The organism is Mycoplasma elephantis ATCC 51980, assembly GCF_000687815.1.
GTDB classification, from domain to species: domain Bacteria; phylum Bacillota_I; class Bacilli_A; order Mycoplasmatales; family Metamycoplasmataceae; genus Mycoplasma_H; species Mycoplasma_H elephantis.
The window spans coordinates 1-95,818 of the sequence record NZ_JHXU01000002.1 but is presented as its reverse complement, the minus strand read 5'-3'; the positions used below and the strand labels follow the sequence as shown (position 1 = coordinate 95,818).

Below are 95,818 nucleotides of genomic sequence, written 5' to 3'. Positions count from 1 at the left end.
CTTCATTTATCATTCTATCACATTTGATATTCTCAAATTTATTAAAAACTTGATTAATTTCTTTTTTGGTGGCTTTTTCAGTTTTTATCAATGTTATTTTTTCAATTTTTTTCATAATTTCTATTACCTCATTAATAAAATGTCAAAAAAATCGTGATTTCTAGTAAAAAAATAAAAAAATATGAAAAAAATAAGATTTATCCTATTTTTTAGTAGAATTATTATTTTAAAAAACACAATTAAATAATCAAACTAATACTTATAATTCACTAAAAAATAATCCTCATTTCAATAAAAAAATAATATATACTATGGTTACATTAACATAAAAAATATTTTTATTAGTGAATGACATAGAAAAGGATATATATATGGATCATGATAACAAAAGTTGGTGAGAAGAATGATGTGATATGGATTTTAAGGAAAAATTTTATACAATTGCATATGCGCTTACAGCTATTCTTGGTTGTTGTGGTATTGTCTGGTTGGCTTTTAAACTCATTCCAATTTTAATGTGATTATTATTTGGTTAGGATATGGAGAGTAGTGAAAGATAATAAAAATTCAAAATAAAAATAAAGAAATTACACAAGTTTAATCATTTTAAAATATCAAAATTATTTTTTCAATAATAAAAAATTAAATAATAAATTACTTTTATTATTTTAAAAATGAAAAAAGGATTGATTTTTTATCAATCCTTTTATTTACATATGGCGGGGGTTGTAGGAATCGAACCCACGCAAACAGGTTTGGAATCTGTAGCACTACCATTATACTAAACCCCCAATTATTGTATTACCATTATATATTAATTGATGCAAATTTAGCTATTGTATAAATTTTTAAATATTGTTTTTATTAAAATGAATATTGTTAAAAACAAATACAAAAAATTAATTTTATTATTAAAAATGATTCATCTTCAATAACTATGCTATAAATGATATTTTTTCTATTATATAAGTGAATTAAAATAATAAGAATTTATTTTTAATTATTTTGATTGTGAAACATTTTTATACATATAATTACTATATTTATATATATATATATATATATGTTATATTAAAGATAATTAATCTTTATAGGCAAAAATATGAATGAAATACTTATAATAAATTGTTTAAATAATGATGAAGAAGTTGACTTAAATCAACAATGTTCTATTCCCGATTTAAAAACTACCAGTAATGATTATAAAAAAAATATATCACTGAAATCAATAATAGAACCAATTTTACAAAGAGCATATAATAACAAAAAAGATGATTGTAAAGAACTGTTAGAAAAAACATTGTACACATTTAAAAATTTAGATTTATTTAAAATTATATGCAATCAATCCTTGTCAAGTAATACAGTTGGTCAATATTTCGAAAAAAAGAAAGAATCGGGTAAGTTTGATATTTTAAATATATCTATTAGCGGAAAATATAAAGATAATAAAAAAATTGATGATACAGACCATAATACTGTAACACTTTTTTTCACATTTAAATATGATCGAAAAGATAAAAGAGGATTTTGATTTCAATTATCACGAATTGAATTTTTTGATTTAGAACCATTTGACTCAATTTCTAATAATTTATTCAAAGAAATAAAATTTATTAAACAAACCGAAAAAAATGATTCAATTTTAAGAATTTTAGATAAATTAAGACCCATATTGCAAAATAAAGATTTAAATGATGAAAATATTCAATTTGATAAATACTTAAATTTTTTATATTTATTTTTACATGACAATGATAGATCAGAGAAAGAAATTAGTAAAAAAATTTTCAATCTAGATATAAATATATTTGATGAAAAAAAAGAAATTAAAAGCGGTCCAAATTTATTAGATGAACCCAATTATGAATTGAAATTACCTGAATGATATAACCTAGTTTTAATTTCCAAAAACGAACTTGAAATCAAAGAAAAAATTAACCCAAACATTTATGGTCCTGATTGGGATGAAGATGATTCTAGAAAAATATTTATTATCATAAATGAAGAATTTAATATTAAAAATACTTTACATTTGTGACAAGAAAAAATTAATAATCATAAAAATAAAAAAAATGAATTAACAAACAAAAACTTAGAATTAACTAAGAAAATTGAGATTCAAGAAAAAGAAAATGAAAAACTTAGCCAAAAAGCAGATTTAGAATTAGAAAAAAAAGATCTTTATTTACGCTCACTAAAAGAAAAAATTTCTATAAATAAAAGCAAAATTGAAGAATTAAATGAATTCAAAGCACCATTAAATGCAAAAGATGTAAAAAAGAATAAAAGAAAAAAATTAATAGAAATAGAAAATATTAAAAAAGACAATAAAGATTTACAAATAAAAATTAATAATATTCAAGACGAATGCCAAAAAATTAAAGATCAATTAAATCATAAATTAAATCAAAATAATGAAATAATAGAAGAGGCAAATAGAAAAAAACAAGAAATAGAAGCTGATATAGAAAAAGAAGAAGACCAAATTAATACAATAGAAAAATTAAGTAAAAAACAAAAAGAATGATGAGATTTTTATAAAAAAGAAAAATATTATTTTTATTCTATTGAATTAAAAGAAGATTTAAGAAAAGAAAACAATAATACACCCAAAGAATTAAAATTGGAAAATTTATCATCATGATCTAGCCATTATGAAAAAGACTTTTTATATTGTTCATTATATAATCATGGTTTATATCTTAAAATGAAACGTTATTTCTATGCAATATTGAATGCTAAAAAGGGATATGTAAGAAATCCTTATATGATAAAATCACTTATTCATCCGGGTTCAATTAAAAATAAAAAAGAAATTGATATTAGTATAGAAAATAAATGAAAACTGAACCAGGAACAAATTAATGCAGTTAAAGGAATTATTTCTACAGATGATACATACTATTTGCAAGGCCCGCCTGGTACAGGTAAAACTCAAACAATTTGTGCTGTTGTAGATTACTATATAAAAAACAACAATAATGTGTTAATTACTTCATCTACTCATGAGGCAATAATTAATTGTTTAGAACGTTATGATGAAACAAATAAAAATAATCCCAATATAATAATTTATAAAAAATCAAAAAATGATGACAATAATAAATATAGCCTTGACAATCTTTATACAAATTTCACAGAAAAAATAAAAAATAATTTATTCAATTTAACTAATGAAAAAGGTAAAGAACTTGTTGATAAAGCAACATTTCAAAATATAATGAAATATCTCGAAAATAATATACATATTCAAAAAGATGAAATTTATTTTCATGAATGATCAAAAATTTATAATGAAGACATCATAAATAAATATATTGATAGTCAACAAACTATTGAAGATACTATATATAATGCAGAAAGATATATATCTAAAATAAGTGAATATGAAGACGAAGATATAGATATAAATTATAAAATTTCGGGCGTTAATATACAGAAAAATTATTGAATTTTGGAAAGACCAACTAACAAAAAAGAATTATTAAATAATTGAGATATTTTGTTAAATAAAGAAGAAAAAGAAAAATATCAAGATTTAATAATAAATATTTTAGAAAAAGAAAAAATTATTTTTCTTTCAGAAAATGATTTATACGATTATTTGTTACAAAAAACTAAACAAAAATCAAAAAACGAAATAGATGAATTAGCAAAAAATTACTTTAAAAATCAACAAGAAAATTTAAATAATGAATATCAAAATGAATGTAAAAATGAATTTATAGATTATGTTAATAGTAGAAGTTTAATAAATTTATTAGGTTTCACAACTACAGCTAACACAAAAATCACAATAGGAGAAGAAGAACGCGATATTTGATTTGAATATCCTATTGACATTACCATAATGGATCAAGTTTCTAAAACATGCACTCCAGAGATTATTTCTAGAATGATTATTTCTCATAAATTTATTATGTGTGGAGATTACAAACAATTGCAGCCAATATCTGATTTTGAAAAAGATAAAGAAGTTTTGAAAGAACTATATCACAACCAAATAGACATTCGAGGTTTGCTAACAATGTTTCAAATGGAAGAAAGCAATTCAGATGAAGAAAATGAGAAGCAATTTTCTGATATTGTTGATGGACTATTTAGCAATCCAATATTTAAAAACAAAATAAAACAAATACAAACAAGACACTCATCATACGGAGAAAAAATTTATTCCTTTTTAAAAATACAATATAGATTTAATAAGTCAATAAATGATCTTGTTAATAATTTTTATGATTCGGTTGAAAAATTAGAAGTAGGTAGAGAGCAAAAAGAATTTGAAAAAATATCATTTTTAAAGAATGACGAAAAAATATATTTAATTGATACTTCAAAAATTCCCGATTCATATAAAAGAATAATCAATGAAGAAATTAAATATAGTGAAACAGATGCATTTGATCAAACTGAATTAGTAACAAATGTTCCAAAATTTGATGAATATAAAAATGACAAACTTAATAGAGGCTTACTTAACCAATACAATGCAATAATTACTACAAAAATTATTGAAAATTTATTAGAAGAAAATGATGCTAAAAAATTAATTGGTAAAATCGGAATTATTTGATTAACATCTAAGCAAAAATCTATTACAAGACATCTTGTTTTATCTAATAAAAGATTTAAGGATTTAAAAATTAAAGTCGATACTATAGATAACTTTCAAGGAAGGGAAAAAGAAATAATTATTGTTGATTTTGTGCGAGCTAAATACAAATTACAAAATAAAAATATTAATATACAAAAAAAGAGCGCGAGAAATTTAGATTTTTTAATTGAAGAAGAAAGAATTAATGTTGCCGCATCTAGAACAAAAAATATTTTATTTTTGGTTGGTGCATTTGAATATTATTTGGAAGAAAAAGAGAAATTTCGTGGAAAAGAACTATTAATCAAATATATTAATATGATAAAACAAGGATTAATAGGTTCAAAAGAAATTGAAGGAGAAGAAATTTATGAGAAAAACTGATAAATTACCAATTCCTTATAAAAAAATATATTTAAAATACTATAAAACTAAACCAATACCAATTGAAGAATTAGATTTTTATATTTTATTTGTCTTATATAAAAATTTAGATGATCCCGATAAAGATTTTATAAAATTATTAAATGAAAAACTTAACTTGAAAAAATTGTTTTTAGATTTTTTATATAAAAGAATAATAAGACTTCACGAAATGAAGTATATTGAAATTAATAATCAAGATTTTGTTAAAAAAGACGCAAAGGATAATCAATTTAACTTAATGATTGGTGAAATTACATTGCACAAATATATCAAAAAACAATTTGATAATGCTAACCCCATAGCTTTCGAAGAAAAAACAACGCAACATACAATAAATATTTATAAACCTTTTGTTAATGGTTTGTTGATTGAAAAAAATATCGATGCTAAAGAAATAGAAATAGAATCAATTGAAAAAAACGTATTTTGAAATTCCGATAAAGAGATGAGCCAAGACATTATTTCTATGATAAAAAATAGATATTTAGAAGAAATTCAAGAAGAAAATAATAAAGATAAAAATGTTGTTATTAAAGAAGTTGAATTTTTAAATGCTGAATTAAAGTTTATTAATTATGAAATTAATTATAGTATTGAAATGCATGATTCAAAAGAACAATTGGCAATATTAGCCACTGATGAAAATACTTTAAAAATTTTTAATAAAATAGAACAAGATGAAAAATATAAATATTTAATTTCATTTATGAAATCAAATATTTTTAATAAAAAATATGAAGAATTTATTAATAAATTACCGATTTCTAATTCCAAAGTATATGGCGATATCAATCCTTTAGAATTAATAGAAATGTATGATGATCTAATAAATAAAAAAGAGTTATTAGATGAATTTGGATTACAAAAATTAACATTGCTAAACAATACATTATTTCATTTATGTAAAAAAACAGTTAAACAAATTTCCATAAATAATTATGAAAGAGATGAAAAATTTGAAATTATTATTTTAGAAAAATTGAATGAAAAAGATGAAGAACAATATTTTAATCTTATTTATGAAGATATTATAAATAATGTTAAAAAAGTTTCATTAGATAAAGTTGGTGAAAAATATAAGATTTTAAAAAAAATAAATAATTTTAAAATATTAAAATATGTTAACTCAAAATTGATTCAAAACATTAATGAATCAAAAGATTATTTAGAATACTTAAAATTAATTTCCTTGTTGCGTTCATACAAAATATTTCCTGAAAATGAAATAATCAATTCAATTGATTCTAAACGATATTTCGAATTATTTAAATTTTCTGAATTGAATAGCGATGAATTAAAAACAATAAATTATAAATTATTGGAAAAAGAAGTTCGAAACAAAGAAATTATTAAAATTGTTTTAAATAATTTACATTATATTGAACTATTAGGAAATAGTAGTTTTAAAAAAATTACAAAGATGTTTGATTTTAAAATCAATGAACAAACAGAGAAATATTTTTCTAAAACTGATTTTTGAGAAAAATTTATTGACATTAAAGATCAAATTAACAATTTAAACAACAAAATAAAGAAAATTAATACTAATTCTAATTTAGAAAATGAATCAAAAAAATATAATGATTTAAATTTAGAATATCAAAAATTTAATAAAGAATATAAAAAATTTTATGACGATTTATTATGATTTAAAATACAAGAATTTAACGATTTAAAGAAAAATTTTGATAGTTTTTGTTTTATTACTGAAGAAAATTTAATAAAAGAAATTATATTTAGGTCAACCAAAATTTCTAGGTCAATAGAAGATTGATATGAAAAACATCCACATATTAAAGATAAAAAACAAGATGATCGTGATTTATATACAAAAATAAACAATCTGCAAATTTCTAAAAATGAAAAGACCATATTGCATAACTTTCGAGAATTTAGAAATTTAATACAGCATTTAAATAATAAAACAAATAATTTAGAATCAAAAGACTTAAATAAATTATGGGAAAAATTCAATGAAACACTTGAATATGATGAAAAAATTAAAACAATTATAAATAAAAAAGATAATAAAATGAGCCATTCAGTAAGAATTCAGTTAAGTTTGGAAAACAAAAATGAAATCGAAAATATTTGTGAAGACTATATTAAAAAATAAAAAATATAAATACTACAAATAATTTGGGTCTTGCAAAATTTATTAATAAAAAAATTGATCAAATTCTCGAAATAAAAAGTTTGAAAGATCAAGGTTTCTTTTTGAGTGAAAATGTTAATCAAAATTATGAAAGAGAAAAATATAAAGACAGTATTATCAAAAAATTAAGCAATTTTGTTTCTAGCATAAATAATGCAGAAATTTTTGATGCTTTTGATTTTGAAACAAAAAAAATTGATTTAGATAGTTGAATTTCTCAATATGGATTGGTATCTATAGAGGCAATTAAATTATTAAAAGAAAATAATGAAATTATAACTGATGAATCTATTTCAAAAACTGTTGATAAAATAATTAATGAAAATGCAAATAAAGAAATAATTGAACAAAATAGAAAAAAACATGAAAAATTAATTGATGAAATTTTTCAAGGAGAATCAAAAATAAAATTTTCATTGAAGAAATTAAATAATTCGCTAATATCTCATGTAGAATTAGTTGATTTTAATACTTTTTTAAATGCGAAACAATATGCATACAAAAAAATGCTTCATTTAGAAGTGATTTTATTAAATGGTCTTAAAAAAATTCGTAATTATTATCTTGACCCAAACAATAAATACGAAAAACGTTTGAATGAAAACAATGAATTAGAATTTATTTATCATTTTAAAAATAATTTAAATGAAACATTTGATTTAAAAATTACTGAAGATTTACACATGGATTATAAAATAGGAGATTACAAAGATCATTGTTGCGAACAAACAAGTGAAAAATTATGACAGTATTTAAAAAATAATAACATTAGTATCATATCTAAAAATATAATAAGACAATTTGCAAATGCTAAACCACTTTATAAGAGCATTAGCAAAATTCATAAAAAGGAGATAAAATAATGTCTTTTAAGCAAACTATATATGATCAATTAAAAGTTAAAATCAATGCTAAAAATATTTTAGTATTAACTGGCAATACTCAAGATTTTATTTATCCAAATTTACTTGACATAAAGTTAAAAAGCTATGATGAACTAGGCAAAATTTTAAATATTTCTGAGTATTTATCTTTATTTCTTGATAATGAAAATTACACTAACATAAGTTATTTTTCACCGTTTTGTTCAAATCCAGAAATTAAAAAAGGAACTTTTTTATTTTCTGATGAAAATTCAGAAGATAAAACCGATGAATTCAACAACATCTTGCAAAATATTTCATTAAATGAATTTGTTGATAAAATCGAAGAAAAATATCGTGCTTTTTTAGATAACCCCAGTTTATTAAGAACATCTAAAGATGCTTATATATTAGATTTTTCTGATTTTATTTTGAGTGAAAAAAATCAAGAAACAACATTTAATCAAATTGCTAGATTAATAGGTATGTTTACTAATCATTATAATCAAAGGGCAACTTATTTTTTAGAATCAAAATTTAAATTAGTTTTTATTGTTAAAAATAAAGAAATTTTTTCATCATTGCCATTAAAAAATAATGCAGAAGTACAATTTATAAATATCCCATACCCAGATAAAAAAGAACGCGAATTTCTATTTTCAAAATATCTCACAATAATTCAAAAAAACATAAATAACTTTACTGAAAATAGTGAGTTTTTTGATTCTGCTGTTTCAATTACTGATGGATTATCTTATAGAGAAATATTGCAATATATAAAAGTTTTAAGTAATATAAGAGATGGAAGCATTAAAGATTTTAAACAACTTTTTAGATTAATTAATTTTAATAAACAAGAATCAGAATGAGAAAAGATTGGCTTTGAAAAATTAAATAGTTTAGAAAAAAAACTTTAAAAAAAGGGTTCAAGGACAAGATGAGGCAATTGCAATAATTAAGAAAAATTTAATTAGAGCATTTGCTGGTTTGCAAGGCATTACACAATCCACAGAATATCAAAATAGCAAACCTCGTGGTGTTTTATTTTTAGCGGGTCCAACTGGTGTTGGAAAAACAGAAATTGTTAAAACTTTAAGTGAATTTATTTTCGGAGATGAAAAAAAGATAATTAGATTTGATATGTCAGAATATAATCATGAAGAATCTGACCAAAAGTTGATAGGTTCGGCTCATGGTTGTGTTGGGTATGAAGCCGGTGGTCAATTAACTAATGCTGTTTTAGAAAAACCATTTTCAATATTATTGTTTGATGAAATTGAAAAAGCAAATCCTAAAATTTTAGATAAATTTTTACAAATTTTAGAAGATGGAAGATTAACATCATCAAAAGGAGAATTAGTTGATTTTTCTGAAACATTTATTGTTTTTACTTCAAATATAGGAGCTGAGAATATGATTCAAGATAGTTCAAAATCAGAAATAAGAAAACATTATAAAAAAGCTGTAATAGAATTTTTTAATAAAAAATTAGGTCGTCCTGAAATACTTAATAGAATTGGCATAAAAAATATAATTCCATTTAACCCTATTTCAAAGGATGACTCGGAAATTTGTATTAATATTTTGCAAAATAAAATATCAAAAATATTAAATACATTACGCGATAAAAAGAAATTAAATATACAAGCATCCGAACAAACCAATCTTAAATTATTTGAAAAAATAATAGATTCATTTAATCCATCATTAGGTGGTAGAGGATTGATTTTAGAACTTGAAACATTATTTATAGATCCGCTATCTGAGTTTTTATTTGAAATAACGAACAAATTTCTCAAATTCTTTATAAAAAAGATCAAATAATTAATATTAAATATTCAATCAAAAATGAGAAAAAAGATATATTTTTTTCTCTTGAATAAAATGAATATTTGTTCTTAAAACAATGAAATAAAAAATATTTTATTATTGTTTGCTTAAATTAAGTTTTTAATAGCAAGTATAGTTATCAAAAAGTTAATTTTTAATATATAAATATACAAAAAACAGATTGGAAATAAAATGTTAAAAATAGCTATAACGGTCCCTGGATGTTCTGGAAAAACGACTATTATGCATTCAAGTAAATTTTTAGATTTTATAAAGAAAAATAACTTTAAATTAATTGAAGAAAGAAATTATGATTCAGAAAACTGATATATTAAAATGCTAAATGGTCAATTAAGACCTTTTGAGTCAGAAGTAAATTTTTTTAGAACACAAAAAGAAGATATTTGCAATTCTTTTAGTTGTAATCAAAACATTATTTTCGATAGGCATATGGTTGATACTTTTATTTATACATATGTACACAAATTAAATAATTTATATAATGATGAAGAAATAAAATTATGTGATAAATTAGAAAAAGACATGTTAGCTTTTTTAGAAAATAATAAATTAGATTTATTAATAATAATAACAGCAAGTAATTTTGAAAAAATTAAAAATAGACGAATTGAATCGGCAAAAAAAGAAGAAAGAAGAAAATTAGAAAATAAATTTATGGATATGTATCAGAAATTTTATGAACAATATGACAAAGAGAAATGAATAAAACACTTTAATAAATATGCAAAAAAAGTTTTATTCATTAACAATGATTTCGAAATAGAAGAATCAATAAATATTTTGATTAATGAAATAAATAACTTAATTAAAAAATAAATATTAATTAACATTGTTTTTAATGCAATTTAAATGTTAATGTCATCGATATCTATTCAAAATTCAAATAAAAAAGATTGATATTCTTGATGAAATTAATCCTAGATTTGATGTTATCAAGAAAATATTGAAATGCTTAAATCTTTTCATATTGAAAATATAAAAAAAAATAATAAGAAAAAATTTAAAAACAGAATTAATCTATTATATGTTTTGCTTGAACAAAAACGTAATTAATTGCAACATCTTGATATTCAGGAGGATAATTATATTTTCTTAAACATTCTTTTATTTTAACTCTCATTTTTGCCCTAGTGTTTCTTTTTAGAGTTCAATCGGTTGTTGTTTTTGCATACTCATCAACTACATCTTTTAATTCAATAGCTATTAGTTTTAATGTTTCATCATTTAATAGCTCTTGAACTTCGCTATTTTTTATAAGGGCATCATAAAATGCTCGTTCCCTTCCATTTAAACCAATTTTATTAGCTTCTTTTTCATCAGATAATATATCACTTGCAAATTTAACTAAGCCAGAAATCGTTATTTCTGGTAAAAAATCTATATTGCGATTATTGTATTGTTCAAGGATTTTTATAAGTTTTTTCGAATACTCTTGTGATAATAAATAATTATTTTTTCTAGATTCGACAATAGATTTTTCAAGTAATTTCTTCATAATTTCAATGAATACATTTGGTAGAAGTTTGTTTCTAAGTTTTTCAATATTTTCTTTACTTAATAAATCTATTATATTGGAATCAATATTTTTTTCTTCATTTAAAACTTTAACTTCATCACCCTTAATCGCATCTATTAATATTTTTTCGACATATTCATTCATATCTTTTGTTGATATAATGCTATTTTCATTTCTAAGTTTTAATATAAAACTTCTTATTGCTAAATAATACATTACATCATTTTTTTCTTCAGGTTTTAAGATTGAATTTGTAACAAAAAAAGATTGCTTAATAGCTAATGATAAATCGTTTATAAAAGGATTTTCTCTATTTTTCTTATCTTGCAAAATAAAGTGCGCACCTTCTTGAATTGCTTTAAATCTTTTTGAACTATCATTGTCGAAAAAAGTAGATCTGTCTATTTTTTCAAATCAAGAATTTAAAACATTAAGTTTATCTTTTAAAATTTTATAAATTTGATTTTTTATATTTTGTATGTTGTTTTCTTTATCTCTATATGTATAAGTCATTAAAGCAGAATTTAGTTCTTCATAAAATCCGAAATAATCAACAATTAATCCATATTTTTTCCCAGGGTAAACTCTATTAACACGAGCTATTGCTTGCATTAAATTATGTGATTTAAGTTTTTTGATGAAATACATAACATCTAGATCCGGTACATCAAAACCAGTAAGTCACATATCGCAAACTATTGCGATTTTGTATTTTGAATTATCTTTTTTAAACTCTTCACCTAGTTCATGTCTATAATTTGAGTCACCAAATATCTTTCTTTGTTTTTCGGTATCTTTGTTTGATTCAGTAACAACTAAGATTGTTGTATCCTTATATTGTGGATTAAGTCTAATAATTTCATTAAATAGTTTTAAAGCCATAATTCGTGTTTGGCACACAATCATTGCTTTACCATTTAAAAATCCTTTTCTTTGTTCATAATGATTTAAAATGTCAATAGCAAATAAATTAATTAGATCATCATCTTCTAATATAATTTTAAGTTTTGACATCTCTGCTTTAGATCTGTCGATAGAATTTTTATCAGCTTTTTCTAAAAATTCCAAAGCATTATAATATTTATCGATTTGTTTTAATTTTTCTTCATCAACACGTGCTTTAGCAAGTCTTGATTCATAACATAATGTAACTGTTGAACCATCAATAATTGATTGGGTCATATCATATATATCTATAATATCCCCAAATACTTCAGTTGTTTGGCGTTCTTTTGTTGATACTGGGGTTCCTGTAAATCCAATAAATGTTGCGTTAGGGAGTGCGTCTCTTATATATTTTTCTATTCCATATTTAAAAATAGCTTCCATTTCATTTGTTTCTTTATTAAATTCATAATGAGTAGTTTCATAAATCCCGTAATGACTACGATGTGCCTCATCTGTTATTACGACTATATTATTTCTTTCATTTTTAGGTAGATTTTTTTTATCAAATTTACCAATTGTTGTAATAATTATGCCACCTTGCTTTTTGTTATTTATTTTTTTAACTAAATCAATACGAGATGTTGCAAAGACAGGTTCGCATTTTAAATATTCCTTTGCACTAAAAAAAGTTTTGTATAATTGATTGTCTAAATCAACCCTATCAGTTAAAACAACAATAGTTGGGACGTTTAATGATTTGTCTTGTAAAAGTCTATGGGCTAGCATAATCATCGAAAATGATTTACCACTTCCTTGGGTATGTCAAATTATTCCCGCCTTACCATTGCCATCAGGTTTTTTAATTTTAATAATTGAATTTAATGCCTTTTTGACTCCAAAATATTGATGATATTGGGCCATTATTTTATTTAGTTTTTGATTTTTATCATTGATAAAAAATATGTTATTTTTAATAACATCAAGTAATCTAGATTTTTCAAATAAACCATTAATTAAAACATTAATTTTATCGACATAATCATCATCATATCCTTTTTCCCCGTTAACACTTTTTCATTCATTAAATCTATTAAATTTTGATGTTATTGTGCCAACCTTACTACAAACACCATTTGATATAACTAGAAAAGTATTATAGTTAAATAATGTAGGAATATCATATCTATAACCATCATTTTCAGAATCGCTGCCTAATTGCTCATATGCTGATTCTAATGTAGCGTTTTTGTTATCTTCATTAATAGTTTTTAATTCCATAACAATAAGTGGTATGCCATTAATATAAATAACTACATCTGGAATTCTTTTTCTTTTGCCTTCATTAAATTCTATTTGATGAACAATTTCAAAAGTATTGTTGTTTACATTATCAAAATCAATGATTTTTATTAAAGGGTTTATTTTAAATTCTTTAGAATCGATAGTTATACCATCAACTAACATTTTATGAAATTTATAATTACGTTCAAATAAAGAAAGAGAATTAATTCTTGTAATTTTGTTTATAACATCTTGTATTATATTGTCGTTTTTTATATTATTGATTTTAATTAATGATCCTTTTAATTTATTTACATTAATAAATTCATCGAGTTTTCTATTTAAAAATCATTCATCATCTTTATTAATTAATTTATAATTTTTGTTTTGTAATAATGAAATTATTGTTTCTTCAATATTTTTTTCATTAATGATCATATTATCCTCATTTTATTTATGTTTAATAATATAACTTGAAGTTAGTGATTTATCCAAATTATTTAAATATTAAATTTTTCTTAGTTTGCAATATAGCGTAATGATAAATATAGCAATTTTTATTTATTTTAAATTCTATTTCTTTATTTTTATTATTAAATATAATTAAATTATATCTTATATATAAAAGATATTTATAAACAATGTTTAATGATTTTTATTAAAATAAAATAAATTTACTAAATTAGTAATAAATTAAAGGTATTTTTCTCATGATTTAATAAATCCAATAATTTAAATTAATTATTTAAAATATTTTTCGTATATCTATAAAAATTTCGAGTCGTTTTGCGGCCCTAATTTTTTAAATTTTATAAATATGTCCAATTATAAGTAAATTAAAATTTTAGTGAAAATCCCTAATAGAAATTAAATAAATTCATATTCTTATTTTTGATTAGATACATTATATATGTTGTTTGTTTTAAAATATTAATTTGAGTATTAATATTTAAATTTTATTAACTAGATTAATTGTGTTTAATAGAATTAAAAATTAACATTTAGTAATCTATTAACTTTTAGATAGTTAACACTATAGGAACAGTTGATGATTTGATTGAAAAAAATATCAAAATTATTGATAAAATAAAAGAATTTAGAAAAATATTTTTTAAAAATTATTCTAATAGTTTTATAAAAATTGATGATTTATTAAATCATATTGATTTACAAAATAGTTGACAACCTCCTAAAAAGTTTCATGTTCATGAGCATAAACATGGCTATATTCGTTTTATTCAAAATAGAGATTATGATAATAATAATCACATAACATACATTCCCGTTTCAAAAAGAAATAGCATATGTCAAAAAGATGATATTATGATTGATAAATATGGTGAGGCAGGAAAAATTAGATACGGATTATTTGGAGCATATAATGTTGCTCTTTCTAAAATTTGTGTTAAAGATAAATTCAAAAAAGAATATATACGAGATTTCTTGATACAAGAAAATATAGAAAAATTATTGTTTTTATCTTCTCGAGCATCAACAAGGTCATCATTAAATATATCATGTTTTAAAGGAATAAAAATTCCGCTATTATCTGAAAACGAATTTGAAAAATATGAATTATTTATGAGCAAATTATTAATTTATGAATTAATGATAAAAGATAAAAATAAAAAATTACATTTAATAAAACAAACATTATTAAATAAATATTTTTAAGAAATGTGATACCTCTTTTATTTGGAGGTATCAAATGAAAAATTTTAAAACATATTTATTTCATCAGAATTTATCAAAAAACACAATTAATTCTTATCAAACGGCACTAGACATTTATAAAAAAGATTTCGATGAAATTAATAAACAAAATTTATTAGCTTTTAAAGCTATTTTAGTAGATAAATATAAAGGCAAAACTGTTAATTTGAGAATTCAAGGTATTAATAAATATCTTGAATTTATCGGAAAAGAAAAGTTAAAGCTAAAATTTATAAAAATACAGCAAAGAAGTTTTCTCGAAAATATTATTAGTGATGTAGATTATGAATTTTGTAAAAATAAACTTCTAAAAGATAAAAATTATGAATGATATTATGTAGTTAGATTTTTGGGCGCCACTGGTGCTCGTGTATCAGAATTAATTCAATTTAAATATGAACATTTAAAAAGAGGATTTATTGATTTATATTGTAAATCAGGGAAAATTAGACGTATATTTATTCCGAAAAAACTTAGAATTAAAGCAATTGAATTTTATAATTCCATCGAAAGAACTGAAGGGTATTTATTCCTAAATAAAGACAAGAAGCAAATAACAACAAGAGGTATTTCTCATCAATTAAAAGTATTAAGTAAAAAATATAAAATGAATATAAAAGTTATATATCCACATTCTTTTAGACATAGATTTGCTAAAAATTTTTTAGAAAAAAGAAAAGATATAGCTTTGCTAGCAGATTTGATGGGACATGAATCAATTGAAACTACAAGGATCTATCTTAGGAAAACAAGTGAAGAACAACAAGAAATTGTTGATGAAATAATTGATTGATAATATTAAAAATATTTATTTAATAAATTATTTTTTATCTTATTTAATAAGATAATTTTTTTCTTATTTTGTAATATAAAATAAAAATATTTATTTAGTTCCTCTTTTTCTAATTCGCTAATATTAGCATAAATAAGATAATTTATTGATTTTGAAGCATGTAAAATAGTTGTTCCTTGAGAATAATTATTAATAACTGATTGATTAAAATCACTGTTTATTTCAAAAAACACTAATCCTTTATTTTTTCGATCACATTTTAAATTATAAATACCAGATGAGAAAGCGCCATATAAACCAAAATTATTTCTACCAGGGGCACCATCAAAGGCGACTAATATATCATCTAATGATGCCATTTTATTACTATCATTTTCATTTATAAAAATATTGTTTTGATTTAGTAAATCGCCAACTCTTAAATAAGGAACCAAATCTATTCCGGCAATTTCAATATATCTTGAAGATCCAACCTCAAAACCTTTTTCAAACTTTACTATGTTTGATAATGATTTTGAGGTATATTTATTGTTATAATTATTAATTTTAATTATCCCTAATTTACTCAAAATATCATTTTGTTTTTGATAATTTTCAATCAAATCATCAACTGTTCCTATAGTGTTAACTATGTGTTGTTGTTCGGATAAATTGTGAATTGTTACATCCATGCTTTTCAAATCTGTTTTATTAAATTTTGGTACGGCACTACCAGCAATTAATGATGTAAGTTTTTTATATCCGTATTCTGAATATAATAAATAATACAAATATTTATTGATTGCTTTCTCGTTAGATCTGATTAAAATAGCGTTTGGACCTAAAGTCATAGGAATACACAAATTTGGACATTGAAAAACCGTTCCCGCAGCACCAACATTGGAAACTATAATGTCATTATTTTCAAGTCGAGATTTTGATAAAAAATAATAAGATTTTTCATTCACATAAATAGCATTATCTAATGAATATTTATTGTTTTCATCAGTCAATCGTATCACTCTTGCATAACCTTCTTTTTTATCTACATATTTAGCTTTTTTTCTCAAATCTGCAAAACTGCCATTTGAAGTATAATCAGTAATAACTGATGTGATTTCTGATAGTTTCATAAATGTATATGGAAAAATTAAAAAAGTATATATTGTCGGCAATAACCGGATTAGATGCAATAAAAAAAGCGTCTATTGTCAACTATAAAACAAATTTAAGATGTTTAAGAATTGGTGATATCTCGCAAAACAAAAAAATCTTTGAGTGAGGATATACAAATGCCTTATTTGACAAAGTAAAACAATTCTTAATAAAAAAAGATGATATTTTTATAGCCAGAACAGGAACGTCTATTGGTTGTTCTTTTTTCGCGGATAAAAATTTAAACTCTGTATTTAATAATGGAATCATTAGGTTGCGAACTAATAATGTATTAATTCCAAAATTCTTATTCTACTTTATTCAAACCAAAATATTTAAAGACTATATTTATAATATAGGTATTGCGAGTTCTACACAACCAAATATTAAAATTATTGATATATTAAATTATAATGTTAATGTTCCCGACTTACCAATTCAACAACACATAGTTAACACTATATTGTTATTTCATCTCTTCTTCTAAAATTTCTTTAACTTTTTCTTCTAGTTCCTTACCCTCCTTCATTAATTTAAATAATTCTGCAGAAGATTTTTTAAGTTCTTCTTTTATTTCTTCAGGTGATAACTTATTAGATTCATCTACCCCAACATATCTACCAGGATTTAAAGAATAATCTTTGGATCTTATTTCTTCTAAATCTGCTTTTTTGCAAAATCCCGGTTTGTTATCTAATTTATTGGATTTAAAGTCTTTATATATTTTAACGATTTTGTTAATATCTACTTCTTCCAATATTCTAATTTTTCTAGATATAAGTTTACCCAAAGAATCAGCATTTATAAATAAAATATCTGTGTTTGTTTTTTCTTTATTTAATATTCAGCATTGTACAGAAATACTAACATTAGAAAATAATTTATTAGGTAACGCTAATATAGCATCCACTTTACCGGATTCAACCATTGCTTTTCTAATTTTTAAATCATCTTTCGCATTAGAGGTAGTTGCTCCATTTGGCATAAGTATTGCCGCCCTACCTTGTTGTGATAATTTTGCATACATTAATGATAATCACGCATAATTAGCATTTTTTTCATCCGGCTTTCCAAATACTCATCTTGGATCACCTTCAAGAGAAGGTTTCCAAAACCCCCTTAAATTATAAGGTGGATTGGCGATAATAAAATCTGCCTTTAAATTTTTGTGTAAATCATCAATAAATGAATCACCATTTCTTTCGCCTAGATTACCTTCAAGACCTCTAATAGCTAAATTCATTTTAGCCATTTTTCATGTTCCAGGGTTTGATTCCTGACCATAAATTGATATATTATCAACATTTCCTTGATGTTCTTTAACAAATTTGGAACATTGTACAAACATACCGCCAGAACCACAACAAGGATCATACACACGACCTTTATATGGTTCTAAAATATTAACCATTAATTCAACAAGAGGTTTAGGTGTAAAAAATTCGCCACCTTTTGTTGGAATATGTTTAGCAAATTCACCAATGTAGTATTCATAAACTTGACCAAAAAAATCTCCATCTGCATCTTGCATATTCAAATTGTTTGTAAAAAAGTCAACTAATTCACCTAAAGTTGCTTTTTCTAAATCGCTTTTAGAATATGTTTTAGGTAATATTCCTTTTAATTGATTGTTATTTTTTTCAAGCAAAATAAAAGCATTATCTATTATTTGTCCAAGATTATTTTGTTTAGAATAAGAAGCGACACGATCTCATAATGCTTCTTTTGGTACTATAAAAACATGATCTGCAATATAATAATCATCATCTTTTTCTCTACCGTCCTTAAACTTGACTAGTTCATTATATTTAGATATATACTTATCATTAACATATTTTAAAAATACAAACCTAAGACAATATTTTTATAATCAACAGGATCACATTTATCTCTTAATTTTTCAGCAGCCTTTCACAATACATCTTCATCTATAATTTGCGACACATTATCTCCTTTTATTTTTTAATAATAATTATATTAATTATATGTTTAGTATAATAAACATAATCTATAAAATTTAATTGTTATTTTTTCTTTTTCTTAAAATAAATAAGATTGCTAATAGAATTCCAATAAATCCTAAAGAACCAAAAATTGATATCAATATAATTGCTTTATTATTGCTATTTTCTATAACTATACTATTATTATTCTCATTTTCTTTTTGTGTTTCAACTTTAGGAATTTGTTTTTCAACTTTAGGAATTTGTTCATAGATCCCAAAATTCTTAGCTGCAACATGTTTATCATTGGTAACAAAATCAAATAATTTTATGTATTTTGCTTCAATTGGATTATCAAAAATTATTTCCTTTGTTTTACTATCAATATCTCAATTTATTGTTTTATCTAATTGAATATAATTTAAACCATCAATTGAATAAGAAATTTTACAACTCGTAATTATTCCTGAACTTACATCATCCCTTGGTGTGTATGTTAATTTAGATATTTTTTTAGTTTTATCTAAAGCAAATAGAACATAAGGATTAGGAATAGACTTATCTCATTTTGTATGTCAAATACTGCTGTTTTCATTTTTAGCATTTTGAATAGAATCATTTGATTTTTCTAATTCTTGTGAATTAGTGCTAATTTTATATTCATTAGGTAATATCAAACTATAATTTGAATTTCTTAATCAAATATTAAATCCTTTTGAGGAAGCATGTCTATTATTTGGATTAGAAGTTTTAATTATTTCAATTTTTAGTTTTTTAATTATGGTATTTTGTTTAAAATAAAAATATTTATTTTTAAGATTTTTTTCTCAATTTATTAAACCATATTCGATCCAATTATCAGAGTTATCATTACAAATATAAACCTTAGCTTCCAAAATTACATGAACAATTTTGAATGGAATATATTCAATTTTACTGATATCAATTGCTTCATCAAATATTCAAGTAATAATTTTTTGTTCATTTTGAGAATTATAGTTAGTGTGTCATGCAGTTGTATTATCACCATCAAATAAATGTTTCATACTAAGATTTTCTTTTTTAGTTTCATCATTTGTAGCTTGACCTTTATATTTATTTGATGGTAAATAAATATCAGAAGTATGATATTTATTTTTATTAAGTTCATATTCTAAAATATTTGATTCTTTTTTATTATCATGAGCATGCTTTTTAACGAAAACATTTGTTTTAGAATTAACTCTTAGTTCGTTATCTATAAATGAATTTCATTTAATTTTATCAAGCGATCAAAGTAAATTATTTTTATCACCTGAAAGATTACCTTCATCCAAATTTATTTGATAATCATTTTGATTAATTGTTTGGCTTTGAATGTTTATATGATATGTGTGATTGCTTCCAATGATACCGACAGAAATATAATCGGCCCTATTTAACTCTTTAATTTCTTGATCGTTTAATTCGATGATCGAATCAAAAGTTTCTTTAAATGTTTGTTCACCATTTAAACTATATCTATATTTATTACTACTATTTTTATATATTTCATTAATAACAATTTTATTAGCGTTTTCACCAGAAAATGAAAAGGTAGCTAGTGTAAAATTATTGCCATTTAGTATTCCCCTTGCTTGTTCATTTGTGACTGATGCATGAATAAAATCACCATTATTTTTAACATTTTGATCAAATTCTAGATTCTCTTTTAATTTAGCATTTAGTTCTAGTTTTAAAATGGCATCATTTTCATTCTTTAAAATTTCTTTAATTAAATCATTGTAAACAAATGGATAATTTTTCAAATCATCTAAAAGTTTAAATCCTAATTGTTTTTTATCCTCAATAGTTTTAATTGTTCATTCTTTATATAGTTTTATTAATTCAATTCATGCGTTGTAGTTATATTTATTTTCTTTAAGAGCATTATTTAATAATTTTTCCCTTTTAGTGTATTCATTTTTAGTTGTCAATTTATATAATTCATTTCAAAAAAATGACTTTGTGTAGGATGTAAAATCTTTTTTTAAAACAGGATATGTTAAAGTTATGTAATTAACATTATAATAAGAAACATTTTTTGGCACTCAATTTAGAGGCATTCTTTCACCTTTTTCGGCAACTAATCAACTACCCACTTTATTATCTATTTTTCATGTTGGTATTCCATTACTTGATTGTGAAAAATTAAGATATGCGCCATGTCCTGGTTGCCCGACTACTGTTGAAGGATGTCCGGTACTTATTAACATTGAGGTACCATGTTTAGAAATACCGCCACACACTTGTCCAACTTCGACAGCGACTCAAAATCTAAATTTGCCATCGTTAGGAATATTAAACTTACTTAAGTTATATTTTTTATCCATTTCCGCAAATTTTTGTTTAGCTATTGGATCATTAGGATTATTTAAATTGTATTTTTGGAAAAATTTATGATGAGCACCAGAATCTGTGTAAGGCACATAATCATAACCACCAACTGAAAATTTTCCATCAAAACCACTTCTTCTTCTTGCGTAATAATTAAATCATTTAATTTCGGTATCAGAATATAAACCACCCAAAACTCATCTCATGTATTCAACTGGTAAATTATCAAAAACCATTTTATCTATTTTGCAATGATATTCATTGTTTTTTAATTGTAATTTGATTCTTTTTATATTTTTATTTATATACTCATTACCTTTTTTATTTTTCTCTTCATCTGGAATAGCTAATAATTCTTGTAAATAAGATTCCTGATCCTCTTTATCATTTTCATTTCTTAGTTCTTTAAACGTTTCATAACGCATATATTTATTTGAGGAATAATTATTCGATCCTCAATAATCTGGAAATCCATAACCATTTCTATTACTTGTGTGAGTTAGCGCGAGAGAAATTAACATTTTTTTATAAACTAGACTAGTTCTAACGTTAGAATCGGGATCAATAGAACTATCTATTAAGTCGTTTTTATATTGGTGATATAAATTAGCTAAATTTTCAAAAACTTTTTTTCATCCGTCTTTATTATCGTTGAATTCTAAATTTCCGCCTGTCATTAATAATTCTAATGTTTCATTATCATTAAATAATCATTTTCCACATTCTAAATAAGCCTCATTAAAATCTAGTAATTTTAATAAGTTTTCATAGCCAATATTTTGTATAAATAATAATTTATATAATTCATTTGAATTTTCTTTTGAATAATCTCCTATATTTTCTAAGTTTTTTAATTTATCAAAATAATAATTTGTATTTTTTATAAAATCAAATTTAGTTGATAACTTAGTTAAATTTGGAATAACAAAATCTTTATAATTTCCAAAAGAGTTGTTATATAAAAGTGGATAAATAAAATTAAAATGATTATAAGAATTTCTTTTGTTTGGGTTTGATAAAACCTCAATTTTTATAAATTTTTTATCTCTAATGTTTGTTGTAAAAAGTTTTGCCTCGTCTTGATTGGTATAAAACTTTGGATCATTTTCTATTAGTACTCAATTTGGATTATTTAAATCATTAGATGAGGAAGAATAGAATACTACTTTAGCACCAGTAGCAGATGTTTGTGAGGTATCTATTCCATAAAAAGTAGAAAAGTTATCATAATTATATTTTCTTAAATCAAAAATTAATGAGCACCCTGCATGTACACCTATACCCTTATCAAATCTATGAATTGCTCCATCAATTTTTAGTGATAATACACCCCCCTTGTATTGGGAATTTTTATACATTTTACCATTGTGATTTGCGGAATAAATTATTTCTTTGTCAAGAAAATTTATCACCTCCATCATTTCTGTTGCGTTTTTGTAATTTTTAGTTACATCATTATGACTTGTCGCAGACAAACATAATGGTGTAGTTATTAAAGGTAATATATTAATAAAAAATCTTTTTTTCATAATTAAATTTTAAATTATTTTATTGATTAAACTGATGATTTTATATATCTTATATATAAAAATTATTTTCTAAAAAGAAAATATTCATAAATATTTTTTGCATCTTGTTTTTTTAAAATTTTTTCTAATTCTTCAAGTGATGCATTTTTTATATTTTCAAATGTTTTAAAATAAGAAAGTAATAATTTTTGTTTTTCTTCATTTATGCCCTGTATTTCATCAAATGAGTTTGTAAAAAGATCTTTACGATTTGATTTATTTAAAATACTTTTGGCTCTTGCATCAACATTTTCTTGTATTCTTCTTAAATAATCGAGAGAAGATTGTTTTGATAAATAAATTTCATTATCATTAAAAATAATATGACTAGTCATATGTTTATCATTTTTAACTAATCCAATAACTGGAATATTTATTTTATACTTCGTTAAAACAACCTTTGTAGCTTTAATTTGTGGCTTCCCTCCGTCAACAAAAATTGCATTAATTTCAATACTTTTGAGCATATTTGATTCAAAAATCTTATTAATTGTTTGACGCATCAACTCAAAATCATCAATATTTTTGCTTTCTATTTTAAAATATCTATGCAAAGGTTTGTGCTCAATTCCGTTAGCATAAAAATTTACTGCACCTATTTTATTTTCTTGACCAGAGTGAGAAATATCAACAATTAAAAAATTTAATAATTTATTTAATTTTAAATCATCAGCAATATCCATAAGAATATTAATGGTCTGTTCTTTAGTATTTTTTAATGAATCAATATTAATGTTTAAGGAATTATTTAGATGTTCAATTATTTGCTTTAGTTCGCCCTTTTTGGGAAATATAAATTTTATATTTTTAATAAATATATTATTTTTTTCAATCGTTTCATCAAGAATAATATATTTTGGTTGTAAATGTTTATTATAAAATTGTATAAAAAATTGATTTATTGCATCTTCTAATCCAAATTCAGATTGACCATAATCAAATATTTGACCAATTTGCAAACCAGATCTGTAAAATATTCCTTGAACATAAAATTGATTATCTATTTTTTTGAAAACAAATGCATCAAAATCGTTTTGGTTATTAATTGTTAATATTTGCCTATTTTCAAAGTAATTTAAAGCATCCAGAACTTTTTTAATTTTTTTGGATTCTTCAAACATAAATTTTGAACAGTAATCGTTTTCTTTAATTATTAATTCATTCTTGAAATTTTTCATATTTTTTAAAATAGTTTTTATCATTTCAAATTTCTTGTTTCAAAATTCAATGTCTTTTCTTTTTATAAATAAACCATTTTCAGTACATGCTATAGACTCTAAAATTTTTGCTAAATTTTTAGCACCAAAACTAGGAACAAAAGGTCCTATTATTATTGTGTTATCATTATTTTTTTCATTCTTGTAAATTTTTGTAAAACCTATACCGTTTTCCTTTTTTGTAATTTTTAAATAAGGATATGAACGATCATCCATTAGTAAAATATTATATTTTGGTCTAATTTTTTTTATGTAATTTTTCTCCAATAATAAAGCATCGACTTCATTTTTGCAAACTATAAACTCAAAATTATAAATATTTTTAACCATTGATGAAGTTTTATAAGAATTAATTGTGCCTTTAAAATATTGCAACATTCTATTTTTTAAATTATTTGCTTTTCCAACATATATGACATTATCAAATTTGTCTTTTCATAAATAAATACCGGGTTTGTCCGGTACATTGTCTAATAGGGATATGTTAAAATTAGTTTTTGTAATCATTAAAAAAATTATACAATTCTATTCATCTTTATAAACATATACATAACCATCAATTTTTTTTATTTTACTAATTGTAAAAAACGCATTAGGGTCATATCTTCTTATTATTTCTAGTAAATCACCTGTATCTAAATACATGCATGTTGTTACAATGACTTTTTGAGATTGAAGATTATATCCGCCAATTGCGTAATAGATTGATATAGTATAAGGCTTTTTATTTTCAATAATATGTTTTCTAATTTCGTTAGCTTTTGTTGTGTAAATTTCAGCTCTCACTAAACTGTATTTAGGAAATAAATTATTAAGTAATGCACTAAAAAGCAAACACATAGAAATGGCGGCCAGCATGCATGGCGAAAATAATAAACTTATATCATATGGGGAAACATTATATTCCATTATGTTGTGTAATTTAATGTTTTCCGATACGGGAATATAACTTCCCACAATATAACCAATAATAAAAAATACCAAGTTACATATTGTTAATATTGTTCCAAAATCTTTATATTTGGTTTTGGCTATATAAACACCAATAAAGTCTGGGCCTCCCGTTGAACTATTAACTATAAGTAAGATAGTGCAATTGAGAGCAAAATATGCGCCTCAAATTAACATATATAGAAAAACAGAAAGTTGTTTATATGCATCTTGTCCATAAGTTCATGAGACAAAATTAAAACTTTCCATATAATTCGGGAGGTTCTCATTTAAGTGAGTAAATATAAAAAAGTTTTTAATGCCCGGAATTAGCGAAAAAGCAAAAGCAAAAACTGAATTAAATACTATATATACAACAGATTGAAAACTAAATTCCTTAGATATTTTTTTTCAACTAAATATAACAAGGGGTATATTAAATAAACAGTTTATCCCCCAAAAAAGCAATGTAAATATAAAATATGAAAAACTCTCCGAATATCCATCTTTCATTAATAAGAAATAAGCAAGTCTTCCTACTCCTTGTGAAATAGCTTCTAATCCTGGTATGTACATACCGGTGTTTTGTATTAATAAAACAGCAACTATAGCAGTAGTAAAACTAAGCAACAAAGTGACTAATGTCTTTTTTCAAAGCTTATCTAATTTATATATATTTTTAAAATAATATAGTTTATCTCTAAAAGCAATTCTTGTTGTCTTTTTGTGGTAGTTATCAATAATATAAAATTATAATATTTATATATACTATTTTGTTAAAAACATTATGAAGTTTTGGCCATATTTTTTAGTTTTGAAACAACTAAAATTATCTATGTTTATATTATTTGGGTATCTGGTTTCTATAATTATTATTCCATCATTATTTAATATGTTTTGATCTTTTATATTAAATAAAACCAAGTTTAGTAGTTTTATGTCATTATAAGGAGGGTCAAGATATATAACGTCATACTTAAAATTATTATTTTGTGTAAAATTTATTGCATTTTCGTTGAAAATTCTAAAATTTTGTATTTCCAATTTTTTCAAATTATCTTCTATAATTTTGATATTATTTTTATCAATTTCGACAAAATCTACTAATTTAAAATCATTGCTAATAGCTTCAATACCAATTGAACCACTTCCTGAAAAAAGGTCTAAAAAAGTTTTTTTGTTTTCTTTAAATCTTAATGAATTAAAAACAGCCTCTTTTATTTTATCTTGAGTAGGTCTTGCTTGAGTTAGTAAGGGTTGTTTAATTATTCTATGACGATATTTCCCTGAAATTATTCTTATCATAATACTTAATAATATATAATATTTATTATGTTTGATATTAAATTAGTGGAATTACCGAAAAAAATTCTTAGAAATATATCTAAAGAAGTAACTTTACCATTATCACAAGAGGATGATTTACTTGCTCAAAAAATGATTTATCATGTATCTGATTCTCAAAAACCGAATACAAAGTTTAGGCCAGCAGTTGGAGTTGCAGCTATTCAATACGGAATAGAAAAAAGAATGTTTTATTTTAAAGTACCTGATGATAAAGGAAATATTTTAGTGGAGGATTTACTTATAAATCCTAAATATGAAGCAAAAAGTGACCAAATGATTGCTATTTCTGTTGGTGAAGGATGTTTATCTGTAAATGAGAATCACCCAAATCAAGAAGGATATATTTTTAGACCTGCAAGAGTAATAGTTTCGGGGTATTCATATTTAAGTAAGAAAATTGTTACCCATGATTTGGTTGGTTATCCAGCAATTGTTTGTGGTCATGAAATGGATCATCTTGATGGTAAATTATTTATAGATCATATTAATAGAAAAAATCCATGAAAAAAAATACCTAAAGCTATTTATATTTAAAATAAGGAGAAACATGTCAAAATTTAATCGTGTAATAATGATAGTAACTGATTCATTGGGAATCGGTCCTGATAAAGATCAAAAAAAATGAAATGATGTTGGCGCTAATACAATATACGCCGCAAGCAAAAGTGAAGAATTTAGCATAAAAACATGAAAAGAAATGGGCATTGCAAATATTGCTAAATTGCATAATATAATGCCGGTTAAAAAACCAATTGCATACGTAACCAAAGTGCAAGAAGTATCTAATGCTAAGGACACGCTTGCCGGTCATTGAGAAATGATGGGTATTAAAACCGAGGTACCATTTCCTACTTTTACAGAAAATGGTTTTCCAAAAGAATTAATTGCCGAATTAGAAAAAGCATTTGATGGACGTAAAATAGTGGGTAATAAATCGGCCTCTGGCACCGAAATAATTGATGAATTAGCTCATGAAGAACGCGATAATAACGGGATTATTGTTTATACATCGTTTGATTCTGTTCTTCAAATTTGTGCTCATGAAGAAATTATTGGTTTGGATAATTTATATAAGTATGCTAAAGCCGCTCGTAAAATATGTAGTTCTAGACCTGAATGAAATGTGGGAAGAATAATTGCCCGTCCATACGTAGGTACTCCCGGGAATTATACTAGAACATTTAATCGTCATGACTATGCTAACAAACCAGAACATACAATATTAAATAAACTCCAAGATAAAGGTGTAAAAGTAATTTCTGTTGGAAAAATTAATGATATTTTTGTTGGTAATGGTATTGATGAAAAATATCCTACAAAATCAGATCCGGAAAACATGGATCAAACAATAGATTTAGTAATGAAAGATACCAAAAATGAGTTAATTTTTACAAATTTAGTTCAATTTGATAGTCATTATGGACACAGAAGAAATATAGATGGATATGCTAAAAATATTTCTATTTTTGATATAAAACTTAAGAAATTAATAAGTGTTATGAAAGAAGATGATTTATTAATAATAACAAGTGATCATGGTAATGATCCATCATATCCTGGTTTTAATCATACGCGTGAATTATTACCTTTAACAATCTATTCAAAATCATTTAAAAAACCAGGTGTTTTTGGAACAAATGATAAAAATAATCAGGTAATAGGATTAGGGACTGCCGGTAATATTATTGCTAGAAATTTTGGTGTGGATATCGTTTTAAATACTGGTGAAGATGTATTTGATAAATTAATATAAAAAAAACGCTATACTGCGTTTTTTTTATTCCTTATAGCTTGCACCTTTTTTAATAGTGCCATTCGATTCATGGATAACTAAACCAATTTTTTTAGATTTTGCCAATTCATTTGCATAACTAATTGCTTCATCTTGAGTATTAAATTTTGCATATGCCTTTTTAGATTTTGCTTTTTTAATAATTCACATATTATTAGAGGGTAAAACATGATATCTGTTTATTAATTTATCTTTTCTGTTTGAAAATCCTTCTTGTATTTCTCCAGTTTTTTTATGAATTAAAACTCCAGAATTTTGGTTTTTTGATAATGTTTTAACATATGAAACTGCTTCAAGTTTTGTATCAAATGTTTTAACTGCTTTAACACTTTTTGTACCTTTTATTTGCCATTTACCATCTTTTAGTAAAACATGATATGAATTAGGTGTATTGTTTTTATTTTTTGAAAACCCTCTACTAATTTTGCCATCCGGACTATGAACTAATACTCCAGCATTTTGATTTTTTGCTAAATTGTTAGAAAATGAGATTGCTTCATTTTGTGTTTTAAATATTTTAATAGCTTTTTGTGCACCAACTTTTTTTACTTGTCACAACCCATCTTTATTTACTGATATATGATAAGTATTCGACTTTTTTGATGTTTTTTCTTCTTCCATTAAATCTCCAAATTATGAAAAACTTCTTGTACATCTTCATCATCTTCTAGTTTTTCAATTGCCGTTAAAATTTTTTGTGTCTTTTCTTCATCTAATTGAACATATGAGTTTGGTACGTAAGTGACAGCGGAATGTTCAAATTTCTCAATTTTAAATTCTTTTTCAATTCCTTCAGATAATTTTTGAAAATCGCTTGGTGCACAAGTTATTGAAATAATATGGTCTTCATTTTCAATTTCTTCTGCGTTATTTTCAATAGCGAATTCAGTAAGTGCATCTTCGTTGACTAATTTATCATTAATTTGAATTAATCCTTTTTGATCAAATACATAAGGAATTGTTCCAACTTTTCCTATTGAACCGTTTTGTTTGTTAAAAAAAGCCTTCATATTAGAACTTACACGATTAAAATTATCTGATAAACATGTTATTAAAATAGTTGCACCACCCGAAATAACTCCTGAATAAAGATATTCGACGAAATTATCTCCATCCCCATTATTTCCGGCTGCTTTTTGGATGGCCTTTTCAATATTTGCTTTTGGCATAGATTGGGCTTTTGCTTTTGAAATAGCTAATCTTAAAGATGGGTTCATATTAGGGTCTGTTCCGCCATGTGAAGCTGCTACAAAAATTTCTTTAGATAATTTTTGAAATGCAACACCTCTTTTTGCATCTTGAGCACCTTTTCTATGTTGGATATTTGCTCATTTTGAATGTCCTGCCATTTTATCCTTTCTATTTATTTTTTAAAATTTCAAAAAGTGTTTTTGGTCTTAAACCAATTTCACGTTTATGTTTACTAATATTGTTTAAATATTTTATTCTATTAATTTGATTTTTACTCAAATTATCTTTATTATTTAATAAATATAAGTCTAATTCATCATATGAGATTTGCATTTCTTCTTCATCAGTTTGTAATTCTCATAAGTCCGCACTAGGTTTTTTATTGATAATGCTATCTGGTACATTTAAATATTTTGCTAATAATTTTACTTCTGTTTTTAATAAATTACCTAAAGGAAATAAATCCGCCGCTCCATCACCATGCTTTGTAAAATATCCTGTGAATCATTCATCATAATTATCAGTTCCGCAAACAAGATAATTATTTTCTTGCGCTTTAGCATATAAGACAATCATTCTAAGACGAGGCATAATATTTACTTTTGCAAGAGTATTTTTTAAATTTAAATTGTTTATTAAATTTTTATATTCCTGTGTTAAATCAATGTTTTCTATTGGAATATCAAATTTTTCGCTTAATAACTGTATATCATTTTCATGTTGTTTATTTAGTGAATTTATAGGTATCGAAATAGCCTTAATATTTTTTTTAAAAGCTAATTTAGCTATTGCTAATGTAACTGCAGAATCAATACCCCCAGAAATACCAATAACAACTCCATTAGCATTTGCGTTTTTAACTTTTTCTTTTATTCAATCTACTAAATAATCAAGATATTTTTTTATATATTCATTAGTTAAATAATGTGTTTCTAAATTTTTATCTACTAATCTAATATTTTTACTATTCATATTTTATTATTATACAAACATTATTAATTAGTAAACAAATAATATAATTTGATTAAAATATTAACATGAGCAAAAAAGAAATATCATACGATGCTTTAGTGGTCGGGGCGGGACATGCAGGATTAGAAGCAGCATTTGCCTTAGCAAAACATAATAAAAAAACAGGACTTATAACTTTAGATTTAAGTAAAATGGGTATGATGCCATGCAACCCAAGTATAGGGGGGCCTGCTAAAGGTATAATAACAAGAGAAATTGATGCCCTAGGTGGTATGCAAGCATACTGGGCAGACAAAACAAAAATTCAAATTAAACTCTTAAATGAATCTAAAGGTCCTGCCGTGAGAGCTCTTAGAGCACAAATAGATAAAGAAGAATACAGTAAAGTTATATTAAATAGCGCGCAACAACAAGAAAATTTATTCTTGATTGAAGGAATGGTTATCGATATATTAATAGATAAAAATCAAGTTTGTGGCGTTGTTTTAGAAGATGGAACAATTATAAAAACGAAAGTAATTGTGATTACAACAGGCACATATATGAGTTCAAAAGTTTTGCGTGGTAGTGAAGTTAAAATTTCTGGACCGGATAATCAAAAAACTTCTAGTTTACTTAGTGAATCATTAAAAAAAATAGGGTTAGATATTCAAAGATTAAAAACTGGTACTCCTCCAAGAATTTATAGCAATAGTATAGATTTTTCAAAAGTTGAAAAAGAAGAACTTGATAATTATGAATTTACTTTTAGCGATAATGATAAATTAAAATTAGAAAATCAAATTTCATGTTATTTAACATACACAACTCCGAAAACACATGATATTATTTCTAAAAATTTAAAAAAATCTGCAATGTATTCAGGATTAATTCAAGGTATAGGTCCTAGATATTGTCCATCAATAGAAGACAAAATCGTAAAATTTCCCACTAAAGAAAGACATCAAATTTTCTTTGAACCAGAAACAAATAGGCAAGATATTATGTATATAAACGGTTTATCAACTTCGATGCCTATAGATATTCAAAAAGAGATAATTAAAACCATACCAGGTTTAGAAAATGCAAAAGTACAAAAATGAGCGTACGCCATTGAGTATGATGCTATAAACCCCCTAAATCTTAAAAAAAGTTTAGAAACAAAAAAGATAAAAAACCTTTTTATGGCAGGTCAAATAAATGGTACAAGTGGTTATGAAGAAGCTGCGGCACAAGGCTTAATAGCGGGGATAAATGCTGCTAGAAAAATTAATAATCAACCAGCAATTACAATAGCTAGAAATGATGCTTATATAGGTGTTTTGATAGATGACCTTACAACAAAAGGAACGAAAGAACCATATAGAATGTTAACAAGTCGTGCAGAATATAGGCTTTTGTTACGTAATGATAATGCTGATAAAAGGCTTTATAAATATGCTAAAGAAATAAATATAAAAAGTAAAGAAAAACTAAATTTTGTAAAAACAAAATATGAGAAAATTGAGCAAAAAATAAAGGAATTAAAAGAAAAATTTGTTTCTACAAAATCTGAAATTGCTACAAAATATGGTATTAGTAATGCTGTTAGCTATCTTCAACTTTTAGCTCGCCCAGAAGTTGATTATAATGATATTTTGGCAGGGTTTGAATTTCCTTACGAAGTCATGGTTAATGTAAGGTTAAATGGTTATATTGAAAAACAAATTAATGATGCAAATAAAATGCAAAAACTAGAAAATTTAAAGATTCCTGAAAATATAGATTATGACAAAGTTGATAATATTGCTATTGAGGCTAGATTAAAATTCAAAGAAGTTTTACCTGAAACAATAGGGCAAGCATCCAGAATTAGTGGAATAAACCCTAGTGATATACAAATGTTAATTTACTGATTAAAGATTAATGGAAGTAATAATGCAAATTAATTTAGTGTGTTTTGGAAAACTTTCAAAAAATAATAAATTACTTTTTGATGATTATTTAAACAAAATTCATGGGTGTAAAATTAACGTTATTGAATTGAAAGAATTAAATATAAAAAATATTGATTTAAAAATAAGGCAAGAAACAGAATTGGCGATAGATAAAATTCCAAAAAATTCAATAACATATTTTTTAGATTTAAATGGTGAAAAGATAGATTCATTACAATTTGCCAAAAAATTAAATAATTCAAACATTACATTTTTAATAGGAAGTTCAAATGGTTTTGATAAGGAATTAATTAAGGATTATTGTTCTATTTCGTTTTCAGATTTAACTTTTCCACATGAATTATTTAGAATAATGCTTATAGAACAAATATATAGAGGCATAAAAATTAATTCTAATTCAAATTATCATAAATAATATATTATTATATTATTAATATATGTTCGAAGAAAAACAAAATAAAACAACAAAATCTAGAAGATTTTGGGAAATAAGAAAAATATCTTTTACAGCTATCTTAATATCAATTGCTGTTGTTTTTGTAATTATTGGTACACAAATTATATTTTTAGCATCTATCCCCACATTTAAAATTTCGTTTATTGGTTTACCAGTAAAAATTACGGGATTTATTTTTGGTCCAATTGTTGGTTTATTAACTGGGCTTATAGCTGATTTGATTTCATTTATGTTTTTGCCAATATTCTTCCATCCATTTTATACTCTTGCAACAATGATGAATGGAGTTGTTTCGGGATTAGTGGGATGATTTTTTATTAAATTTTTAGGTTATTATTTTGGATATGACATTAGAATTAGTTTTCATAAAAGAAAAATTGTTAAGGCAAAGCAAAAAATTTTACTTTTAAAAGAAAAGTTAAAAAAAGTTGATGCAAAAAAAGCTAACAAATACAAAGACATGATTTCTAAATTAGAAGTGACAATTCTTTATCGTGAGGCAAAAATTAAAAGATGAAGAATCCGTAAATACTCAACAACTTTAATGAATATTAATATGATTGTTGCAACTTCTATTTTGGTAGCAGTAATTTTTACTATTTCTATTGCTTTTGCCCTTCCTAATATTATTACCGATGAAATGTTGGAAGATTCAGTTATAAAAAATAGATATGTTCTATTAGGTTTACTTGTTTTTGGGTTTAGTACAATGGGTGTTTTTATTATTGTTGGAAGATTTAAAATAAAACCAGAAAAATATACAATTTTTGTTCCGATCATAATTTTTAGCGCTCTTCTAGAATTTATAAATGTTCCAATATTATCAATGGCTGATGCCACTTCATTATCTGGAAATATTTCAAAATGACCGTTATTTATAATTACTCATATTGCGACATCTCCAATTAAAATTTGAATTAATTTAACTATTATTTATTATTCATATTCAATTGTTTTTGGTTTAATTAATAAGAATCAAAGCATAGTTTATTAAAAGGTGATTATGAGAAAAAAACTTTTGTTTTATATTAATGATTTAAATTGGTGTGGAACACAAAAAAAATATGTTTCTCCAATGTTGGTTCATGAAAATTCTCATCATTTATTTTTTTTCTCAGAAGAAAATAATATAAAATCAATTAATTTATTTAATAAAAAAAATTGTGTCTTAGAAAATGATAATGGAATATATGTTGGTCAAATAAATACATATATCCCAATGTTTAGGTGTGAAGAAGGAAAAGAACAAATATCTGAATCGTTTGTTTTTAATGATTTGTATAGTAAAAGCGAAGCAATAAAATTACCTACCAAAAAAGAATTAAAGTATAAATACAAACACCTTAAATCTAATTTTTTTAAGTTGCATGCAAATATAGCTGAACAAAGAAATATAAATGAAAGAGCAAGATATCAAAAGATAAATCAATTTTTTTTCTTTTATTTTCAAAAGTTTTTAAATGAGAAATTAAATTTCTCTTTTGAAAGCATGACTGAATTTTTAGAACAGTTTAATTTACTTGTTGATCAAGTAAATGTCACAAGGATTAAATCATTATTTGATATTCATAGTATCATCAAGAATTTTATTTTCGATGATAAAAGAAGCAACTCACAAGAATTAGAAGCGCGTTTAAAAAATAATTATTCACAAATTAAGGTTATAAGAAATATTGTTGATAAACCAAGTTTATCATATGATAACTTAAATAAAATAAGAAATTTAAAAGAAGAAATAGAAGAAATAAAAAAAACTATTAACAAAAGAAAGAAATTTGCATCAAAAGATTTTGATCAAATGATTTTTCAAATAAGTGTTAAATACAAAACAAATATAAAAAATAATGAATCATTATTGAGGTATCGTCAACAAATATATTCTAATTTCGCATATTCGGTAAGAAAACAAAAAAATAAGTTTTTATTTCTTTCTAAAGAACAATTTAAAAATTTTGAAAATAAAATTTTAAGTGAACTTTATTTTTTTACTATATCAAAAAACAATTATTCAATATTTGAAAAGCAAAACAAAAAATTTCCACGTTTAATTGCTAATTTCGTCAAAGACATTTTAGACGAATTTATTATTCAAAATAAAAAAAATCAAAATGAATTCAAGAGACAAATTGATGTTATTAAACACTCAATTTCAACAAACCACAAGCTAATTTCATGAAACAGAAATAATCTTGACATGCATAATTTATTTATTAATAAATATTATTCATATTATGATGATATGGCTGAAAAAAAATGAATCGATAATCATCAAAAAACTTCTAGTAATCAAAAGATAAAACTTAATAATTTTCTTTTAGATAGTTTTTTACTAACTCAGAGAAAAAAGACTAAAGAAAACAAATTATTTTTAAAAAAAATAAAAAATATTTTAAAAGAAAATCATCAATCTTGAGCGGAATTAGAAAATAAGTTTGATTCAATATTGGAAAAAAAGAAGATTGAATTTATGATTGATAAATTAGAGAAAGATATTATTGATTTTCTGCGTAAATATAAAATATGTAGATTTAATTCATTTAAAAAATTTGTTAAGGCATATAGATTTTTAAATATGATTGATATTTTTAATATCAATCCAGAAATTTTGGTAAACAAATACAAATTTATTAATGAATTTAATTCTAATAAAATAATCCTTTTATCTAAGATTTTAGAAAATCAAAATATTATACAGATGGATTTGTCGAAAATAAATTTAGATTCTCCATTTGGTGCATGGTTTTATTCTAATGTTTATCAAATTCTTAACCAATTAAATTGTTGCAGTATTTCTTATGTTTTAATTAATGATAATGATATTTCTAAAAAACTTAAAGAGTGAAAAATTGATTGAGTTTATTTTGTCAAAAATAATTTTATTTTAAATTCATTTAATGTTGAAAATCAAGAAAATTTCTTGAATAAATATAGAAATTACGAAAAAACTGTTCCACATAATTATGTAAATATTATTAAAGAAAATAATTTAATGTCATTAAATTATTTTAAATTAAAGTCAAAACTTGATGTAAATAATGATGAAACTAAGAAGGTGATTATTGAAAATACCAATGAATGAGAATTATCGAGATATGTGCATGAAAAGGATGATTAAACAATTTGGATAGAAATTTTTGGTTTATTCATTTTTAAGTCTATGTTATCTTCTTTAAAAATATTTTTATCAATTACAAAATATAGATTTTGTCTTGCATAAGTTGATAAAAAATGAATAATTGACAATTGTTTTTTAGTTTCATTACTAATACTATTTATGTCAAATCCGGGATTTAAATATGAAGTTAGTTGGTTTATATTTTTCGGTTTCATAGATTCATCATAATAAATTTTAATTTTTTGGAATTCGTTAGAATGATTTAAAACATAATTTACATCATTTGTGGTACTTAAGTAATATTTTTCATTATTATTTGCATAAACATATGTCTTTAAATCAAACATAAATTTTATATTTATTAATTTATTATTTGTATTATATTTTTTTTCTACATTTAAAATTTTATAGTCCATATTACATTTTATGCACTCAAAATATGTAGCATTTGCAGGTGTTGTTCTACTTAATAGTTTTAGAAATAAAGAGTTATTTTTATCTACTAATTCTAATAAATAATTATTTTTAAATAAATCATTTTGAACGATATCGGATAGAAGAATTTGATTATTATTATCTTTATTAAAATTAATCTTGTTATAGCTTGTATATAGATTACAATTTTCGCCTATAATATCTATTTTTAAGTTATTAATTACTCTTTTTCCTCTAAATTCGTTTATTTTATCAATATTGTAATCATTATTATTTATACATGATATTGTGGTCAAGTTTGGTAAAAAAGATAATGAAAACAGCATTGTTATTTTTTTTATTTTCATAGTACCTATTATAATTAATTTAATAATATAATATTAAATATTAGAAATGGAGATCAATGGATAAAATTTTTGATCATAATAAATTCGAACCAATTATTTTTAAAAAATGGGTTGAAAAACGCTATTTTTCAAATCATGATTTAAGCAAAAAACCTTTTACTATTTTGTTACCTCCTCCAAATGTCACGGGAGTTCTTCATTTAGGGCATGCTCTTGACACATATATTCCAGACACAATTAATAGATATTATAAATTAAATAATTATGATGTTTGGTTTATTGCTGGTATGGATCATGCAGGAATTGCTACTCAATCAAAAGTTGAACAATTATTAGTTGAAGAAGGAAAAGATAAACATAAATTAGGTCGTGAAGCATTTTTGGAAGAATGTTGAAAATGAAAATCTAAATACTCAACAATAATGAGAAAACAATGAGAAGGATTAGGTTTATCACTTGATTTTGAAAATGAACGTTTTACTCTTGATGATGAAGCTAATGAAGCGGTTTTAAAAGTGTTTGTTCATCTTTACAATAAAGGCTATATATATAAAGGAAAGTCTCCAATTAATTGGGATTGTAAACTAAAAACCGCATTAAGTAATGTTGAAGTTGTAAACGAAGAAATTGAACAAGATATGGTTTACATCAAATATCCAATTGTGGGAAGCGATGAATTTATAACCATTGCTACTGTACGTACAGAAACTTTATTCTCTGATGTGGCGGTAGTATTTAATCCTAATGATAAAAGATTTAAGCATTTACTCGGCAAAAAAGTTAGCCATCCGCTTTTAAATTCTGAAATACCAATAATTGCTGATGAATATATAGATCCATCCTTTGGGACAGGATTGATGAAATTGTCGGCTCATGCAATTGAGGATATTGAAATAATTAAGAAATATAATCTGGAAATAAATGAAACAATAGATGAAAATGGGATTTTATATAACGCAAAACAATTTAGTGGAATGGATAGGGTTAGTGCGAGAGCAAAAATAAATGAATTTCTTATTAATAACAATTTTGTATTAAAGATTGAAAAAACAATTTCTAATGTAGGTCTAAGTGAAAGAACTAAAACTCCTGTTGAAATTTTAGTTAGAGACCAATGATTTGTAAAAATGGAACAATTTAGTAAAGATGTTTTAGAAAATTTAAAAACAAAGTTATGTTCTAAATTTTATCCTTCAAGATTCTCAAAAGAATTGAAAAGATGAATGAATAATGTTCATGATTGAACAATATCTCGTCAATTATGATGGGGTCATAGAATACCCGCTTGATATAAAGGTGATCAAATTAAAGTTCAAATAGATTCTCCAGGCAAAGATTGAATTCAAGACGAAGATGTTTTAGATACATGGTTTAGTAGTGGGATAAGTTCTTTTACATTTTTAGGGTGGCCTCAAAGTACTAAAAATTTAGAACACTATTATCCTATTGATTTGCTTGTTACCGGGCGTGATTTAATATTTTTTTGAATAGCAAGAATGTACTTCTTTAGCTTAGAATTTACAGGTAAGGCCCCTTTTAAAAATATTATGATTCACGGTTTAGTTAGGGATGAGAATAATGTCAAAATGTCAAAAAGTTTGAATAACGGAATTGATCCTAATGATGTTATTAAAAAATATGGCAGCGATACCTTAAGATGAACGATTGTTTCTAACACAAAAGCCGGTAATGATTTACGTATTTCAAATAAGGATTTTGCCATCCATCAATCATTGATAAATAAACTTTGAAACGTTGCAAGGTATATAAAAAATAAAGAAGAAAGTGGTAATAAAGAGTTATATGAGATTGATAAATGAATAAACAATAAATTGCGTAATTTGAATAAAAATATTCAAAAATTATTGAAAAAATATGAATTTTCGATTATCGGAAAAGAGATTGAAAAGTATATTTATAATGATTTTTCATCATGATATATTGAACTTTCTAAAACTATTGATAATAAATATCAATCACTTGAAATTCTTAAGAAGACTCTAATTGTATTACATCCATTTTTACCATTTATTACAGATGCAATTTTTAATACATTATTTAATGAATCAGTCTTAGATAATAAATGACCAAAATTTAAGAAATATAATTTATCAAATAACATAGATATAATAATTGAAATTATTACATCAATTCGTAAGTATCGCCAAAATAACAATATAAGTAATAAAGATATTATTGGTTTTGATTATGATGGAGTTCTAAATGAAAATATTATTACATCAATAAATAAAATAGCTAATGCAAAATTTGAACAAAACAAGGATTATTTAGTTGCTTTATCATTAGGTAATCTATACATTAAAATGGATGAAAACACAAAAACAAAACTAAAAAATGATATTGAAGCAAAAATTATATTTTATGAAAAAGAAATTGTTAGATCTGAACAAATTTTAAACAATGAGAATTTTATTTCTAAAGCGCCACGTGAAAAAATAGAAATAGAAAAAGAAAAATATGAAAATTACAAACAAAAACTTAACCAATACAAAAAGGAATTAGAATGTATTTAATGGATGGTAAGAAGGTAGCTCTTGAAATAACCGAAATAATTAAAGATAGAGTAAAAGGCCTAAAAGTAAAGCCATCATTAGCAATAATACAAGTTGGCACATTAGAATCATCTAATAAATATGTAAGCTTAAAAATAAAAAAAGCTAATGAATTAGGTATAAATGCTCAATTATTCTCTTTTTCAGAAGATGTTAAATTCGAGGAATTAAAAAAGTTTTTCTTAAATAATGAAGATAAATTCGATGGTATTATGGTTCAATTACCCTTGCCAAAGCACTTAGATAAACAAAAAGTTTGCGATTTAATACCATATAGAAAAGATATAGATGGTTTAACTTCTAAAAATAATAATAAATTCTATAATGATAAAACTTCATTTACACCCGCTACAGCCAATGCTATTTTAAATATTATTGATTATTATGATATTGATGTTTATGCTAAGAAATGTGGTGTAATAGGACAATCAAATTTAGTTGGAAAACCTATTTCTTATTTATTAAGAAAAAGAGGGGCAATTGTCAATACGTATGATTTATCAACAGGTATCGATAATATAAACGTAAATGATGTTTTAATAGTTGCCGCTGGAACCGCTCATCTTGTGAATTATCAAATGATAAAAGATAATTGTGTTGTTATTGATGTTGGAACAAATATTGATAAACAAACAGAATACAAACTTAAAGGTGATGTTGACCCTGAAAAATTAGAGACAAAAGCAAGCTTCTTTGCTCCTGTTCCGGGTGGTGTTGGCCCATTAACAGTCGTTAGCCTTTTATATAATTTGATTAATAACCCATATACAGTAAATAAAAAACAACCCTAATAGTTGTTTTTTATTTATCCTAGTCTGTTTATTATAGTTTTAGCTGCAATTGCCCCATCTGATGCCGCTGTAATTATTTGACGGACATTTTTATCACGAACATCTCCAATCGCAAAAATATTTCCTATTTTTGTTTCCATATTTTCATTTGTTGTGATAAAGCCATATTCATTGGTTATCATTAAATCCTTAGCAAAATCTGTGGCTGGCATCATTCCAATATATGCAAATAATGCGCTTGCAGTTATTTCAATTAGTTGATTGTTTTTTTCATAAATTACTGTTTCAATAAAATCATTGCCTTTTAATTCCTTAACATTTGCATTCAAGATTATTTCAACATTTTTCTTGCTTTTTAACTCATCGACAAGTTTTTTTTCTGCGGTTAATGTGTCGGAATTTGTTATTAAGTAAAGTTTTGAAGCAACTGAAGTAAGAAAGGTTCCCTCTTCAACAGCAGAATTTCCACCCCCTAATACTACAATATTTTTATCTTTAAACATTGGGCCATCACAAATTCCACAATAAGAAAAACCTTTATTTTTAAATTTATTTAAGTTCTTTATAAAAGATGGCTCCCTATTTGTCATACCGGTTGCAATAATGATGGATTTTGTTTTAACTACTTTTCCATTAGATAATAAAATATCTTTGTCATTAATTGAGTTTGATCTAATGTTGACGACATCAGCCGTTTGTAATTCTGCGTTTGTTTTTTTAACATGATTTAAAAATCTTTGAGCCAAATCAAAACCTGTAATAAAATTATCACCAATTCAATTTTCAATTTTATTTGTTACCAATAACTTACCACCTGGTGCAGATTTTTCTAAAATTAATACTTTAAGATTATTGCGGGCTGCATAAAGAGCTGCATTAAGACCTCCTGGGCCTGCGCCAATAATTACAACATCGTACATATTCCCCCCTTAATTATTTTGGATTTGTCTTTTTTGTTGAATTTTAAATAATTTTTGTATTCAATTTTGATAATTTTCTGGTTTTTCTTTTTCATTTTTTCTTATCATATTAAATCTAAATTGTGACTTGATTCATTGTCTATTATATAAATCTAAAATAAATTCAAATGTAACAAATCCTATCATTCCTAAAACAAGAAAAAGTGCAGAAGTAATTTGATAAATTCCGTAAGCATGAATACGATATGGTTCCATAATCATTCTAACTACTCCATACCAAACAAAATACAATGAACCGGTTGAACCTGGTTTTAATAAATTCATACCGTTACATAATCAAACCAATATGATATAACCTATAAGGTTGAGTCCGGCTTCATATATAAATAAAGGATGTCGAAATGCTCCATTTATATTTAAATCGTTTGTTAAATGATCTGATAAAAACATGTTTGAACCTGGACCATATCCCATTCATAATGCGCTTCTTCCTGTTCAATCAATACCACCGTAAATTTCATGGTTTGCATAATTACCAAATCTACCAATAACTTGACCTATCAATACTGCCGGGAATATAAAAGTAAAGATTTTAATTATATCCACCTCATATGTTTTTGTTGATAAATAAATAGCATTAGTTATAAAGGCCATCATTACCCCACCTTGAATAGCGAGTCCCCCATCTCAGATAGCGTACCAACGGCTAAAATTAAATGTATCACGATAATAAATTAATTTTTCAGTTACGAATCATAATCTAGCACCAATAAATGCGGAAGGAATAGTTATAATTACCATTGTTAGAAAAATTTCTCAACTGTATTTTTCTCGTTTTCAAAAATAAGCAATTGTTAAAATGGAAGCAATTATTCCTAACATCATAGTTAAAGAATATGTGTGGTAATTATAATTACCAATACTAAAGAGAACGTGAGGAAACCCGATACCTTTTGGTAAAAAAATTTGAGGATCAAAATAATTATGCATGTCTTGCCCTTTCATTTAAAATATCTATAACTTTTATACCGTGTCTTCTTGCTATATATGTGTTAACGGCTGTTTCAATTAATGAAGCAATATTACCACCTTTTTTAATAGGTATTTGAATTTTATCTATGTATCCCTCTAAAATTTGTTCTTTTAAATAATCAACGCCCAAACGATCCAAATTTAAATCTTGATTAACTAATTCAACAACTAATTTTATTTGAGCGCTATCACTAATTACTTTTGCTCCATATGTGAATTTAACATCAATTAACCCAATACCTCTTACCTCTAGTAATGACTTAGTTATTTCCGGACTATGTCCAATAAAATTACTTCCTAATTGTTTAATTATTACGGCATCATCACTTATAAAAATATGTCCATTTTGAATTAATTCTAATACAGCTTCTGATTTACCTACGCCACTAGGACCTGTAATTAAAACACCAATATTACTAATTGAAACTAGACACCCATGTAATTGAATTTCTCTTGCAAAAAATTCAGAAAGATATGCGCCTACAGTTGATGTAATTGTAGACAAACTTTGGTTTTGTCAAGCGACCGGAATATTAAACTTATTAGCAACTTCTAAAACTCAATCTACAGCTTTTTTTTCAAAACCTTTACTTAAAACTATTATTGGTGGACAATATTTTAAAACTCTTTCAAGAGCTTCTTGCGTTTTTTTCTTACCTATTGACGTAAAATAAATACATTCACTTGTCCCTCACCCTATTAAATTTCTTGCTAGTTTATCATTTACAAGAGCACCAGAAAGTTCAAGTCCTATTCTCTTAATGGCCGGCTCTTCTATTTCTCTAAAATCTCTTATTTTATCAAGATTTAACATGTTAAATTTGAAGCGATCAATAATTTTTTGCGCATTTAGTGTTTTTTTCATATTTAGTATTATATATAATAATTAGTATATTTATTTATTAAGCATTGCTTTTAAATATTTTCCTGTAGGGCTATTTAAAACATTTGAAATTTGTTCCGGGGTGCCACTTGCAATAATTTTTCCTCCATTTATACCACCTTCAGGACCCAATTCAATAATATAATCACAACATTTAATGACATCAAGGTTGTGTTCTATAACTATAACTGTATCGCCATTATCGACAATTTTATTTAAAACATTAATTAAGTTTCTAACATCATAAGTATGTAATCCGGTTGTTGGTTCATCTAAAACATAAAGCGTTCTTCCTGTTGAAGGTTTAAGCAAATATGTTGCCAATTTAATCCTTTGCGCTTCCCCGCCGGAAAGTGTGGTTGAAGATTGTCCAAGTTTTATATAACCAAGACCAACATCTTTTAAAACTTCTAATTTTGATTTAATTATTGGTTGATTAGCAAAAACAAGTGATGCTTTATCAATTGTCATATTCAAAATATCGAATATACTATTACCTTTATATAAAACTTCTAATGTGTCTAAATCATAGCGTTTACCTTGACAATCTTCGCATTCAATATAAACATCTGGTAAAAAATGCATTTCAATTTTAATTAAACCATCACCCGAGCATTTTTCACATCTTCCTCCCGGAACATTAAAACTAAAATGAGATTTAGTAAAACCTTTTTCTTTTGCATCACTTGTGTTTGCAAATATTTCTCTAATATCATCAAAAATACTTGTGTATGTTGCAGGATTAGAACGTGGAGTACGCCCAATTGGTGATTGGTCTATATCGATTAATTTATCGATATATCCTAAGTTTTCAATTGTTTTATGTTCACCAACCAACTCATGAGTTAATTGTAATTTTTCTTTAACTCCATTTACTAAAATTTTATTTATAAGAGTGGATTTTCCGCTTCCACTAACTCCACAAACACCAATAAATTTACCTAAAGGTATTTTTACATCAATATTTTTTAAATTGTTTTCTTTAGCGCCTTTAATATTAATAACATTTCCGTTACCGCTTCTTCTTATCTTTGGTATTTCAATCTTTTCATTACCACTTAAAAATTGACCAGTGATTGATTCTGGTTCATTAATAATATCGTCAACAGTTCCTTGAGCAATGATTCTGCCACCATTTTCACCAGCAAAAGGACCTATATCTACTATATGATCTGCTTGCAATATTGTTTCTTCATCATGTTCCACAACAATTAGAGTATTCCCAATATCAACCATTTTTTTAAGTGAATTAAGTAATTTTTGATTGTCTTGTTGATGTAGTCCGATAGATGGTTCATCCAGAACATATAATACTCCAGTTAAGTTTGTTCCGATTTGTGTTGCTAATCGAATACGTTGCGATTCACCACCACTTAAAGTTTCGGATTTTCTATTGAGGGTTAAATATCCAAGACCAACATTTTTTAAAAACAATAAACGATTTGTTATTTCATTTAATATTAGATTTGAAATTTCTAATTCAGTTTCAGTTAAGTTTATATTACAAATAAAATCGTATAAATCATTAATGCTTAAATTTACTAAATCATTTATATTTTTATTATTGATGTAAACAAGTAATGCATATTTATTTAATCGTTTTCCATTACATTCTCGACAATTAACTTCAACCATATATTTGTTTAATCATTTTCTTATCATGGTACTTGTTGTATCCATAAAGAGTCTTTCAATTTTAGGTATTAAGCCTTCTATTTTTTTATGTCTTTTGTACACATTGTTGGATGAAGATTTTATCGTGTATGAAATTTCCTCTTCAGAACCATATTTTAAAATATCTAATTCTTGATTTGTTAATCTATTAATAGGAACATCCATACTTATGTTGTGAGCGTGTAATAAAACTTGAAATTCTTGTCATTCAATATTTGAATTTTCTCTTGCCTTATAGTAATTTATTCCACCTTCTCGAATGGTTTTATATTCATCAGGAACTATAGCATTTCAGTTTGCCCTTAATTCCATTCCTAGCCCCTTACATTTTAAGCACATACCATATGGAGCATTGAAAGAAAATAATTTAGGTTCTATTGCTTTCATTTCAAAATCATTATGAACGCATGAATGAAGTGTTGAAAAAATTTGATCTTCTCCACTACCTATTGTTCTAATTTTAATAATTCCTTTTCCATATTCTAGTGCAACTTTAATACTTTCAAAAATTCTAGATTTATTTTCTTCATTAACAATAATTCTATCAACTACTATGTCAATATCATGTTTCTTGTTTTTTTCAAGAACAATATCATCTTCAAGTAAATATGTTTCATGATCTATATTTACGCGAACAAAGCCTTGCTTTTTTAATTTTTCTAAAAGAATTGTATGAGTACCTTTTTCTCCATTAATTACGGGGGATAAGATCATCATTTTTGTTCCCGGTTTATAAGAAAAAATAGAGTTTAAAATATCTTTATTAGTTTTTCCACCAATTTCAATTTTGTGATTAGGGCAATATGGTTTACCAATTCTTGCAAATAGTAAACGTAAAAAATCATAAATTTCAGTTGTTGTTGCAATAGTGGATCTAGGATTATTATGTGTTGTTTTTTGTTCAATAGCTATAGATGGTGATAATCCATCAATGCTTTCAACATTAGGTTTAGTTGTTCCGCCTAAAAAATTTCTGGCATAAGTACTTAATGAATCGATATAACGACGACGTCCCTCTTCATATATGGTATTAAAAGCTAATGAAGACTTTCCGCTACCGCTTAATCCGCTAAAAACAATTAGTTTATTTTTTGGTAATTCTAAAGAAACATTTTTTAAGTTATTTTCTTTAGCTCCTTTAATAATAATTTTTTCTTTGCTCATTTAACCCCTGAAATTTGACATATCTTATTTTATCACTTACTCATTTTATAATCTAATAATCATAGTTATAAAATGGAAACATTTAACCATAAAATGTTTAAATTTACCTATTTATTATATATAAATTAATAAAATTAGATAGATCAATAGATCAAATGAAAGGTTATATATTAAAATGAGTATTCCAAAAAAAATGAAGGCGTTTGTAGTTGATTCGCCAAAAAAATGAAGTGTTAAGGAAGTAGATGTTCCTAAACCTAAGATGAAAGAAGTGTTAATTCAAATGGAAACTTCAGGAATTTGTCATACTGATTTACATGCTGCTAATTATGACTGATTAGTTGAACCAAAATACCCTTTAATACCAGGTCATGAAGGAATTGGTAAAGTTGTTGCGCTAGGTGAAGGATGTACGCGTCTAAAAATTGGTGATCGTGTTTGCTTAGCTTGATTACATGATGCATGTGGTAGTTGTGAATTTTGTTTAACAGGACGTGAAACATTATGTCCTAAACAAAATATGTCAGCATATACAAAAGATGGATCATATGCAGAATATGCAATAGGACATGAAGATTATGTTGGCATAGTTCCTGAAAAATTAGATTTAATTACAGGTGCCCCAGTTGTTTGTGCTGGAGTTACAACATACAAAGCACTTAAACAAACAAAATGTGTTCCAGGAAATTATGTAGCTGTAGTTGGTGTTGGTGGATTAGGACAATTAGGAATCCAATATGCAAAAGCAATGGGTATGCGCCCAATTGGTATTGATGTTAGTGATGAAAAAGTGAAATTAGCATTAAATTCGGGAGCTGAATTTGCTATAAATTCAGCAAAGGATAAAAATTATGTTGATAAAATTGTTGAATTTACTAACGGCGGAGTTCATGGTGTAATAAATACATCTGTTGCCCCACAAGCTGCTGAACAAGCTATGAATTTACTTCGTAGAGGTGGAAGACAAGTTCTTGTCGGATTGCCCGCAAAAGATAAATTAGGTAAAGATGATATAAAAGTTTCAATATTTTGAACTGTATTATGTGAAAGAGAACTCGCTGGTTCTATAGTTGGGACAAGACAAGATTTAGCAGAATCTCTACAATATGCAGCTGAGGGAAAAGTTAAATCAGAAGTTACAAAAATTGTAAAACTCGATGAAGTAGCATCTATTTTTGATAAATTACAAAAAGGTGAATTTTTAGGTAGAGCTGTTATAGATTTTAGAAAATAATTAAAATAAATTATCTTTAAAAAATGCTGAAAAACCATTGAGTTTCAGCATTTTTTGTTAGTTACGATTATCATTTTTTAAGTTTAAAAAATCATACATACTTATGTCAAATTCTTTTGGTGGTTTAGCAAAAAAAGATTTATTTTTACTATCAAATGGATCGCAAAAAGAAAGTTTATATGCATGTAAGTATTGATGGAAATCATTTTCTTTGTTTCCATATGTAGGGTCATTATAAACAGGGTAATTAATATAATTTAGATGTACTCTAATTTGATGCGTTCTACCAGTTTCTAAAATACATTTTACAAGTGCTAGTTTTTTGTTATTGTATTCAAATTTTTTTAAAACATAAATATGTGTAATTGCATTTTTAGAATCAATATTAGTTACACCCATTTTTTTTCTATCCATTTTATCTCTGCCAATTGGTAAATTTATGTGGTAAATATCTTGATCTGGTCAATTTTCAACTATTGCCAAATATTCTCTTTTAACTTGATGATTTTTAATCATTTCAGCAAAATAATTATGTGCAATATTATTTTTTGCAATTAAAAGTAAACCAGTAGTATCTTTGTCTATTCTATGAACTATTCCGGGTCTAAGTAAACCATTATTGTTTGATAAATTATTTTTAAAATAATATAATAATCCATTTACTAATGTATTGTTGGGGTGTGAAGGAGAAGGATGAACAACTAAGTTGTTGGGTTTATTTATGATAATATAATTTTCATTTTGAAATATAATCTCAAAATCAATTTTTTCACTTGTTAACTTAATTTCCTTATCTAATAATTTTGTAATTTTTATTATTGAATCTATTTTTGGAATATAGTTTGGTTTTCTAACTATATCATTATCGCACTGAACAGCACCCAATTTTATTAATTCTTTTATATCATTCCTTGATATTTCTGAATTGTCAGAAATATATTTATCTATTCTTTCTTTATATTTAACTTTTATTTCAATCATTTTATTCTTCCTCAATATATTTATTAGCCATATTTTTTTCACTAAAGCTAATTTCTTTTACAATTCTATATGAAACATATCAATTTATAATTAATAAAATAAATTTTAATATTTCTAAAATACTACCCAAAATAACAAAAATATGTTCATATCTATTTAAATTTTTTTCTAGTAGTAATTCATACGTATTTTTATTAAAGTATAGAAATATTGATAATTGAATTATTGATGCAAATAAAATAATTATCATATTTATTGATGCAAAAATTAATTTGTGCTTCGAAAAAATATCTTTTTTTATTTTAAAAATAAAAAAATAAAACAAAATAAAAGCAAAGAAAGTAAATAAAGAATCCATTATGACTTCTATTAAAGTAGTTTTTAAATTAAAGATTCTAAATATAATTGGAAAAACCAAAATAACTATAATTAGAATATTTGCGCAAATACCTACTCTTTTTATAATATGTGAATTATTTTTCATAAATTAAATTATATATATCTATATAAAATTGAAAAAACATATTTTATTTATAGTAAAATATTATAGTAATTTAATTACATAAGTTTTCATTCCTTTGTTTTAATTTTTTTAATTATTGCTAGGGTATGAATGTAACACAAGGAGATATAATGTTATTAAAAGCAACAAAATCAAAACTTGTTCAAAAATTCGGAAATAACAAAAAAAATACTGGGGCAATTGAAGTTCAAATTGCTTTATTAACTCAAGATATTGAGACATTAAAACCACATTTTCAAGCAAATCCAAAAGATAATCATTCAAAACGTGGTTTTATGGCCAAAATAAATAGACGTAAGTCATTATTAGCATACCTTAAGAGAACAAATTTTGATTCATATGTTAAACTAATTGCAGAATTAGGAATAAGAAAATAAGCTTTGCTTATTTTTTTATTTATAATTTATAATTCTATTAGCAAAGGGTGCCTAACGGCTGAGATTATACCTATAAGTTGATCATGGTAATTCATGCGTAACTTCTGGCTAAATTTTTTATTCCTTTGCTATCAAAGGAGATAAATGAAAATAAGAGCAGTTCCTTTTGTGTTTTCATCAATATTTTTACCTTTGTTAGCAACAACAAGTTGTTCAAATGAGGATAAAGATTTATGGGATGAAAAAATTACAATTAAAAATGAATGAATTAATAATGGTTTTAAAAATACAAATTTAGAAGAAAAATTTTTAAAAAAATTAACAGAAACTTTTAATAAAATTAAAAATCAAGATATTGAAGCAAAGAATTATTCTGACGTAAGTTTTGAAATACAAACTAACGGAGATTCTACTTCCATGCTTAATGAATTAAAGGCAAATAATAAAGAACAAGATATTGCAATTATTAGTTATGGTGATTTTGTTGCTAATTTTGCATATATTAATGAAGATAAAAATTGAAAATCAAATTTAAAATTCAAACCAGTAGCACAAACAAGTACATTAAAATTTTCGTGGCAAGGACAAGATAATTTTTATTATGAAAATGGGTTAGAAACTGACCCATTAAGAAAGCTAGCGATTAAAAATAATGAAAAATGATTCAAAGAAAATAATTTAGAGTATCCTGATTGAGTTAAGTATCCCAATAAATTAATTTTTGACGGTTCTAAATATACGAATTTTTATGATAAAAAAAACCTAACATATGTTTATAGAGGTGCTATTTATATTTCGGGAAACAAAAAAGAGAGAGAATCAATAATAAAATGTTGAAATGATAAAGATTTAAATACATTTTTGTCTTATAATTTAGTTTATAAAGACACTTCAAAAACAAGTGCTTTTAAATATCAAGTAGCATTAATGGCGCGTCACTTTAATAAAACAATTAAAGAAATAAATGAAATATTAATTGATACATCAAACAACCATATAATAAAAGGTAATGATGCAAAAAATGCATTAGGAAAAAAATCAGGATATGTTACTTGTAGAATTGGTTTTGCAGCTGAGGGTGAAATGAATTGATTAAATAATAAAGGAAATAATTCATGATATAAGCCCGATAATTTTATAAATAATAAAAATTACGATGATGAACAAAATGATGTGGTTCGCGTTTTGGTAATGACTAATCCTGCTCCATATGATGTTGTTTTAGCGCGTAGACATTTTAATAATAAACAACTTGAAATATTGCAAAAAACATTGTTGCAACTATCGGTTGAAGAAAATACATATGGTTTATATACTGGTTATAATAAATTTCAAACAATTGACTTAGACTTATTTAAAAAATTTATACTTTTACAAATTCAAGCCGAATCCCTAAAAAATTTAGTTAACGATATTCCGGAAATAAATTAAGTATTATGAATGAAGTTTTGGAAATAAAAAATTTAAGTTTCAAATATAAAGAAAAAGATAATCTAATTTTAGAAAATATAAATTGCATATTTAAGTCAGGTGAAATGGTGGCTATTATTGGGCCTAGTGGTGTTGGTAAAAGCACATTATTTAAATTAATTGTTAGAAATAAAAAACCTACTTTAGGTAGTATTTTATTTAACAATAAAAATATTGACTTATTAACTAAAAAAGAATGGAAAAATATAATTAAAAAAATAGGTTTTCTAATACAAGAACCATGCTTAATTGAGGAAGAAAATGTATATTTAAACATTAAAAGATCAATTAATGATTATAAAAATAAAATTTTTAAATTAATTAACTATTTAACAAGGGAACAACGAATTAAAATTTTTTCAATTCTTGACGATTTAAATATTTTAGATAAATCTTTTTATAAAGTAAGCGATCTCAGCGGGGGACAAAAACAAAGGGTAGAAATTGCTAAGTTGCTAGTTAAAAATGTAAAGCTAATTTTAGCAGATGAACCAACATCAAATCTTGATAATGCCACTTCAAGAGATGTTTTATCTATTTTAAAAAAACTAACAAAAGAGAAAAATATACTTTGCCTTGTGAATACACATGATTTAAATTTAGCTTTAGAGTTTTTTGACCGAATTATTGTGTTAAATAATAAAAATATTGTTTTTAATAAAAAAAATGAAGGAATAAGCATATGCGATTTAGAAAACATGATTCAAAAAGTAAAGTAAAACTAAATTCAAATTTGTTTAAATATTTTATTGAAAGTCCTAAAGCGAAAACGAATATAAAAATATTGCCTATTTATAAACGTTTATTAATTTTTTTATTTGTTGCAATTATTGTAATTTTATTTGCTTTACAAAATTGGAATTTTAGATTTAACAATTTTGAATTAATTTGAGAGCGTATAAAAAATATTTTTAGTTTTGATAAAAATAGCAATTTTTTAACAGGTTCATTTAGTTACGAGTATGATAATTTATGATTTTTAAGTTTTAAGTATTTGTATATAACTTTTAAATATGCTCTGGTTGGCACATTTATAGGTTTTATTTTAGCGATTATAACATCATTTTTATCTTATAAAAACATTAATAATAAAAAATTTGCATATTTTATAAAGTTATTTATTCTTTTTCTAAGAGCAATTCCCGAATTGGTATTTATTAGAATTTTTTCTATGACATTTAGAAATGAGGTTTGTTTATTATTTATTTATATTTGATTTACATGATTATGACTACATAAATACTACATAGAACTTCTTGAGAGTATTGATTTAAAAGCATACAAAATTTCAATGATGCAAGGGAATTCTAGATATAAAGCATTTAGGGATGAAATATTGTCGCGTGCAAAAAATAAATTTTTTTCTTTGTTTTTATTTTCTTTTGAATCTAATGTGAAATGAACTTCAATTTTGAGTGCATTATCATTACCGGGTATTGGAATTCTCTTGAAAAAAGGTTATTCTTCAACTGAAGAATTTAAACAGTTGGGTATACCGCTTTTTGTTTTAATAACATTTATAATATTTTTAGAAATAATTAATATTATTTTTAAAAAATATTTATTTGAAGCAAAGTCAAAGAAAATAAATTTCGAAGAAAATATGTCAAATAAAAATAAATATTTATCCTTAAGTAAAAAGAGAAATATTAGAAGTATTGTTTTATTTATCTTTTTTTTATTGATTATTGTTTATTCGATTTATGTTTTAATAGATATAAAATTTCTTATTCATAACATGAATGCAATTAAATTATTTGTTACCTCTTTATTTAAACCGAATTGAAATAGCCTGAATTTAAATTCAACAGAGTTTAGTAAAAATTCGTTTCTAATGTTATTAAAGTGTTTCGAATTTTCTATACTCTGCATTGTAATTGTTGCAATATTAACAATATTATTTGTCCGTTTTGCAAGTATTAAATTAACTAATAATAACTATTATCCATTTATTTCTCGTTGCATTTTTGTATTAATTAGAACTATACCAATTATTGTGATGTTTTATATTTTTAAACCATTATTTGATTCACCATTTATTTTATTGATAATTTTAATAGGTATTCAAGAAGCAACAAATTTAATAAAACAAGTTGTTGAAACAATTGATAATTTAAGTGAACAAAAAATAGCATATTTAAAAATGCAAGGGTATTCTAATAATTTTATTTTTAGGAATTTTATCTTTCCTTCGATTAAAAAAGATTTTTATTCATTACTTAGTTTTTATTTTGAGTTAATTTTTAGAAATACAATAACATACAGTATGTTTGTGGGGGAAGAAATGAATTTTGGGAATATGATATGGACATCATTGGATAATGTTAAAAGTTATCATCCTGATATAGCCGCTGCTTATATTTGGTTTTCAACAATATCGATTATTATCATAAATTTAAGTTCATCATATATGAAAAAATATATACAAAACCAACATTAATTGTTGGTTTTATTTTCTAAAATAAAATATTTTTTCTTTCCTTTTTTAACAATTATAAACCTATTATTAAATTCACTAAAATCAATCATTTTCTGTAAATTTTCAACATTTTTATTGTTAATTAATATAGTTTTGTCTCTAAAAAATTCATTTAATTCACGTTTTGAACTAACAATTTTTGTTTCAAGTAAAGCATCTTGAATTGTTGAGTTTTTTTGAATTGTATAAAAAGGTAGACTTCCTCTTAATTGTTCAAAATCTTTATCACTTAAATTGAATATATCTTTATTATTTACAAATAAAGCTTCTGTTATTTTTTGGGCTTTAATTGCCTCTTTTTCACCATGTAAATCCTTTACAACTTCAAATGCAAGCATTTTTTGTGCATATCTAAGAGAAGGTTCGTTCATTGATTTTCTTATAATAGAATCAATTTCATCAACAGGAATAAATGTAAGTCATTTTAAAAACGATTCCACTTTAGAGTCTTGAATATTTAATAGGTATTGGTAAATATGGAATGGGGAACATAGGTTTTTATCAATTCATAATCCTCCACCACCTTGTGATTTCCCTATCTTATTACCATTTTCGTCAGTAAGTAAATTTGTTGTAATTACACACCCCTTGTGATTATTGTTGTAAATTTTATTTAGCATTTCTAGTCCTGTTGTTATGTTTCCTCATTGGTCACTTCCGCCAAGTTGCATGTAAATATTTTTTGTTTTATATAAATGTGTAAAATCGTAACCTTGTAATAATGAATATGTGAATTCTGTAAAACTCAATCCCTTTTCAATTCTTGTTTTAATTGAATCTTTAGCCAATAAATAACTAATATTTATCATTTTCCCAATGTTACGAAGAAAATCAATAATAGACATATCTTTATATCAAGAGTAGTTATCTATTACATCCAATCCATAGAGTTCAAGTTGTTTTTTAATTTTTTGTTTATTTTTTTGTATAGTTTCATTATCCAATAAAACTCGTTCAGTATTTTTAAAACTCGGATCTCCTATCATTCCTGTGGCTCCGCCCAAAATAGCATACGGCTTAAATCCATATTGCGCAAATCTTTTTAATATAGTTATTTGTATATAGTTGCCTAGATGCAAACTTTCTGCAGTGGGATCAAACCCAATATAAACACCATCACCTTTTGAAAGGTTATTAAATTTGTTTATATCGGAAATATCTTTAAAAATACCTCTTAATTTTAGTTCCTCAAGAATATTCATTAGTACCCCATTCTTTTTTCATATTCATCTAATTTTCCTCTAAAAATAAAAGACTCATTTGGTTTAATTTCTAAAATAACGTTTGCTACATTTTTAACAAAAGCTCTATTATATGTTGTAAATATACAACCACTTTTATAAGCTGTTAGTCCTTCAATGACAGAATCAATACTTTCTGTATCAAGGTGATCTAATGGTTGATCTAAAATAAGAAAATTAGATTCCAACATCATCATACGCGAGAACATTAACCTTGCTTTTTCTCCCCCGGATGTAATCTTAACTTTTTTGAATACACTATCATTACTAAAAAGCATTCTACCTAAAAATTGTCTCATTCTATGATCTGAATTATCTTTATTTTCTTTGATTTCATTTTCTAAAGGTCATTTTGATATTCATTCTAAAATAGTTTCATCAGTATTATTAAAATATTTTGAATTATCATTTGGGAAATATGTTTTTTTGATTGTTTGCCCCCATTTAATTGTTCCGCTCGTTGGTTTTATCTCACCTGCTAAAATTTGTAAAAATCTTGTTTTAGTAATATCATCATTAGCAAGAATAACCATTTTTTCCTTTGATCCTAATAAAAAACTTACATTTTCAAAAAGTGTTTCACCTTTTTCATTTATATATGTTAAATTTTCCACTTCTAATATTTGTTTACCAGGTTCTCTAAAAAGATCTCAACGAATATAAGGATATTTTCTATTTGAGGGTTTAATTTCATCGATTGTTATTTTATCAAGAAGTTTTTTACGACTAGTAGCTTGTGCAGATTTTGAAGCATTCGCAGAAAAACGGGATATAAATTGTTTAAGTTTTTCAATTTGTGCCTCTTTTTTTTCATTTGATTGTTTTTGCATTTCTAAAGCAAGTTGTGATGATTCTTTTCAAAAAGTGTAATTACCATGATATAACCTAGCCTCATTAAAATCAATATCTACAATAGAAGTGCAAACTGAATCTAAAAAGTCGCTATCATGACTAACAACAATAACAACATTTTTATATTCAGATAAAAAAGTTTCAAGTCATTTAATTGATTTAAGATCCAAATGGTTAGTTGGTTCATCCATGATTAAAACGTCAGGGTTACCGAATAATGCTCTTGCAAGTAAAACTTTAACTTTTTCGTTAGCTTTAAGCTCTGACATATTTAAGTTTCATTTTTCTTGTTCAATTCCAAGGTTTGATAAAAGAGATTGAGCATCATTTTCTGCTTCATAACCACCCATTTCACCAAAAAGCGATTCTAGGTGTGCCGCTTTTGTATAATCACTTTCTGTTGAGTTGGGGTTCATATAAATAGAATTTTTTTCATTTTCAATTTCAATAAGTCTTTTATTGCCGGCAATTACAACTTTAGTAACTTCCTCATTATCAAATGCATTATGATCTTGAGACAACACCGAAATTCTCTTATTTTTTTCTATAATTATTTGACCACCTGAAGGTTCGATTTCGCCAGCTAAAATTTTTAAAAAAGTAGATTTACCAGCGCCATTTGCCCCAATAACTCCATATGTTTCTGATTCAACAAAATTCAAATTTACATTTTCAAAAAGCTTTTTATCTGCGAATATTTTTGATAATCCTATTACATTAATCATAAATTTATACACCTCAAAATATTAGTTCTTTTATTATATATAATTTACAAATGAAAAATAAACCATTTTTAAGTATTGATGAACAAATCGAACTTCTTGAACAAAGAAATTTAAAATTCTCAAGCGAAAGTGAAAAAAATAAATTTAAGTTATATCTTAAAATGTATGGATATCAAAATTTTGTAAATGGATATAATGACTTCTTTTTTGTAAATGAAGATCGTAAAATGAGAAAATATAAAAGTAATGCAAGACCTTCTAATATAATCTCTCTTTTTAATTTTGATCGAGGAATTTCGAATTTTATTTTATCAAATATACAAAATGTAGAAAGAAAAATTTCATCATTAATAATTTATGCAATGAATAAATGAGTAAACGAGAATGGTTTCTTTGATAGATTTAAAAACGGGAAAATACTTGACATAAATAACAAAGATTGAAATTTGCTTTTCCCCTATGATTCAAGTCTATCGTTAAGAAAAGAAATTATTGATAAATTATGAATACTTAGATACAATAACCTTATTTTGAAATATAAAGATAATCTAAAAATGTGCCCAATTTGAATCTTTATGATCCTTATGTCTTTTGGCACAATAATTGATATTTATAAAAAAATAAACGATGATATTAAATTTATTATTTTAAAAAATATTAATGTTTATTCATCAAAATATTTTTTATCTATTTTAGTCATTTTAAAAGAAACAAGAAATAGAATTTGTCACAATAATGTTCTTTATAATATTAAGAAAAAAATAGTAGTCAATGGTTCAAAAAACATAAAAATAAGGCTATTTGATATAGTAAATATTTTGGATGCGCTAAATAATAAAAATAGAAATGGGTTAGAATTTCAATCATTAAGATTTATTTTTATACAAAAAATAAATAAATACATAAATAATGATAGTTTTGATACAGAAATAAGTGCAAAAATTTTAAATTATATTCATTATAAAAATAAAAACGAAGGCCAATAGGTCTCCGTTAATAGACTTTCTATGCTAAACATAGTTAAGAACTATCTTTACATTATCATTATACTAAAATTTTCTTATTAATAATAATTATGATTTATCATCACTATTTTCATTTATTTCTTCATATTTATACATTTCATAAAGAATATTTGCGATTTGCGCTTCTCTTAATTTAATGTTTTTTTCAAATAAATTTAATAGTTCATGCTTTAATTTATCATTCTTTTGAGAATATAGTTTTTTCATTTCGTTAGTAAATAGCGGGCTTAATATATCTTTTTCACCATAATATATTTTGTTTGTATCTGGAATTGTGTTGTTTTTTTCATACGATTCGTATTTTTCTCATATAGGTTTATTTTTTGCTGAGATATTATCTGTTTTAGTGAGTAGAATTCCATTTCCGATTGATGATGATAATAATTGATATTTTTTCTCTATTTCATTTTTTGGTTTATTTGCTAAAAAATGTTCATATGTTATTTTTTTATGATTATAGACTGTAATTAGGTCGGAAGTTGATGGACTAATAATTAATTTTTTTCTGTTTGATAAATAAAAATCAATTCTAACTAAGAAATTTATTTTATTTTTGTTCATCATATCTTTTTCGATATTGTTGCTTATTTTTTCTTTAATTGCTGTACAAAAATTCTCGTTTATTATTTTTATGTCTTGATCATTAATAATTATTCCTAACAATTCTTTCCGGAATCTTGATAAAGAGTAGGTTTCATTACTCTTGATTCTCTCAGTAATTTGTCTTAAAGAATCTCCTATTGATTGACCTTTAAAATATCTTGTTTTTCATAACACAATAAATTTTTCGAATTCACATAATCACTTCGAAACCATTTCTATATTTTTATATTCATCTTTTACTAATGTATTTTTTTTAACTATGTCTCATATTTTATATTTGTCTAGTAATTCTCATATAACGGGATAAGTAACATTTATATCTCCCTTATTTGTAATACCATATATTGAACACAATATACTTTCATTGGAAAAAAGTTTGGTTTACAGTCGCTATAAGGATTTTTAATTAAAAAATACTTATTTATATTTTCCTCAAATTTTCTTAAAGCATATTTTATGGTGGATTCTTTAGGTGAATTATTTTTTTCATCATTAATTCATTTATCAAAACATGCTTTTAATTCTTCAAAAACAAACATGTTTAAATCATAATCATTCCTTTTTAAATTTGGAAATCTTTCTGTTTTTTCCCTAAAAAATAAAAGTGATGCAAAATTTTCTATGTATTTTGCATTCAAATCTCCATTCTCTTTATAAAATGGTTTTGTAATTCTTATATATTTATTAATTTCTTCATTCCGATCTATATTGTTATTTTTATCGTTATATATATAGGTATATATTTGATTTTTTAATAAATCTAATGAATTTAAAATTTTTACATTTTTATTTAAATTCTGAAAAATTTTATGACCTTCAAAATCATTTAATATTGTTTGGACAACATATGTATTAAATAAAATATGTTCCAATATTTTTTTAAAATTAATTTTTTCATCATTTGAAAAATCTCTAATTAATTTGCAAATTTCTGTCAATAACTCTGAAATTTTGTTACCTTCAAATTCTATATTATCTTTTCAATCTATAATTTCATAAAAGTTCTTATATGATTCTAATTCATCTGCATTTTCATTAAAAAATATTTCATTAAATTTTTTTGAAGATTCAAATATTTTATTTAATTCAACACAATTAGTTTTATCTTCGATCAATAATTTTGATAATGAAAATATTATTAATCATAATGTAAATATTCTTTGTTGTCCATCAATTATATTTAATGTTGTATAGTAATTATTTTGTTTATAAGTTCGATCTACTGTGTAAATTATATTATTTAAAAAACTATATTTGGTGTTGTTAGCTTTATTGTTTCTAACATCATCTAAAATACTATTTATCATATTAGAAACAGTAATATTATTTCACACATAATTTCTTTGATAAATTGGTATATTAATTTTTTGTTTTGAACTCAATTTGTCTGAATTTAATAATAGATCATAGATATTTATTAATAAACAATTATTGTCATTACTTATATTATTTTTATCTTGTATTTTAGATAGGCAATATTCTTCATAATTATTTGTGTTATTATCATCAATTTTTAAAAATAATATTTTCGAATTATCATAGAATGGTCACTTTAAATACTTGATTAATGTTTTAAAAAGTTCATTATCAATAAATTCAAAAATCTCATTTAATTTAGAAAATTCATTTGAATTTTTTAAAATATCTTTAAATTTTTTTAATATATTATAAAAATAATAATCATCATTCTTTATTTCGCAAATTTTTTTTATTTTTTTAATTATATCCTTATATTCGAATGATTTATTAGTAAGTATCTCTTTTTTTCTTAAATAATCTACAACAAAAGAATTTAAAATTCTATGGCTATAGGTATTAATATAAACATTTTCTTCAATTTCGTCATTTTCTTCATTTATTAAATTTTGCAATTTTTCATTGTGTTTGGTTAATTTATTTTTTAATATTTCCATTAAATACAAAGATAATTCTTTTTCTATTCCTTCTAATTTTTTTTCATAAAAATAAGAACAAAACTTATCTATGAAATTTTTATTTATTTTGTAATAATATGGTGCAATAGAATAAGAATATTCTTCAATAACTTCGAAAAATGTTAAAAAATGTAAAAATTGATCAATTGTACTTTTACCATATGACTTATTGCATTTATAAAAAGGAATATTCTCATAATTTTCAAAATAGCACCTAACTCTATTATTATCATCATTATCATTTTCTTGAAGTTCATAAATAATTTTTGTCTCCTTAAATTTCATTAAATCTAAGTTTTCAAATTTAAGTCAACTAATTATTGCATCAAAATAATTATCAAGACCTGTTCCTATTGTTCAATAATTTATTTTTTTCTTATCATCCATTTTGTTTTCCTTTAAATAATTAATATGTTTTTAAATTTATGGTAAATCTTAATAACAAATAAGTTTTAGTTATAAATACAATCTTTATTTATATTTATTCTCCATATAATCAATGCATTGCTTAATAATTTCTCTTATAAGTTCTTTTGGTATAGAACTTCTTTGTGTATAAGAACCAAATGCCATATGATGGTTATTGCTCTTTTTTCGCTCTAAACTTAGATTTAATTTAATATTCGATTTAAATATGGTTGGTTTTAAACTAAATCTTTTATCATATGCACTATAATACGTTTTATTTTCGTTTCCAACAAAATTTCAATGATTTCTTTGATATTCTCATGTTTTTGATGTTGTCGGATTTTCTATTATTCATACCCTTGGTTTAAAACTATTTATGATAAATATTGTCCCAGCTATTGTGCCCTCCCCTATCAATCTGCCCCTTTCTTTTTGCTCAAAATATCTATGTTTAACAGGGTGGCAAGTCTTATTCATATCATCATAATATTTTTTATTTTTAACTTCTCAAATTCCATCGCTTGAAAAACGCCTTACTATTTTTCCGGCGCAATCAGCGGAGGATCAAGATTCACAAGGTGGGGATGCCAAAATAATGTCTGGTTTTGGTAAATTAGACAATTCTTTTATAAGTGAAAAATTAGTAATGGATAAATCTATTTTGTGATAAAAATAATCACTATTTTCATTAAAATTAATATCATTAATACCAATCGAATGAACCTCAATTTTGTAGCCATCATTAATTTTATTAAAGTATTTTTCTATTCCATTTTTGTATGATGAATTTGCATCATCAAATAAAGCTCAAATAACAATTTTTTTATGTAAAAAATTATGAGAGACTAGTCTCTCTCTCTCTCTCTCTCCTTATTGTTTATGGATGAATTTTCTATTAACATGTTATTAACCTTTATATTTTTAAATTATTATATATGAAAAAATACATTTAAACTTTGCAAGATATATTGAAATGAGTCTAATACACAATTTTGTTATTTATAACAATATAACAAAAATAATTATAAATGATATTCCATTCTTATAGTATTTATGTATTTTAAAAAAATAATGTTATGTAATTAATATAAAATATTAAAAGAAAGTATTCAATGATAACAACAAATAAAAAACAAATTAGAAATTATGAACTACTTGATTCATTTGAGTGTGGGATAGTTTTGACAGGATCTGAAGTTAAATCAATAAGAGCAAATAATATTGATTTAACTAATTCATATTGCACCATTTATAAAGGAGAAATTTTTATTGAAGAGTGTTATATAAAAGAGTATATGTTGGAAAAATCAGATCCAACTCGTCGTAGAAAATTGCTTTTGCACAAATCTGAAATAAAAAAAATAAAATTAAAACAAGATAAATTTAAACTAAGATTAGTTGTTAAATCATTATATTGAAAGAAAAATAAAATAAAAGTTCAGATTTGTCTGGCAAGAGGTCTTAGAAAATATGAAAAAAGAGAAAAAATCAAGCAACAAGAAGTAAATAAAAAAATTAGAGAATATACTATATAATTTTGTTGCTAAATGCATATTGGGGGTGTAATGGCTTCGACATGTATTATGCGGTATACAATGCAGTAGTCTGCAGACTATAAGGCTCTAGGCATCCTAAACGGAAACCAAGAAAAAGAAGAGTTTGAATACTCAAACTTAATGATTGCTAAAAACAATCAACTATCAAATCTTTTATTTGCATACTAAAATAAAAGTCATTTGTTAGAATTCTCGACTAACTAAATGTGTAAGAGATCGCTTTTATCGATGATGGCGTAGATAATAGTTAAATAAGCCTTTGCGGTAAGTAATAATTTGTTCATTTGTATTATTTATTAAGTAAATCTAGATGAAATAAACTGTAGATTTGTAACCTTATTAATATTTGGACCCGGGTTCAACTCCCGGCATCTCCACCAAATCAAATTGACCAATTCCATCTTTTAAAAGATGGTTTTTCTTTTTTATATATAATAATAATATTATGATTAGATATAAAGATTACTATGTAGCATACGATAAAAATAGAAAAAATAATCATTGGGTAATTTATAAGGATAACCCTAATGGTATGGAAGATTTTTTCGCAACATTTAAAGAAAGAACAATTGCGATCGCTTGGCTTTTAGCACAAAATATAGGATGCAGAGTTTTCTTTGAAGATCCTAATGATGGACTAGCTGGAGTGCTTTATAAAAAAGAAAATAGTGAGAAATACTCAGTTAACTTTGTAATAAATTATTCAGATGAAATAAAAAAAGAATTTATTAGTGCAATTGGATTAAATGAAGATAAAACAATAAGTATAAGAAAGCAAAATAAAATTCTTGGTTCAAATATTGTTATGAAGATAAAACAAGAATTAAAAAATTATGATTTAAAAATATTAGACAAGAATTTTGATGGTAAGGTAAAAAAAGATTGTGATATAAGGATAATTGATGGAACTCAAATTTATTATCAAGATTTAAATAATGATAATGAGTTAAGCAATTATAAAACAAAGTCATCTTTTGTGTCTGATGATATTTTATACAACACAACCCCAACAAAAGATGATCAAGTTGACCCAACAAATATTTGTGATATAAATGAAATTCAAAAAATGTATGCGAAAAATCGTAAAACACATAAATATTTTATACCGCTTGTTGCAATTGGAGCGTTGTTTTTGGTGTTTATTATATGTTTGATTATTGGTTTTTGTTAGAAAGGATTAAAATGAAATTTCTTAAATTAATAACCCCATTATTTTTATGCCTTTCATCTCCTCTGGTTTTGGTTTCTTGTGGCGGGGGAGAATTAACAAAGGAACAAAAAGAAGAACAATTTAATGTTGCTGAAAGAGCAATTATTGCTCAACCATTTTTAAATAATGCTACAAATGAATTAAATAAATTGGAACAAGAAATAAACAAATCTATTGATAAATCTAAAACTATTGAAGAAATAAAAAAACAAATAGTTACAAAACTAGAATTATCTAAGTCGGTTAGCTTAGTAATGGGCGAAGCTATGTGATACTATAATAATATTCTTCATAAAGATAACAATTTACCATTAAATGAAGAAAAAAGTAGACTAGAAAAAACTCAAAATGATTTTATTTCTAACGAAATCAAAGAACTTGAAAAAATAGTCTCGAATACAGAGAGTGATGAAACAAAAAAGAAAGAATCTTTAGAATTATACAATTCTAATTTAAAAACCAAGATTGGTATTGAAAAACTTAAAGTTTCTCTTAATAATGCGAATAATTCTATATTACAACTTAACGATATTATTGAAGGTTACAAGAACGAAAAAAATAAGCAATAGCTTATTTTTTCTTATTATCTTTTGCTTTAAGCATACGGTTAAATCTTTCGATTCTACCTGTAGCTTTAGTTTTTGTACGGTCCCCTGTGTAAACTGGGTGGCAACCAGAACACACATCAATAGAAATTTTTGACTTTGAACTACCAAATTCAAATTTTGTATTACATGTTGAACATGATGCAGTGATATTATTATGTTTTGGGTGAATATCTTTTTTCATATCTCTCCTATTTGTTGAAGTACTCAACTATTAATGCTTCATTAATATCTTTGTGCATTTCATTTCTTTCGGGTAATCTATCATATGTAATTTCAAAATTCTTAACAGTTAATCATGGAGCAACGTTTCCATTTTCCATTGCTTGAGTAATTTGGGTAATTTTTCTTGATTTTTCTTTTAATGTAACTACATCTTTTTGTTTTATATGCATTGATGGAATATCTGCTTTCTTACCATTTAGTAAAAAATGACCGTGAACTACTAGTTGTCTAGCTTGTCTTCTTGTTTGCGCCATACCTGATCTAAATACAATTGAATCTAAACGACTTTCAAGCATTTGAAGAAAGTTTGTACCACTAATACCTTGTAATTTACTTGATTTTTCAAATGTTTTTCTAAATTGTTTTTCAGTCATTCCAAAAACAAATTTTAATTTTTGTTTTTCATATAAGTGTAATCCATAATCTGATAACTTAACTCTTTTTTGCCCATGTTGACCTGGGGCATAATTTCTTTTCTTTCCTTTAGCAAATTCTTTATTGCTTTCAAGGATTGAATAACCATAACGTCTTGCTTTTTTAAATACTGGACCAGTATATCTTGACATATTTTTCTCCTTTCGCATAAAAGGGATTAATTCTTTAATAATATTTTAAGTTTAATGATTTCGATTTTCAGCATAATTTACTTTCAACTCTTAACAAACTTAACATTGCTCTTAAATATTAATCTGCTGTATATGCTTTATTATTTTACTAAAAATTTAATATATTTTATTAATTAAATAACTTATTCATTAGTTTTAATAAATTTAATATATATAATATTTATTTATATAGGAGATGGAATCGTGTTTTATTACATTATCATACTATTATTAATTCTTGTTGTAATTGGTATTATTGTTATAGTTTTTTTATTTATTTATGATAATTTATTAAGGAATAAGTGAAAAGAAATTAATCAAAATACAGCCGCGGAAGTGGATGGTATTATTGGCGAAATAGAATCTAAGTCAAATTTTATAATGAGAAATTTTAATAAAAAGATAGATGACGAAATACAAAATTTTATTTTAATTTTTAATGAATTAGTAAAAAAACATAACAAAATTGTTATGGAATTAAATAATTTATTTCATTCATCCGGATTTAAACCCAAACAAAAAAAGAATAAAATTAAAGAATATGAAAAAAATAAAAAAGAATTTATTATATTGCGTAAAAAGTTTATAGGTGTATATGACGAATATTTTAAAAATATTGAATTTATTAATCAATCACTATATAAAAAACGAGAATTGATAAATTCTGTTAAGAAATTCATAAATATTAATAAAAATATATTTCCTAACAAAGTGAATGAATTTAATAATGAAATAAAAAATTTAGTTAATTTAATTTACATGGTCGAAAATAGTAATGAATCACTAAATGAAAAACAAGATTCTATAACTAATATAGCTATTAGAATGGATGAGTTAATTAAGAATATTAATATTTACTATAATCTAGAATTTATAGTTTTTAAGGAATTAATTAAAGACATAGAAAATGTAAAAAATAAATTAAATATAGAATACAAAAATGAACATTTTCACTTTAGTATTCAACAAAAACTATTGGAAAATTCAGAAAAAAGGTTGTTAAAATTACAAAGAAATTTTAAAAAAAATAATTTAATTGACAACATCGATGAATTTAAATTAATTCAAAAAAATATAAATCAAATCAATGAATCAATTATAAGGGATAATTATTTTAAAACTATTATTCCTAAGATAGATATTGATAAAATTTTCTCTGAATTAATAGAAAACTTTAAAATTGTCTTTGATACAAAAGATTTTGGCGAAGAAAACAATAACTCAAAATATGTAGTAAACTTAATTGTTAAAATTAATAATACTATAGATCAATTAAAGAATGAATTAGAACTATTTACATGTTCAAGTTTATTTGATAAATATGTTGAACTAGCTGGAGATTTAAAAGAGGTAATTGTTATTTTAGATGAAATGTACAAAGCTTTAATTTTCAATGAAGATTACTATAATAATATTTTTAAAAATAATGATAATGAAAGTAAAAATATTACTAAAAATGAATTATTAGAGTTAGGTCATAAAATTCGAAATAGGAAATTATATGAATTAGAGATGCTTATTTCAAGATTAAAGGAAGGAATGAAAGATGTACAATAAGATATTAATTCGATATGGCGAATTAGTGTTAAAAAAAAATAACCGAATGTATTTTATAAATGCATTAAAAAGTGATATAGAACATAAGTTAAAAACAAATGTAGAAGTAGAGTATGATAGGATGTTTATCAAATATGAAGAGAAATTTTTAAATGATCTTATGTTTGTTTTTGGTATTACATCTTTTTCTCCAGTAATAGTTTCTAATTTAGATGTGGAAAATGTAAAAAAAATAATTTTAGATTTTTTAAGAAATAAAGATTGCTATAAAACATTCAAAATTTCAGCTAGAAGAAATAATAAAAGTTTTGAAATGAATTCTAATATGATAAATAACTATTTGGGAGAATTTGTTATAAAAAACTTTAATTTAAAAGTTGATGTAAAAAATCCAGATTTAAATATAAATATTGAGGTAAGAAAAAACAACATTTTTGTATTTTTTGAACATATAAAAGGATTGGGGGGCTTGCCTAATGGTACTTCTGGTAAGGTTTTGCATCTTTTATCAGGGGGAATAGATTCTCCGGTTGCTGCATATAATTTAATTAAAAGAGGACTAAAAGTAGATTTTATAAGTTTTGTCACACCTCCCCAAACAGATAAAAAAACAATTGATAAAATGAAAAGAATAATAGAAATTTTAAATAAATATCAAAATAACAGTATTTTTTATCTTGTGAAATATACAAAGATTATGAATTATATTTCATTAATTTCAAAACAAGAATATAAAATCAATTTGATGAGAAGAAGTTTTTATAGAATTGCAACCGAGGTAGCTAATAAAAATAATTATAAAGCATTATCTAATGGCGAAAATATTGGTCAAGTGGCTTCGCAAACAATTGAATCAATTAATGTAATAAGTGAGGTAACGAATTTACCAATTTTTAGGCCAGTTTTAACAAATGATAAAGTTGAAACTATTAAAATAGCAACAAATATAGGAACATATAATATATCAATTGAAAAGGCAAATGAAACATGTGAACTTTTTGCCCCTAAAAACCCCATTATAAAACCAAATTTGTATCAAGCAAAACAACTTGAAAATGAGCTTTCTAATTTATTTGAATTTGAGAATGAAATATTAAAGAATCAAATACAGGTGTTTAAATAAATGCTAGATTATGAAAAAAAATACTGAGATAATAAAATAAATTTTATTTGTGGTACTGATGAAGCGGGCAGGGGGTGTTGTGCAGGACCTCTTGTGTGTGCATGTGTAATTTTTCCAAAAAATTATCAAAATATATTAATAAATGATTCTAAAAAAATATCAAATAATAAAAGAAATAAATTGTTTAATATCATAATAAATGATGCAATCGATTATTCAATAATTTTTATATCATCGAAAGAAGTGGATGAGTTAAATCCTAAAAAAGCAAGTAAATTAGGTATGAAAAGGTGTATAGAAAATCTTAAAATTATTCCCGAAATAGTAATTACGGATTATGAAAACATAGATATAAAAATAAAACAAGACAATTTAATTAAAGGTGATCAAAAAAGTATAACGGTTGCCGCCGCTTCTATTCTAGCGAAAGTTTCGAGAGATAATTATATGATTGATTTGGATAAAAAATATCCTAATTTTATGTTCAAAAAACATAAAGGTTATTGCACAAAAATGCATAATAATGCTATTAAGAAATATGGGATAACACCAGAACATAGAGTATCATACAAAAATATAAAAAGTATATTAATTAAATAATAAATATTATTAATATTTATTTTTGGCAAAAACTGCAAAAATATGTTCCTCTACCATTTATTTTAATTTTAGATATTAGATTTTTACAAATGAAACAAGGTTTGTTATATCTACCATGAACTTTTAGAAAATTTTGAAAATCTCCTATTCTATGATTAAATGATTCAAAACTAGAAATTGTAGCACCTCCATGCTCTTCTGATAAATTCATTATCCTTGAAGACTCATTTAATATATTAATTAATTCATTTTTTGTGATATTACAAGCTTTTCTCGAAGGTAGTATTTTGCAAGCTCACAATGTTTCATTTGCATATATATTTCCAATTCCTGCTATCAACGTTTGGTCAAGAAGTAAGGTCTTTATTTGTGTTTTTTTATTTTTATTTTTTCATATAACAAGTTTGGATCTATTTTTTCTGGTGTTTTTGCTAATTTTGAAATAGGTAATGTATTTAGATAATCATTAGTTTTCCTTAAATGAAAAGTACCAAACATTCTTGAGTCATAATATCTTAATTGCGTGTTGTCGCTAAAATAAAAAATCAAATGACAATGTTTATCTATGTTGTAATTATGTGTTAAAAATCTATACTTCCCTTCCATTCTTAAGTGAGAAATTATTACTTCATTGTTACTTAGTTTGAAAACAATAAATTTACCTATATTGTTTATGTCTATAATTTTAGAATTTTTAACTCTATTTATAAAATCATTTGGCTCAATTTCTTTAATTAATTTATTCTGTAAAATCAATATTTTTTCTATATTTTTGTTTAAAATAACGCTTTTTAAATTTTTTACAACAACTTTTACTGCTGGAAGTTCTGGCATGTATATATTTTATAATAAATATTGTAAAATATAAAAAGGCTTATGGATATAAAAAAGATATTAGGAGAAAGCAAAATCATTTTCTTAGATTTAGATGGGACATTATTTGATTCTAAAAAACAACTAATTTCCCCTAAAAATGGTTTATTTTTAGATAATATGAAAAAAAGCAAAGAAATTATTATATCTACATCAAGAGGATTTGATAATAAAGTTTATAAAGTTGCAAAAAAATATGGTATTAATAAATTAATTTTATATAATGGGGCAAAATTATATGATAATTTTTCACTTATTAAAACTAACTATATAGATATAAAAGTTTTATCAAATTTATTCAAATATTTAACTAATAGAAAAATAATTTTTGTTACATTTGATGAACAATTTACAAATATATATTTATATAGTAAATTACAAATAGTTCTCGCAAGTTTTGTGAGAGGTGTTAATACTAATAGTATTAATAATCTTTCTATCAATAATAAAATTTTTAAAATTTCATTGATTTTAAAAACGCCATTTTTTACTCAACGTTTGGTAGATAATTTACGGATTTTATTTCCTGGTTTAGATATATTTTCATCAACCGGTAATTACGTTGTAGAAATTACATCTAGATTTTGTAATAAGGGTAGTGCGGCCTCTGAATTTTGTGAAATAATGAATGTTGATCCTAGTTATGCAATTCATATAGGGGATTCTATGACTGATGCAACATGTATTAGTATGTTAGGGACAGTTATTGCGATGGGTAATGGTGCAAAAGAATTTAAAAAAAATGCAACATATGTCGGCCCAAGATCTAAAAATGGAGGATTATATAATTTGTTTTATAAAAAATAGACTTAATCATTTTTAAATCTATTTTCAAATTTAATGCTATTAATATTTTCAATTGATGGATCCTTAACTATATATGAACCAACAACAATTAGATCCGCGCCCGCTCTTCATGCATGTTTAGATGTTTCTTTATTTATTCCCCCATCTACTTGAATTAAATAGTGATAATTATTAAGTACTCTTAATCTTTTTAATTCTTTAATTTTATCTATTGCTGTAGGAATAAAATTTTGCCCCCCTTTACCTGGTCACACCGACATAACTAGCACAATATCTAAAAAAGGTAAAAATGGCACTATATCATCGACACTTGTATCCGGATTAATTGCTAAACCGATCGAATAATCATGTAAGTATCTATTTATGAATAATGCTAAATCCAAATCTTTTATTGCTTCATAATGAAATGTTACAGTTGTTACATATGGCGAATATTTATGCACTTCATCTAGCGGATTATTTATCATAAGGTGCGCATCACAAAAATGATTGGGTGTCGCTTTTTTTATTTCCTTTATTTCTTCCAAGGTAATGGCATTATTTGGCACAAATTTGCCATCCATAACATCATAATGAATTCATTTTATATTCTTATTTTTAATTAAATCATTAACAAAGTTTGTTCTTTCTTTAGGTTTCACATCTAAAATGCTGGGGCTAATATGTTTTCAACGCATAACTCTCCTTAAGTAATTTTAAGTAATTTTTGTATCTAAATTCATTTATTTTATTTTCATGTACAAGTTTTTTAATGTAACAATCGTTTTCAGACTCTATGTCATGTAAACAAGAGCGAAATTTACATTTTATAGAATTGTCTTTAAATATTTTAAAACTATTTGCTAATTGAAGAGGAAGTAAATTCAAACTTAAATTAGAAAATCCGGGTGTATCAATAATTTCCATATCATCATATTTATAAAGGGTTACTATTCTAGTGGTATGTTTTCCTCTATTTAGTGATTTTGATATAGTTTGTGTATTTAAGTTTTGGTTAGTAATATTATTAATTAAAGTTGTTTTTCCAACTCCGGATTGTCCCATAAAAACACTAACCTTATTTTTTAATAATTTCTTTATTTTTTCAATGTTTTTCATTGATTTATTTGAAAAATCGAAACACAAATAACCAAGCTTTTTGTATAAATTTTTTCAACTTGATTGTGTGGATAGATCCTTTTTTGTAAAAATAATAATAGGTGTTATATTGGAATACTCGATCATTGCTAAATATGCATCAACAATAAAAGAATTAAAATTAGGTTCCTTGTAACTATAAACAACAATTGCATAATCTATATTTGCAACTTTCGGGCGAATTAATTCATTTTTTCTTTCTAATATATTTTCCACAAAACCATCACTAATATCAACATAATCGCCAACAAGAGGGGTTAAATTATTATTTCGTAATTTACCAGCGCCCCTTAAAGTGTGTATTTTATTATTAAAAAATACTTCATAAAAACCCCCATTAATAGAATGGATTTTCGGTATGTCTAAACTCCTAATTTTCAAATCATGACTCCTATAATTGTAATAAGTATTGCTATTATAAAAATAACTGAACCAGCAATAAATCATAGTGACGTTATTATTGATGTAGCATTTTTCTTAGGTTTTAAATTATTTGGATTTAATAATGTTTCATTTACTCTTTTATCATTCAAACAAGTTTGTAAATCTTTGGCAAATTCTAGCATTGAATTATATCTTGCTCTAGGGTTTTTGGCTGTTGCGCGAAAAATAACATTAACTAATCCATTTGAAGCGGATGGAATTTGTTTTTTTATAAAGGGTATGGGTTGATTTTTTATCTTATTTATTATTTCACTATTATTATTTGTATTAGACTTAAATGGTAACTTTCCAGTTACCATTTCATACAAAAGCAAACCTAAAGAATATATATCGGATTGAATTGATGCAGCTCCGCCGCTAACTAATTCTGGCGCAAGTCACGATGGGCTACCAATAACGTAATTTACTTTTGTAACTCTACTTGAATCTTTTCTTAACGAAATACCTAAATCTATAATTTTTGGATTATTATATTTATCAATCATTATATTTGAGCTTTTTATATCTCTATGAATAATATCATTTCTATGTAATTCGCTAAAACCATGACAAAGTTTTATAGTAATATCTACCGCTTGTCTTTCGGTTATTCTACCCATTTTTTTTATTTTGTCAGACAAAATTGTTCCATCTATAAATTCTACAAGAAGAAACTTTGAGCCATCTCTTAATTTATCTTGATAATCTAGTGATGATTCAATATATTTGCAAACATATGGAGAATTTACAAGTCTATGACTAGACACTTCATTAAAAAAACGCTGAGAAAAAGTAAAATTATCACTACTATTTGTACTATTCTTTATAAGTTTTAAGGCATAAGTTTTTTTATCATTAGAATTTTTCTTTGTAGCTTTATAAACATGAGCCATTCCACCTTTACCAACTTGTTTGCCTACATTATATAAATCTCAGTAATGCATTTATATCTCCGCAATTATTACTGATAAATTATCTAAAGAATTGTTGCGTTTTGCAAGATCAATTAATTCTAATGCTTTTTCATGTAGATTTTTTTGTTTATTTTTAAGAGTTTCTTCAAAGACAGGTAAAGAAACATGATCGTGCACTCCATCTGATGTTAAAACTACAAATTTTGATTCTTTACTTGGTTCAACAATGAATATTTCCATTTGTGTATGTTTTGTTGGTCCTAGTGCTGAAACTAGTCCCTTTGCATTAGGAATTTTTCTTGCCTTACGTAAAGAATAATTAAATTCATGAATATAGTAGTTTTGAAGATTGTGGTCTGTTGTTATTTGTTTTAGATTATTTCCAAAAACATAAGTTCTTGAATCCCCTATATTTATTACATAAATATATTTGGTTTTATGATCAATAATTGCTGCTGTAAGAGTGGTTCCCATATCTTTAAATAATTCATTTTGTTGAGTTTTTAAAACCATTAAATTTTTTGCTTTCTTTACAGTGTTATAAAATCATTCTTGAATATCATTTTGGTTTACTCAGTTTGTATTATAGTTTTCGAATTCTTTCTCAAATGCTAAAACAACAAGACTTGATGCCTCTTTACCCCCATAGTGTCCACCCATTCCATCGCATAAAATAGCAAGTGTGATGTGGTCTTTTGTTCAAATACCTATTTTATCTTGATTTTCATTTCTAACCAAACCAATATCTGATGCATATGAGTGCATTATTTACCTCCATGATTTAAAATAATTTTTTCTATTTCTGATGCTGCTTGTTCAGGTGTGTGATTTATAACATGATATTGAAAAATAACTGATTCTCCAATTTCTTTTTTTGCTTTTTCTAATCTTTGCAAAATAACTTCATTAGTTTCTGTATTTCTGCCCCTAATTCTTCTTTCTAATTCTTTCATATCTGGAGCGTGGAGAAATATAGTTATAAGATCGAAATCACCAGTAGCATTATTTATATTAATAACTTGTTTTGCTCCATTTGTTTCTATTTCCAGGAAAGGAATTAACCCATTGTCGCAAATAGATTTAATTTGTGATTTTAGCGTTCCATAGTAATTTTCAAAGTGTCTACTTCATTCTAAAAATTCATTATTCTTTATTTTTTCTTTAAAGTCATTTTGTGATATAAAAAAATAATGGACTCCATTTATTTCTCTATCTCTGGGACTTCTACTTGTTGCAGAGACTGAAAGTTTAAGTTTTAAATTTTCATTTTTAAACAAAATTGATTCAATTGTTCCTTTACCAACGCCACTAGGTCCACAAAATACTACTACTTTTCTTGTCATAATCTTACATTTAATTATATATTTATAATTTATTATTGTTTATATAATTTAAATTTTTAGCCTTATAATAATGCAATGAGGCTTAGAAATATACCAAATGCGAAATTAATACTAAAAGAGAGTGGTTATCTTATACAAAATTTTCCGATTTCATTAAAACCAAATGATATTATAGAATTAGGTTCCGGAAAAGGTGAAATGATATGCAATATGGCTATAATTAATCCTAATATTATGTTTTATGCTGTAGAAAAATATCATACAGTTGCTTTAAGTATTCTTAAAAAAATAAACAAATTAGGTTTAAATAATGTAAAAATAATATGCGAAGATATTGAAAATATTGATACTTTATTTATGGATAAAGTACAAAAAATATGAATAACATTTAGTGACCCATGACCTAAAAAAAGACATGCTAAAAGAAGGTTAACTCATTTACATTTTTTAGAAAAGTATAAAAAAATATTATTACCTCAAGGAAAAATCTGTTTTAAAACAGATAATGACTTTTTATATGATTACACGCTTGAATCAATAAAAGAATATAATTGTAATATAATATTTTTCACTAAAGATTTACACAATTCAAGCAAAGCAAAAGATAATATTATGACTGAATATGAAAAAAAATGAACATTGTTAAATAAAAACATTAATTATATAGAATTTAGTTTTAATGATAAGGAGAATAATGGAAATTATAAAGGTTAATGATTATAAGGAAATGTCAAAACAAGCAGCTAAAATTTTACTTGATCAAATTGCACTTAAGCCTGATTCAAGTATTTGTTTTGCAACAGGATCTACCCCAATTGGGATGTATGAGGAATTAATTAAAAGTAAAGCGGATTTTTCTCAAATAAAAACTTTTAATTTAGATGAGTATATTGGTTTAGAACAAACGCATCCTAAATCATACTTTTATTTTATGCAGGAAAATTTGTTCAAAAATATTAATGTAAAGCCAGAAAATATAAATTTTCCAATAGGTGTAGGAGATATAGACTCAAACGTAAAAGCATATAATGAGACACTTAAAAAAAATGGCCCTCTAGATTTTGTTATTTTGGGTATTGGTGAAAATGGACATATTGCTTTTAATGAACCAAAATGTTCATTCGAAGATGAAACAAGAGTTGTTAATTTAACGGAAAATACTATTAGTGCAAATTCACGTTTCTTTAAAAATATGGATGAAGTGCCAAAAACAGCGATTTCTATGGGTATAAAATCAATTTTAAACTCTAAAAAAATTATTTTATTAGCATCAGGACAAAAAAAGGCCCAAGCTATTTATGAAACTGTGAAGGGTGAATATACAAATTTATGTCCCGCATCTTCTCTACAACTTCATGGAAATGTAACAATAATTGTGGACAAAGAAGCTGGTTCAAAAATTTAAATAAAAGACCATCAAACACGATCCAAGGCAATATGGCTGCTTTGTTTCCAACCTGACCAGGTTATGCTGTAATCATTTCGATGGCTTTTAAATTATAATATAAAATATTAATATGAAAAAAAATGATTCATTATATTGGGGATGGATATTTTATGTCATTAGCAAAAATATCTGCAATGCGTAGTAAAGATCCAGTAACACAAGTAGGTGCATGTATAGTTAATGAAGACAAAATTATTGTCTCATTAGGATATAATGGTATGCCAAAAGGTAATGACGATGCATTTCCGTGACATAAAGATGAAAATAACAAAATGAATTCCAAATATTCATATGTTGTTCATGCTGAAATTAATGCAATTCTAAATACTAATCAAAATCTTAAAAATTGTACTCTTTATGTTTCGCTATTCCCATGTGACAATTGTGCTAAAACAATTTCGCAAACAGGAATAAAAGAGATTGTATATCAAGAAGATAAATATCATGATAATATCGAGTTTCAAATTTCTAGAAAAATTTTGAAAGAAAGTAATATTGCAACTAGAAAAATAGAAATAGAAACTCATGTAAATGTTAAAGTGGGTGATAAGCAATACCAAAATTAAAATGCTATTTTTAAAATAGCATTTTTTTTAAATCTTCTTCACTAATGATTTTTACATTTAGTTTTACAGCCTTTTCTTGCTTTGAACCGCCGTTTTCTCCTAATAATAAATAACTTGTATTTTTAGAAATAGAAGACACTACCACCCCATTATTTTCCTCAATCAAGTTTTTATAATAATCTCTTGGTTCAGAAAGTGTTCCGCTAATAACGAAAGTTAGACCAGTAAAATTATTTGAAACTTTCATATTTTTTTTATATGTAAGATTATTATCTAAAAATTTAATTAATTCTTTATTTTTTTCAATTTTTATAAAGCGAATTATTTCATTCGCTGTTTTGTCGCCAATATCTTTCATTTTTATAATGTCATCATAATTGTATTTAAATAAATCAGAAAGTTTATCTAAATTGTTTCCTATAGTTTTAGAAGATTGTAAGCCAATAAATTTAATCCCCAATCCATTAAGTGCTTGATATACAAAACAATTAGAACATTTTTTGATATTTTTCAATATATTTTCAATGCTTTTCTTGCCATAACCATGAATTTGTGATATCTCATTTTTGTGTTTTTCAAGATTAAAAATATCTTGTATACTCTTTATAAAACCTAAATTAAAAAATAATTCTATAGCTTTTTCTCCTAATGATTCAATATTCATTGCTTCACGCGAACAAAAATAAATTAAAGATTTAATAATTTTTTCTTTACAATTTTCATTAATGCAATATTGATCTACACTATCATCAATTTTTTCTAAAATTGATAAACAACATGGGCATTTTTTTAATGGTAAAAAATACGATTTGTCTTTAGGATTAACAGGAGCAACTACTCTAGGTATTATTTCTCCAGCTTTTATTACATATACATCATCACCAATATTTATTTTATTATTAACAATGTAATCATAATTGTGTAATGTTGCGGCGGATACAGTTGTTTGATTTAATTCTACTGGTTCTAATATTGCATTATACGTAATCTTTCCTGTTCTGCCAATTGTGGGAATTATATTTATTAAACGTGTTATAACTTTTTCTATTTCATATTTATAAGCAATAGAATGGTGTGGAAACTTTGACGTTGAACCAAGTAAGTTATATATTGTTAAATCATTTAATTTAATTACTAAACCATCGCATTCATAAGAAAAAGTATTTTTTAATAATTTATATTCATCAATTACTTCTTTTATTTTTTTAATATCATCTGTTTTAAAATATCATTCTTGGACTTGAAAATTATTTGATTTTAAAAAAGATGTTAATTTTTCATAGTTATCTATATTGTGTTTTTCAGCATCTACAATATAGTACATAATTGCTTGAAGTCTTCGGTCTTTTATATTGGTTGATTCTAATTGTCTTAAGCTTCCGCTTGCTGCATTTCTGGCATTAGCAAATAGTTTTTGATTATTATTTTTTAGAATATTATTTATATCCTCAAAATCTTTTTTAGAAATAAAAACTTCTCCACGAACTTCTATATCATTTAAATAATTAATTTTTTTAGGGACGCTTTGCATTTCTAAAACATTATGAGTAACATCTTCACCAACAGTTCCATTACCCCTAGTTACCGCCTGAATAAGTATTCCATTTTTGTATTTTAATGAAATTGATAAACCATCAATTTTAGGTTCCATAAAAAATAATGGTTTTAAAATTCCTGTTTTTTTCTTAATGTTATCTATATATTTTTTTACATCATCAAAGCTATACGCCTTATTTAAAGATAACATTTTTTTATCATGGACAACTTTTTTAAAACGCGAATCAACACTGGAACCAATTTTGTTTGTTGGAGAATTGCTTAACTTTAGATCGGGGAATGCATTTTCTAATGCTTCTAATTCTAAAATAGCTTGATCATATTCAAAATCAGATACACTAGGTTTATCTAAATCATAATATTCTTTATTTCATTTATTTATTAATTTAGTTAATTCATGTATTCTTGTTTTGATATTATCGTTTGACATATTAAAAATATTATAGATAAAAAAATATTATTATATATAATAAAGAATATATTTATTTTTATCTTTTATATAACTAATAATTAGGAGCATATATGGCAAATATTAAAATTTCATCTCTCGGTGGTATTGATGAAAATGGTAAAAATTCTTATCTTATTGATATAGAAAATGATTTATTTGTAATTAACACAGGGGCTAAAATACCTGTAAATTCAAAAAACGGCATTGATACAGTTATTCCGGATTATTCATATTTAATAAAAAACAAAAATAGAATCAAAGGTATTTTTATAACTGATACAAAAAATGATTCATTTTCATCATTACCATGACTTTTAATGGAACTTAAAAATGTTGATATATATTCAAGTCCATTTAACTGTTTAATTATAAAAAACAGAATTGAAAAATATAAAATCGGACATAATGAATATAGAATAAATAAAATAACTAAGGCTATTAAAATTGGAAACACTTTAATAAAACCAATACCATTAGCTGGTTCAATGCCTGGTTTAAATGGTTTTGATTTTGAAACTGAAGATGGTCATATTATATTTTTGTTTAATTATGTTTGTGGTGATTTAGGTATTTATGGTGAAACTAATTTAAAAAATATAAAAAAATATATAGGGGCTAAAAAAGTTTTAGCACTAGTTTTAGACTCAGGAAAAGCGAATATTGCTGGGTATGGTGTAGAAAAAATAAAGCTACCATTACAAGTAAGTAAAGTTTTTGAAAAAGCTAAAGATAATCAACGCATAATCGTTGGTGCATATGATGAAGAAATGTATTCAATTTCTGAAATTTTAGATCTTGCAATCAAGTATAATAGACCAGTTATTACTTATGGTAAAACATATGGGCAGTTAATTTATTTAATTTCTAAAATACATAAAAATAATTCTTTCCCTAAATTCATTGATTATAAAGAGGCAAACAAAACAGACAATGCAGTTATATTGGTAACAAGTACAGTTGAGCGTTTATATCAAAGATTTTTAAGGATTTGTGATAAAAAAGACGTTTATTTACGTTTTAAAAAGAGTGACAATATTATTATGTTAGCTCCACCAATTAATGGTATTGAATCATTAGCGGCATTTACGCTTGATGAAGTTGCAAGAATTTGTCCTAAATTAACGGATATACCTGATAATGATTTTAGATTACATAGACCATATGAAAAAGATATTATTGATACAGTTAATATTTTAAATCCTAATTATGTAATTCCGGTTATGGGTTTATATAGATATATGATAGTTGCTCAAAATAAAATAATTGAAAATTCAAAATTAAAACAAAATAATATTTTGATTTCTCAAAATGGCAAAATTCATCATTTTATAAATGGGGTTTTGTCAAGTAGTAAAGGTAAAATTTCTGAAATTGGAGATGCGATTATCGATGGTTTTGGAATAGGGGATGTATCAACAGAAGTTATTAAAGAAAGAGAAATAATTGGACAAAATGGTGTAATTGCAATATCATTATTATTTTCTAATGCGACAAAAAATATAATAGGTGACATAAACATAAATTATTTAGGAGTTATATCTAAATCACAAAAAAAACTAGCTGATGAGTTAATTAAATCAATAATAACTCAAACCCTTAATGAAGAATCATTTGCTAAAATAAAAGATGCTCAAGAAAGAATTAGGAGAGTTGTTCGTAAAAGAATTTTTAAAATTACTGACAAAGAGCCAATGGTTGTAGTTACATTTTATGGGGTATAACAAATCTATATAATATAATTAAATTAATGGGATTATAATGTGAATAAAAAATAACAAGTTTGCAATTTTTATACAAGGGATTTTAAATAGTAAGTTTATAAAAAATAGAATTACTCGTTTTTTATTTTTTTTAATTTTTGGTTGCTTTCTTTTTGTTTCAGCAATAGCTAATAATGTTTATGTTTTGAGTGTATTTCATTCATATACATTCGGAATGGTTTTTGGTTATAGTTCATATATTATTTATTTTATTATGATTGCTTATTCAATTTGATTATTGGTTGAATCAAAAATTTCAATTAAAAAACGTTTTTACTATGAATTTACATCTAGGGTAAAATTTTCAACAATTATTTTGTTTATTTTGTTTGTTTCATTGCTTATTCAATTATGTTTTGATATTTCTGATAGGGGCGTGTGATTTGGGCATGATAATAATTTATTTTTATGTACAAATGAATGGTATTCAAAGTTTTCAAGAACTAATAATGAATGATTTCCAATAAGTAATACACCAGGATTGTTTTGAGCAATATTGTTTGACTTTATTTGTCTTACTGGTTCTAATATAACAGTATTATTTATTATAATTTTTATTCTTATATATTTATTATTAGTTGGTATTTACAAAAAACCTTTTACATTATTATTTAATAAAGATTATAAAGTTTTTAATAAGTGATTGAATAACAAAAAAAATGTAAAAACAATAAAAAATAAAGAAAAAATACAGAAAAAAGAAAAAAATATCATTAAAAATGAAGATGAATATAATGAAGAATATAGTCAAGAAGAATTACAAATAACCAAAGAAATTTTAAAAACTGAAATAGATATAAATGAGAATTTCAAACACGATGAAAAACCGGAAAGAAGTTATACATCAACATTTTCATTTACACAAGAAATTGCAAATGTTCAAGCAAATGATAGTGAATATAGTAAAGAATTTGAATTATTAAATAATCCATTTTGAGAAAAAAATAAAAATTAAGGAATTTATGAAGGTAATGGATAAAAGAAAATTTTCAGAATATGTAGATAAAAATTTAAGAAATGAGATAGAAAAAAATATAAAAGATTTTTATAGTAAGTTATCATGATTTGATAAGATGCTAATGTCAACATGACAATGATTTGTATATATATTAATTGGTTTTATTTTAGGGTTAATAGGGATACTTTGTTATAATTTCGCATCATCATCAAGTTCACTCATGTTTGGTATGTTTTTTTTAACGATTTCCATAATAGGTACGCTTCTTGTGATTATGTTAGCGATTTTGCTAAGAAAGAAAATTTTTAAAAGATTAAGGGAAGCAATTAATGAGAAAGATTTAATTAATAAATGCTTTTGTTCTAACCCTATTGTTGAATTAATTGAAAAAAAGGATAATTATAACCCTAATATGGAAAGCGATTTAGATTTGTATGATTTTGAATTATCAAGATTTGGCATACCGAATTATGCAAGATTAACTGATGAATGAGGCCATTTTATATATAAATTAAATTTTAAATATCCAGATTTTATATCAATGAAAATGTTTAGATACATGTGGGTTGAAAATGTTGGTAAATATTCATACACAAGAGAAGCTATTGTAGGTGTTTTCAAACATGATATAAATAAGAAAAATATAGATATTGAAAACATGATTGATTACACAATGTTTTATGAACGTAAATCAAATATTGATTTAGAATCAAGTGAATTTAATAAAAAAATTAAATTGAATGTTTCTGATGAAATAAAAGCAAGATTAATTTTTACGCCAGCAAAACAAGCAGAAATCTTGGATAAATATAATGAAAAAATTTTAAAGAAAATCACAGTAAGTAAAGACGATAATATAACTAGAATTGTATTTAGACCGATTAATAAACAACATTTGATTATTCAAGGTAAAAATATATCTAATTTAAAAGAATTTATTGAATCAACAATTCTTGATTTAAAAAATGATGTTTATAGTATTTTAGAACTTCTATGTTTCTCTGTTTATAATTCAAATACTGATAAATTGTCATATAAAATTGATTAAAAAAGCATCAAGTGATGCTTTTTATATATCTAAATAATCTTTTAGTATCTTACGTTTTGATGAATTATTTTTTAATTTGCGAATAATTTTGGTTTCTATTTGTCTAATGCGTTCTTTTGTAACATTTTTCTCTTCAGCCAACTCATCAAGAGAGTGAATTCTAAACTTATTACCAAAATCATCTACTCCAACCCCATAACGTTTTTTAATTAATTCTTGTTCATCATAATCAAGTGATTCGGCAAGTAATTCATTAAGAATTTCCCCCAATTCTTTCTTTGAAGAATAATCAAGAGGATTTATTACATTTTCATCTTTAACAAAATCGCTAAAACTTGTATCATTTTCTTTACCAACATTTTTATCTAAGCTTATTGGGTCAATATTTATTTTTCTAATATATTGAACTTTTTCCTCATCAAAATCTTCGCCAATTGAGTCGGCTATTTGTTTATCTGTTGGTTGATATCCTAATTCTTGTTGAAGTTCTCTCTCATGTCTAATTACTTTATTAATTGTTTCTACCATATGTACTGGAACACGAATAGTTCTGGCTTGATCAGCTACTGCCCTAGTAATTGCTTGTCTAATTCATCATGTTGCATATGTAGAAAATTTAAATCCTCTTGTAAAATCATATTTGCTTACAGCTTTTATAATACCAGCATTACCTTCGGAAATTAAATCAATAAATCCCAACCCTCTATTTTTATATTTTTTAGCAATATTAATTACAAGTCTTAAGTTTCTTTTTATAAGCATTTCACGAGCTCTTTTGCCTCGTATACCGCCTTTTTTGATTTGGGAAGCAAGTTTTTTTTCTTCTTCAGCAGTTAATAATTTACCATATTTTCCAATTCAACGCATGTATCATTTTACGATATCATTTGTTTCTGTTAGTTTATTTGTTAGTTTATCATTACTAAATTTTTCTTCATCATCTTCTTCAAGATTTATGTTTTCTCCATCATAATCATCAAAACTAATCATATCGGTGTCTTCGGATTCCAAATTGATCTCATCTGTAGATGGTTCATAATCGTTTGTGTCTTCTATTTCTTCTTCTAAATCATTTTCGCTTATTTCTTTTTCATCTTCTTCAGAATATGATTCAACCATATCTTCTTCAATTAATTTTTGGAAAAAGGTATCTGTATGATCATCATCTAAGTACAATTTGTTTTTATCTAAATAATCAAGAATTTCTTCTTGTAAAAATCTTTTCTTCTTACTAGATTTAAGTGCTTTCTTTAATTCTTTAATAATTGTATTAAATTCATTTTTTGCCATTTTTACCTCTTTATTCTGAAAACCTTTTTATATAATAATTAGCTTTTTCTTGTTTCTTTTTTAAGTCATTAATTTTTTTGTGAATGCTTTCTTTAATTTTTTCTTGAGTTCCTTCTTTTATTGAATAATTATAATTTGTCTGTATTTCATCAGTTATAGATTCTAATAATGCTCTTGAATAGAGTTGTCAGAATTCTTTTAGTAATGTAGGGTCGCTTTCTTCGCTATCCATATCATTTCAAAAAATACTAAAGATATTTTTTATATCTTTTCTTAAATTATATTTGTTTTTTAGATCTTCTAATTCTAAACGCGCTTGATTTGCTATTTGATGTTGCATATTTTTATCAGGGTTTGTTCTAATGTTATCACAAAGTTCAATATATTTGTTGAAAAACTCATTATTAAATGGATTAATAAGGGTATTATCATCTATGGTTTTGCTTAGTAGTTTTAAAAATTTTGGATTCAATTTTAAAAATAAAATAAGTATATTTTGTATTTTTATTCTAGATTTTAAAAGATCAAAGTTTTTTATTTTCTTTTCCAAATATATTGGCCGGTAGTGATTTTCAATGGGTGCTTCTTCAAATAAATCCTTAGAAATTTTGAATTCATTTGCAATTAAGGAGGTGTAGTATTTGTATGTGTCTCTAGTTTCAAATTTTAAAAACTCATTAAAATGTTTAACAAATTTTATTTTAATATTTGAGCCAATTGTTTCATAATTTTCTTTCGTTATTCCATAAAAATTTAATAGATATTTGTAAATTCAATCAATAGATTGAAGTCTTTTGTTAGTTAATTCAACAAATTCTTCAACTGTCATTTTATTAAATAATTCATCCGGATCAAGCTTTGTATTATTATCAACAACTTCTACTTTAAAATTATTTTTTACTAAATATTCCAATGATTTAAACGTAGCGTTTTGTCCAGCGTCATCGCCATCAAGAAACATTACAATTTTAGGAATTGGTTTTAATAATCGTGAATGGTTTTGAGTAAGAGTGGTTCCCATTAATGCAACACAATTTTTTATGTTTGCTTTGTGTAAAGCGATTACATCCATAAAACCTTCAGTTATAAATAATTCTTTATTTTCTATACCGATAATATGAGCACGTTCATAATTGAATAAAATTTTATTTTTAATAAAGACAGCGCTTTCCTTAGAATTAATATATTTTGTTTGATTATTATCTATTGATCTTGCGCTGTAACCTACAACATAACTAAATTCATCTTTAATAGGAAAAACTATTCTATTTCAAAGAATTGGTTTTTTAAATTCGTTACACAAGCTAGCTTCTTCAATTAAATAATCTTCATATTTTAATCTTTGCATTTCTTTTATTACGGAATCACCATTAGCAAAACCAATTTTGAAATAACCAATGATATCATTGGTTATTCCGCGACTTTGTAAGTAATTCATTGCGTTTTCATTTTTTTGTAATTCTCAATTAAAAAAAGTAGTGGCATCATTCAAACAACTTATTAATTTATATTGTTCTTGTGTGTAATTGTCGAATTCCACATCTTCTACAAAACTTGAAAAATCGCAATCAATGTTAGCTCTTATTGCAAGATTTTTTAAGGCCTCTAGGAATCTAATATTATTATATAACTCAATAAATTTAATAACATTTCCACTTGTTCCACATGAAAAACATTTAAAAATTTGCTTTTCTTGCGAAATTGAAAGCGAAGGATTTTTATCATCATGGAAAGGACATAACCCAATATAGTTACTTCCTCTTTTTTGAAGCGAAATATTCTCGCCAATAACTTCAACAATATCATTTTTATTTTTAATTTCATCGATTAGTTCGCGAGAATATTTCATGTGTCCTTTCTATTTCATGTAGTTTAGTAACTCTTTTATTTTAATTCGTTTTTGTTCCATTGTATCCCTTGAACGTATAGTAACAGAATCATCATTTTCTGTATCATAGTCAATAGTAATGCAGTAATAGGTTCCGATTGCGTCTTGTCTTCTGTATCTTTTTCCAATACTTCCTGACTCATCATATGTAGTACTAATATCATTTTTAATTAGAAAATTATATATTTCTAAAGCTTTTTCTGATTGTTTTTTAACTAGTGGCAATATTGCTGCTTTATATGGAGATAATTTCTTATCTAATTTTAATACTACCCGATCCTCATTATCTTTTTCTTTAACAAATGAATCGCATATTATTGCTAGCATTAAACGATCTAAACCCATTGATGGTTCAATAACGAAAGGTATAATTTTCTTATTTTCGTTATTTAAATAGGTTAAATCTTCTTTTGTTGCATTCATATGTGATGTTAAGTCGTAATTAGTTCTATTGGCTACACCTAATAATTCGCCTCAACCAAAAGGGAAATTATATTCAATATCAGTTGTTGCTAAGGAATAATGAGCAAGTTCTTCCTTGGCGTGTTTTCTTAGTCTGAAATTTTTAGAATTTATTCCTAAATATTTTAAAAAATCAATAGCTTTATTTAAATATTTATCAAATATATGTTTTGAATCTTTTTCTTCGCAAAAAACTTCTAATTCTAATTGTTCAAATTCTCTTGTCCTAAAAATAAAATTACCTGGAGTTACCTCATTTCTGAATGATTTACCCAACTGTCCAATTCCCATTGGCAATTTGCTCCTTGTTGCGCGGAGCATATTTTTAAAGTTTATAAATATACCTTGTGCTGTTTCCGGTCTAAGATAAACAAGAGATTTTTTATCTTCAACAACACCTTGTTTTGTTTCGAACATTAAATTGAATTTGCGAATAGGGAGTCAATTACATTTACTGCCGTCATATTCTTTTATATTTGTTTTGATTCAATTAAACATTTCCTCATCACTCATTGCTTCAGCATTGATTTTATCATCAAATTCTGATATAAGTTTATCAGCACGATATCTTTTATTATTTATTTTATTTTCAATAAGAGGGTCATTAAAATTTGAAACATGTCCAGATGTTACTCATACATCTTTATGCATTAAAATCTTTGAATCTAATAAGTAATTATTTGGTTCGCTAAGTATGTAGAATTTTTTTCATTCATTAATTATATTTTGTTTTAATAATACACCTAGGTGACCATAATCTCATGTGTTAGCTAAACCACCATAAATTTGAGAGCCTTGAAACACAAAACCCTGAACTTTTAAATGACTAATAATTTCATTTATATCAATGTTTTGACTCATATTACCACCTTTTAAGCAAATATATATTATATTATATATAAGTATATTATAGGTAAATATATGTGTATAATTTTAGGTATGGTTGAGAATAATGTTTCATATGGATGAATTTATGAGATAAATTCTGATTTAATTAAAGTAAAAGTTAGTGAATGGATAGGGACTATTAAATATAGCGAAATAACTGATTTTTCAGATATAAATATTGATAAAATTTTTTCATTAAATGAAAAAATTACTTTTAGAGTTTTGAGTGTTGATGATGCGAAAAAATCTTTTACTGCATCATTTAAAGATACACATTATAACTTTAGGAATAATGATGTTAAGTTCATTATCCAAGAAACTCAAAATGGTTTTAGGAATTTAATAACATCAATCATAAAGGAATATGATGAGTAATGTTATTGTTAAATATCATAATATTTCTGTTGAAAGTGCATTAAAAAATAATTCTGAGTATGTTCTTGAAGTTGCGAAATTAATTGATGATTATAAAATTGATGGGTTCGAATTTTTATCCTTTAAAGATATTATTTATGGATATGATAAAAAAAATTTTAAAAAAATATTTAATGAAGCAAACAAAATATTGGATGCAAATATTGAAAATATTTTAATTTTATGTCCGGTTATTGTTAAAACGCAAATTAAAATGGCGATTGATTTTTTAACAAATAAAAACGCCATTGAAAAACCTATCAATACCTTTTTTATTTGTGAAGGGGATTCTTTAGATAAAGTTTATGACATATTTAATAAATTAAATGATAAAAAGTTTATTATATTTAACATTTTATTTTCTAAGAACAATTTCCAAAATATTATCTTTAACATTTTTAATAACTCATTAATATCTTCTCAAGGAAAATATAATTCTAAAAAATATATATATTTTGGGATAAAAACATCTGATAGAGAAAATTTTTATTTTGCAAAATATAATAAATTTAATACTTTAGTTATAAATGAAAAATTTACTGAAAATTTTTCTTTCTTTTCGTATCCTATACTATTTATATTGGCAATATATAGAATAAATGTTGAAGAAATTATTAAATCTGCAGTTGAGGCGGATATCGAATTTAATGAACGTGATACTGATTTTAATGAGCTTTTAAAATATATTTGTGTTTTAAGAATGTTGAATAAAAACGTTATTTCTATAGGTTTTTTTGAAAAAAAACAAGAATCAGTTTCCAAATTTATAACCTTGATGTTTTTTAATGTTGTAAAGAAAGTTGCCATTAATTCAAGTTATAGTGATATTCTTACAACAAGTTTTCATAATACTACAATGCTAAATCATTTTACATCATTTCAAAATAAGTTATATGATTATGACATTTATGATGACATCTATAATGAAGATAATCTTGCAAACATTAAAACATTAAGTTTAAATAATATTCAACAAATTATTAAAGATTCAATATTAGAAATAAAGGGGAATTTTGGTAATACGCCTATTGTTGAGTTTGTTTTAAAGGATTCATCAAGTAAAACATTGTCCCATCTAGTTATATTTATTCAAAAATTAACATTATTTTTAAGATATTTAGATAATAAAAATCCATTTTTTTAAAAAAACGAACCATTGTTTATTTTTTTATAATTAGGAGCATAAAATTTAACAAGATTTCAAAATTCTTTTGAATGATTTTGGTGGAAAAAATGTGCTAGTTCATGTATTATTGTTAAATCGATAAAATCCTTATTTTGTTTACTTAAATTAAAAGAATAAGATATAGATCTTCTTTTGATTCAATTTTTTGCTCATAAAGTATTTGCATTTATGATTTTGATATCGTGCTTGGGAACATTCATTAATAATTCTAATTCATGTTGTTTTTTTGATATATACATTAGTAATTTATTAGCTTTATATTTTTTAATTGCTAAATCAATATTTGAGTTTTTTTGAACAATACTAATTATCTTATCATCATCAACTATAAGTTTGTTACCATCTATTTTAAAAGTATGTATTTCATCAAAAAGAACAAATTCATTTTTTGATAAATTAAGATATTTAAATCTTTCTGAAGAAATTTTTTGGGACCTATTAATAAGTTTTAATGCCGAATTTTCTAAAAAAGTAATTATTTTATCATAAGAATGGAATAAGTAATTGTAGGATAAGATGAAAATATTACCAACCTTTAGTTTTAGAGAAATATTGGATACATTTTTATTATAAAAATATATTGCATATTCAGATTGTAAATTTTCTTTATCGTAAAAGATAATAATTGATGATTTGATAGGATTTATATTTTTTTGTTTTTCTAAAAAATTATCTTTGTCTATATTGATTATTAATTTAGTTGAATCTTTTGGTAATTTCATAAAATCTCATTAAATCTTCATGATTTGCAATTTTATCTTTTATTTTGACAATTATTTCTTTATATTTTTCATCACCAATTCTTTTGAATTGAGTCTCAACCGCTGAATAAAAGTTGTCAAGGTCTTCTTGTAATTTAGTTTCTTTTGTGAGGATTACATGGTCTGGTTTAAATTTTATATTTTCTCTTGTAATATCGCAAAGAATAATCATTGAAAAAATTGGGAATGAATCATCTATTATCTTTTCAAGGTGTTCTATATGTATATCATTTTGAATTATCGGATTTTTTATTGTATATGAAATACTATTTTTAACATTTAGTTTGCTATCATTAGCATCTCCATAAATCGTACCATTTATACTTTTTACTTCTATGACAATCATTAAATCATCTCCGATTAAAATTCCATCTACTTCAAAATATTTCTTTTCGTTATTAATTTCATAAGCATATACATTAGATGGTATAAAAGTTAAATTATGCTTTGATGCATAATTTCCCATAAATTTATTTATTCTTTTTTCTGCTAATATCCCTTTTTTGCGCCTTGATGTTATGTTTTTTCTTTTTACTATAGCAAAAGTAAAAAGCAAGGTTATAATGATAAATGTAATAATTGATCCAATAATAATTCCGGCTAACATATGAATATTATAATTGAGTTATTAAAATAATATATAAAAAAAACACCCTGAAATATGGTGTTTAGTATTTAAAGTCATTTATACCCGGGAAAATTTGTTCGCTTGGTTTATTAATTTTTCAAAATTTTGTTTCTTTTCTTCTTTGTATACCTTTTTGACGTAATATTTCAAGTCTAAATCATATTTGGGTTGCTATAAAAATAGATGAATATGCACCAACAAATAACCCTATTAACATAGCTATATTAAAATTCAATTCGGTAGCATCTTTAAACATTAATAAAACTAAAACAGTGATAATTGTGGTTATAGATGTATACAATGAACGTTTAATTGTTTCGCCTATTGATTTATTAATAATTAATTTCAAATCTTCTTTAGAAATTACTTGATTTGAATATTCTGTATTAATGGTTTCTCTAATTCTATCAAAGATAACAATTGTATCATTAATTGAGAATGCCACAATCGATAACATAGCAGCTATTATAATCGGTGAAACCTCTAGTCTTAAAGCGATAAAACTTCCTATAACAAATAATAAGTCATGTAGTAAGGCTATTATTGCGGCAATTGAATAAGTTCAACGCATTCTTATTATTGTATAAACAATAATGCCTATAAATGATATACCTATTGCTAACAATGCGTTGTTAACAATTTTTATTGATTCGGATTGTGAAATTGAATAATTTGCAACTTTTAAATCTATGAATTTACTGTTTAGTATTTGTGCGAAACCATTTGATGTTTTATCATTTATAAAATCAATAATGTCTTTTGATGTTCTTATTTCAATTCCATAATTTGTTCCAGCAATATCTTTTTTGACTATTTTAATATCATTCGTAATATCAATGTTTTTATTGTTAAAAATATTGATAATTTCATTTTTTATATTTGTTGCATTTAGTGGGTTTGTTGTATTTTCTAAAGGTATATCAATATTTGGTGATTCTATTGACACAATGCTTCCACCACTAAAATCAACTGACAAATTAAATGCACCAAAAACATTTTTGTTTACTATTGATAAAATAATAAAAGCAATTAATATAATAAAAATGATTGAAAATGAAATTAGAAATAAGTAATTTGACGCTTTCACATAATTTATTTTTTTATAAAATGGAATATTATTATTTGTTACATCTTGAACTTGATTTTGTTTTTTATAAATTCCAAATAGTCATGGTCTAGTTTTTATTATTGGAATATTAACTAAAATTTTAACAAGTAATTTATTGAATATTAGCATAACTAGTAATGTGAACATTACTGAAATCATTAATGAAATAGAAAAACTTTTAACACTAATTGAACCAAAGAAAAATAAAACAAATGTAATAATTAAAGTGGTTATATTAGCATCTAATATAGAAGATAATGAAAATTTGTGAGCATTCCTTGTCGCCTTTATTAAACTATCGCCATTATAATATTCATTCTTAAGCCGTTCATATGTAATTATGTTAGCATCAACACTAAGTCCTATACCTATAACTAATGATGCAATAGTTGCTGGCGAATATTCTCCATTTAAAGCCGAAAATAAAAGTAATGTTAAGAAAATATATAAAGACATTGATAATGTAGTTATTATTCCTAATAAGAAATAGTTCGCAATCATAAAGATAGAAATTAATGTTAAAACAACAATTCCTGCAATTAATGCATGATCAAAATTAGATACATTTGAACTATTTGGAGATATTATTGAACTAGAAACAAAATCTAAATCATATTTAGCTGTTCCATAATTAATATTTAGGGCTAATTGATTAGCTTCTTCTGGTGTGAAATTACCAGAAATTTGAAATGAATTTCCATTAAGTGGTTGTTGTACCATTGCTTGAGAAATTAAGAAATCTTTTGCGTTTATGGTGTGTTTTTTAAGTATTGGTTTTAAACTAGTGTTTTGTTCACCGGTTTTTGGTGTTGGCGATTCATTAACATAAACAAAATTATATGGATTTTGTTTGGCGTTTTCTCATTCCTTGGGAAAATTAGTTTTGGCAATGTTAATAAGAGAATCTAAGTTTATTCACATTAGGATTTGTCTATCTCCAGTTTTTGAGATATGTTCAGTAGTCTTTGTTCACTCAACCTGATAACTTCCTTGATTATCTTCTCTTAGATTTAAAGAAAGATAATTACTACCGTTTGGAGCTAAAAGAGCTTTAGCACTACCGGGTTGTATTGGTGGCGCATATTTTGATAAGTTATTATAATCAATGGTATTTGATGAGTTATTTATATCATTAATATTTGTGTTAAAGAAACCATTTACAAATAAAGGTCTCATTTTTGTGTCGGTCATAACAAGTTGAGGTTTGCTTATGATTTGATTAATAAATGAATCAACTTCTCTTTCGGAAACCCCGCCATTTTTTGTTATTTTAATTTTTCCATCACTACCAATTGTAGTTTTAATGCCATTCAATCCATTTCCGCCATTTAATCTATTATTAATAGATTCAGAAACTGTTTCAACAAGTTTTTTATCAACATCATTTGGATTTGCGGATTCCTTATTAGTTACTTGAACAATAACCTGAATCCCTCCACCATATTCTATAGATTTATTAATATTTTTAGAAACAAAAAAAACACCACCAAACACTATTGAAATAATGGTTGCTATAAATGTAAAACTAAGAATAACCCATCTTTTAAAAGTGTTTAGGGCAAAAAACTTTTTGAATTTATTCATGTATAAAATATTTTAACATATAAGATATATAAAATAAACAATTTATATATTATATATTCATAAAGGAATTAATATATTCTATACCATTTCTAGTTATCTTGCGTCCTCGTGATGTCTTTATAATAAATTTTAATTGTAATAATATTGGCTCTATTTCCATTAGTATGTTCTCTTTTTCATAATTTGTGATCCCAGATATTAGATCTAGCGAGAAATAATTGCACTTATTTCCTTCGTTTAAAACCTTTAAGTACTCAATATGTTCATCATTTAATCCATACTTATAAATTCCCATGATTTTTAAATATTTCTTTATATTTGTAATAGATATCTTTTTTGTATTGTTCGCTATGCTAAAATCAATAATTCTTTCTATTAAATTGATTGCAATTCTTGGTGTATATTTAGCAAATTGAGCAATATAATAAATCTCTTTTTCTGTTATTTCTAACTCTCGATCACTTATGTAATTAGTTATTATTTGCGCAATATTATCTATATTGTAAGGTTGAAACTTTGCAATATAACCAAAACGATCTCTGAATGGTTGAGAAATTTGGTGTAATTTTGTTGTAGCTCCAATTAATGTAAAGGGTTTAATGTTTATTCTTAACATTTTGGAGTTAGTGTCTTTACCTATAATAATGTCAATTTTGAAGTCTTGCATGATTGAATACATTAACTCTTCAATATTTTTATTTATTCCATGGATTTCATCGATAAAAACAACATCATTTTCTTTAATGTTATTGAATAGTGTAATAATATCCGATTTTTTATCAAGCATAGGTCCTTGGGCATAGTGAACTTTTGTATTTATTTCTTTGCTAATAATATTTGCAAGTGTTGTTTTACCAGTTCCGGGCATCCCGTAAAACAAAATATGATCTAGTGTCTTATTTTGTTTTATTTTAGAACTTAACATAGTTTTAATAGTTTTTTTAACACTATCCTGACCAATAAAATTTTTAAATGTGTTAATTTGTTGCATTTAATTGAGACTTTTGAGTTAATAATTCAATTGCTTGTTCAACCATGCTTTCTGTATCGGATGCAGTTAATTTATCAATAACTGAATCTATTTCAAATTTCTTAAATCCTAACATTTTTAATGTTTCTACAACTTCATTGGAATTAAGGGTATTTGTATTAGGGACATATTCATTATTATTTATTAATTTTTGTCACTTATCTTGAAATTCAAATATTATTTGTCTAGCAGTTTTGTTTCCGACATATTTAAATTTAGATAATTCCTCAACATTTCCATTAGCTATAAGAAATGCAAGATTTTTTCAACCATAATTTAGCATATCAATAGCGGTTTTTGGCCCTATTCCACTTAAACCTAGTAGATCTTCAAAAAGAATTCTTTCTTTATAATCTAGAAATCCAAATAAAGCTTCTGAGTAGTCATTTTTATGTTCATACAAGTAAAGCCTAAATGTTTTTTCCTCCTCAAATCTATTGATGTCAGGTACATAAATTTTGTATCCTGTAAAGTTTGTATCAAAAACTATGTAGTTTTTTGATTTGTATTGTATTTTTCCAATTCTATATATAATCATTTTCACCTCACCTATAAATGACAAAAAAAACAAAAAAATCGTAAAAAAACAAAAAAATATGAAAAAACCAGGATTTTTCCTAGTTTTTGAGTCGTTAATTCATTAATTAATAAAATTTAAATATAAAACAATGCATTAGGTTTTGTTGGTGATGTTCAAAATTTATAATAAAAAAACCAAAGTCTTGGTTTTTTACTCTATTTTAGCTCCAGATTCTTCATTTAAAGGATATGCAACATGCACATTTGTAATTTCGTTATTATTATTTAATTCAAACAACAATACAGCAGGACCAGTTGTTATATTTTTGGTGATTTTAATTCCTTTACATGTTAATGTTATTCTTGTTGACATTGTATCTGGTGCAACACGAGTTTGCCCAGGGCAATAAATGTAAGGGTTACCTTTTTCTTTATTTAGGGCGCCACCAATTGTATATTCTGTTTTCACCCCAAAATTTCCACCTAAAAAATTCAATTGTTTGTAACTTTGAATATTTGAAGCCGACTTTATCTCGTTGTCTTTAGGGGATTTTGGTTCTTCTATTTTACCTAATTTATCTAGTTTTAACTTATTATTTTTTAAATATTGTTCATTATTATTTGATGTCTCATATATAAATAAATTATCAGGATTACCATTAAAATCTTTAATAGTACCATTGCTTCTTCATGATGGAGCAAAATTAATATCTATATTATTGTTTGGTACATTATATACTTTTTGATAGTTGGAATTATTAAACATACGTGATTGACCATATGGTTTAATATCTTTTGTTTTAAAATTCTTATATTCAGTACCTGTTGAATCAGTCATAGTTGTAAAAGTTAAATCAGAAAATATATCTGAACCAGCTTGATAATAAACAGATTTTAAATCAGGATTTTCCAAGTAATTTTTAATTAAAGTTCCACCATTGCTTGTTTTAATTGTTTTATTTTTTTGTTCGCTTTGTTTTATGATGACCTTATTATTATTTTCTAAAACATAATGATATATAACTTTTAGTGTATGCGCTTCATTATCTGGTATAAAACTATCGATTTTTATACTAATATGTTTCTCAGTATGTAATTTATCATCATAAAAGTTTTTATTATCTAGTTTGAATGAAATATTGTTTTCATTTGCGGCATTAGAAGGTTCAATTTCTGAATACATGCCATTAATTATTTCTCCACCATTTAATAACCCTAATTCTATGGCCGTATCAATTATTTCGACGGTTTCTTTAAATTCGTTTTTGAATTCATTAATATTTATTTTAATAGGTTTTTTAATATTAGATTGTTTATGTTCAATTATGAAATGGGTTGTTTTTTGTCCTGACATATCATTATCTATATCCGCTTTAGAAGAATCTAAAGTGATTAATAGCTCATTATTTAATCTATTATTTAGTTCACTATATAGATTCATTATGTTATTGTCAGTTGTGTTTCTTACAAGTTCATCAAAAGTATTATATTTAACATTTTTAGGCAATTTTGATTTGTCATTTGTTGTTAATGTAATATTACTTGCTTGCTCAATAAAGTTACTTATTAAATTATCGGGAGTTGTAAAACCATTTACGAGAATTTCGAATTTATTGTCAATTTTTTCATTTGTTGTAGGATTAACGATTGTTGAAATTTTTATTTCAACTTTTTTATAACCTTCTTTTATATTGTTTGTTTCTGTTAATAAAGTGACATCAGTTTTATTAGGATCTATTTTGTTATTTTTTAATAATTCATTGATATTTATATTAATATCTTTTTCTAGAGAACTTAATGATTTATCATAATTAATTTCACTTGATAATTTTGCTGTTGATTTAGTTTTTATTTCTTGATCTTTAATTTCTTTAACAATATTAATGAAACCATTTCTTATTGTTTCAATTTTATTTTCATTACCAAAACCCGTAACCTCAAATACTAGATTTTCATGTATCTTTTTATTATCTTTATCAGAAATTTTTAAAGTTATTTTTAAAGAGTTTGAATTTTTTTCTTGACGTTCAATTAAAATATTTGTTTTAGTTTTATCTTCATAATATGGAATATTTAATTTTATATCATTTTCCAATTCTTTAATGTCTTGATACTCAAAAAAATCAACGCCTAATTTGTCAAATTCATGAAGTTGTGTTTTTACAATTAGTCTACCTGAATTTGATAACGATTGTATTTGTCCTATTAAAGATATTCTTGCGCTAGGAACGTTTAATAAGCTAGGATTAATAATGTCTTTGAACCCAGTTACTAAGCATTCTTTTGTAAAAGTATTTTGGTCATTTTTATTTGTTAAACTTATCAATATTCTTGCAGAATTATTATTTTTATTTGTTTGAAGCAATGTGTATGTAGCATCATAATCATTTGGAACCAATTCAGAATTTTTTCTAACGATTTCTTTCATTATTTCTTCTACAACTTTATTATTAGATTCTAAATCGTTAATATTGTAATTAGAATTATCTATCATATATGTCTTGACTTCATCATTAATAAAAGTATTTTCCACTGGTTGGTATACACCTTTAAAAGATAGTCCGCCTATAATTGCTCCAAATAAAATAACTGGTGATATAGCTGCGGAAATTAACATTAATATTTTTTTTCATTTCTTTTCATGATGTTCATAAGTTTGTGGGTATTGATTGTTAGGGTTAAATTCTGTGCTAACAGTCATTGTTTGACTAGGTAGAATTGATGGTAATGCTAAATTAGTTTGATTATAAGGAATTTGGCTAGTATATTGATTATTTATTTGTTGTGGCTGTGGTTGTGGTTGTTGAAAACTACCATTTTGATAACCTAATGGAGAAGCATTATTATTAACGGGTTGTTGAGCATAATTATTAAATTGGTTTTGATTATTATTCATTGCCTGTTGCTGATAATTATTGAATTGATTTAGATTATTAAATTGATTTTGATTATTATTCATTTGATCAAAATGATTACTTGTGTTTTGTTGCATAACATTATCTTGTTGTGATGCATTAAAATTGTTTCAAGTTTGATTATTATTTAAATTTGCATTTTGATCTTGTTGACTATTTTTATTATTATTTTTTTTATTAAAAAACATAATCCTCCTTAATATATTATGAGTAATTTTTGTTGAAATTTACTGAATATTTCATAATATAACTAAATTTTAACATTAATATTTTTAATAAATTAAAAATAACAAAAAAGCATATTTTTAAGTCTTTTTCTAAAAAAAAAAAAAAAAACAATGAAAAAGTGTTTTTTCAACAATAAAGCAATATTTTATAAAGGAAAAATCACTTTTATGTATTTTGTTTAAATAAAAAATCACCAAACTTTAAATAGGTGAATTAAAAAAATGTCATATCAAATAATATTTTTATGCACTATTATATGTTGGTTATAATTGATTCGCTATCAAATATAAATTTTGCCAAAACTTTTTCTAATCCGTCATCAGAATCTTTAAATAATGACGGAGACATTGTATTTAATGTTGCTTTCTTTAATATTGATATCCCTTTATATTCAAATTTAACTAATCTAGATAATTTCACTAATCAAAAGATAATTCATTTTTAAGTATTTTAATAAGTAA

Annotated in this window: 81 protein-coding genes, 1 tRNA gene and 2 other RNA genes; 39 read left to right on the top strand and 45 right to left on the bottom strand. The window is 24.4% G+C overall.

The features are described from left to right. Window positions 1–717 precede the first annotated feature (717 nt). Window positions 718–791 (bottom strand) — tRNA-Trp (locus T380_RS0100900). A 311-nt stretch (window positions 792–1,102) separates the two neighbouring features. Here T380_RS0100900 and T380_RS0100895 point away from each other — a divergent pair. The 6 genes from T380_RS0100895 to T380_RS0100870 all read left to right on the top strand — a co-directional run bounded on the left by T380_RS0100895 (window position 1,103) and on the right by T380_RS0100870 (window position 10,708). Further along, on the top strand, window positions 1,103–4,984 hold the full coding sequence (locus T380_RS0100895) for an AAA domain-containing protein (RefSeq protein ID WP_027334081.1): 3,882 nt from the start codon (window positions 1,103–1,105) through the stop codon (window positions 4,982–4,984). Continuing rightward, window positions 4,968–7,139: a hypothetical protein gene (locus tag T380_RS0100890; protein WP_027334080.1), complete on the top strand. Its 2,172-nt coding sequence runs from the start codon at window positions 4,968–4,970 to the stop codon at window positions 7,137–7,139. The genes T380_RS0100895 and T380_RS0100890 overlap by 17 nt, the downstream gene beginning before the upstream one ends. Window positions 7,140–7,162: 23 nt before the next feature. Next, window positions 7,163–8,041, top strand: coding sequence for a hypothetical protein (locus tag T380_RS0100885; protein ID WP_027334079.1), 879 nt, complete (start codon window positions 7,163–7,165; stop codon window positions 8,039–8,041). Then, entirely contained in the window at window positions 8,041–8,958 is a 918-nt protein-coding gene (locus T380_RS04225; RefSeq protein WP_027334078.1) for a hypothetical protein, read from the top strand. Before T380_RS0100885 ends, T380_RS04225 begins: the two co-directional genes overlap by 1 nt. A gap of 70 nt (window positions 8,959–9,028) precedes the next feature. After that, on the top strand, window positions 9,029–9,865 hold the full coding sequence (locus T380_RS03810; protein ID WP_051599937.1) for an AAA family ATPase: 837 nt from the start codon (window positions 9,029–9,031) through the stop codon (window positions 9,863–9,865). A gap of 198 nt (window positions 9,866–10,063) precedes the next feature. Beyond that, window positions 10,064–10,708: a hypothetical protein gene (locus tag T380_RS0100870; RefSeq protein ID WP_027334077.1), complete on the top strand. Its 645-nt coding sequence runs from the start codon at window positions 10,064–10,066 to the stop codon at window positions 10,706–10,708. 196 nt (window positions 10,709–10,904) lie between these two features. Here T380_RS0100870 and T380_RS0100865 read toward each other — a convergent pair whose 3' ends face one another. Then, window positions 10,905–14,015 carry a type I restriction endonuclease subunit R gene (locus T380_RS0100865; RefSeq protein WP_027334076.1) on the bottom strand — a complete coding sequence of 1,037 codons (3,111 nt, stop codon included), beginning with the start codon at window positions 14,013–14,015 and terminating at the stop codon, window positions 10,905–10,907. Window positions 14,016–14,630: 615 nt separating this feature from the next. Between T380_RS0100865 and T380_RS04220 the strand changes: the two genes are divergently transcribed. Continuing rightward, window positions 14,631–15,251 carry a restriction endonuclease subunit S gene (locus T380_RS04220; RefSeq protein WP_051599935.1) on the top strand — a complete coding sequence of 207 codons (621 nt, stop codon included), beginning with the start codon at window positions 14,631–14,633 and terminating at the stop codon, window positions 15,249–15,251. Window positions 15,252–15,285: 34 nt separating this feature from the next. Further along, window positions 15,286–16,086 (top strand): tyrosine-type recombinase/integrase, encoded by an 801-nt coding sequence (locus tag T380_RS0100855; RefSeq protein WP_027334075.1) that lies wholly within the window; start codon window positions 15,286–15,288, stop codon window positions 16,084–16,086. A 2-nt stretch (window positions 16,087–16,088) separates the two neighbouring features. Here T380_RS0100855 and T380_RS04215 read toward each other — a convergent pair whose 3' ends face one another. Continuing rightward, window positions 16,089–17,195, bottom strand: a complete 1,107-nt coding sequence (locus T380_RS04215) for a restriction endonuclease subunit S (RefSeq protein WP_027334074.1) — start codon at window positions 17,193–17,195, stop codon at window positions 16,089–16,091. An 8-nt stretch (window positions 17,196–17,203) separates the two neighbouring features. On the opposite strand from T380_RS04215, the gene T380_RS0100845 reads away from it, so the two are divergent. Continuing rightward, a complete protein-coding gene (locus T380_RS0100845) occupies window positions 17,204–17,704 on the top strand; it encodes a restriction endonuclease subunit S (protein WP_027334073.1) in 501 nt (166 codons plus the stop codon). Here T380_RS0100845 and T380_RS03795 read toward each other — a convergent pair. The 6 genes from T380_RS03795 to rsmD all read right to left on the bottom strand — a co-directional run bounded on the left by T380_RS03795 (window position 17,684) and on the right by rsmD (window position 26,535). Continuing rightward, entirely contained in the window at window positions 17,684–18,865 is a 1,182-nt protein-coding gene (locus T380_RS03795) for an N-6 DNA methylase (protein ID WP_051599933.1), read from the bottom strand. The two genes, T380_RS0100845 and T380_RS03795, sit on opposite strands and share 21 nt — an antisense overlap. 188 nt (window positions 18,866–19,053) lie before the next feature. Continuing rightward, window positions 19,054–19,161, bottom strand: a complete 108-nt coding sequence (locus tag T380_RS04480; protein ID WP_245594768.1) for a type I restriction-modification system subunit M N-terminal domain-containing protein — start codon at window positions 19,159–19,161, stop codon at window positions 19,054–19,056. 73 nt (window positions 19,162–19,234) lie between these two features. Then, window positions 19,235–23,044: a discoidin domain-containing protein gene (locus T380_RS0100835; RefSeq protein WP_027334072.1), complete on the bottom strand. Its 3,810-nt coding sequence runs from the start codon at window positions 23,042–23,044 to the stop codon at window positions 19,235–19,237. A gap of 62 nt (window positions 23,045–23,106) precedes the next feature. Beyond that, the gene (locus tag T380_RS0100830; RefSeq protein WP_027334071.1) at window positions 23,107–24,807 is read right to left on the bottom strand and encodes a GIY-YIG nuclease family protein; all 1,701 of its coding nucleotides are present in this window, start codon (window positions 24,805–24,807) and stop codon (window positions 23,107–23,109) included. 18 nt (window positions 24,808–24,825) lie between these two features. Further along, window positions 24,826–25,863, bottom strand: coding sequence for a DUF2179 domain-containing protein (locus tag T380_RS0100825; RefSeq protein ID WP_084259794.1), 1,038 nt, complete (start codon window positions 25,861–25,863; stop codon window positions 24,826–24,828). A gap of 135 nt (window positions 25,864–25,998) precedes the next feature. Then, complete coding sequence (gene rsmD, locus T380_RS0100815) at window positions 25,999–26,535, bottom strand: 16S rRNA (guanine(966)-N(2))-methyltransferase RsmD (RefSeq protein ID WP_027334068.1); 537 nt, start codon at window positions 26,533–26,535, stop codon at window positions 25,999–26,001. Window positions 26,536–26,562: 27 nt separating this feature from the next. On the opposite strand from rsmD, the gene def reads away from it, so the two are divergent. After that, window positions 26,563–27,111, top strand: a complete 549-nt coding sequence (def, locus tag T380_RS0100810) for a peptide deformylase (RefSeq protein ID WP_211246869.1) — start codon at window positions 26,563–26,565, stop codon at window positions 27,109–27,111. Window positions 27,112–27,124: 13 nt separating this feature from the next. Then, window positions 27,125–28,330 carry a phosphopentomutase gene (locus tag T380_RS0100805; protein ID WP_027334066.1) on the top strand — a complete coding sequence of 402 codons (1,206 nt, stop codon included), beginning with the start codon at window positions 27,125–27,127 and terminating at the stop codon, window positions 28,328–28,330. Between the two features lie 24 nt (window positions 28,331–28,354). On the opposite strand, the gene T380_RS04210 is transcribed toward T380_RS0100805, so the two are convergent. The 3 genes from T380_RS04210 to nadE are packed head-to-tail and all read right to left on the bottom strand — an operon-like array spanning window position 28,355 to window position 30,532. Continuing rightward, window positions 28,355–28,990, bottom strand: coding sequence for a DUF2188 domain-containing protein (locus T380_RS04210; RefSeq protein WP_051599930.1), 636 nt, complete (start codon window positions 28,988–28,990; stop codon window positions 28,355–28,357). Beyond that, window positions 28,990–29,718: a YebC/PmpR family DNA-binding transcriptional regulator gene (locus tag T380_RS0100790; RefSeq protein ID WP_027334065.1), complete on the bottom strand. Its 729-nt coding sequence runs from the start codon at window positions 29,716–29,718 to the stop codon at window positions 28,990–28,992. Before T380_RS0100790 ends, T380_RS04210 begins: the two co-directional genes overlap by 1 nt. Window positions 29,719–29,728: 10 nt before the next feature. Further along, complete coding sequence (gene nadE / locus T380_RS0100785; protein ID WP_036436659.1) at window positions 29,729–30,532, bottom strand: NAD(+) synthase; 804 nt, start codon at window positions 30,530–30,532, stop codon at window positions 29,729–29,731. A gap of 65 nt (window positions 30,533–30,597) precedes the next feature. On the opposite strand from nadE, the gene mnmG reads away from it, so the two are divergent. The 4 genes from mnmG to T380_RS0100765 are packed head-to-tail and all read left to right on the top strand — an operon-like array spanning window position 30,598 to window position 36,020. Further along, complete coding sequence (mnmG, locus tag T380_RS0100780; RefSeq protein WP_027334063.1) at window positions 30,598–32,439, top strand: tRNA uridine-5-carboxymethylaminomethyl(34) synthesis enzyme MnmG; 1,842 nt, start codon at window positions 30,598–30,600, stop codon at window positions 32,437–32,439. Beyond that, a complete protein-coding gene (locus T380_RS0100775) occupies window positions 32,429–32,863 on the top strand; it encodes a 23S rRNA (pseudouridine(1915)-N(3))-methyltransferase RlmH (protein WP_027334062.1) in 435 nt (144 codons plus the stop codon). Before mnmG ends, T380_RS0100775 begins: the two co-directional genes overlap by 11 nt. Before the next feature lie 22 nt (window positions 32,864–32,885). Next, on the top strand, window positions 32,886–33,899 hold the full coding sequence (locus tag T380_RS0100770) for a hypothetical protein (RefSeq protein ID WP_027334061.1): 1,014 nt from the start codon (window positions 32,886–32,888) through the stop codon (window positions 33,897–33,899). Between the two features lie 9 nt (window positions 33,900–33,908). Then, on the top strand, window positions 33,909–36,020 hold the full coding sequence (locus tag T380_RS0100765; RefSeq protein ID WP_027334060.1) for a hypothetical protein: 2,112 nt from the start codon (window positions 33,909–33,911) through the stop codon (window positions 36,018–36,020). Here the strand turns inward: T380_RS0100765 and T380_RS0100760 are convergent. After that, the gene (locus T380_RS0100760; protein ID WP_027334059.1) at window positions 36,017–36,802 is read right to left on the bottom strand and encodes a hypothetical protein; all 786 of its coding nucleotides are present in this window, start codon (window positions 36,800–36,802) and stop codon (window positions 36,017–36,019) included. The two genes, T380_RS0100765 and T380_RS0100760, sit on opposite strands and share 4 nt — an antisense overlap. A gap of 56 nt (window positions 36,803–36,858) precedes the next feature. On the opposite strand from T380_RS0100760, the gene T380_RS0100755 reads away from it, so the two are divergent. Together T380_RS0100755 and T380_RS0100750 are read left to right on the top strand one after the other, a co-directional pair. Beyond that, complete coding sequence (locus T380_RS0100755; RefSeq protein WP_027334058.1) at window positions 36,859–39,336, top strand: valine--tRNA ligase; 2,478 nt, start codon at window positions 36,859–36,861, stop codon at window positions 39,334–39,336. Continuing rightward, window positions 39,336–40,166, top strand: a complete 831-nt coding sequence (locus tag T380_RS0100750) for a bifunctional 5,10-methylenetetrahydrofolate dehydrogenase/5,10-methenyltetrahydrofolate cyclohydrolase (protein ID WP_169734555.1) — start codon at window positions 39,336–39,338, stop codon at window positions 40,164–40,166. Before T380_RS0100755 ends, T380_RS0100750 begins: the two co-directional genes overlap by 1 nt. 14 nt (window positions 40,167–40,180) lie before the next feature. Here the strand turns inward: T380_RS0100750 and T380_RS0100745 are convergent, their stop codons facing one another. The 4 genes from T380_RS0100745 to uvrA are packed head-to-tail and all read right to left on the bottom strand — an operon-like array spanning window position 40,181 to window position 45,839. After that, window positions 40,181–41,086 (bottom strand): NAD(P)/FAD-dependent oxidoreductase, encoded by a 906-nt coding sequence (locus T380_RS0100745; RefSeq protein WP_027334056.1) that lies wholly within the window; start codon window positions 41,084–41,086, stop codon window positions 40,181–40,183. 9 nt (window positions 41,087–41,095) lie between these two features. Further along, window positions 41,096–42,076 (bottom strand): prolipoprotein diacylglyceryl transferase, encoded by a 981-nt coding sequence (gene lgt, locus T380_RS0100740; RefSeq protein ID WP_027334055.1) that lies wholly within the window; start codon window positions 42,074–42,076, stop codon window positions 41,096–41,098. Then, entirely contained in the window at window positions 42,069–42,983 is a 915-nt protein-coding gene (gene hprK, locus T380_RS0100735; protein WP_036436655.1) for an HPr(Ser) kinase/phosphatase, read from the bottom strand. The genes lgt and hprK overlap by 8 nt, the downstream gene beginning before the upstream one ends. Before the next feature lie 30 nt (window positions 42,984–43,013). Further along, a complete protein-coding gene (gene uvrA, locus T380_RS0100730; RefSeq protein WP_027334053.1) occupies window positions 43,014–45,839 on the bottom strand; it encodes an excinuclease ABC subunit UvrA in 2,826 nt (941 codons plus the stop codon). Window positions 45,840–46,014: 175 nt separating this feature from the next. Between uvrA and T380_RS0100725 the strand changes: the two genes are divergently transcribed. Further along, window positions 46,015–47,073 carry a zinc-dependent alcohol dehydrogenase gene (locus tag T380_RS0100725; protein WP_425411597.1) on the top strand — a complete coding sequence of 353 codons (1,059 nt, stop codon included), beginning with the start codon at window positions 46,015–46,017 and terminating at the stop codon, window positions 47,071–47,073. Window positions 47,074–47,130: 57 nt separating this feature from the next. Here T380_RS0100725 and T380_RS0100720 read toward each other — a convergent pair whose 3' ends face one another. Further along, window positions 47,131–48,054 carry an RluA family pseudouridine synthase gene (locus T380_RS0100720; RefSeq protein WP_027334051.1) on the bottom strand — a complete coding sequence of 308 codons (924 nt, stop codon included), beginning with the start codon at window positions 48,052–48,054 and terminating at the stop codon, window positions 47,131–47,133. A gap of 1 nt (window position 48,055) precedes the next feature. After that, entirely contained in the window at window positions 48,056–48,538 is a 483-nt protein-coding gene (locus T380_RS0100715) for a hypothetical protein (protein WP_027334050.1), read from the bottom strand. A gap of 149 nt (window positions 48,539–48,687) precedes the next feature. On the opposite strand from T380_RS0100715, the gene rpsO reads away from it, so the two are divergent. From rpsO to T380_RS0100695, 4 genes are all read left to right on the top strand, one after another. Continuing rightward, on the top strand, window positions 48,688–48,954 hold the full coding sequence (rpsO, locus tag T380_RS0100710; protein ID WP_027334049.1) for a 30S ribosomal protein S15: 267 nt from the start codon (window positions 48,688–48,690) through the stop codon (window positions 48,952–48,954). Between the two features lie 144 nt (window positions 48,955–49,098). Continuing rightward, on the top strand, window positions 49,099–50,385 hold the full coding sequence (cypl, locus tag T380_RS03780; protein WP_051599928.1) for an ABC transporter thiamine pyrophosphate-binding lipoprotein p37/Cypl: 1,287 nt from the start codon (window positions 49,099–49,101) through the stop codon (window positions 50,383–50,385). A gap of 5 nt (window positions 50,386–50,390) precedes the next feature. Beyond that, window positions 50,391–51,143 (top strand): phosphonate ABC transporter ATP-binding protein, encoded by a 753-nt coding sequence (locus T380_RS0100700; RefSeq protein WP_027334048.1) that lies wholly within the window; start codon window positions 50,391–50,393, stop codon window positions 51,141–51,143. Further along, on the top strand, window positions 51,107–52,864 hold the full coding sequence (locus T380_RS0100695; RefSeq protein WP_027334047.1) for an ABC transporter permease subunit: 1,758 nt from the start codon (window positions 51,107–51,109) through the stop codon (window positions 52,862–52,864). Before T380_RS0100700 ends, T380_RS0100695 begins: the two co-directional genes overlap by 37 nt. Here T380_RS0100695 and tyrS read toward each other — a convergent pair. Together tyrS and T380_RS0100685 are read right to left on the bottom strand one after the other, a co-directional pair. Further along, window positions 52,861–54,105 (bottom strand): tyrosine--tRNA ligase, encoded by a 1,245-nt coding sequence (gene tyrS / locus T380_RS0100690; RefSeq protein WP_027334046.1) that lies wholly within the window; start codon window positions 54,103–54,105, stop codon window positions 52,861–52,863. The genes T380_RS0100695 and tyrS overlap by 4 nt on opposite strands. Next, entirely contained in the window at window positions 54,105–55,721 is a 1,617-nt protein-coding gene (locus tag T380_RS0100685) for an ABC-F family ATP-binding cassette domain-containing protein (protein ID WP_027334045.1), read from the bottom strand. The genes tyrS and T380_RS0100685 overlap by 1 nt, the downstream gene beginning before the upstream one ends. 50 nt (window positions 55,722–55,771) lie before the next feature. On the opposite strand from T380_RS0100685, the gene T380_RS0100680 reads away from it, so the two are divergent. After that, window positions 55,772–56,707 carry an Abi family protein gene (locus T380_RS0100680; RefSeq protein ID WP_027334044.1) on the top strand — a complete coding sequence of 312 codons (936 nt, stop codon included), beginning with the start codon at window positions 55,772–55,774 and terminating at the stop codon, window positions 56,705–56,707. Between the two features lie 87 nt (window positions 56,708–56,794). On the opposite strand, the gene T380_RS0100675 is transcribed toward T380_RS0100680, so the two are convergent. The 3 genes from T380_RS0100675 to T380_RS0100665 form a co-directional block, all read right to left on the bottom strand. After that, complete coding sequence (locus T380_RS0100675; protein ID WP_027334043.1) at window positions 56,795–57,703, bottom strand: GmrSD restriction endonuclease domain-containing protein; 909 nt, start codon at window positions 57,701–57,703, stop codon at window positions 56,795–56,797. Further along, the gene (locus T380_RS0100670; RefSeq protein WP_027334042.1) at window positions 57,664–59,670 is read right to left on the bottom strand and encodes a DUF262 domain-containing protein; all 2,007 of its coding nucleotides are present in this window, start codon (window positions 59,668–59,670) and stop codon (window positions 57,664–57,666) included. Before T380_RS0100670 ends, T380_RS0100675 begins: the two co-directional genes overlap by 40 nt. An 84-nt stretch (window positions 59,671–59,754) precedes the next feature. Next, on the bottom strand, window positions 59,755–60,312 hold the full coding sequence (locus T380_RS0100665; RefSeq protein WP_342665509.1) for a cytosine methyltransferase: 558 nt from the start codon (window positions 60,310–60,312) through the stop codon (window positions 59,755–59,757). Between the two features lie 491 nt (window positions 60,313–60,803). On the opposite strand from T380_RS0100665, the gene smpB reads away from it, so the two are divergent. The 4 genes from smpB to T380_RS0100650 all read left to right on the top strand — a co-directional run bounded on the left by smpB (window position 60,804) and on the right by T380_RS0100650 (window position 63,026). Beyond that, on the top strand, window positions 60,804–61,226 hold the full coding sequence (gene smpB / locus T380_RS0100660) for an SsrA-binding protein (protein WP_036436651.1): 423 nt from the start codon (window positions 60,804–60,806) through the stop codon (window positions 61,224–61,226). Window positions 61,227–61,247: 21 nt separating this feature from the next. Next, window positions 61,248–61,627: a transfer-messenger RNA gene (gene ssrA / locus T380_RS04290) on the top strand. 65 nt (window positions 61,628–61,692) lie between these two features. Next, entirely contained in the window at window positions 61,693–62,418 is a 726-nt protein-coding gene (locus T380_RS04340; RefSeq protein WP_027334039.1) for a hypothetical protein, read from the top strand. A gap of 11 nt (window positions 62,419–62,429) precedes the next feature. Further along, on the top strand, window positions 62,430–63,026 hold the full coding sequence (locus T380_RS0100650; protein ID WP_027334038.1) for a hypothetical protein: 597 nt from the start codon (window positions 62,430–62,432) through the stop codon (window positions 63,024–63,026). Between the two features lies 1 nt (window position 63,027). On the opposite strand, the gene rpmE is transcribed toward T380_RS0100650, so the two are convergent. Then, a complete protein-coding gene (rpmE, locus tag T380_RS0100645; protein ID WP_027334037.1) occupies window positions 63,028–63,246 on the bottom strand; it encodes a 50S ribosomal protein L31 in 219 nt (72 codons plus the stop codon). A 7-nt stretch (window positions 63,247–63,253) separates the two neighbouring features. Next, on the bottom strand, window positions 63,254–63,853 hold the full coding sequence (gene rpsD, locus T380_RS0100640; RefSeq protein ID WP_027334036.1) for a 30S ribosomal protein S4: 600 nt from the start codon (window positions 63,851–63,853) through the stop codon (window positions 63,254–63,256). A gap of 243 nt (window positions 63,854–64,096) precedes the next feature. Here rpsD and T380_RS0100635 point away from each other — a divergent pair, with 243 nt between their 5' ends. Genes T380_RS0100635 through T380_RS04335 form a run of 3 tightly spaced genes read left to right on the top strand, consistent with a single transcriptional unit; the run spans window position 64,097 to window position 67,172 of the window. Beyond that, window positions 64,097–65,449, top strand: coding sequence for a hypothetical protein (locus T380_RS0100635; RefSeq protein ID WP_027334035.1), 1,353 nt, complete (start codon window positions 64,097–64,099; stop codon window positions 65,447–65,449). Beyond that, window positions 65,439–66,572: a tRNA uracil 4-sulfurtransferase ThiI gene (gene thiI, locus T380_RS0100630; protein WP_027334034.1), complete on the top strand. Its 1,134-nt coding sequence runs from the start codon at window positions 65,439–65,441 to the stop codon at window positions 66,570–66,572. The genes T380_RS0100635 and thiI overlap by 11 nt, the downstream gene beginning before the upstream one ends. Beyond that, the gene (locus tag T380_RS04335) at window positions 66,573–67,172 is read left to right on the top strand and encodes a ribonuclease HII (RefSeq protein ID WP_027334033.1); all 600 of its coding nucleotides are present in this window, start codon (window positions 66,573–66,575) and stop codon (window positions 67,170–67,172) included. A 16-nt stretch (window positions 67,173–67,188) separates the two neighbouring features. On the opposite strand, the gene T380_RS04475 is transcribed toward T380_RS04335, so the two are convergent. Together T380_RS04475 and T380_RS04470 are read right to left on the bottom strand one after the other, a co-directional pair. After that, window positions 67,189–67,512 (bottom strand): zinc finger domain-containing protein, encoded by a 324-nt coding sequence (locus T380_RS04475; protein WP_245594767.1) that lies wholly within the window; start codon window positions 67,510–67,512, stop codon window positions 67,189–67,191. Between the two features lie 23 nt (window positions 67,513–67,535). After that, window positions 67,536–68,006 (bottom strand): DNA-formamidopyrimidine glycosylase family protein, encoded by a 471-nt coding sequence (locus T380_RS04470; protein WP_245594766.1) that lies wholly within the window; start codon window positions 68,004–68,006, stop codon window positions 67,536–67,538. A gap of 42 nt (window positions 68,007–68,048) precedes the next feature. On the opposite strand from T380_RS04470, the gene T380_RS04205 reads away from it, so the two are divergent. Next, a complete protein-coding gene (locus T380_RS04205) occupies window positions 68,049–68,852 on the top strand; it encodes an HAD-IIB family hydrolase (protein ID WP_027334032.1) in 804 nt (267 codons plus the stop codon). Between the two features lie 2 nt (window positions 68,853–68,854). Here the strand turns inward: T380_RS04205 and T380_RS0100610 are convergent, their stop codons facing one another. The 5 genes from T380_RS0100610 to gmk are packed head-to-tail and all read right to left on the bottom strand — an operon-like array spanning window position 68,855 to window position 72,669. Then, entirely contained in the window at window positions 68,855–69,529 is a 675-nt protein-coding gene (locus T380_RS0100610; RefSeq protein ID WP_027334031.1) for a ribulose-phosphate 3-epimerase, read from the bottom strand. Then, window positions 69,510–70,370, bottom strand: coding sequence for a ribosome small subunit-dependent GTPase A (rsgA, locus tag T380_RS0100605; RefSeq protein ID WP_245594765.1), 861 nt, complete (start codon window positions 70,368–70,370; stop codon window positions 69,510–69,512). The genes T380_RS0100610 and rsgA overlap by 20 nt, the downstream gene beginning before the upstream one ends. Then, the gene (locus T380_RS0100600) at window positions 70,352–71,356 is read right to left on the bottom strand and encodes a serine/threonine-protein kinase (protein WP_027334029.1); all 1,005 of its coding nucleotides are present in this window, start codon (window positions 71,354–71,356) and stop codon (window positions 70,352–70,354) included. The genes rsgA and T380_RS0100600 overlap by 19 nt, the downstream gene beginning before the upstream one ends. Beyond that, on the bottom strand, window positions 71,357–72,091 hold the full coding sequence (locus T380_RS0100595; RefSeq protein WP_027334028.1) for a PP2C family protein-serine/threonine phosphatase: 735 nt from the start codon (window positions 72,089–72,091) through the stop codon (window positions 71,357–71,359). Next, complete coding sequence (gmk, locus tag T380_RS0100590) at window positions 72,091–72,669, bottom strand: guanylate kinase (protein ID WP_027334027.1); 579 nt, start codon at window positions 72,667–72,669, stop codon at window positions 72,091–72,093. Before gmk ends, T380_RS0100595 begins: the two co-directional genes overlap by 1 nt. 75 nt (window positions 72,670–72,744) lie before the next feature. On the opposite strand from gmk, the gene trmB reads away from it, so the two are divergent. Both trmB and nagB read left to right on the top strand, forming a co-directional pair. After that, window positions 72,745–73,383 (top strand): tRNA (guanosine(46)-N7)-methyltransferase TrmB, encoded by a 639-nt coding sequence (trmB, locus tag T380_RS03765; RefSeq protein WP_051599926.1) that lies wholly within the window; start codon window positions 72,745–72,747, stop codon window positions 73,381–73,383. Continuing rightward, window positions 73,364–74,074 carry a glucosamine-6-phosphate deaminase gene (nagB, locus tag T380_RS0100580; RefSeq protein WP_027334026.1) on the top strand — a complete coding sequence of 237 codons (711 nt, stop codon included), beginning with the start codon at window positions 73,364–73,366 and terminating at the stop codon, window positions 74,072–74,074. Before trmB ends, nagB begins: the two co-directional genes overlap by 20 nt. Here nagB and ffs read toward each other — a convergent pair. Continuing rightward, window positions 74,071–74,166: signal recognition particle sRNA small type (gene ffs, locus T380_RS04285), an RNA gene on the bottom strand. The two genes, nagB and ffs, sit on opposite strands and share 4 nt — an antisense overlap. A 30-nt stretch (window positions 74,167–74,196) precedes the next feature. Here ffs and T380_RS0100575 point away from each other — a divergent pair. Next, complete coding sequence (locus T380_RS0100575; RefSeq protein ID WP_036436646.1) at window positions 74,197–74,682, top strand: deoxycytidylate deaminase; 486 nt, start codon at window positions 74,197–74,199, stop codon at window positions 74,680–74,682. 10 nt (window positions 74,683–74,692) lie between these two features. Here the strand turns inward: T380_RS0100575 and ligA are convergent, their stop codons facing one another. After that, a complete protein-coding gene (gene ligA, locus T380_RS0100570) occupies window positions 74,693–76,669 on the bottom strand; it encodes an NAD-dependent DNA ligase LigA (protein ID WP_027334024.1) in 1,977 nt (658 codons plus the stop codon). A gap of 92 nt (window positions 76,670–76,761) precedes the next feature. On the opposite strand from ligA, the gene T380_RS0100565 reads away from it, so the two are divergent. From T380_RS0100565 to T380_RS0100555, 3 genes are read left to right on the top strand one after another with little or no spacing between them, the layout of a single operon-like run. Then, window positions 76,762–78,411, top strand: a complete 1,650-nt coding sequence (locus T380_RS0100565; protein ID WP_027334023.1) for a ribonuclease J — start codon at window positions 76,762–76,764, stop codon at window positions 78,409–78,411. Between the two features lie 37 nt (window positions 78,412–78,448). After that, complete coding sequence (locus T380_RS0100560; RefSeq protein WP_027334022.1) at window positions 78,449–79,405, top strand: hypothetical protein; 957 nt, start codon at window positions 78,449–78,451, stop codon at window positions 79,403–79,405. 16 nt (window positions 79,406–79,421) lie between these two features. Then, window positions 79,422–80,456: a CrcB family protein gene (locus T380_RS0100555; protein WP_156930183.1), complete on the top strand. Its 1,035-nt coding sequence runs from the start codon at window positions 79,422–79,424 to the stop codon at window positions 80,454–80,456. Between the two features lie 21 nt (window positions 80,457–80,477). Here the strand turns inward: T380_RS0100555 and T380_RS0100550 are convergent, their stop codons facing one another. From T380_RS0100550 to T380_RS0100535, 3 genes are read right to left on the bottom strand one after another with little or no spacing between them, the layout of a single operon-like run. Then, a complete protein-coding gene (locus T380_RS0100550; protein WP_027334020.1) occupies window positions 80,478–81,746 on the bottom strand; it encodes an RNA polymerase sigma factor in 1,269 nt (422 codons plus the stop codon). 10 nt (window positions 81,747–81,756) lie between these two features. Further along, window positions 81,757–83,595 (bottom strand): DNA primase, encoded by a 1,839-nt coding sequence (gene dnaG, locus T380_RS04200; RefSeq protein WP_051599925.1) that lies wholly within the window; start codon window positions 83,593–83,595, stop codon window positions 81,757–81,759. Between the two features lie 9 nt (window positions 83,596–83,604). After that, window positions 83,605–84,957, bottom strand: a complete 1,353-nt coding sequence (locus tag T380_RS0100535; protein WP_027334019.1) for a glycine--tRNA ligase — start codon at window positions 84,955–84,957, stop codon at window positions 83,605–83,607. Between the two features lie 60 nt (window positions 84,958–85,017). On the opposite strand from T380_RS0100535, the gene T380_RS0100530 reads away from it, so the two are divergent. Both T380_RS0100530 and T380_RS0100525 read left to right on the top strand, forming a co-directional pair. Continuing rightward, on the top strand, window positions 85,018–85,359 hold the full coding sequence (locus tag T380_RS0100530; RefSeq protein ID WP_027334018.1) for a S1 domain-containing protein: 342 nt from the start codon (window positions 85,018–85,020) through the stop codon (window positions 85,357–85,359). After that, entirely contained in the window at window positions 85,352–86,542 is a 1,191-nt protein-coding gene (locus T380_RS0100525) for a hypothetical protein (RefSeq protein WP_027334017.1), read from the top strand. The genes T380_RS0100530 and T380_RS0100525 overlap by 8 nt, the downstream gene beginning before the upstream one ends. Here the strand turns inward: T380_RS0100525 and T380_RS04440 are convergent. The 7 genes from T380_RS04440 to T380_RS04325 form a co-directional block, all read right to left on the bottom strand. Beyond that, a complete protein-coding gene (locus tag T380_RS04440; RefSeq protein WP_051599922.1) occupies window positions 86,539–87,306 on the bottom strand; it encodes a YgjP-like metallopeptidase domain-containing protein in 768 nt (255 codons plus the stop codon). The genes T380_RS0100525 and T380_RS04440 overlap by 4 nt on opposite strands. Continuing rightward, on the bottom strand, window positions 87,281–87,952 hold the full coding sequence (locus tag T380_RS04190) for a nuclease-related domain-containing protein (protein WP_051599921.1): 672 nt from the start codon (window positions 87,950–87,952) through the stop codon (window positions 87,281–87,283). Before T380_RS04190 ends, T380_RS04440 begins: the two co-directional genes overlap by 26 nt. A gap of 61 nt (window positions 87,953–88,013) precedes the next feature. Further along, window positions 88,014–90,665, bottom strand: a complete 2,652-nt coding sequence (gene secDF / locus T380_RS0100510) for a protein translocase subunit SecDF (protein WP_027334016.1) — start codon at window positions 90,663–90,665, stop codon at window positions 88,014–88,016. 49 nt (window positions 90,666–90,714) lie between these two features. Beyond that, window positions 90,715–91,656 carry a Holliday junction branch migration DNA helicase RuvB gene (gene ruvB, locus T380_RS0100505; RefSeq protein ID WP_027334015.1) on the bottom strand — a complete coding sequence of 314 codons (942 nt, stop codon included), beginning with the start codon at window positions 91,654–91,656 and terminating at the stop codon, window positions 90,715–90,717. Next, window positions 91,643–92,233 carry a Holliday junction branch migration protein RuvA gene (ruvA, locus tag T380_RS0100500; protein WP_027334014.1) on the bottom strand — a complete coding sequence of 197 codons (591 nt, stop codon included), beginning with the start codon at window positions 92,231–92,233 and terminating at the stop codon, window positions 91,643–91,645. Before ruvA ends, ruvB begins: the two co-directional genes overlap by 14 nt. Before the next feature lie 192 nt (window positions 92,234–92,425). Next, a complete protein-coding gene (locus T380_RS0100495; RefSeq protein WP_027334013.1) occupies window positions 92,426–95,317 on the bottom strand; it encodes a hypothetical protein in 2,892 nt (963 codons plus the stop codon). A gap of 292 nt (window positions 95,318–95,609) precedes the next feature. Then, on the bottom strand, window positions 95,610–95,777 hold the full coding sequence (locus T380_RS04325; RefSeq protein ID WP_156930182.1) for a hypothetical protein: 168 nt from the start codon (window positions 95,775–95,777) through the stop codon (window positions 95,610–95,612). Window positions 95,778–95,818: the final 41 nt, after the last annotated feature.